We start from the raw sequence: 109,871 nt of genomic DNA, 5'->3' as shown, positions 1-109,871 counted from the left end.
GAATCGTGCTCGATTACGCGAAAAAAAGCGTGTTTCCATTGCCCCTGTCGGCCACGGCGCACCAGATGTTCATGCAGGCGTCGGCGGCAGGCTTGGGCGGCGAGGACGACGCGGCCGTCATCAAGACTTTCCCGGGCATCGACCTGCCGGCGAAAGCGTAACTGAATCAGGAAGGAACAATCATGACCGTATTACTGGGATGCATCGCCGACGATTTCACGGGTGGCACCGACCTGGCCGGCATGCTGGTCAAGGCCGGCATGCGCACGGTGCAGCTGATCGGCGTGCCGCAAGGACCGCCGCCGGCCGACGTCGATGCCGTCGTCATCGCGCTCAAGTCGCGCACCACGGCGCCGCAGGACGCGGTGGCCGAGTCGCTGGCGGCATTGCGCTGGCTGCAGCAGGCCGGCTGCCGCCAGTTCTACTTCAAATACTGCTCCACCTTCGACTCCACGCCGCGCGGCAATATCGGCCCCGTGGCCGAGGCGCTGATGCGGGCGCTGGACACGGACTTCACCATCGCCTGTCCCGCATTTCCCGCCAACGGGCGCACCATCTACAAGGGCAACCTGTTCGTCGGCGACGTGCCGCTGGCCGAATCGGGCATGCGCGAGCATCCCCTGACGCCGATGACGGACTCGAACCTGGTGCGCGTGCTGCAGCAGCAGGTGCAGGCCAAGGTGGGCCTGGCCGATTTCTCCGTGGTGGAGAAGGGCGCCGCCGCCATCGCCCAGCGCTTCACGGACCTGCGCGGCCAGGGCTGCCATTTTGCCGTCGTCGATGCCGTGTCGAACCGCGACCTGGAAGCCATCGGCGCCGCCTGCGCGGACTTGAAACTGATCACGGGCGGCTCCGGCATCGCCCTGGGGTTGCCGCAGAACTTCCGCCAGCGGGGCCAGCTGGCACCGTCACCCGCGGGCCAGGCGGGGCGCCTGCCGCCGCCGACGGGCTTGCGCGCCGTGATCTCGGGCAGCTGCTCCGTGGCCACGCAGCAGCAGGTGGCGCACCTGCGCGAACTGGCGCCTTCGTTCCATGTCGACCCCTTGCAGCTGGCGGCGGGCGGCGAAGTGGTCGATGCGGTCGTCGCGCAGGCACTCGCATGGGCGGCCGGGCGCCTGGCGCAAGGCCCGGTCCTGGTGTATGCGACGGCCACACCGGACGCCGTGCGCGCCGTGCAGGCGCAGCTGGGTGTGGAGCGGGCCGGCGCCCTGGTCGAGGAAACCCTGGCCGCCATCGCGCAAGGCCTGGTGCGCCTCGGCGTGGGCCAGCTGATCGTCGCCGGCGGCGAAACGTCGGGCGCGGTGGTCAAGGCGCTGGGCGTGGCGGGCTTGCGCATCGGCCCCGAGATCGACCCCGGCGTGCCATGGACGCAAGCCTTGCCCGCGCCGGGCGACGACGGCGCGGCGCCGCTGGCGCTGGCGCTCAAGTCCGGCAATTTCGGCGCGGTCGATTTCTTCAGCAAAGCCTGGGACGTGCTGGCATGAGCGCCACCACCCCGGCCATCCAGGCCGCGCCCGAGGAGATGCGCCAGCGCGAGCAGATCGTCGACTTCGGCAAGTCGCTGTACGAGCGCGGCCTGACGGCCGGCAGCAGCGGCAACCTGAGCGTGCGGCTGTCCGACGGCTGGCTGCTGACGCCCACGAACGCCAGCCTGGGACGGCTCGACCCGGCGCAATTGTCCAAGCTCGACTGGGATGGGAACTTGATCAGCGGCGCGCCGCCGTCGAAGGAAGCGTTCCTGCACCGCGCCATGTATGCGGAGCGGGGCGGCGCCGGCGCCATCGTGCATCTGCACTCGACGCATTCGGCAGCCGTGTCCTGCATGTGCGGCTTGAACCATGACGACTGCATTCCGCCGCTGACGCCGTATTTTGTGATGAAGGTGGGGCGCCTGCCGCTGGTGCCGTATCACCGTCCTGGCGACCCGGCGCTGGCGGGCGCCATCGGCGCCATGGCGCGCAAGCATTCGGCCGTGCTGCTGGCCAATCACGGTCCCGTCGTCTCGGGCGCGACTCTGGAAGCGGCCGTGTACGCGGCCGAGGAGCTGGAAGAGACGGCCAAGCTGTTCCTGCTGCTGCGCGACGTGCCCACGCGCCCGCTCGACGCGGCGCAGATCGCCGACCTGAAACACACCTTCAAACTCGATATCTAAGAAATCCAGGAGACACGCATGCCCCGCTTTGCCGCCAATCTGACCATGATGTTCAACGAAGTGCCTTTCCCGCAGCGCTTTGCCGCCGCCGCGCAAGCGGGTTTCCAGGGCGTCGAATTCCTTTTTCCGTATGACCATGCGCCGCAGGAAGTGGCCGGCTGGCTGCGCGAGCATGGCTTGACGAATGTGCTGTTCAACCTGCCGCCGGGCGACTGGCCGGCGGGCGAGCGGGGCATCGCTTCCTTGCCGGGCCGCGAGGAGGAATTCCGGCTTGGGGTGGCGCGCGCCATCGAGTACGCGCTGGCGCTGGGCACCCCGCGCGTGCACATGATGGCGGGGCTGGTGCCGCAAGGCGCCGACCTCGCGCTGCACCGCACCACCTACCTGGCGAACCTGCGGCACGCGGCGCAAGCCGTGGGGGCGCATGGCATCGAACTCTTGATCGAGCCGATCAACGGCCGCGACATGCCTGGCTACTTCCTCGTCACGCAGGCCCAGGGCCATGCGCTGCGCCTGGAGTCGGGCGCGCCCAACGTCAAGGTGCAGATGGATTTTTACCACACGCAGATCGTCGAGGGCGATATCGCCATGACGTTCAGGAATAACTTCGACGGCATCGGCCACGTGCAGATCGCCAGCGTCCCGGCGCGCAATGAACCGGACGATGGCGAAGTCAATTACCCGTATTTATTCAGCCTGCTCGATGAACTGGGCTACGACGGCTGGATCGGCTGCGAATACCGTCCGCGCGGGCGCACCGAGGATGGCCTCGGCTGGCTTGCCGCTTACCACGACAAACAAGGAGCATGAAGATGAAAGTACTCATTACCGGCGGTGCCGGTTTCCTGGGCCAGCGCCTGGCGCGCCAGTTGCTGGCGCAAGGCCAGCTGACGGACAGCCAGGGTCAATTGCAGACGATCACCGAGCTGGTGCTGGTCGATGTGGTGGCCGCGCATGACTTCAACGATGCGCGCGTGAGAGTCGTCACGGGCGACATCGCCGACGGCTTGCTCATGCGCGCCACCATCGATGCGCAGACAAGCTCGATCTTCCACCTGGCCGCCATCGTCAGCGGCCAGGCGGAAGCCGATTTCGAGCTGGGCATGCGCATCAACCTGGACGCCTCGCGTTTGCTGCTCGATATCTGCCGCGAACTGGGACACAAGCCGAAAGTGGTGTTTACCAGCTCCGTGGCCGTGTATGGCGGGCAGCTGCCGGACGTGGTGCAGGACACCACGGCCCTGAACCCGCAATCGTCGTACGGCGCGCAAAAGGCCATCGGCGAACTGCTGCTCAACGATTACAGCCGCCGCGGCTTTGTCGACGGCCGCGTGCTGCGCCTGCCGACCATCAGCGTGCGCCCGGGCAAACCGAACAAGGCGGCGTCGTCCTTCGCCAGCGGCATCATCCGCGAACCCCTGAATGGCGAGGCGGCCGTCTGCCCCGTCTCCACCGACTTGCGTCTGTGGCTGCTGTCGCCGCGCGGCGCCATCGCTTCCCTGATCGCGGGCCACGAACTGGCGGGCGAGGCGTTCGGCGCCAGCCGCACGGTGAACCTTCCCGGCTTGAGCGTGAGCGTGGGCGAGATGATCGCCGCCCTCGAGGCAGTGGCCGGCAGCGAAGCCGCGCAGCGTATCAGCTACGCGCCCGATCCCGCCGTCGAGCGCATCGTCAAGAGCTGGCCCGGCGCCTGGGACACGGCCCGCGCCGAAGCGCTGGGCCTGACGGCGGATGCGGATTTCGCCAGCATCATCCGCGCCTACCTGGACGATGTGAAGGCGTGACGACGTAAAAACGGCCAGCGCAGGCTGGCCGTGTGGCGACGTCAATGGGGCCGGGAGATGATCCCGGCCTTTTTATTTGCCCAGGATCGACGCCACATTGTCGGTGCCGGGCGCGCCGAACAGCTGCTGCTTGAGGATGTGCAGCTGGTCGCGCACCTGCGCCGCCTTTTCGAACTCCAGGTTCTTGGCGTGGTCGACCATCAGTTTTTCCAGGCGCTTGATTTCCTTGCTGACCTGTTTCTCGCTCATCGATTCGAACTTCGCCGCCTCCTGCGCCACTTGCAGGGTTTCGCGCGCTTCCTGCGGGCTGTAGACGCCGTCGATCATTTCGCGGATCGATTTCTTCACGCCGATCGGCACGATGTTGTTGGCCGTATTGAAGGCGATCTGCTTGGCGCGGCGGCGTTCCGTCTCGTCGATGGCGCGGCGCATGGAATCCGTGATGCGGTCGCCGTACAGGATCGCCGTGCCGTTCAGGTTGCGCGCGGCGCGGCCGATGGTCTGGATCAGGCTGCGCTCGGAGCGCAAGAAGCCTTCCTTGTCCGCGTCGAGGATGGCGACCAGCGACACTTCCGGCAAGTCCAGGCCCTCGCGCAGCAGGTTGATCCCCACCAGCACGTCAAAGGTGCCCAGGCGCAGGTCGCGCAGGATTTCCACGCGCTCCACCGTCTCGATATCGCTGTGCAGGTAGCGTACCTTGATGCCATGGTCGCCCAGGTATTCCGTCAACTGCTCCGACATGCGCTTGGTGAGGGTCGTCACCAGCACGCGCTCGTCCTTCTTGATGCGCTCGACGATTTCCGACATCAGGTCGTCCACCTGGCTGCTGGCCGGGCGCACGATGATCTGCGGGTCGACCAGGCCCGTGGGGCGCACCACCTGCTCCACCACCTGGTCCGAATGGGTCTTTTCGTATTCGGCCGGGGTGGCCGAGACGAACACGGTCTGGCGCATCTTCTGCTCGAATTCCTCAAACTTCAACGGCCGGTTGTCCAGCGCCGACGGCAGGCGGAAGCCGTAGTCGACCAGATTCGTCTTGCGCGAGCGGTCGCCGTTGTACATGGCGCTCAGCTGGCCCGTCAGCACGTGCGACTCGTCGAGGAACATCAGGGCGTCGGGCGGCAGGTAGTCGACCAGGGTGGGCGGCGGTTCGCCCGGCAGCGCGCCGGACAGGTGGCGCGAGTAGTTCTCGATGCCCTTGGTGAAACCGATTTCCGCCATCATTTCCAGGTCGAAGCGCGTGCGCTGTTCCAGCCGCTGCTCCTCGATCAGTTTATTTTCCTTGCGGAAGAATTCGAGCCGCTCGCGCAGCTCGTCCTTGATGGTTTCCACGGCGCGCAGCACGGTGGAGCGGGGCGTCACGTAGTGCGACCCCGGGTACACGGTAAAGCGGGGGATCTTTTGCCGCACTCTGCCCGTCAGCGGGTCGAACAGCTGGATCGATTCGATTTCATCGTCGAACATTTCCAGGCGCACGGCCAGCTCCGCATGCTCGGCGGGGAAGATGTCGATGGTATCGCCGCGCACGCGGAAGGTGCCGCGGCCAAAGTCGACCTCGTTGCGCGTGTACTGCATCTGGATCAGGCGCGCGATGACGTCGCGCTGGCTGACCCTGTCCTTGACGCGCAGGGTCAGGATCATCTGGTGGTATTCATTCGGGTTGCCGATGCCGTAGATGGCCGAGACGGTGGCGACGATGATGACGTCGCGCCGCTCCATCAGCGACTTGGTGCACGACAGGCGCATCTGCTCGATGTGCTCGTTGATCGACGAATCCTTTTCGATGAACAGGTCGCGCTGCGGCACGTAGGCTTCCGGCTGGTAGTAATCGTAGTAGCTGACGAAGTATTCGACGGCGTTCTGCGGGAAGAAATCCCGAAATTCGCTGTACAGCTGCGCCGCCAGGGTCTTGTTGGGCGCAAAGACGATGGCGGGCCGGCCCATGCGCGCGATGACGTTGGCCATGGTGTAGGTCTTGCCCGAACCGGTCACGCCCAGCAGGGTCTGGAAGGCCAGGCCATCGGCGATGCCTTCGGACAGTTGCGCGATCGCCGTGGGCTGGTCACCGGCCGGAGGGAAGGGCTGGTGCAGCTTGAAGGGGGAGTCCGGGAAAGAGATAATTGCGCTTTCCGCCTCGCTGGCGGTAGATAATTCGGGCATGTGAATCAGACCTTTGTTAGAATAGTGCTCTGCTGGCGGCCCTGGCGTTGTATTCGGGGCGCTGTCTACAACTCCGCTGTGAACCTGCTTCCAATCGAATCCAATCTTATCATGACGAACCCAACTGTTTCTGCCAGTCTGTTTAGCGCCATCGAGATGGCCCCACGCGACCCGATCCTGGGCATCACCGAAGCATTTAACGCGGACCAGAATCCCGCCAAAATCAATCTGGGCGTTGGCGTCTATTATGACGACAACGGCAAGGTGCCTCTGTTAGCTTGCGTACGCAAGGCGGAAGCCATCCTGATCGAACAGGCAGCACCACGCACCTACCTGCCGATCGAAGGCCTCGCCGCCTACGACAAGGCTGTGCAAGAACTCGTATTTGGCGCCGATAGCGCCGTAATTCAAGAGCGCCGCGCCGTCACCGTGCAAGCCATCGGCGGCACGGGCGCGCTGAAGATCGGCGCCGACTTCCTGCAGCGCTTTGCGCCGGGTGCCCAGGTCTACATCAGCGACCCAAGCTGGGAAAACCACCGCGCGCTGTTCGAGAACGCCGGTTTCGTCGTGAATAACTACACCTACTACGATGCCGCCACCCACGGCGTGAACTTCGACGGCATGCTGGCCAGCCTGAACGCCATGCCGGCCGGCTCCATCGTCGTGCTGCATGCCTGCTGCCACAACCCGACGGGCGCCGACCTGAGCGTGGCCCAGTGGGACCAGATCATCAGCGTGGTGACGTCGCGCGGCCTGGTGCCGTTCCTGGACATGGCGTATCAAGGCTTCGCCAACGGCATCGCCGAAGATGGCGCCGTGGTGCGCCGCTTCGCCGACGCGGGCGGCCCGCTGCTGGTGTCGAATTCGTTCTCGAAGTCGTTCTCGCTGTACGGCGAGCGCGTGGGCGCCCTGAGCGTCGTCGCCGCCAGCGCCGATGAAGCGGCCCGCCTGCTGTCGCAGCTGAAGCGCGTCGTGCGCACCAACTACTCGAACCCGCCGGTACACGGCGGCAAGGTGGTCGCCACCGTGCTGGCCACGCCGGAACTGCGCCAGCTGTGGGAAGAAGAACTGGCCGGCATGCGCGTGCGCATCCGCGAAATGCGCAATGCCTTCGTGGAAAAACTGAAAGCCAAGGCGCCAGGCCACGATTTCGAGTTCGTGCGCCAGCAGATCGGCATGTTCTCGTATTCCGGTCTCACCAAGGAGCAGGTGGCGTCGCTGCGCGAGCAATCGATCTATGCCGTGGACACGGGCCGTATCTGCGTGGCAGCATTGAATTCGCGCAATATCGACATCGTCATTGACGCGATCGCCAAAGTACTTTAATATCTTGCTTCTTCGGCGCTGCATGCAAGTGCGGCGCTGACGGCGGTAGAAAGTCGGCGATGGCCGTGTTGGGCGAGAGGCAGTAGTAGTCTTGCAAATACGGAATAAGCGACATATAATATTGCCTCTTTTCCCTGATAGCTCAGTTGGTAGAGCGACGGACTGTTAATCCGCAGGTCCCTGGTTCGAGTCCAGGTCGGGGAGCCAGAATTCGAAAGGCCACGTTGAAAAACGTGGCCTTTTTTGTTTTTGCGCCGCCTGCGCGCAGCTTGGGGCAAGATAAGATTTTCCCTATGGAAATCTGGACAGCGCCAAGTTTGGCCTATATAATACGGCCTCTTTTCCCTGATAGCTCAGTTGGTAGAGCGACGGACTGTTAATCCGCAGGTCCCTGGTTCGAGTCCAGGTCGGGGAGCCAGAATTCGGAAGGCCATGTTGAAAAACATGGCCTTTTTTGTTTTTTTCCCCTGTCGTTGGCCTTGCCGGTGCGCTTCGCTGTTTTGCGCTATCCTGAACGCATCACTTCAGGAGCACTACCCCATGACTTGCACTTCCGCCTTGCGCCATATCGTCCTGTGCGACTTCGTCGATGCCATCACGTCCGAAAAACACGCCGAGCTTGTCCACGAGTTTTCCGAGCTAAGACACCGCATTCCCGGCGTGCGGCAATTCGAGTGGGGGCCGAACGTCAGTCCGGAAGGCCTTGATGACGGCTTTACGGATTGTTTTACCCTCACCTTCGACGGCGCCAGCGCACGCGACGCGTACCTGACGCACCCCGCGCACCTGGCATTTGTCGAACTGCTCAAGCCATGGCTGGGCCGGGTGCTGGTAGTTGATTATGTGGTGCAGGACAATCCTGCTTGAGCCGCAGCTGACGCCAGGCCCGGCCCGCCGCAATTTTCTCTGGTGAATCTGGACATGTGCACGTTTCCCCTATAAAATGCGGCCTCTTTTCCCTGATAGCTCAGTTGGTAGAGCGACGGACTGTTAATCCGCAGGTCCCTGGTTCGAGTCCAGGTCGGGGAGCCAGAACATGTAGCAGCAAAAAGCCCAGCCGTTGACGGTTGGGCTTTTTGCGTTTCAGGGCCGGCTTGCCGATGCAGGGTGGGGCGCGATGGTGTTTTCTTGATCCGGCGCACGGGGCGGCGGGCGGCAGGCGATATGCTGGCAAAGCCAGGCGCCAGCAAGTCGTGGCTGCGGTGTCCATGTCATGCCCGGCCACGGCATGCTTGCGCTGCGCGCGGGCAGGGCGTCTCCTTCAATGCACATCATTCGCGGGGCTGACATGGCTGACATTACGGGTGCTGAAGCGGTAACGGTCGTGCTGGTGCACGGTGGTTTTGTGGATGGCTCCGGCTGGGAGGGCGTCTACGGCATCCTGCGTCAGGATGGCTGCCACGTTGCCATCGTGCAAAATCCCACGCTGTCCCTGGCGGACGATGTTGCCGCGACCTTGCGCGTGGTGGCTGCCGCTGCGGGTCCCGTCGTCCTGGTCGGCCATTCGTATGGCGGCGCCGTGATCACGCAGGCGGGCAATGATCCCAGGGTCAAGGCGCTGGTCTACATCGCGGCCTTCATGCCGGATCAGGGTGAGTCTGTCGAGACGCTGCTTGCACATGCCCCGCCAGGTGCCCCCGTCCCGCCGATCTTGCCGCCACAGGACGGGTTTTTACTGCTCGATCGGAAGAAGTTCGCGGCTGCCTTTGCGGCCGATGTGCCCCCGCACAAGGCCAGCTTCATGGCGGCATCGCAAGTGCCCTGGGGGATGGCCGCCTTGACCGGCGTCGTCACGGCAGCAGCCTGGAGGAACAAGCCCAGCTGGTACCTGCTGGCCACCGATGATCATATGATCTCGCCGGTGGCGCAACGCGAGATGGCCATGCGGGCGGGGGCGGCGGTGGCCGAGGCGGCGGGCAGCCACGCCATCTACATTTCCCAGCCCCATGCGGTGGCGTCATTGATCCGGAAGGCCGCTGCCGATATTGCTTGAGAGTAAAGTCCAGGAAACCAGGCTGGCCCGGGAATGTCGTGGCCGCGTAGGCCCGGCCTGCACCGGCAGGCCATTTGCCTGCGGCATGCCAGTTGCGTGCCTTCCGCCGGGTGCCTGCCGTGGCGGCGGTGATATTGCGCGCAGATTTGCCTAAAAGTATCTGTCATACTCGCATGGCACGCCCCCGTGTCCTTTGAGTAAGGCAACGTTCTCCCATGAAGCATGTCTGCGCCCTGGTGCTGCTGATGATGGCTGGCACCGCTTACGCGCCAATTGCTGGCGGCGAGGGGCGCCTGTCATCTTCGGATGCAAAAATCCGCCAGTTGATCATCGCCGAGTCGATTGCCGCCTATCCGGGCCGCTGTCCGTGTCCCTACAACGCCGCCAGGAATGGCAGCGCCTGCGGGGCGCGCAGCGCGTGGAGCCGCAAGGGCGGCTATGCGCCCCTGTGCTATGACCGCGACGTCAGCAGCGACATGGTGCGCAAGTGGCGGCAGGAGAACGCCGGCAGCGGTGCCGGCGACGGCGCCGCGGCGCGCTAGCGCGTCACGCCGCGCGCAATGCTTCCAGCGCCAGATAGCCAGGCTGCAGCTGCGCGGCGATGCCCGGCAAGTTAGCCGCAGCAATGGTTTGTGGATCGCCCGTGAACGCCGTGCCATATTTCGCGTGCACGCCGCCCCGTTCACGCATCGCCTGCAGCTGGAGCGCCGTGGGCGCGATGCCGAAACGGGCCAGCAAGTCGCTGAACAGGATGGCGGGCAATTGATTGTAGTTAATCAATTGCAGACGGCCTGCGGCCGCGTGCGCCTGCGCGGCATCAAACAGGCTGGACAGCACGAGGCCCGTATAGCCATCGAGGTCGCCCGGCGCCAGTGCGTGCGCGGGCAGCGGCAACAGGGCCGGGTGCAGCATGCCAGGCACCATCTGCGGTCCCCGCTGGCGCTGGTGCGAGGCGAGCACGGCTTGCGGCTCGCGGTACAGGAAAAGGCAGGGCGTGCCGGGAAACGCCTGGCGCAGCACGTCCAGGCTGTGGATGTGCCAGCAGTCGAACTTGATGAAAAAGTGCGTCTCCTCGCCCGTGCGGCGCTGCCCCAGTGCCAGGATGGCCTGGCGCAGCAGGGCGATGCTGGCGGCCTGGTCCGCACTGTCGTGATGCAGGCGCAGCAGCGAATCGATGACGGTCGGTTCGGACATCACCACGCATTGCGGCAGGGACGCCAGCAACTGGCTCAGCAAGGTCGAGCCGCAGCGCGAGACGTGAAAGATGAAGGCGTCGGGCGCCAGGCCATCGTCCAGACCGACAAACGCGCTGGCGGGCGCGTGGCAGAAGCGGCGTTCCTCCTGCGGCTGGCGCGCCAGGGTGTTGATGAAGAACGAGTCGGTGAAGCGCAGCTGCGCCAGGTCGCGCCAACAGACAGATACCGCGCCAGTGCGCGCATCGTGTTCGACGAACACGGGATACCAGTGCCGCAGCGCCATGCCGTCGTGCCAGCGCACGGCGTCGCCTTTGGCCAGCGTGCGTTCCTGCTGTGCCAGGCCGTAACGGATGCTCATGCGGCCTCCGTGGCGGCCAGCGCGGCAAGCTTGCTTGCCAGCGCCAGCGTAGCCGGCGTGGCGCTGGCGCGCAGGCTGGCGATAATGGCGTGCACGTTGCCATTGTTGATGCTGGGGTCGCCATAGCGGGAGGCCGCTTTCGGCACGAATCCGGCGCGCGCGAATAATGCTTCCAGCCAGGCGTTGGTGATGCAGTCGATGACCAGGTGGATGCGTGGCGTGGCGCCCCCGTTCTGCACCGCGTGCAGGCAGCTTGCGTCCATGTACCAGGCGTGCCCGGCAGTAAAGTGCACGCGCTCGCCGTCGATGCTGAAATGCACTTGCGGAGAGGTGTGGATGGGGATATGGATGCGCGTCAGGCCGTCCATCAGCGCCGTGCCCGGGTCGCGGTGGGCGTGGATCACGGCGCCCGGCTCCAGCGCCATCAGGCGCACGGCGCTGGTATCGCAGGCGAAGCTGGCGATGACTTCGCGCAAGTAGGGACAGCGCGCCAGATGGGGCGTATCGGTGTACGCGGCGCCGTCGATGGGGATGATGTGGCGCGCTTCACCGCCGGCCGAGCGCAAGGGGACGCAACTCCAGCCGTTTTCATACGCGCGCGTGTTGAAATGGCTGATCCAGTCGCTGGCTGCAAACTGGTCGCTTTCGCGCTGCATGCGGCCGATGTCGAAGGCCAGCGGCAATTGCAGCCAGGTGCTGGGCGTCGCGCTCGCCGGACTCATGCTGCGCTCCAGGCCAGCTGCTCTTGCAGCGCATCCTCGGCGTGCAGACGAAATCCCAGCCGCTGATACAGCCGGCGCGCGGCCAGATTGCTCTTGCTTACCCCCAGTTCGAGCCGCCACTGGCGCGCGCCGGCCAGCGCCTGCAGGCCGCGCAGCGCCACGCCGCCAGCGCCCTGGTTTTGCGCTTCGGGCAGGATGGCGATATCGACCAGCCGCAGCACCGTGCCATCGTGGTCGAGCACCAGCCGGCCGATGGGCGTGCCTTCGCGTTCCAGCACCAGATAGCATGCTTGCGGATAGGCCTGGCGGTAGCCGAGGATCTGCGCGCGCTGCTGCATGGCCAGCAGCTGTTCCACGAAGGCGGGGTCGCCCGGCAGCATGCGCAAGTCGTCGCGCGAGGAACGGTACAGCGTGGCTGCGAAGGCGTCATCGCTACCGTCCTGCTGGCGCAAGCGGTACGGGGCCGGCAGCGCGGCGGGGGAAAGAAATGGCGGCAAAATGTGCACTTGGGCTCCAAAGTGTTGGGAACTGACGGAGTTGCTTAACGAGACTGCGGCTATTTGCTATGCTGCCTATTTTTACGCACACTTGCAATCACTACAGGATGCCTGAATGAATACCGCCCCGATGATCACGCTGGAGCAGTTGCTGCCTTGCCTGCAGACCGAGTTTCTTGCCCACTGTTCGGCCGGACTCCTGTCCTTGAGCCTGGATGAAGCGCTGGAGCTGCCGCGCCGCGGCTTGCCGGAATCGTTTCGCACGCCGCTGTCGCTGATCCTGAGTGGCCCGGCCCAGCTGCTGCTGGAAGAGGGCCAGTATGTGCTGGAACATCCCCTGCTGGGGCGAGTGGAATGGTATCTGTGGCCGATCGCGCCCGCGTTTCCCGCCAGGACGCAGGACGAGGGCCGGCAGCGCTATCAGGTGAGTTTTTCGTGAGCGCCGCGCAGGCCGAGCTGGTCCATATTGCGCGTGCGATCGCCGATCCGCAACGTCCCCTCGCCAGCCTGATCGGCGAGATGGAGCGCCTGCGGCGATTGGCCGAGCAGCATTGCGCCTTGCCGATGGAGGCGTCGGACCATATGACGCAAGGAGAGAGTTTTCTCGACAGCGGCTGGGCCATTTCTCCCGTGCAGGCGGCCCTGTGCGCGCGCGAACCCCTGCGCAGCGCCGCCTTCACGCGCGGCCTGCTGCAGGCCGTCACGCAGCGCCTGCGGGCGGACCGGCCGGTACGCGTGCTGTATGCGGGCAGCGGGCCGTTTGCCTTGCTGGCCCTGCCGCTGATGGCGCTGCTGGGTGAGAAACAGGTACAGCTGAGCATTCTGGAAGTGCATGCGCATACGCTCGACTATGCGCGCGCACTGATCAGGGACCTCGGCTACGCCGGCCACGTGTCGGACTACATTTGCGCCGATGCGGCTGCTTACCGCATCCCCGCCGGCGCCTTGCCCGATGTGATCGTCAGCGAAACCATGAATACGGCCCTGGGCAAGGAGCCGCAGGTGGCCATCATGCGCAATCTGCATGTGCAGGCGCCCGCCGCCGCGCTGCTGCCCGCCGCCGTGACGGTGCATCTGGGCTTGCCGCGCCGCTCGCCGGAGGAGGCCTGCAGCGAATGGGGCACCGTGTTTGCCTTGACGGCGCAGACGATCGTCGCGTGGGAAGATGGCGCCTCGCCTGCGGGTGAAGGCAGTACTTTGCCGGGTGCGCGCCTGCGCCTGCCGGCCGCACTGGAGCAGGCGCCGCGCCTGCTCACGCGCATCCGCGTACATGGCGACATTGTGCTCGGTGACTATGATTGCAGCTTGAACTTGCCCTTGCCGCTGCCTGGCAAGCTCGTCGTCACAGGGGGGGAGTTGCTCGATTTTACTTACGTGCTTGGCAGGGAGCCGGGGATGGCCTGCCGCATCGTTTGACAAACGGATGGGCTATCGGCAGGCCCATCCGCAGACATCCAGGCGTATCAGTTACGCATTGGATAATTGCCTTCGACGGCGATGATGTACTGCATCGCCAGGAACGGCGGCGTTGGCGCCGCCGCTGCCGTCACTGCCAGCGGCAGCGGCAGCGGGGTGCCGCTGCCCGTGGTGGAATTGGTGATGGCCGGCGTCACGCTCACTTGCGCCGTGCCGCCCGCCATTTCCACGCTGCCGGCAGGACCGATGGCAGCCGTGTAAATGCTGGACACGCTGGCGCCGTTTGCCTTGGATGTCGCCAGGTAGCCGTTTGCCACGGGCGTGATGCCGGTGCCTGTATCCAGGCTGGCGGTGATCTTCATGTTTACCGTGGCAGGCGTGGACGAGGCGGTCGCAGTGTGGGTGTGTGGCGGCAGGTTGGCAACCTGCAAGGCCACGCTTGCCGTGCCCGTGCTGCTCAGGCGTACGTTGGCGCCCAGTTTGTCGCCCATTTTTGGCGTGCCGTTGCCGCCAGGCGTTGCGACGGCGGCGGTGACGATTCTGTCTGGCGCTGCCACGCCGTTCAGGGCAACGGGGATGCGTCCGGCCAGGTCGGGCAGCGCAAAGGTGTTCACGCCGTCGCCGCCATAGGCCGTGCCGAGCAGCGAATACAGCGCCGTATACTGGCGGATGTTGAGCAGTTGGCCATTGCAAAACATCCAGCCTTGCGGCGCAAAGGGAAAGGCAGACAAGATAACCGTACCTAAAATTGGATCCATTCTTTCATCCTTGATAAGAGTAAATTGCAGTGAATTTTTGAGCGCAAGACGTTCTTCCGATTGACTGGAAAAAGGCCGGGCGGATTATGAAACCCTGTCCATCATAATATGATATCGGGCCAAGTCAACGGTTTTGGTTTTTGGATGATGAGAATTATTTTACTTGAGTGCGCTTTGTGGCCCTGGCGGCTTATCGGGCGAGCCCGCGAAAACATAAAAAAGTGCGGCAAGCGCACTTTTCTATGTTATTGAGTGAAGATAAATATTATTTTATTAATTCCTGCTTGGGAAAATACCTTCCACGCAGATAACATACAGCACGCCCTGGAATGGCGGTACTGTCGCTGTGGTGCCTGCGAGGTTCACGGTCGCGGGCAAGGCCAGCGGAGCGCCAGTGCCCGTATTGTCGACCGTCACCGTGCCGCCGGCGCCACCGCCCGAAACCGTCGCCGTGTCGGACGCCAAGTTGGTGCTGCCCGTGCCGATATCATTGCGATACAGGTACGGGGTCTGTGCTCCCGAGGATTTGCCGACCGCCAGGTAGCTGCTGCTTCCTGGGGTAGCGGTGGTGGCGGAGTCGGTGCTGACCTTGATGGCCACGGTGGTCGAGCCGCCACCGCCTGGCGTGAATGTCGCCGTATGGTTGTGAGCAGGCAAGTTGGCTACAGTCAGCGAACCTGTCACGGTGCCGCTGCCGGTGCCGGTCACGTTACCGGTGGTGGCGCCACCGGCAGTGCCGTTCACAGCCGTGATGCGCCCCGTGACGCCGTTGTTGGCGCCGACGGCAACCCGACCGCGCAAGTCGGGCAGGCCGAAGGTGTTGACGCCATCGCCGCCATATTGCGTGCCCAGCAGCGCGAACAAGGCACTGTTACTATTGATCGATAATAACTGCCCGCTACACGTCATCCACCCCCGCGGAGCGAAATTGAAGCCAACGGCCATAATCGTGCCAATAAACATATCCATGATGAATGCCTTTCAAGTATGGTGTCAATAGTGATTCTCCCGGCGCTGTTTATTGTGGCGTCGGGCGGAGTATTTTCCCAATGCAGCGCGCTTATATTAATTTACTTTTATATAAAATTCACTCAGTAATTGCAAATACAGTGTTATTGCGTTCAATCTGCAACGCCGCTTATAAAGAAGCCCTTCCACATCCCTTCCGCCGTACTTTTCCCTCGATGGCGCGCGGTCGCTGAAATTGCCTGGCTGGCGCGCCAGCGACTCGCTGGGGCTGCGCTCGCAGACGGCGCCAGGCGCCAAAGCATCGCCTTTGATCACGAGCGGTTTCCCCCATCTTGCGCCTCGTGTTCGGTAGTAATACTACATTGGCAAACAATTTATTTCTGTAGGATAATGACGGGATGAATTTCATTTGTTCAAATGTGATTTAGCGCAATCATCCAAGTCAACAAAACAACAAGTCTTGCGGGAGTCTCGTCTCATGAATCATCCAGGCAACGAACCATCTGCAGCATCCGCTCCATCCTCCCCGCTTCCCAGCATCAGCCGCCGCCACGTCCTGATCGGCCTGGCCGCCTTGCTGGCGCAGGCCGGTTTCTGGAGCAATCCCCTGTCGGCCGCCATGCCGGCGAGTGCACCGGCCGCCGTGCCCGTGCCCGGCAGCATGCTGTTCTATACCTTGTCGCAAACCATCACGGGGCACCGCGATCTGTCGGCCGGCACGGCAAGCCGCATCGAGCACGCCATGCGCACCAACATGCCCGGTTTTGCCGAGCAGTTGCCGCGGCTGGGCGCACTGCTCGTCACGGGGCAGGAAGCGAGGACACTGCTGGCGGCCGCCACCGCCGCCGATCCGGGCCTGCGCGAGCTGGCGCTGGCCATCGTCGCCGCCTGGTACACGGGCACGGTAGCCGGCCATGCGGCCAACGGCAGCAAGTCCGTCGTCGTCGCCTATGCGGAAGCGCTGATGTACCGCACGGTGGCCGATGGCCAGGTCGTGCCCACGTATTGCAACTACGGCCCCCTGTGGTGGCTGAAGGCGCCGCCTGCCGTGCGCGTTGCCGCGCCCGTGGCGCCGAAACCCGTGCCCGCCCCGGCCACCACCGGCACTCCCGAACCGAAAGGCAAGCAAGCAAAATGAAATCCCCTCAATTCAAGAGTAATGGCGACGTCGTCGCCGATGTCGTCATCGTCGGTTCCGGCGTGGTCGGCGCCATGATGGCGGACCAGCTGGCAGCGCAAGGCCATTCCGTGATCATGCTGGAAGCGGGCCTGCGCATCGAGCGGGGGCAAGCCGTGGAAAACTGGCGCAACATGCCGTTCGAAAACCGCGTCGGCTCGGACTTCCAGGGCCTGTATCCACAGGCGGACAACGCGCCGGCGCCCCTGTATTTCCCGAAGAATAATTACGTGGAGCTGTCCGGCCCCAGCGGCAGCAGTTTCCAGCAGGGCTATCTGCGCACGGTGGGCGGCACGACCTGGCACTGGGCCGCGTCATGCTGGCGCCATTTGCCATCGGACATGCGCATGAAGAGCGAATACGGGGTGGGGCGCGACTGGGCCATTTCCTACGATGAGCTGGAACCGTACTATTGCCGCGCCGAGCAGGAAATGGGCGTGGCCGGTCCCAACGATCCCGCGCTGCAGTCGCCGAGCGAGCGCAGCGCGCCTTACCCGATGGACATGGTGCCCTGGGGTTATGGCGACAAGCGCTTCGCCGAAGTGGTCAACCCGCACGGCTACCGTTCCGTGCCGATTCCGCAAGGCCGCTCGACGCGTCCATGGCAGGGGCGTCCCACCTGCTGCGGTAATAACAATTGCCAGCCCATCTGCCCCATCGGCGCCATGTACAACGGCATCCACCATGTTGAACGCGCCGAGCTGAAGGGCGCGGGCGTGCTGGCCGAGGCCGTCGTCTACCGCATCGACACGGACCAGAACAACCGCGTGACGGCCGTGCACTGGTATGACGCAAAGAAGCAGTCGCACATGGCCACGGGCAAGGCCTTCGTGATCGCCTGTAACGGCATCGAGACGCCCCGCTTGCTGCTGCTGGCGGCCAACCGGAACAATCCCAACGGCATCGCCAACAGTTCCGACCAGGTGGGCCGCAACATGATGGACCATTCCGGTTTTCACTGTACCTTCCTGGCCAATGAACCGATCTGGACGGGTCGTGGCCCGGCGCAGAGCAGCTGCCTGGTGGGGCCGCGCGACGGCGCCTTCCGTTCGCAGTATTCGGCCAACAAGATGATCCTGAATAACATCACCCGGGTCGGCCCGGCCACGCAGCAGTCGCTGAAACTGGGCCTGGTGGGCAAGGATCTCGACGACGAAATCCGCCGCCGCGCCGCCTTTGGCGTGGACCTGTCGATCAGCCTGGAGCCGTTGCCCGAGGCGCATAACCGCCTGACCTTGAGCAAGACGCGCAAGGACCCGCTGGGCCTGGCCTGCCCGGACATTTATTACGACGTGGGCGACTACGTGCGCAATGGCGCCAAGGCCGCGCATGCGCAGCTGGAACACATCGGCAAGCTGTTCGGCGCCGTGGAATTCAATATCACCAGCAGCCTGAACGCCAACAACCACATCATGGGCGGCGTCATCATGGGTGCCAATCGGGCCGACTCCGTGGTGGACGGCAATTGCCGCGCGCATGATCACGCCAACCTGTGGCTGCCAGGCGGCGGCGCCATGCCGTCGGCCAGCGTCGTCAACACGACCCTCAGCATGGCCGCGCTCGGCTTGCGCGCGGCGGACGATATCGCCCGTACCCTGGCACGGGAGGCAGCATGATGCGCCGCCTGTCCTTCGCCCTCGGCCTGGCCTTGCTGGCCGGCGGCGCCATTGCCGCCGTGCCCGCATCCGTGCCTGCCTCGGCACCGCCCGTCACCCTGACGCCGGACCGCCCGGCCGCGCCCGTGGCCGCCAGCCCCGATGCGCGCCTGGAGCGGGGCCGCTACCTGGCCATCGCCGCCGACTGCATGGCTTGCCATACGGCGGCCGGCGGCAAGCCATACGCGGGCGGCTATGCCATCGATTCGCCGCTGGGCACGATCTACGCGACGAACATCACGCCATCCAGAAAGGGCGGCATCGGCCACTACACGGAAGCCGACTTTGCGCGCGCGCTGCGCGAAGGCGTGCGCGCCGATGGCAGCCATCTGTATCCGGCCATGCCCTACACCAGCTACGCGCAGCTGACGGATGCGGACGTGGGCGACCTGTATTACTACTTCATGCAGGCCGTGCAGCCCGTCGATGAACCGGCGCGCCAGACGGCGCTGCCATTTCCGTTCAATGTGCGCCTGTCGATGCTGGGCTGGAACACCTTGTTCCTGGACAATAAGCGCTTCGTGCCGGACCCGGCGAAAAGCGCGCAGATCAACCGGGGCGCCTACCTGGCAGAAGGCCTGGCGCACTGCAGCGCCTGCCATACGCCGCGCAATGCGCTGATGGCGGAAATCGGCAGCCAGACCCTGGCCGGCGCGTCGCTGGGTTCCTGGCATGCGCCCAATATCACGTCGGACAAGGTCAGCGGCATTGGCGCCTGGACGGATGCGGAACTCACGGCCTACCTGAAAACAGGGCACGTGGAAGGCAAGGGACAGGCGGCGGGCGGCATGGCCGAGGCCATCCAGAACAGCCTGCAATTCTTGCGCGACGACGATGTGGCGGCCATCGTGGCGTACCTGCGCACGGTGCCGGCCGTGCGCGCGCCGGGACAGACCACGGCCGCCTTCAGCCATGGCAGCGCGGCCAGCGAAGAGGCATCGCTGCGCGGCATGGCCAGTTCCACCGAGCACCAATCGCTCAACAGCGGCGCCGTGCTGTTTTCCGGCTATTGCGCCAGCTGCCATTCGGCCAGCGGCGCCGGCAGCACGGGCCAGGCCTATCCGGCCCTGTTCCACAACACGGCGACGGGCGGCACCACGCCGGCCAACCTGGTCTCGGCCATCCTGTTCGGCGTCGAGCGCAAGATCGAAGGGGAAGAGCACGAAGCCTTCATGCCCCGTTTCGACCGGCGCTCATACGTCCAGCCGCTCACGGACGAGCAGATCGCCTCGATCGCCAACTACGTGCTGAAGCAGTACGGCAACCCCGACGTCTCGGTCACGCCCGCCTATGTGGCGCAGGCGCGCAGCGGCGGCGACAAGCCCGTGCTGGCCCGCGCGCAGCCCTTCCTGCTGCCCGCCGGCGTGGCGGGCATCCTGCTGCTGGCGGCGCTGATTATCTGGCTGCGCCAGCGCCGCCAGCGCCGTGCGGCCGCGTCGCAGCGGACGTGAATCTGAACCTTCGGTGCAACTTGCAGTAAAATGCAGGCTGAAAAATGGTTACGAGCAATCGTAGCCATTTTTTATTCTTGCCGGCTCCGTTACCGTTCCATTTGAAAATTGACCATGTCTTCATCGACCACTTCGCATGCCCTGCATCACCAGTTTTTGCGTTTTGCCGCCGTCGGCGCTTCCGGCACGGCCGTGCAATATAGCGTCCTGTGGGGCGGCGTCGAATGGGCGGGCATCAACGCCGCGGCCGCTTCCGGCCTCGGTTATATCCTTGGCTCCGTCGTCAATTACATCCTCAATTACTTTTTTACCTTTAAAAGCGAGAAGGGACATGGCGAGGCGGCGGGCAAGTATTTCACCCTGCTGGGCATCGGCTGGTGCATCAATACGGGCCTGATGTGGCTGCTGGTACACCAGCTGGGCTGGTATTACTGGCTGGCGCAGGTGTTGGCGACAGGCATCGGCCTGATGTGGAATTTTGCCGGCAGCCGCTGGTGGGCGTTCAAGCCGGCCAGCGTCAGCAAGAAATAGGCATCTAGTAATAAAAAGAGGCGCAGTGGCTGTAAGCCGGCGCCCGGTCCGACCAAAACAAGGGGTTAATCATGCAGTTCCTGGAACGCTATTTCAAATTGAAGGACAATGGAACCAATGTGCGCACGGAGCTGCTGGCCGGCCTGACCACATTCCTGACGATGGCCTACATCATCTTCGTCAACCCGTCCATCCTCGGCGACGCCGGCATGCCGAAAGACTCCGTCTTCGTCGCCACCTGCCTGGCCGCTGCCATCGGCACCCTGATCATGGGCCTGTACGCGAATTATCCGATCGCGCTGGCGCCGGGCATGGGGCTGAACGCGTATTTCTCGTACACGGTGGTCAAGGGCATGGGCATGAGCTGGGAAGTGGCGCTGGGCGCCGTCTTCATTTCCGGCTGCCTGTTCATCCTGGTCAGCCTGTTCAAGGTGCGCGAGATGATCATCAACAGCATCCCGCCCGCGCTGCGCACGGCCATCACGGTCGGCATCGGCTTGTTCCTGGCCATCATTTCCCTGAAAAGCGCCGGCGTGGTGGTGTCGAACCCGGCCACCATCATCGCCCTGGGCGACTTGCACCAGGCGGCGCCCATCCTGGCCATTCTCGGCTTTTTCATCATCGTCGCGCTGGATCGCCTGAAAGTGCCGGGCGCCATCCTGATTGGCATCCTTACCATCACCATCGCCAGCTTTTTCTTTGGCGGCAACCAGTTCAACGGCATCGTCTCGGCCCCGCCCGCCATCGAGCCGACCTTGTTCAAGCTCGACATCATGGGCGCGCTGTCGATCGGTATCGTCAACGTGGTGCTGGTGTTTTTCCTGGTCGAACTGTTTGATGCGACGGGCACCCTGATGGGCGTGGCCAACCGCGCCGGTTTATTAAAAGACGGCAAGATGGAACGCATGAACAAGGCCTTGCTGGCCGACAGCACGGCGATCGCCGCCGGCGCCTGCCTGGGCACGTCCAGCACCACGGCCTTCGTGGAAAGCGCGGCCGGCGTGCAAGCCGGTGGCCGCACGGGCTTGACTGCCGTGGCCGTCGCGCTGCTGTTCCTGGGCAGCCTGTTCTTCGCCCCGCTGGCGCACACCGTGCCGCCATACGCGACGGCGCCCGCGCTGCTGTACGTGGCGTGTCTGATGCTGCGCGAATTGACGTATATCGATTGGGATGACAGCACGGAAAGCATTCCCGCCGCCGTCACGGCCCTGATGATGCCGTTTACGTATTCGGTGGCCAGCGGCGTGGCCTTCGGCTTCATCACCTATGCGGTATTGAAACTGTTGACGGGCAAGGGCAAGCAGGTATCGGTGGTGGCCTACATCATCGCCGCCATCTTCCTGTTCAAGTTTATCTACCTGGGCGAATAAGCAGCGCGCATCGGCGGCCAGCCAGTTGCCGCCAGTAAAAAAGGCCTTCCGTGCAGCCGCAGGGAAGGCCTTTTTTGCGCCGCGACGTTTTACATCAGCAGCGCCGCCACCAGGTCTTTCTTGTCGTCACTGGCGCTGCCGTCGAAGCGCAGTGCCGCTTCCACGTGCGCCAGGTGTTCCACCATCAATCGAGCGGCCAGGTCGGCATCGCCGCTGCGCGCCGCGTCGAGAAAGCGGACGTGTTCATCGCACGAGCATGCGGCATCGTGGCCGGACTGGTACAGCATGGTGATCAGCGAGCTGCGTCCCACCAGTTCGCGCACGATATCGCGCAGCACGCCATTGCCGGCGATGTCGGCCAGCAGCACATGGAAGTCGCCCAGCAGTTGCGAGCGCAGCGGCGTCGCGTGGGTCAGCGCCTGGCGCTCCGTTTTCAGGTGCCGCTCCAGCATCCTGTAGTCGGCCGGTCTGGCCCGCGTGACGAATTCGCGCGCCAGGGCCGCCTCGATGATGCGCCGCGCGGCGAAAATGTCGCGCGCCTCGGCTTCCGTGGGCTGGCTGACGAAGGCGCCCTTGTCGGGCACCATGCGTATCAATTTATCCTTGGACAGGATCAGCAGGGCGGCGCGGATCTTGGTGCGGCTGACGCCATACAGCCGGCACAGCGCTTCTTCGCGCAGGCGGGTGCCGGGTGGCAACTGGCGCGCCACGATGGCCGCTGCCATGTGGTCGGCAATCTCGGCCGAGCTGTCGCCGCTGTTGGGCTTGTCCACCGCTGGTGCGCTTGATTCGGTCATGTCAGGTAGAAGCAGAAAGCCAGGGGCAAGGCCAGGCCTTGCAAGTGCATGCCAGAGGCGCCGCGTGGATAACGCTGCGGCCCGTGCTCATGCTGTTTTGCGCCGTCCATGCTGCGGAGGCAAGGCTATTCTACTATCTTGCGGCGCGGCGCGCAGACGGACGCGACGGTGCTGCGCCGGCTTGCTCCGTATGGCGTAAGCCTGCCTTGACATCGCGTGGCACGGTTAGCGAGCACCTGGACCCGCTTGACGATGGCGCACCAGCCTCGTCTTTCACCAGCCCCCTGTTTTTTGCCGCAGCGCCGATTGCAACTGGACATGTGAACTGTTGACGTATATAATTCGGCCTCCTTTCCCTGATAGCTCAGTTGGTAGAGCGACGGACTGTTAATCCGCAGGTCCCTGGTTCGAGTCCAGGTCGGGGAGCCAGAACAAGTAGTAGCAAAGGGCCACGTGGCAACACGTGGCCCTTTTGTTTTGCGCGTACGGTTTTCTGCTTCACGCCTGTCACATCAGGGTGTTCCCGATGTACGCCACGCTGCGCTGAGGGTGTCAGACAGCATCGGCATGCGAGCTGCCCGGATCAGGGATCCACAAACACGTCGAAACGTACCTTGAGCGGGCTGCCCCACGAGATGTCCACCCAGGCCCGGAAGCCGCCATTGTAGGGGGCGATGTTGTACACGGCCATGCGGGCCGCACCGATGAAGCGGTCCTGGGGATTCGCGCCATATTCGCTGATGTTGAGCAGTACGCGCGAATTGGCTTTCACGTTGGCATTGGTGAAGTTGACCGAAGGATGCACGCCGTTGGCGGTCCACGTGTAGTAAGTGGTGAAGGCGGCGGCGCTCAGGTTCAAGTCCTGCGCGGCGGCACCTTTGGCACTTTGGCCGTCCTGCTCCATCGGTCCATCGGTTTCTTCCAGAGCCAGGTTGCTGCCGGTGCGGTGTTCTACTTTCATTTCCATGATGTACTCCTGATCGATAGTTTGGACGCCGCGCCTGTCGTCGTGCGGCAAGACGCCCTATCTGTTGCCGTGACGGCCAGTGTCACGTCCTGGCTGATAAGGTAGCCGTGTCCTCCGGGAGGGGAGATATGAATTCTAGGCGCACGGCGTGGCAAAAAGGGGCGCCAGGGCCGTGAAAAGCGGCCCTCATTTGTGCTGGCGCAAAAGGTTTGCGCAGCGTCGTCCTTGGATTTTCCAACAAGCTATTTTTCCATGTGTGATGCGCAAGCCTGGGCGGAGGATGGCACAATGGGGCCGTTTGTCCTGACGATGTGCTACCCCTTGCGAGCCTAGCCTATGCCGATACTCAACCTGAGCGCCGACACCGATATCTATTACGAACTGATCGACGGCGACCCTGCCAGGCCGTATCTGGTATTCCTGCACGAGGGGCTCGGCTGCTGTGCCATGTGGAAGGATTTTCCCTTGCAACTGTGCCAGGCCACGGGCTGCCGCGGCTTGCTGTACGACCGTCACGGCTATGGGCAGTCCTCGGCGCTGGCGCAGCGCCGCCAGATTCATTACCTGCACGACTATGCGCTGTGCGAGCTGCCGCAGGTGCTCGCCGCGCTGATACCGGGGCAGGATCACTTTCTCATCGGCCACTCCGATGGTGGCAGCATCGCCCTGATTTATGCAGCGCAGCAAGCGCCACGCCTGCGCGGCATCATCACCGAGGCGGCGCATGTATTCGTGGAGAGTATGACGCTCGACGGTATCCGGACGGCGGACGCGGCCTTTGGCGCGGGCAAGCTGCGCGCACTGGCGAAATACCACGGAGACAAAACCGAATCCATCTTCAAGGCCTGGTCCGACACTTGGCTCAGCTATGGATTCCAGTTCTGGAATATCGAATACCTGCTGCCCTCGGTGGAGTGTCCGGCGCTGGTGGTGCAGGGCACGGAAGACCAGTACGGCAGCGCGGCCCAGGTCGATACCATCGTGGCGCAGGCCTTGAACGCCATGCCGGCGATGGTCGAGCAGTGCGGCCACACGCCGCACCAGGAGCAGCCGCCAGCGTTGCTGGCGCTGATGGACGGCTTTTTACGGGGACGCATGGACGTGCCCGCCCACCCGAGGACAACATGATCGACCATCTGGACCACCTGGTATTGACGACGCGCGACAAGACCGCCTGCATCGATTTTTATACGCGCGTGCTGGGCATGCAGCTGGAAACCTTCGGCGCCGGGCGCCATGCTTTTAAATTCGGCATGCAAAAGATCAATCTGCATGAGCACGGTAAGGAATTCCTGCCCAAGGCCAAGTTGCCGACGCCGGGCTCGCTCGACCTGTGCTTCATCGCGGCCGCGCCGCTCGATGCCTTTATTGCCCACCTGGCCGGACTCGGCGTGGCGATCGAAGAGGGGCCCGTGGCCCGCACGGGCGCCAGCTGGCCTATCCGCTCCATCTACCTGCGCGACCCGGACGGCAACCTGATCGAAGTGTCCGAGCGCGCCTAGGCTCCTTCTGCCCCCGTCAATGGCAGGCGGGATCGCTGTCCCAGCGGCCTGAACAAATACGCGAGCGGCACAGCATGCCTTCGATCAAGCCCAGCTGCTTGCAGCGCTGCAGCAGACCCGCCGTTTCCTCGCCTTCCTGGCGCAGCACCACGTCGCGCACGGGCGCTGCCGTGCCTTCTTGCCGGTGCGCATGCGCCACCATGGCCGTCAGCAAGGCCACGTCGCTGTCGCTCACGGCGGCGCTCGCTTGCCTGGCGGCGGGCGCGCGCGTGGCGGCCTGGCGCAGGGGCGGTGGCGCCCGGCGCGGCGCGCTCGCGGCAATGGCCGCTGCTACCGCGACCTGAGGCAGGGGAGGGCCCGCCTCGTTGACGATGGTGGCCGCATGCCCGGCCGTCGCCGGCAGCGCCGTTGCCGTCGTTGCCGCCGGCGCGCCCGCTGCCGCGTCCGGCACTGCCGCCGTGGCGGGCGACACAGAACGCGGCGCGGAGCGGCTGGCCGGGTCGTAGCTGAGCACGGCCGCGCCCAGCACCGCCAGGCCGGCGCCGCCTGCCGCCCAGCGCCACCAGCCGGGCCGCCAATGCGCCGCGCGCAATGGGGCGGGCGCGGCGGCGCCATGTTCGAGCTGCGACAAGATACGGTTGCCGTCGGCGGGGGCGGCGGCCATGTCGGCCTTGCCCAGCAGGTTAGGGCCGCGCGGCGGTTGGTCTCCGGTTTTCAGTACAGACAAAATATCACCTCCGAACTGGATCGAGCTTGATGTAAACCGCGCTCATGTGGGCCGCGCACGCATACGATCTAGCGATGCCGCCGGGCATGTTGTCCGGCCCTTCGCAGATCCCTGTCACGGAGCGCCCCATGTTCGTCGCCCTGGTCCTGATGTATTTCCTGCTTGCCTGTTTCGCCTGCTGGCTGCTGCTGTTTCCCGGCGGCCGCGCCGTCGTGCTGCACGCCATGGTCAACCTGGGCTGGCGCGTGCAGCGGCATGCCCGGCGCGTGAACCAGGGCGGCGGCGCGCAATGGCAGCGCGTGCGTCAGCACACGGGCTCGGGCATGGCGCGCACCTGGCAGTTGCTGCTGCGCCACCGCTGGCTGTCGCTGGCAGGCAGCGTGCTGATCATCGTGCCGCCGTTGCTGGCCTGGCTGTCCAGTGACCGCATCGCCCTGCGTGGCTATGCCGACCGGCAGCACGTCATCAATGACCAGGTCAGCGACTTGCTGAAAGGCGAGCAGCTGGTGCCGCCGCCGACCCTGCCGCCGCTGCTGTTTGCCACGGCGGAGGTGACGCAGCTGCATCCGCTGCTGGGCGGCGCCAGCCGCAACTGGCAATTGCTCGATCACGCCTATGCGCAGCGCCTGCTGCTGGTGTTCAAGATCATGAAGGAGATGCATGGTTACGATATGGTCTTGCTGGAAGGCTATCGCAGCCCCGCGCGCCAGAACCTGCTGGCGGCGGCCGGCCCGAGCGTGACGAACGCCCGGGCCTTTCAAAGCTATCACCAGTACGGCCTGGCCGCCGATTGCGCGTTCATGCATGAGGGAAAGCTCATCATTTCTGAAAAAAATGCGTGGGCCATGCGTGGCTACCGTTTATATGGCGTGACGGCCGAATCGGTGGGTCTGCGCTGGGGCGGGCGCTGGACCATGATGGACTTCGGCCACACGGAATTGCCGCAGCGCCAGGTGCTGGGCAAGCCAGCAGCGAGCAACTAACTGACAGGCCGCGCCAGCCATTCTAGCGCCGCGCGCCCGCAGTTTTTTCAAAGGCGCAAGCATGATTGCGCCGCGTCAATGGTGCCCGTTTCGCCGCACGGCGCCGCCGTTCAACACTTGTTATTTGTCAACAAAGTTGCCACGCATTGCTGTCAGGATCGACCGGGTCCGCTCATGCTCCTGCGGCGGCCATCCCGCTTTGTGACCTCACCCTGGGCCCACCATGCTGCGAAGACTCTGGCATTTCCTTACCGATCGCCGCCATCTGACCATCCTTGGTTTCGTGGCCCTGGCCGTATTCCTCTACCTGGGCGCCGAGGTGCTGGAAGTGGCGCTGGTCTGGGCATTGGCCCTGCTGCTGTTCGCCTTCACCAGCTGGCTGGGCATGTGGCTGTGGCGCCGGCGCCGCGCGCGGCGCGATGCGCAGGCGCTGGGGCAGGCGATACTCAACCAGGCCGAGATCGCCGCCGCGCAGGCCGCCTCCGCTGCCGCGACGACGCATCCCCGGCACGGCGAACTCGATGCCGTGCGCACGGGCATGCTGGAAGCCATCGACACCATCAAGAGTTCCAAGCTGGGGCTCAAGTCGGGCGCCGCCGCCCTGTACGAATTGCCGTGGTACATGATCATCGGCAATCCGGCCGCCGGCAAGAGCAGCGCCATCCTGCATTCGGGCCTGCAGTTTCCTTTCGCCGACGGCAAGATCGTCCAGGGCGTGGGCGGCACCCGCAACTGCGACTGGTTCTTTACCGCCGATGGCATCGTGCTCGACACGGCGGGGCGCTACAGCGTCGTCGACGAGCACCGCGGCGAATGGTTCGGCTTTCTCGACCTGCTGAAAAAGTACCGGCGCAAGGCGCCCATCAACGGCATCCTCATCGCCGTCAGCATCGCCGAATTGAACGGCGACCCCGATGTCGGCATGCAGCTGGCGCGCAGCCTGAGGAAGCGCGTGCAGGATGTCATCGAGCGCCTGGAAGTGTTCGCTCCGCTATACATCGTCTTTACCAAGGCGGACCTGATCGCCGGCTTCACGGAGTTTTTCGCGGACGCGGAACGCAGCGAGCGCGAGCGCGTCTGGGGCGCCACCATGCCCTACCAGCGCAAGCTGCCCACGGCCGACCTGCTGACGTTTTTTGACCAGGCATTCGATGAGCTGCACGATGGCTTGACGGAGCTGAGCCTGGCCAACATGGCGCACCGCCAGCGCAAAGCGATGGCAGCCGGGGTGTTTACTTTTCCGCTCGAATTTGCCGCCATCAAGCCCGCCTTGCGCGCCTTCATCGCCACCCTGTTCGAGGAAAACCCGTTCCAGTTCCAGCCCGTGTTCCGCGGCTTTTATCTGACCAGCGCGCTGCAGGAAGGCGAGCCCGTCAGCGCCTCCTCGCGGCAGGTGGCGCGCCGTTTTGATCTGGCCTTCGCGCCTGCGCCGGCCGAGGCGCCGGCCGGTGCGCGCCAGCATGGTTATTTCTTGCTCGACCTGTTCCGCAAGGTGATTTTTGCCGACAAGCACCTGGTGGCCAACTATGCCAGCCGCAACAAGGTGCGTTTCAAGTACGCCATCTTCTTTGCCGCCACCGTGACCCTGGGCGCCTGCCTGGGCGGCTGGAGCTGGTCGTACCTGGGCAACCGGCAACTGGTGGCCAATGTCGAGGCCGATCTGAACAAGGTGGTGCGCTTGCAGGAACAGCGCCTGGATCTGCAGTCGCGCCTGGAAGCGCTGGAGATCTTGCAGGACCGCATCGAGCAGCTGGAAGCGTACCGCACGCAACGGCCCTGGTCCTTGCGCATGGGCTTGTACCAGGGCGAGCTGCTCGAACGCAAGCTGCGCGAGGAATATTTCGCCGGCGCCCGCCACGTCATGCTCGACCCCGTGGCGGGCGCGCTGGAAGGCTTGCTGGCGGAGATGAATGCCAGCGCCGACCAGCTGCAGCCGGCGGCGCGCACGCCGCAGACGCCGGCCGCGGCACCTGCCGCCTCGCCTGCCACGCGCACCTTGCAGTACCAGCTTGCCTCGCCGACGAATGTGGAAGATGCCTACAACGCGCTGAAAACCTATCTGATGCTGGCCGATAAAACGCATGCGGAAAGCAGCCACCTGAATGACCAGCTCACGCGTTTCTGGCGCGGCTGGCTGGAAGCGAACCGCGGCGTGATGCCGCGCGAGCAGATGATACGCAGCGCCGAGCGGCTGCTGACGTTTTATCTGGCGCAGGTGGCCGATCCGTCGTGGCCGCGCATCGAACAGAAGCTGGCGCTGGTCGACCAGGCGCGGGAAAACCTGCGCCGCGTGGTGCGCGGCATGCCGGCGCGCGAGCGCGTGTATGCCGATATCCGCGCGCGCGCCGCGACGCGGTTTCCCGGCATGACAGTGGCGCGCATCGTCGGCGAGCAGGACCAGGCGCTGCTGGCGGGCAGCTACGCGGTGTCCGGCGCCTACACGCGCCAGGCATGGGAACAATTTGTCGAAGGAGCGTTTCGCGATGCCGCCAACCGCGAACTGCAAAGCGCCGACTGGGTGCTGAAAAGCGCGTCCACCGACGACCTGACGCTGGAAGGCAGTCCGGAACAGATCGAGAAAAACCTGGTAGCCATGTACAAGGCCGACTACGCGCGCGAGTGGCAAAAGTTCGTGCAGGGCGTGGCCGTCGTCGACCTGAAAGGCTTTGACGGCGCCGTGCAGGCCATGAACCGCCTGGGCGATCCGCAGTCGTCGCCGGTCGCCAAGCTGCTGACGACCATTTACCAGGAGACGTCGTGGGACAATCCGGCGCTGCAGAATGCGCAATTGCGCAAGGCCGAACGGGGCATCATCGCCTGGTTCAAGGAGACGGTGCTGCGCCGCGCGCCGTCGCAGCTGACATCGAATCCCGGCCTGAATGCGCAGATCGACCCGGCCCGCCTGGACAAGCCCATGGGACCCGTGGGACGCGAATTTGCCGGCGTGGGCAAGCTGATGGCCGCCAACGAGAAGGATGCCTCGCTGATGCGCGCCTACCTGGAAGCGCTGTCGAAACTGCGCAGCCGCCTGAACCTGCTGAAGAACCAGGGCGACCCCGGCCCCGGCGCGCGCCAGTTCATGCAGCAGACCCTGGAAGGCGGTGGCTCGGAACTGGCCGATACCTTGAAACTGGTCGACGAGCAGATGCTCACGGGGATGAGCGACGCGCAAAAGCAGGCCATCCGTCCCATCCTCGTGCGCCCGCTGATGCAGACCTTTGCCGTCATCGTCGCGCCGGCGGAGCTGGATCTCAACAAGACCTGGGCGGCGCAAGTGTATGAGCCGTTCCAGAAATCGCTGGCCAATAAATACCCGTTCGCGCCCGCCGCGCGCATCGAGGCGAGCAACCTGGAAATCGGCCAGTTCTTCGGTCCGGAAGGGCTGGTGGCGAAGTTCGTCACCACCGCCATGGGGCCGCTGGTGGTGCGGCGCGGCGACGTGCTGGCGCCGCGCACCTGGGCCGACATGGGCATCAGCCTGTCGCCGCAGGTGGTGGCGCGCTTCCCCGGCTGGATCGCGCCGCTGGGCGCGGGCGGCGTGGCGGCCACTTCGGCGGCGGCGCAGACCGTGTTCCAGATCCAGCCTTCGCCCGCGCCGGGCACGCTGGAATACACGGTGGAGATCGATGGGCAGCAGCTACGCTACCGCAATACGCCGGCCCAGTGGACGAACATGGTGCATCCCAGCCCGCAGGGCGCGCCGGGGGCGCGCATCACCGCCGTCACCTTCGACGGACGCACGGTGGAACTGTTCAACGAGCCGGGGCAGTTTGGCTTGAAGCGCATGATCGATGCGGCCAGCAAGAAGCGCAAGGACGGCGGCGTGTTCGAACTGCGCTGGACGCGCGGCGACGTGGCCGTGGCGCTGGACCTGAAAATCACCAGCAGCGCGGAAACCACGGGCGCGGGCGGGACTGCGGCGGTGCAGGAACAGGGCTTTCGCGGCATGCAGCTGCCCGAGACCGTCGTCGGCACGGCCGCCCCCGCGCCGGCCGTGAACGAGGCGAATGCGCTGACCGGAGCGGCGCCATGATGCGCGGGCCGCAGCAGGTGCGCCTGGGCTATTTTGGCAAGATCCCCGCGCGCGGCGATTTCATCAAGGCCTGCGACAACCACGCGCTGGTGCAGCTGCTCGACGGCTGGCTGGCGCAAGTGATGAGCGCCCTGACAGCCGAACCGCGCTGGAAACTCAATTACGACGCCTTGCCGCCGCTGCGCTTCGCCTTCGTCGGCACGCGCAGCCGGCGCGCCATCGCGGGGCGCCTGGAAGCGAGCAGCGACCAGTCGCACCGGCGCTTTCCCTTCATGGCCATGGGCGCGCTGGAAGTCGACGATCCCGACGCCTTTGTCGCCCGCAGCCCGCTGGTGCTGGCGCCGCTGTGGCAAAGGGTGGAGCAGCTGTCGCGCGGCATCGTCGCCAGCGCCGAGCCGGGGGCGGCGCTGCTGGCGCTGGCCGGCAACGTGGTGGACATCGACACGGGCGCCGATGGCCATGCGGCGCAGTTTTCCTCCTTTTTGCAGGCGCAGACGGTGCACAGCCTGCAAGCCATGCTGGCCTCGCCCGCGTTTCCCGTGACGGTGCGCGAACTGCTGCTGGGATTGGGCCTGCTGCTGCGCCCCGTGCGCCAGAGCGGCCGTCCACGCCTGGAAAAAAGCCTGGTGCTGCCGCTGCCGCAGGACGTGCAGGAGCGCGAACGGGTGGCCAGCCTGTGGCTGCATCTGCTCACGCCTTTTTTGCGCCAGGCCGATTTCGAGCTGGCGCTGTTCTTCGCCCATCTCGATGAAGCGCCGGTGCTGGTGATCGGTTTTTGCGGCGCCGATCCGCATGGCCTGCGCGCCCTCATCGAGCCGCAGTCGGCCGGCGAACGGCTGATCGTCTTCGATCAGCTGGACTGGGTCGACGAGCAGCTGGCGTCGGAGCCGGCGCTGCGCCAGTTTTCCGCCTGCCTGCAGCAGGAACAGCTGTCGCTGCGTTCGGCCTGCAGCCTGTTTGCCGATACCTTTGCCTGAGGGATTGCGATGAAATTCTCCGTTTTCTTCCTGCTGCTGGCCGCCGCCATGCCTTGCCGCGCCCAGGTGCAGGCGCAGGCGCCCGTCACGCCCTTGCCGGGACAGATCCTGGTGACGGGCACCCTGGCCGATGAAGCGGCCAAGGCGGCCGTGCTGGCCCGCCTGCGCGAACTGTACGGCGCCGAGCGCGTGGTCGACCAGATCGCCATCGGCAACGTGGCCGTGCCGGCAAACTGGAACGCCTATGTGCAGAAACTCATCGCGCCGAACCTGAAGCTCATTTCACGCGGGCAGATCAGCATCGATGGCAGCAACGTCAGCGTGCGCGGCGAGGTGGCGAACGAGGCGCAGCGCCAGCAGATCGCCAGCGACATCGCCACCAGCCTCAATCCCACCTACGTCGTCAACAATGGCTTGCGGGTCAGGGCGGCCGAGGCCGAGCAAGGCATGCTCGATGCGGCGCTGGACAAGCGCATCATCGAATTCGACAGCGGCAAGGCGAGCATCACGCCGGCCGGCCTGGCCATCCTCGACGAGATGGCGGCCGTGATGCAAAAGCTCAGGGAGCGCAAGGTGGAAGTCATCGGCCACACGGACAATACGGGCCTGCGCGCCAGCAACGTGGCGCTGAGCCAGGCGCGCGCCGATGCCGTGCGCAGCTACCTGGCCACGCAGGGCATCAAGGCCGACACGGTGCTGACCTCGGGCCAGGGCCCGGACCGCCCCGTGGCCAGCAACGCCACGGCCGAGGGGCGGGCGCGCAACCGGCGCATCGAGTTCAGGATCGCGCAGTAGTCAGCCGCGCTTCACGGCAGCGTGATGGTGAGGTTGGCCGGCCGCGGCGCGAGCTTGACCAGGTCCGCATACGCCGCCAGCGTCGTTTGCGTGGCATGCGTCAGATGCGTTTTCAGGCCCAGGTAGGCGCAGATGGCCAGCAGGGCGAAGATGCTGGACAAGGCCCACAGCGGCACGTCGCTGCGGCGCTTGTTGACCACCTGGTCGGGGCGCTCGGCGCGCGGCGCGAAGCCCCGGCTCTTGCCCTTGATATGGGCGATCTCGTCGCCCAGGCGGCCCGTCAGGTAGCTGAGTTTTTCACCGCCGTCGATCGCGTATTTTCCCTGGAAGCCCAGTAACAGGCACATATGGAAAACCTGCAGCGCCTGCACGCGCATGGCGCCCTTGCCGCGCAAGGCGTCGAGGCGGTCGAAAAAGTGTTCGCCGGCCAGCTGGTCGCCGAAGATCAGCAGTTGCAGCGGGCGCCGCTCCCACTGCTTGCGCAAGGCGAAGGGCGAGGCGAGGATGATTTCATCGACGGCCGAGCAAAACGCATATTTGGCCGCCTCGATATCGTCGCCGTCGGCGCGGATCTTTTTCGCGTCGCGCTCGAAGTCGTCGAGGAAGGCCGTGATGCGGTCCATGAAGCTTTGCTCGTCGCCGGGCGACGAACCATGCTTCAGCATGAACAGCATGTAGAAGCCTTCGTGCATCAGGTCCAGCAGGGCGCTGCCGACATGGCGGCCGGCAGCGCCGCCAGGGGCAGGACCGCGGGGGCCCAGCAGGGAGGGCGCGGCGCGCCGTTCGATGAGCTGGCTCATGCCGTCACCGCGATCAGTTCCAGCTGCAGGTCGCGTATGCCGGCCGGCACATACACGGAAATCGATTGCGCCTTGCGCATCTGGTCATACAGCACGCCGCGGTTTTCGATCGCAAAATAGCAGGTATCGGGGCGCACGGGAATGGCGGCGGGCACTTGCGGCGCATGCGACAGCTTCACGCCTGGCATGGCCGACAGCACGCATTTTTCCACATCGTCGGGCGCGCCCACCTTGACGCGCAGCGGCACCATATCCACCAGTTCGATGGCCGGCATGGCGGCGCGGATGGCCAGGTACAAGGTGGTGTGCTGGTCGGTCTTGCCCGAATCGAGCTTGCCCAGGTAATACGACGGCTTGTCTTCCAGCAGGGCGATGGAAAAGTATTTTGACGAAATAACGGTGTCGAGCAGTTCGCGGATGATGCCGTCGATGGCGTCGAAGCAGGCGCCCGGCTGCGCGTGGTCACAGGCGGGCAGGCTGTGCACATAGCGCGTGTTCGGCGGCGTGCTGGCGGCGCCGGCGCCTGTCGCGGGCTGCGCCGTGTAGTTCGCGCCTTCGCGGTTCAGCACCGGCAGGGCCGCGTAGTACGCCACTTCCTGCAACGACGGCGGCAAGGCTTCCAGGTCCACCGGCGGCGGCAGGGCGTCGCCACCCGGCGCGCCGTCGCCCATGGCATCGAACACTTCGCCGTCGCGGAAGATGGCCGACAGCGCCTGCAGGCGCAAGGTCCCCGTCTTCAGCGCCGCCAGGTCCCATTCCATGTGCGCCACGCCCCACAGGTAGGGATGCAGGGCGCTGGCCGTGTGGTGCAGCCGCATTTCATGATACTGATCCTGGCGCTGGAAGTGCCGCGGCCGCAGGAACAGGCCTTCTCCCCACAAGACTTTCGCTGCCATGCCCATGTCGCTTCTCCTCGTGTGTGTCGTGCGTGTTGCTGGCGTGTCGATGTGTGGCTTACTGGCAGCGCACGGACGACAGCGCCGCCATGGCGCCATCCGCGCCGCCTCCCACGCTCAGGGCGCAGGCATGCAGGCCGACGGTGATGCCGCCGCGCTCCGCATCGGCGGCGGCAACGGTGGCGCGCCAGCGCTGTGCCGCGGGAGCGCGGAACAGGGCCACGACGCCGATGAAATACGCTTCCTTGCTGACTTTTTCCTGGATCTCGTAGCGCTGGCCCGGGACCAGCAGCACTTCCCTGACGTCCATCAGGTCGGCGCCCAGCGCGGTCTTTTCTTTTTGCGCGTCGAGGAAGCTGTCATACGAGGCCTGCTCGAAGGCGGCGCTTTGGCGCAGCTTGTAGATGCGCGCCACCAGCGCCAGCGGCCGGCCTTCCGCATCGGTGTTCAGGCGCTGCGCCGCGTGCAGGCGGATGCTGACAAGGCGCGGCGGCTTTTGCGCGTCGGGCAGTTCCGGTGGCGGCTTGGCCACGCCCGCCATCTGCAGCGCCGCGTTGGCCAGGGTGCCGATGGCGCCGCCGGCACAACCGGCCAGTGGCAGCGCCAATAGCAGCAGCGGCAGGCGGAAGGGAAGGGAAGATCGCATGGGCCCGCCTTCGCAGAAAATAACGTGAGGAAAGAAAGTGCTGCAGTCATTTAATCGCATGCGCCAGCGGCGCGCTTGCGGTGGCGCAAAGACCGTCCGCGATCGAGGAAATTACTGCGCCAGATCAGGCTTCCTTGCCTTGCAAGACGCTGCTGAGTGGAACTTCTTCTTTGCTGATTAATCTCAATCTGGCAAAAAAATTGGCGATCAATAATGGCCTCCACCACGGCGCCGCCCATCTTTCCCAGCGGTAGCGTCCTCCTCGTGAAGGAATGCCCAGATGAAGCCAGCCATGACCTTGCCCCGTATTGCCTGTCTCGCCAGCGCCTTGTTGCTGGCCGCCTGCGCCGCGCCGGAACCGGCGGCGCCGAAAAAGCCTGCCGCGCCTACCCTGGCGCAAGTCATGAGCGATGCCGACGCGGCCGCGCGCGCCGGCCAGTACGAACGGGCCCTGGCCTTGCTCAAGGGCGGCGGCACCAGCTATCCGGCCGACAAGGCGCCCTGGCTGCAAATGGCGCAGATGAAGTTCGACCGCGGCCAGTATGGCGACGCCATCGGGCATGCGCTCGAAGCGCTTGAGCGCGACCCGGACGACAAGGTGGCCAACAGCATCGTCGCCGTCAGCGGCTTGCGCCTGTCGGGCAAGGCCCTGGCCGACCTGTCGCGGCAGAACAACCTGAATGGTTCCTTGCGTTCGGAAGCACAGGATCTGGCCAAGCTGCTGCGCGTGAGCATCGGCGAGGAAGTGCTGGTGCCGCCGGCCAAGCGCCCTGTGGCTGCGGCCAAACGCGCCGCCGGCAGCGGCGCACCGGCGGCATCCAAAGGCACGCCAGCAGCGGGCAGCACGGCCGACCCGTTCAGCGGTTTGAAATAGTCCCGCGACTCCCTCACCACTTTGCAAAGGAAGCGACATGCCCAAGTCCGACAGCGTGCAAAAACGCCTGCAAAAGATCCGCGCGCCGCGCGTGCAGATGACCTACGACGTCGAAATCGGCGACGCCATTGAAAACAAGGAGCTGCCCTTCGTGGTCGGCGTGCTGGGCGACTTCGGCGGCAATCCCGACAGCGAGAAAAAGCGCCTGAAGGACCGCAAGTTCGTCGCCCTCGACCGCGACAATTTCGACGAAGTGCTGGCCGGCGTGGAACCGGTGGCGCGTTTCGCCGTGCAGAACCGCCTCAGTGAAGCGGGCGGCACCTTTGCCGTCGACCTGCATTTTCGTTCCATGGACGACTTCCGCCCGGAATCCGTGGTGCGCCAGGTCGCCCCCTTGCGCAAGCTGCTCGACGCGCGCACCAAGCTGGCCGACTTGCGCAACAAGCTGGCCGGCAACGACAAGCTGGAAGACCTGCTGACGGAAGTGCTGAACAACACCGACAGCCTGGCCACCCTGAAACCGCACCTTCCAGTGCAGGAGGATTGAGATGAACGCCCACGCAGAAGCCCATGCCGTGCCGGCGGCGGCCAGCGCGCCGGCCCCGCAGACCGATCTGCTCGACCAGATCGTCGAACAAAGCCGCGTCGCCAAGTCCGGCGCCGAACATGCGCGCGCGCGCGACCTGATCGCGGAACTGGTGGCGCAGGTGCTCGATGGCACGGTGCTGATGTCGCACAGCCTGTCGGCCACGCTGGACGCGCGCGTGGCGGAAATCGACCGCCTGATTTCCGCCCAGCTCAGCGAAATCATGCACGCGGCGCCATTCCAGCAGCTCGAACAGAGCTGGACCGGGCTGCGCTACCTGGTGGGCAATTCCGACACGGGCACGCGGCTGCAGATCCGCATGTTCAACGCCACCAAGCGCGAACTGGTGAAGGATTTCCAGGCGGCGCTGGAGTTCGACCAGAGCAGCATGTTCAAGAAAGTCTACGAAGAGGAATTCGGTACCTTCGGCGGCGCGCCGTTCGCCGCGCTGCTGGGCGACTTCGCCATTTCGCGCCAGCCGGAAGACATGTATTTTGTCGAGCAGATGTCGCATATCGCCGCCGCCGCGCACGCGCCGTTCATCGCCTCGGCCGCGCCGGAATTGTTTGGCCTGGAAAGCTACGGCGACCTGGGCAAGCCGCGCGACCTGGCAAAAGTCTTCGACACCATCGAGTACGCGAAATGGAAAGCCTTCCGCGAATCCGAGGATGCGCGCTATGTGGGCCTGACCTTGCCGCGCTTCCTGGGCAGGCTGCCATTCAATCCCCTCGACGGCACCACCGTCGAAGGCTTCAATTTCGTCGAGGAAGTCGATGGCAGCGACCACCATAAATACCTGTGGTGTAACGCCGCCTATGCCTTCGGCTGCAAGCTCACGCGCGCCTTCGCCGACTACGGCTGGTGCGCCGCCATCCGCGGCGTGGAAGGCGGCGGCCTGGTGGACGACCTGCCGACCCACACCTTCAAGACGGACGAGGGCGACGTGGCCCTGAAATGCCCGGCCGAAGTGGCGATCACCGACCGGCGCGAAAAGGAATTGTCGGACCTGGGCTTCATCTCGCTGGTGCACTGCAAGAACACGGCCTACGCGGCATTCTTCGGCGCGCAGTCGGCGCAGAAAAGCCGCAAGTACAACAGCGACGCGGCCAATGCGAACGCGGTGCTGTCATCCCAGCTGCAGTACATCTTCGCCGTGTCGCGCATCGCCCACTACATGAAGGCCATGATGCGCGACAAGATCGGCAGCTTTGCCGCCGCGTCCAACGTGGAGGATTTCCTGAACCGCTGGCTGATGCAGTACGTGCTGCTCGACGATAACGCCAGCCAGGAGCAAAAGGCGCAGTTCCCCCTGCGCGAAGCGTCGGTGCAGGTGCATGAAGTGCCGGGCCGTCCCGGCGTGTACCGCGCCGTGTCGTTCCTGCGCCCCCACTTCCAGCTTGATGAATTATCCGTTTCGCTCCGACTGGTCGCGGAGTTGCCGAAGTCGACCAATTCCTGATCCACCACGATCATCGTTCAACCAGAAGGAGCACACCATGGCAATCGATGTATATCTGCAGATTGACGGCATCAAGGGCGAGTCCACCGATGACAAGCACAAGGACTGGATCGAGTGCAAATCGGTCAGCTGGAGCGTCGAGCAGCCGAAGTCGGCCACCGCCTCGACGGGCGGCGGCCACACGGCCGAACGCTGCGAGCACAAGGACATTGTCATCTCCAAGCTGGCCGACCTGGCCTCGCCGGTGCTGCTGCAGACCTGCTCGGCCGGCAAGACCATTCCCAAGGCGCGCTTCGAATTCATGCGCGCCGATGGCCAGGGCGAGCGCGTCAAGTACTTTGAAATCGAAATCGAGAATGTGCTGATCGGCGCCGTCACGCCGAACGTGGAAGAGGGCGACATCCTGGGCGAACACGTCGGCTTCAAGTTCTCGAAAGTGAAATGGAAATACACGCAGCAAAAAGTCACGGGCGGCGCCGGCGGCAATACCTCGGGCGGCTGGGACCTGGCCGCGAACCGCGTGGCTTGATCCATCGTGCGCGGCACGCGGCGGATGGTCTCCGGCGCGTGCCGCCCGATTTTCTGGAGAGCGCATGGACAGTTATGTACCGGGTTTGTTCGACCGCCTGATGGGCGATGGCGGCAGCGAACAGGGTGGCGTGGTGGCGCGCCTGTCGATCGAGCAGCTCAAGGATGCGGTGGCGCGCGACCTGGAAGAATTGCTCAACACCCGCGTGGCCTTGCCTGCCGGCGCCCTCGACGCCTATCCCGAATGCGCCGCTTCCATCGTCAACTACGGCCTGATCGATTTTGCCGGCATGTGCCTTTCCAGCAGCGATGACCGCGCACGCATCTGCGCCGCCCTGAAGGCAGCCATCGAACGCCACGAGCCGCGCCTGCGCAATGTGCGCGCCCGCCTGGAGCGCGAGGCGGGCGCCATCAACCGGGTCGGCTTCGTCATCAGCGCCACGCTGGCCGTGACGCGCAGCGGCGAGACGGTCAATTTCGACGCCGTGCTGCAGCCTTCGTCGCTGCGCTATTCGATCAACCGCAAGGGAGCCGCCGCATGAGCAATAACCTGAAGACATTGATTGGCAAGCTGAATGACACGGCGCGCACGGCTGCCACCCGCGCCGCCGGCATCTGCGTGGGGCTGGGCCAGTACGAAGTCGATATCGAACACCTGTTCCTGGCCTTGCTGGAGCAGGAGCGCAGCGATTTCGTCACCATTGCGCGGCGCAGCGAGATCAGCCTGACGGCGCTGGAAGCGGACTTGCGGCGCGAGATCGGCGGCTTCAAGACGGGCAGCGCGCGCACGCCCGTCTTCTCGCCCCATCTGCCGCTGCTGTTCGAACACGCCTGGCTGATCGCGTCGCTGGGCGCATCGGCGGATGGGACGCAGCCGGCCGTCATCCGCAGCCGGCATCTGTTGCTGGCGCTGCTGACGGAGCCGGAGCTGTCGCAGCTGGCCTATCGCAGCTCGAAATTGTTCGCCCGCTTCAGCGTGGAGCAGTTGAAGCACTATCCGGACAAGCTAACGGCCGGCTCCGGGGAGGACAGCGCGGCAGTGCCGCGGCTGGCCGCAACAGCCGAGGACCCGATGACGGCGCTGGCGACGAAGACGCCGGCGCTGGACCAGTTCACCACCGACCTGACGCAGCTGGCGCGCGACGGCAAGCTCGATCCCGTGATCGGCCGCGAGGCGGAGATCCGCCAGGCCGTCGACATCCTGTTGCGCCGGCGCCAGAACAATCCCATTCTGACGGGCGAGGCGGGCGTGGGCAAGACGGCGGTGGTGGAAGGCCTGGCCTTGCGCATCGCCGCCGGCGATGTGCCCGAGGTGCTGCAGGGCGCGCGCATCCACGCGCTCGACATGGGCTTGCTGCAGGCCGGCGCCAGCGTGAAGGGCGAATTCGAGAGCCGCCTGAAAAATGTCATCGACGAGGTGGTGAAAAGCCCGCACCCCGTCATTCTCTTCATCGACGAGGCGCATACCATGATCGGCGCCGGCGGCCAGGCGGGGCAGAACGACGCGGCCAATCTGCTCAAGCCGGCGCTGGCCCGCGGCGCCCTGCGCACGATCGCCGCCACCACCTGGAGCGAGTACAAGAAATACTTTGAAAAGGATGCGGCGCTGGCGCGGCGCTTTCAGGTGGTCAAGGTGGAGGAACCCAGCGAAGACATCGCCTGCGCCATGCTGCGGGCCATGGCGCCGCTGATGGAGCGCCATTTCGGCATCCGCGTGCGCGATGCCGCCATCGTCGACGCCGTGCGCCTGTCGCACCGCTATATCAGCGGGCGCCAGCTGCCGGACAAGGCCATCAGCGTGCTCGATACGGCGTGCGCCAAGGTGGCGCTGGGCCAGAGCGCCACGCCGGCGCAGCTGGAAAACGCGCACCGCCGGCAGGAGCGCAGTGGCGCCGAAATCGCCGCGCTGGAGCGCGAGGCGGCCGATGGCGAAGTGGCCGGCAAGGCGGGGGCGGCGCGGCTGGCGCAGCTGCGGCGCGAGCATGAAGCGGGACAGGCGGCGGTCGCCGCGCTGGCGCAGCGCTGGCAGCGCGAAAAAGCGCTGGTGGCGCAGATCGGCGACTTGCGCACGCAGTTGCGCGACGAGCGCCCGGGCGAAAGCGGCGCCGCCAGGCTGCTGGCGTTGAAGGAAGAACTGGCGACGCTGCAGGGCGAGGCGCCACTGGCGCCGCTGGAAGTGGACGCGCAGGTGGTGGCCGGTATTGTCGCCGCCTGGACGGGTATCCCGCTGGGCAAGATGGTCAAGGACGAGATCCGCACGGTGCGGACCCTCGACGCGGCGCTGCGCGAACGGGTGCTGGGACAGGACCACGTCATCGACGCGGTGGCGCAGCGCGTGCGCACGGCGCGCGCCAACCTGGATGAGCCGAACAAGCCGCAAGCCGTGTTCCTGTTCACGGGGCCCTCGGGCACGGGCAAGACGGAAACGGCGCTGGCGCTGGCCGACCTGCTGTACGGCGGCGAGCGCAAGCTGATCACCCTGAACATGAGCGAATACCAGGAAGCGCACAGCGTGGCTGGGCTGAAAGGCGCGCCGCCCGGTTATGTGGGCTACGGCGAAGGCGGCGTGCTGACGGAAGCCGTGCGGCGCCAGCCCTACAGCGTGGTGCTGCTCGACGAAGCGGAAAAGGCCCACCCCGATGTGCTGGAGCTGTTTTTCCAGGTGTTCGACAAGGGCGTGCTGGATGACGCGGAAGGACGCGAAGTCGATTTTCGCAATACCATCATCATCGCCACCTCGAACCTGGGTTCGGCCGCCATGATGGCGGCCTGCCTGAACCGGACAGCGCAGGACCTGCCCACGCCGGCCGCGCTGGAAGCGCTGGTGCGTCCGCAACTGGTGGCGCACTTCAAACCGGCCCTGCTGGGGCGGCTGAAGGTGCTGCCGTTCTATCCCTTGAACGACGCGGTGCTGGCCGAGATCATCCACCTGAAGCTGGCGCGCATCGGCGCGCGCATTGCGCGCAACCACCAGGCGCAGTTCAGCCATGATGCGGCGCTGGTCGAGGCCGTGCTGGCGCGCTGCACCGAGGTCGATTCGGGCGCGCGCAATGTCGACCAGATCCTCAATGGCAGCGTGCTGCCGGCGATCGCCGAAGCCGTGCTGGCGCGCATGGCCGACGGCGAGCCGATCGCCGCCATCCGCGTCGGCGCCAGCAAGCAGGGGCAGTTCAAGTACACGATCAGATAAATCCACGCCGGAGCATGCCATGTTCAATCTCGACCAGTTGCTGCATCCCGTCAGCGCCGTCAGTCCCTGCGGCGGCGACATCACTTTCAGCCAGGAGCTCGACGCCATCGCGCGGGCGCGCCAGCACGACGATCCCAGCCTGGACCAGGGCGAGTGGGTGACGGCGCTGAAGGAGGCGGACTGGCCGTTCGTGGCGACGCGCTGCGAGCAGCTGATCGCCACCCATAGCAAGGACCTGCGCGTGGCCGTGTGGCTGGCCGAGGCGCACGCCAAGACGCGCCGCTTCCGCGGCCTGGGCGATGGCTATGCGCTGCTGGCCGGCCTGTGCGAACGCTACTGGGATGGCCTCTTCCCGCTGGCCGAAGACGGCGACCACGAACAGCGCATCGGCAACCTGTTCTGGCTCCTGTCGCGCACGCCGCAGCTGGTGCGCGAGATACCGCTGACGGCCGGCGCCGACGGCCAGTTTGCGCTGCAGGATTTCGACGCGGCGCGCCAGCGCGCGGCCAGCGCGGCCGCGTCCGACCAGGGCTGGGGCGAACCGCGCCAGGATGAGGCGGTGACATTGGCGCAGATGGACGCGGCGCGGCAGAAAAACACGCGCGATTTTTCCGATGCCTTGCTGGCCGATGCGCAGTATTGCATGCAGTCGCTGCTGGCGCTCGAGCGCAGCGTGGATGCGCGCTTCGGCGCGGACGGCCCCAGCTTTCGCGCCGCCCGCGAAGCGCTGGAATCCGTCATCCACTTCATCGCGCCGCTGGCGCCCGATACGGACTTCGCCGGCGCGCCGGGCGCGGCGCTGCCGGCGGCAGCCCCGGGCGGCGCCATCGTGCAGCGCCAGCAGGCGCTGGCCCAGCTGCGCCAGGTGGCCGATTTCTTCCGCCGCACGGAACCGCACAGCCCTGTCGCCTACCTGGCCGACAGGGCCGCCAGCTGGGGCGAACTGCCCTTGCATTTGTGGCTGCGCGCCGTCGTCAAGGACCAGGGTACCCTGGCGCAGCTCGACGAAATGCTGGGTATGGGCAGCGCGAACGGATGACGATTTTCACGCCTTCCATGCTACCCTGCGAGCATGTTCAAAACGCTCGCTTTTCGTGCCATGCTGTGCCTGTCCATCGTGGCCGGTGGAAGCGTGCGCGCGGCGCAGCCAGTGCTGATCTATGGCGACGACGACTACCCGCCGTACTCCTATGTCGAGAATGGCCAGCTGAAAGGCATTTATACGGAAATCGTGCGCGAAGCCGCGCAAGCCATGCCGCAGTACGCGGTGCAATTGCGGCCCGTGCCATGGAAGCGGGGCGTGCTGATGTTGCAGACAGGCGAGGCGTTTGCCCTGTATCCGCCGTATTTGTGGCGCGACGAGCGGCCCTATGTGCGTTATTCGGTGCCCTTGCTGATGGAGCAGATGGTGGTGTTCTGCAACCAGGAGGTACTTGCCAGGCGCACGCTGCAGCATTGGCCTGCCGACTATGGCGGTTTGCACATCGGCATCAACGCGGGTTTCCTGCTGGGCGATGCGGGGCTGACACAAGCGTTGCGCTCCGGGAAGGTCGTACTCGATGCGGCGAAAGGCACGCGCACGAATTTGCTCAAGCTGATGCGCGGACGCATCGATTGCTACGTCAGCGACCGCCTGTCGGCGCAGTGGGAATTGCAGCGCATCCGGCGCGATGTCCAGGCCGGCACGCCGATGCAAGCGATCCACGAAACGGCGCAGCTGGCCAGCCAGCAGGGCTATATGGGATTTACCCTGCGCCAGCCGGGCCAGTATCCCTACCGCGAGGATTTTATCGCCCAGTTCAATGCCGCCATCGTGCGCATGCAGAACAATGGCGCGATACGCCGCATCGTCGACCGCGCGCTGCTACCCTGATATTTGACCCTTGGAGAGAACGATGAAAAAACTGCTGTTCCTGTGCGTGGTGCTGCTGGCCGGCTGCGTGGGCCGCCCCGAGAATATTGAACCTGTCACCAATTTCGATACCACCAAGTATCTGGGGAAATGGTACGAAATCGCGCGCCTCGACCATTCCTTCGAGCGGGGCCTGAGCCATGTGACGGCCGATTACAGCTTGCGCCAGGATGGCGGCCTGAAGGTGCTCAACCGTGGTTACAAGGATGCGGACGCGAAATGGAAGGAAGCGGAAGGCAAGGCGTATTTCGTCGACAAGAAAGACGTGGGCTATCTGAAGGTCTCGTTTTTCGGCCCCTTCTATGGTTCCTACATCGTCTTCGACCTGGATCAGCAGGATTACAGCTATTCCCTGATCAGCGGTCCCGACAAATCCTACTTGTGGTTGCTGTCGCGCACGCCGACGATGGATCCGGCATTACAGCAGCGCCTGATCGAGAAGGCCCGGGGGCTGGGTTTCGACACCTCAAAATTGATCTATGTGAAACAAAACTGAGTATTCTGGCGTGCCGCCCGCGCACGGCGGCACCTTGCCTTCTGGTTGTTGCTTTTCTGCATGTTATTTCTTGCAATACCCTCCTGATTCACTCACAATCATCACCAAAGTAGTGCATGGGCGGCGCTTCCGGCGCCGGGCATGGCTGCATGGTGTCGTCCCACTTTCGCGATTGTCTGCCGACAAATGCTTGCTATAGTGAATGGTAGCGGCATCTTCCCGGCGGCAAGCGTGCATAGATTTTTCAGATAGGAATAGCGCAATGAAAAACCTCAAGATTGGCGTGCGTCTCGGTGGTGGTTTCGCCGCGGTATTGTTCCTGCTGACTTCCCTGACCGTGGTGGGCATCGTGCAGATGCAAAGCGCCAGCCAGGAAACGGATGCCCTCGTCAACGTCAAGGTGCGCAACGAGCGCCTGATCGGCGAGTGGACCAAGGTCATCGAGGTGAACGCGGCACGCACGGCGGCCGCCTGGAAAGTCAGCGACCCTGCCCATCAAAAACAATTCGAGACGGAAATGGCGGCCTCGTCCGCGCGCGCCACGGAAATCCAGAACGATATCGGCAAGAGCCAGCTGAACGTGGAAGAGCAGGCGCTGTACCAGGAGGTGCTGAGCACGCGCAAGGCCTATACCGAGGTGCGCAAGAACGTCTTCAAGGCCAAGAATGCGGGCGACCTGGAGCTGGGCAAGCGTTTGTACGAGGGCGACATGGCCGTCAAGCGCGACATTTACCTGGCATCGCTGAAAAAGCTGGAAGTGCTGGAAGCCAGGTTGCTCGATGAAACGGCCGCGCAAATCCGTTCGCGCTACGAAAACGGCCGCTTGCTGCTGATTTCGCTGGGCGCGGCCGCCATCTTGCTGGGCATCGCCTGCGCCTACTGGATCACGCGCTCGATCACGCGCCCCATTACCCGCGCCGTCGAGGTAGCGGAGGCCGTTTCCGCCGGCGACCTGACCAGCCATATCGTGGTGGAAAGCCGTGACGAGACCGGGCAATTGATGCATGCGCTGAAAAACATGAACGACAAACTGGTCAGCATTGTCGGCCAGGTGCGCGCCGGCACGGATTCCATCAGCACGGCGTCGAGCGAAATTGCCGCCGGCAACCTGGACCTGTCATCGCGCACGGAAGAGCAGGCCAGCTCGCTGGAAGAGACGGCGTCTTCCATGGAAGAGCTGACCTCCACCGTGAAACTCAACGCCGACAATGCGCGCAGCGCCAACCAGCTGGCCATCGACGCTTCGCAAATCGCCAGCAAGGGCGGTGCGGTGGTGTCGGAAGTGGTCAGCACCATGGGTTCGATCAATGATTCGTCGCGCAAGATCGTCGATATCATCAGCGTCATCGATGCCATCGCCTTCCAGACGAATATCCTGGCCCTGAACGCGGCGGTCGAAGCGGCCAGGGCTGGCGAGCAGGGCCGGGGCTTCGCCGTGGTGGCTTCCGAAGTACGCAATTTGGCACAGCGGTCCAGCCAGGCGGCCAAGGAAATCAAGGGCTTGATCGACGATTCCGTGCAAAAAGTCGAGGCCGGTTCGCAACTGGTGGACAAGGCGGGCCGCACCATGGATGAAATCGTGCAGAGCATCAGCCACGTGACGCAGATCATGAACCAGATCACGGACGCCAGCGACGAACAGCGCACGGGCATCGAGCAAGTCAACCAGGCCATCGGCCAGATGGACCAGGTGACGCAGCAAAATGCGGCACTCGTAGAGCAGGCTGCCGCGGCAGCCGAATCGATGCAGGAACAGGCGGCCAAGCTGGCCGACGTGGTGGGCTTGTTCAAGCTCGATGCTACGCAGCAATATGCTGCCGCCAGTGCTACCGCCAATATCACTGCCAGCGTCAGCAGTGTCAACAGTGTTAGCGCGGCACGGCCTGCGGTATCCAGGCCTGCCGTGCCTGCCACAAAGCGCACCATCGCCGCCTCCTCCGCACAGGTGGCGCATCCTGCCGCAGGGACGCGCGCGGTGCACGGGCAGACCGCCAGGGGGACGACGCTGGATAGCATGCGCGCCAGCAAGCCGCGCGCCCCCGTGGCGACGGGCGCCGACGAGTGGGAAGAGTTTTAAGCGGTTCCGGTTTGTTCCTTCTGGTTTGTTCCTGCTGATTTGCCGCTGGTTTGCAAGCATGCTATCAAGGCATCGATGTTGTGGATTGATCGTCTGTCGCCGCTTTACAACCCGTCATGCACGGGCTTTGCCAGCATCGTTTCTCGTTGACATGGCGTGGGCGCTACAATCGCGGCTTGAAGAATCCCGCGAACGCGCTCCGCCATGACTACCCGCAACACCATCGCCCCCTCCCGTACTGACGCCGTCCATCCAGCGGTAGCGGCCAAGCGCGCGCGCTGTGCCGTTTGCCTGCGCGCGACAGCCAGCTGCATTTGCCGCTGGATTGCGCCAGTTGCCCATGCCGTCGAGGTGCTGATCCTGCAGCATCCGCTGGAGGTGCACAACGCCAAGGGCAGCGCCCGCTTGCTGCACCTGAGCCTGCCTAACAGCCAGCTGCTGACGGGCGAGCAGTTCGCCCCCGCCACCCTCGCCGAACGCTTGGCAGGCAAGCACAATGTCTTGCTGTACCCCGATACGCCTGGCGACCGTTCGCTGGGCATCGTACCGCCGCCGCCGCTCGACCCGGCCATCCTGCTTGATCCGGCGCAATTGCGGCTGGTGGTGCTCGATGGCACCTGGCGCAAGAGTCGCAAGATGCTGTATCAAAATCCGCTATTGCAACAACTGCCGCGCCTGCCTTTGCGCGACATGCCACCTTCCCACTACCTGATCCGCAAGGCGCACGCGCCAGACCAGTTGTCGACCCTGGAAGCGACTTGCTATGCCCTGATGCAGTTGGAGCAAGAGGATTCCCGTTTCGTTCCCCTGATCACGGCGTTTGACGGATTTGTGGCGCAGCAGTTGAGCTATGTCATGCCGCACGGTGAAAAAGCTTGAATTGGTGGCAGCATAACCCTTGATCTTGCTGCGGGAGCGGCATAGTATACTGTACGTATATACAGTTGATGGGGCCGTTCATGAAAGCAATCATTCCAGAACACGATGACAGCTTTGCCGGGCAAGCCATGCTGCCGCCGCAATCGCTGAAGGCGCAGAAGGGGCGTGGCGCCGTGTCGAACCTGCAAGGGCGCTACGAGCTGCATGCGCGCACCGGTTTCGATGACGGCTGGAGCGTGGGCGGTCTGGAGGACGCGGCGGGAGAAGAGGGCGCGCCAGCCTGGAAGACGCAAGTCACCGACGAGCAGGCGCGCACCATCCTCACGCGCAATGCCTCGCCCGATTTGCCGTTCAACGTCTCGTTGAATCCCTATCGCGGCTGCGAGCATGGCTGCATCTATTGTTTTGCCCGTCCCACGCACAGCTATCTGGGCCTGTCGCCGGGCCTCGACTTTGAAAGCCGCATCTACGCCAAGGTGAATGCGCCCGAATTGTTGCGGCGCGAACTGGCCAAGCCGTCGTACGTCCCGGAGCCAATTGCGCTGGGCGTCAACACGGACGCGTATCAGCCGTGCGAGCGCGAGCGGCAGCTGACGCGGCGCGTGCTGGAAGTGTTGAGCGAGTGCGACCACCCGGTGGCGCTGATCACGAAATCGTCGCTGATCGAGCGCGACATCGACTTGCTGGCGCCCATGGCGGCCAGGCGCCTGGCCGCCGTGGCCGTCACCGTGACGACCCTCGATCCGGCCATCGCGCGCACCCTGGAACCGCGCGCGGCCGCCCCGGCGCGGCGCTTGCGCACCATCCGCACCCTGACGGACGCGGGCATTCCCGTGGGCGTGAGCATCGCGCCCATCATTCCCTTCGTCACGGAGCCGGAAATCGAGCAGCTGCTCGAAGCCGTGCGCGACGCGGGCGCCATCCACGCCCACTACGTGGTGCTGCGCCTGCCGTGGGAAGTGAGCCCGCTGTTCCAGCAGTGGCTGGAAGCGCACTTCCCGGAACGGGCCCAGCGCGTGATGAACCGGGTACGCGAAATGCGCGGTGGCAAGGATTACGACAGCGCGTTTGGCACCCGCATGCAGGGCGAAGGCGTGTGGGCCGACCTCATCCGCCAGCGTGTCGAGAAGGCCGTGCATCGGCTGGGCTTGCATGGCAAGGGCGGCCGCTTCAAGCAGCTTGACTGTACGCAGTTCCGGCGTCCGCTCGTCGTGCCGCCCTTGGGCAACAAGGCGAAAGCGGGGCATGCGGCACAGCTGGATTTGTTCTAGGGCATTGTGTGACGGGACAGAGCAAGTTCCGATGCGCGCACGGCCGGCGACTGGATGAAGTCGACAAACGCGCGCAAGGGCGCCGGCAAGTGCCGCCGCCCCGAATAGTACAGATATGGCCCGGGAAAGCTTAGCCACCAGTCCTGCAATATCGGCTGCAGCTGACCCGACGCCATGTAGGGCGTGAGCCACTCTTCGAACAGGTAAATGACGCCGTGTCCGGCCACGGCGGCGCTGACGGCCAGGTCCGCCACGGTGGGCGTCACGATCAGGGGGCCGTCCGGTTCCACGGTCAGCGTTTGCCCATCGCGCTCGAATTCCCACGGGTACAGGGCGCCGCTGAGGAATTTGCCGCGCAGGCAGGCGTGCTGCAGCAAGTCGCGCGGGTGTTCCGGCATGCCGCGCCGCGCCAGGTAGGCGGGGGCGGCGGCGACGGCAAAGCGCTGCGTGCGCGGGCCGATGGGCAGGGCGATCATGTCCTGCTCCAGCTTTTCGCCGTAGCGGATACCGGCGTCGCAGCCGCTGGCGACGACGTCGACAAAGTTGTTGTCGACGACGATGTCGAGCAGGATGTCCGGGTAGCTTGCCAGGAACTGGTTGACCAGCGGCTGCAGGAAGAAGCGCGCCGCGCTGACGGGCACATTGAGGCGCAAGGTGCCGCGCGGGCTGTCGCGCAAGGTATTGAGCACGTCGAGCGCGCTGGCCACGTCGCTCAGGGCGGGCCGCAAACGGCCCAGCAGCAGTTCGCCCGCTTCCGTTGGCGTGACGCTGCGGGTGGTACGCAGCAGCAGCCGGATGCCGAGGCGGTTTTCCAGGCGCCGCACGGCTTCGCTCAGTGCCGAGGCCGATTGCCCGCTGGCACGCGCCGCCTGGCGGAAACCCCGGTGCTGGGCGACGAGGGCGAAGGTCGACAGGTCGGCCATGGAAGTCAGATCGGTGCTCATCGTCGCAGTTCCTTATTGTGCGAAATTTCGTACAGCCTGTGCGGTATTGCCCCGATTATCACACGGCACCTTCGCCGCTATGATGCCTGCATGCCATCCGCTGCCATTCAGTTCGCATGAATGCGGCGCTTCGTTGGCCCGCCCATCACCGACCCTGGAGTTGCCATGCCTGCCTATTTCCCTGCCCAAGATCAGTTCACGCCCGCCCGCTGCGGCATTGCCTTCCACCGTATGGGCTATGGCGCGATGCAGCTGGCCGGCCCGCACGTGTGGGGGCCGCCGAAGGAGCGCGCCGCTGCCGTGGCCGTTCTGCGCGAGGCCATCGAGCTGGGCGTCAACCATATCGACACCTCGGATTTTTATGGGCCGCACGTCACCAACCAGATCATCCGCGAAGCGCTGCACCCCTACCGCGATGGCTTGACCATCGTCACGAAGATCGGCTTCGTGCGCGGCGCGGACCAGTCCTGGCTGCCGGCCGCGTCGGCGCAGCAATTGCGCGACGCCGTGCACGACAACCTGCGCAATTTGGGGCTGGAGGCGCTCGATGTCGTCAACCTGCGCGCGCCGGGCGTGGCCGGACCGGATGGCTCGTCGCTGGCCGAACCGCTGGCCGCCATGCTGCGCCTGCAGGAGGAAGGCTTGATCCGCCATATCGGCTTGAGCAATGTCGATGCGGCCCAGGTGGCCGAAGCGCAGGCCATGGCGCGGATCGTCTGCGTGCAGAATCACTACAACCTGGCGCACCGCGGCGATGACGCGCTGATCGATAACCTGGCCGCGCAAGGCATCGCCTACGTGCCGTTCTTCCCGCTGGGCGGATTTTCGCCTTTGCAGTCGGACGGGCTGACGCAGGTGGCCGCCGCCTTGCAGGCCACGCCGCTGCAGGTGGCGCTGGCCTGGCTGCTGCAGCGCGCGCCGAATATCCTGGTCATTCCCGGCACCTCGTCGGTGGCGCATCTGCGCGAGAACGTGGCGGCCGGCGCGCTGCGGCTCGATGCGGCGGCGCTGGCCGCCCTTGATGCCATCGGCGGACAGCCGCAGGGTTAAATCAGGACGGGTAGCGCAAGGTGTCGAGCACCAGCTGGACGGCGGGCGACGATTGCCGGCGGCTGGGGTAGTACGGATGGTAGCCGGAGATGGCGGGGCGCCAGTCGTCGGGCACCGTCAGCCGCTGGCCATCGGCCATGCGGCGCTCGATGGCGTCTTGCGGCACATGCGCCAGGCCGTGCCCTTCCAGGGCCGCCGTGAGCATTTGCGGCGTCGTGTTGACGACCAGCTGCCCGCGCATCTGGATCTGCTGCTCCTGGCCCTTCCTGGCAAATTCCCATGCAGACAAGGCCGCCGTGGGTGGGCAGGCGCAGGTTGACGCTATTGTGCGCCAGCGGGCCGACCGGCGCGAGCGGCGGCGGGTGCCGGGCGAAATAGGCGGGGCTGCCCACGACCACCATGCGCAGGCCGGGCGCGATGCGCACGGCGATCATGTCTTTCGCCACGCGCTCGCCGGTGCGCCCGCCCGCGGCATCGCGCTGCGCGACGATATCGATCACGCGGTAGCCGATGCTGGCTTGCTCAGGTCGAGCTTTCCATGTCAAGGCCGCTCATGCGGGCGGCTCCTGATCCAGACCTTGCTGCCGCTCTTTCAGTTGCGCCAGATGCTGCTCGATGGCGAAGACGTGCGCATCGCTCTTGCCCAGTTCGCGCAAGGCGCTGGCCAGGTGCAGCAGGTAGTCGCTGTTCGGGCCACTGGGGCCTTGTGACCGGGCGATCTGGCGCGCGATGTCGAGTTCGGACGCGGCGCCCAGGTAGGCGGCATTTTCTTCGTTGGCGATGTACACCAGGCCTTCGACCTTGCTGCCGTCGTCGAACGTGATGTCGGTGGCCAGGCGCAGATAGCCGTTCTTTTCGCGGTGGTCGAGGTGGGCGAAGACTTCGGGCGTGATCAGGTAGGCCATGCCGTCGCACACGGCGCCCGCCTGCGGCACGAGGGTGACGACCCGGCCCGGCGCCATGGGTGTGCCCCGGTGGTCGTGCGAGCCTTGCCAGAAGCGCCGCGTCCAGCCTGCGATGCTGGCGGGCCGGCGCTCGATATACGGGAAATCCGCCTTGTAGATCAGCGAGCCGTAGCCGAACAGCCAGACCTGTTCGTGGCCGTCGAATTTGTTCATGCGCTGGTTGATGGCGATGGTGGCGGCGTCGATGGAGGACAGGTCAGGCTGGGTCATGGCGTAAGCGGTGTGAGGGCGATGATGGATTATAAAGGGCTACCAGCTGCTCCGCCCGCAGGCAGGGCGTCACGCGCGGCGCCCACATTCCACTCGTGCGTCTCGACGAACTGGAACAGGAAGGCCATGAAGCTTTCGGCGGCCGGCGACAGCGAGCGTCCCGTCTTCGTGTAGACGAAAAAGCGCCGCGTCAGCTCCGGCTCGTGCAGGGTGCGCATCTGCAGTTGATACAGCTTGACCATCGGTTCCGCGTACGGCAGGCAGGCCGTGATGCCCAGGTTGGCGCTGACCATGGCCAGCGCCGTCGTCATGAATGTCACTTCATTGTAGGGATTGAGCGACAGGTCGCGGAAGCTGCCGTGCATGTCGCGCAGCAGGCGCTCCGTGAACTGGCCCTGCAGCGAGATGAACGGATAGCCGGCCACGTCGGCCCAGGTGACGCGCTCTTTCTGCTGCAGCGGGTGCTGCTCGGGGAAGACCAGCACGAAGGGCATCTCGAACAGCACTTGCGCGGCGATTTCCGCCGTCGGGTCGCGTTCGGGGCCGATGCCGAAATCGACTTCGCCGCTGAAGACGCGCGCCGACACGTTTTCCACGGGACAATCGACCAGGCGCAGCTGCACGTCCGGGTGCGCCTGGCGGTAGGCGGCGATTACTTCCGGCAGCAGGGTGCAGGCCATCATCTGCGGCGCGGCGATGCGCACCATGCCCGTCTTCAGGGCCTTGCGCTGGGCGATGCCGGCCATGGCGCCATCGAGGTCCTCGATCATCTTCTCGAACAGCGGATACAGTTCGCGGCCGATTTCCGACAGCTGCGTCTTGCGCGTGCTGCGCTCGACCACGCGCACGCCCAGCACGCTTTCCAGTTCCTTGATCAAGCCGCTCAGCGCGGACTGCGTCACGTGCAGGTATTCGGCGGCCAGGGTGAAACTGCCGGTCTTGGCCAGCGCCACGAAGGCGCGCATTTGTCGCAAACTTGGACTCATAAGATAATCCGATAAATCGATGGATAAAAATTGTTTGTATGATAGCTGCAACTGGATTCTAATGGTGAAAAGCTGAAAACATCGCGCCCAGGGCGCCATCCATCGGAGACAAGCACCATGAAGATCAAGCAAATCCACCACGTCGCCTACCGCTGCATCGACGCGAAGAAAACCGTCGAGTGGTACGTCAAGCATTTGAACATGAATTTCGTCCTCGCCATCGCCGAAGACCTGGTGCCGTCGACCAAGGCGCCGGACCCGTACATGCACGTCTTTCTCGACGCGGGCCACGGCAATGTGCTGGCCTTTTTCGAGCTGCCGACGCAGCCGCCGATGGACCGCGACCGCAATACCCCCGCCTGGGTGCAGCACCTGGCGCTGGAAGTGGGCAGCATGGAAGAACTGCTGGCCGCCAAGGAGCGCCTGGTGGCCGCTGGCGTGGAAGTGCTGGGTCCCGTGAACCATGCCATCTTCCAGTCGATCTATTTCTTCGATCCGAACGGCCACCGCCTGGAACTGGCGGCGAACGTGGGCACGCCCGAGATGATGGCCAAGCTGGACGCCGTCAAATGGGAAATGCTGGAAGAATGGTCGCAGACGCGCCGCGCGCCCAAGCACGCCGCCTGGATGCACGCGCCGGCCGAGGCCTGAACGCAGCAGATTCAGTACGGCAGACCGACTCTCCCTGAAAATACACCGAACAAGGAATACCATGAAACTCGCAACCCTGAAAAACGGCAGCCGCGACGGCGCCCTGATCCTCGTCAGCCGCGACCTGCGCCAGTATCAGCGCGTGGCCGCCATCGCCCCCACCCTGCAGGCGGCGCTTGACGACTGGAACGCCGTCGCGCCAAAACTGGAACAGGCCTACGCGGCCCTGAACGGGGGCCAGGCGCCCGATGCGCAGCCGTTTGATGCAAAGCTGTGCCACTCGCCGCTGCCGCGCGCCTACCAGTGGGCCGACGGTTCGGCCTACATCAACCACGTGGAACTGGTGCGCAAGGCGCGCAACGCGGAAGTGCCGGCCTCGTTCTACACGGACCCGCTGATGTACCAGGGCGGCTCGGACAGTTTCATCGGCCCGCGCGACCCCATCTTCGCGCTGTCGGAAGAGTGGGGCATCGACCTGGAGGCGGAAGTGGCCGTCATCACGGGCGACGTCGCTATGGGCGCCAGCGTGGAAGACGCGGCGGCATCCATCCGCCTGGTCATGCTCGTCAACGACGTCTCCCTGCGCAACCTGATCCCTGGCGAACTGGCGAAAGGCTTCGGCTTCTTCCAGTCAAAAGCGGCCAGCGCGTTTTCGCCCGTCGCCGTCACGCCCGATGAACTGGGTGCCGACTGGGCGGACAGCAAGCTGCACCTGCCGCTGCTGGTCAACCTGAACGACCAGCCGTTCGGCAAGCCGAACGCGGGCGAAGACATGACCTTCAACTTCGCCCAGCTGGTCGCCCATGCGGCAAAGACGCGCGAACTGGGCGCCGGCAGCATCATCGGTTCCGGCACCGTGTCGAACAAGCAGGGCAACCTGTTCGGTTCCAGCATCGGCAACGGCGGCGTGGGCTACTGCTGCCTGGCCGAAGTGCGCATGTATGAAACCATCGAACACGGCGCGCCGAAAACGGCTTACCTGAAGTTCGGCGATACGGTGCGCATCGAGATGCGCGACGCGGCCGGCGCCAGCATCTTCGGCAGCATCGAGCAGACGGTGGCCCCGTACGCTGGCGCCACGCGCGCCTGAGGAGGCAGCCCATGAAGCTGTACACGTATTTCCGCAGTTCGGCCGCCTACCGCGTGCGCATTGCCCTCAATCTGAAGGGCATCGCCTACGACAGCGTTCCCGTGCATCTGCTGCAGGATGGCGGCCAGCAGCTGCTGCCGGCCTATCGCGCCGTCAATCCGTCGGCGCTGGTGCCGGCGCTCGATGACGATGGCGCCATCCTGACGCAGTCGCTGGCCATGCTCGAATATCTGGACGAGACGCGGCCAGCCATGCCGCTGCTGCCGGCCGATGCGCTGGGGCGGGCCAAGGTGCGCGCGCTGGCGCTGGCCATCGCATGCGACGCGCATCCGCTGACGAATCTGCGCGTCCTGAAGTACCTGAAAGGGACGCTGGGCGTATCGGAAGAGGTCAAGCAGGAGTGGTACCGCCACTGGATGGCCGAGGGACTGGCGGCCGTGGAAGCGCTGCTGGCGCAGGGCGACCCGTCAGGCACGGCCCTGTTCTGCCATGGCGATGGCCCCACCATGGCCGACTGCTGCCTGGTGCCGCAGGTGTTCAATGCGCTGCGCTTCGCCATCGACCTGGCGCCGTATCCGCGCGTGGCGCGCATCCATGCGCATTGCGCCAGCCTGCCCGCGTTTGCCGCCGCCCATCCGTCGCGGCAGCCTGACGCCGAATCGGCTTGATCCGCGCCCGGCAGTGAACAGCCCCGGCCAGCATGCAGGCCGGGGCTTTTTTATGGGAAACGGATACGCGGTGGTGTGTTTTCGTCAATGCCAGCTTGCCGGTGCGCTACAATTTGCGTTTGTCCAAATATTTTACTGACGCGCCATGACCGCTACCACCATTCCTGCCAGCATCACCGATGCCCTGTCCCTGGCGCATGCTTCCTGGCGGCCCATTCTGCTGCGCGGCTTGCAGGCCGTGATGGCGGCCGATCCCGCCTATCTGCCGGGGCTGGCCGCCGATGACTACCTGCCCACGCAGGGCCGCCTGTTCGCCGCCTTTGCCCTGCCGCTGGCGCAGGTGCGCCATGTGCTGGTGGGCGAGGGGCCATATCCGCGCGCCGACAGCGCCACGGGCGTGTGCTTCATGGATGGCGCCGTGGGCAGCCTGTGGTCGGCGACCGGGCTGTCGAAGCCCGTCAACCGCGCCACCTCCTTGCGCAACTTCATGAAGATGCTGCTGGTGGCCGATGGCCAGTTGCAGGCTGGCGACACCTCCGGCGCGGCCATGGCGCCCGTGGCGGCAGCCGCGCAGCTGCCGGACAGCGGCGTCATCCAGACCCTGCCCGAGCTGCAGCGCAAGATGACGCAGCAGGGTTTTTTGCTGCTGAACGCGGCGCTCGTGTTCCGCGCCCACGTGCCGCCCGTGCAGGACGCGCGCGGCTGGCTGCCCTTCCTGCAGGTGGTGCTGGAAGCGCTGGCGCAGCCGGGCGGGTCGGCCATGCCGCAATTGGTGCTGTGGGGCAAGATCGCCGAGCTGATCAAGCGCTTGCCGGTGGCCGCATCCTTGCCGCAGGTAACGGCGGAACATCCGTATAATCTGTCCTTTATCGGCAATCGTGACATGCAGGCCTTGTTCGGCCCGATGCAACTATTGCGTGCTTGAGATTGAATTGGCGCCTGTCTGGCGGAAGTGCGGGGAATATGCAAATCAGTAACGTGGAAGAATTGAAGGCATGGATAGCGGCGGGCGGCGTGCCCGACTATCTGTATTTCTGGGGCCACACGCCGGCGCAGCCGCAGGTGGCCGACAAAAGCTGCTTCAGCCAGTGGTTTCCGTCGCCGTTCAGCCTGGCCGGCGTGATGTACGCCACGGCCGAGCACTACATGATGGCGCAGAAGGCGGCATTATTCGGCGATACCTCCGTGCAGGCGCGCATCGTGGCGGCCGAGCGGCCGTCGGAAGTGAAGAAGCTGGGGCGCGAAGTGGCGAACTTCGATGCCAGGGTGTGGGAAGCGGCGCGCGCCGGCATCGTCTTCGATGGCAACTTTGCCAAGTTCTCGCAAAAGGCGGCGCTGCGCAAGTTCCTGCTGGGCACGGGCGAACGCATCATCGTCGAAGCCAGTCCCGTCGACCGCATCTGGGGCGTGGGCCTGGCGTCGGACAATCCGCGCATCGGCGATCCGTCGCGCTGGGACGGCTTGAACCTGCTGGGTTTTGAATTGATGAAAGTGCGTGCTGCCCTGAGGGGCTGAAAATAGGCCTGACAGCGGGGCTGGGCCCGCCCGCGATTTCCCGACTGTTGTTTTCCTGAAGCCGCCGCGCCTGGCGCGGCCGGCCATGCCCCTGTCAGCCCTGTGGTCATCGAGGGGCGCTCTGACAAACCCCGCCGAATTTGTTATACTTGACTAAATCATTCAACTACTCGGGGTTTGAGGAGTTGAAAAGCCGCAATATTTTAAACCAGTTATTGAACAGTTGACCGAGGATGTATGCGTCTGACTACAAAAGGCCGTTTTGCCGTGACAGCGATGATCGATCTTGCCCTGCGCCAGGGCAAGGGACCGGTCACCTTGTCCGGCATCAGCCAGCGCCAGTCGATTTCCCTGTCCTACCTGGAACAGCTGTTCGGCAAGCTGCGCCGGCATGAGATCGTCGAATCGATCCGCGGCCCCGGCGGCGGCTACAGCCTGGCGCGCCGCGCCGACAAGGTGACGGTGGCCGACATCATCATCGCCGTCGACGAGCCGCTGGACGCCACGCAGTGCGGCGGCAAGGAACATTGCCACGGCGCCGACGCGGCCACGGGCGCGCGCTGCATGACGCATGAATTGTGGTCCACACTCAATGAAAAAATGGTCGATTATCTGGATTCTGTGTCCTTGCAGGACCTGGTCGACCAGCAGAGACAAAAGAATGCCGAACAAAGCGTGATGGTGATGCACCGTAACCACGCCGCCCTCGGTTGATAATGACAAAAATACCAGTTGCTGATTGCAGGAGTTATTGATGAACGCCCCAGAAAAAAACGTAGGCCAAGTGCACTTTGAAACCGCACCGCATTTCCCGATCTACATGGATTACTCGGCCACCACGCCGATCGATCCACGCGTCGCCGACAAGATGATTCCTTACCTGCGCGAGCAGTTCGGCAATCCGGCATCGCGCAGCCACATGTATGGCTGGACGGCGGAAAAAGCCGTGGAAGAGGCGCGTGGCCACGTGGCGGCCCTGGTGAACGCGGATCCGCGCGAAATCATCTGGACCTCCGGCGCGACGGAAAGCAACAACCTGGCCATCAAGGGCGCGGCACAGTTCTACAAGACCAAGGGCAAGCACATCATCACCGTCAAGACCGAGCACAAGTCGGTGCTCGACACGGTGCGCGAGCTGGAACGCATCGGCTTTGAAGCGACCTATCTGGAACCGCAGGACAACGGCCTGATCACCGTCGAGCAGCTGGCCGCGGCCGTGCGCCCGGATACCATTCTCGTGTCGGTCATGCTGGTGAATAACGAAATCGGCGTGATCCAGCCGATCGACGAGATCGGCGTGTTCTGCCGCTCGAAAGGCATCATCTTCCATTGCGACGCCGCGCAAGCGACGGGCAAGGTCGTCATCGACCTGCAAAAGACCAAGGTCGACCTGATGACCTTCACGGCACATAAAACCTACGGCCCGAAAGGCGTGGGCGCCCTGTACGTCTGCCGCAAGCCGCGCGTGCGCCTGGAAGCGCAGATGCACGGTGGCGGCCATGAGCGCGGCCTGCGCTCGGGCACCCTGCCGACGCACCAGATCGTCGGCATGGGCGAAGCGTTCCGCATCGCCAAGGAAGAAATGGACAGCGAAATCGGCCGCATCAAGGCCTTGCGCGACCGCCTGGCCAAGGGCTTGCAAGAGATCGAGGAAGTCTACATCAACGGCGACATGGACCACCGCGTGCCGCATAATCTGAATGTCAGCTTCAACTACGTCGAAGGCGAGTCGCTGATCATGGCGATCAAGGATATCGCCGTGTCGTCCGGTTCGGCCTGCACTTCGGCCAGCCTGGAACCATCGTACGTGCTGCGCGCCCTGGGCCGCAGCGACGAACTGGCGCACAGCTCGATCCGCTTCACCATCGGCCGCTTCTCGACCGAGGAAGACATCGACTTCGCCGTCAACCTGCTGAAATCGAAAGTGCACAAGCTGCGCGACCTGTCGCCGCTGTGGGACATGTTTAAAGATGGCATCGATATCAATTCCATTCAATGGGCAGCCCACTAAAAGTACCTGTTAAACCTGCTGCGCGTCGCGATTTGCGGCCTGCGATGCTCACTGTGCTACAGCACAGTTCCGCTTCTCGGCCACAAATCACTGCCGCTCGCGACGGTTTTCCAGGCACTTTACGCTAATCAGGCCCCATGACGGGGCCGGCAAGAATATTTAAGGAGCATCAAAATGGCTTACTCGGACAAAGTACTCGATCACTACGAAAACCCGCGCAACGTGGGCGCTTTCGACAAGGGTGATGAAACCATCGGCACCGGCATGGTCGGCGCGCCTGCCTGCGGCGACGTGATGAAACTGCAGATCAAGGTCGGCGCCGACGGCCTGATCGAAGATGCGAAATTCAAGACCTACGGCTGCGGCTCGGCCATCGCGTCGAGCTCGCTGGTGACCGAATGGGTCAAGGGCAAGACCCTGGACCAGGCACTGGCCATCAAGAATACGCAGATCGCCGAAGAACTGGCCCTGCCGCCGGTGAAGATCCACTGCTCGATCCTGGCGGAAGACGCCATCAAGGCGGCAGTGCTGGATTACCAGACCCGTCACCCAGCGGCAGCTTAAACGTTGGTAGCCCGCCCCAGCCGCAAGGCCGGGGCAGTTACGGAGAAATACATGATCACACTGACCGAAAAAGCGGCAAAGCACATCAACCGTTATATCGAACGGCGCGGCAAGGGCATGGGACTGCGCTTTGGCGTGCGTACCACGGGCTGCTCGGGCCTGGCTTACAAGCTGGAATATGTCGATGAAGCGGCAGCCGAGGACAGCGTCTTCGAATCGCACGGCGTGAAGGTCTTCGTCGATCCGAAAAGCCTGCCGTACATCGATGGCACGGAACTCGATTTCGCGCGCGAAGGCTTGAATGAAGGCTTCAAGTTCCACAATCCGAACGAAAAGGACGCCTGCGGCTGCGGCGAATCCTTCAGGATCTAAATAGCTGGCAAGACCCCGGTCGGTGCGCTGTACCCATCGATTGCGGTACGGCGACCACCGACAATTATGCAAAACCACTTCGAATTATTCCAGTTGCCGGCGCAGTTCGCGCTCGACATGAGCGCGCTCGACGCGGCCTACCGCGACGTGCAGGGCAAGGTCCATCCTGACCGTTTCATCAATGCCAGCAGCGCTGAAAAGCGCGTCGCCATGCAATGGGCCACGCGCGCCAATGAAGCCTACCAGACCCTGAAAAGCCCGCAAAAGCGCGCGCAATACCTGTGCGAACTCAATGGCGTCGACCTGCAGACGGAATCGAACACGGCCATGCCGGTCAGCTTCCTGATGCAGCAGATGGAATGGCGCGACGAGCTGGGCGACGCCCGCGCGGACAAGGATGCCGACGCGCTCGACGCCCTGGACCGTCAGCTGCGCGCCGAACGCAAGGCCTTGCTGGCCCAGGTGGGCGCGCAGCTCGACGCCGCCGACTATGTCAATGCCGCGCAAAGCGTGCGCGCCCTGATGTTCCTCGACAAATTCGGCGAGGAAGTCCGTTTTGCCTATGAATCGATCGAGGCTTGACGCCCTGATCGCTTGACCGGCGTGCCAAGCGCCAGTCTGGCCCGCGTTTTATAATGCGCACCAGGCATCAGCTGCATCACGCAAAAAATTAATCGAGGCACGAATACAATGGCACTTCTGCAAATTTCCGAACCAGGCATGTCGACTGCGCCGCACCAGCACCGCCTGGCCGTCGGCATCGATCTTGGCACCACCAATTCCCTGGTCGCGACGGTCCGCAACAGCATCCCAGAGGTGCTCAACGACGAAGACGGGCGCTCCCTGCTGCCTTCCGTCGTGCGCTACCTGCCGAACGGCCACGCCAACATCGGCTACAAGGCCCTGGCCGCGCAAACCACCGACCCGAAAAACACCATCGTTTCCGTGAAACGCTTCATGGGCCGCGGCCTGGCCGATATCGCCTACGCGGAAAACCTGCCCTACGATTTCCAGGACACGCCTGGCATGGTGCAGCTCAAAACCGTGGCCGGCGTGAAAAGCCCCGTCGAAGTGTCGGCGCAAATTCTCGCCACCCTGCGCCAGCGCGCGGAAGACTCCCTGGGCGACGACCTGGTCGGCGCCGTGATCACCGTGCCTGCCTACTTCGACGACGCCCAGCGCCAGGCGACGAAAGATGCGGCGCAGCTGGCCGGCATCAACGTGCTGCGCCTCTTGAGCGAGCCGACGGCCGCCGCCATCGCCTACGGCCTCGATAACGCGTCCGAAGGCGTGTACGCCGTGTACGACCTCGGTGGCGGCACCTTTGACATCTCCATCCTGAAACTGAGCAAGGGCGTCTTCGAGGTGCTGTCCACGGGCGGCGACTCGGCCCTGGGCGGTGACGATTTCGACCGCCGCCTGTTCTGCTGGATCAGCGAACACGCCAAGCTGGCGCCCCTGTCCGACGAAGACACGGCGATCCTGCTGGTGAAGGCGCGCGAGATCAAGGAGCTGCTGTCGACCAAGTCCGAAACGACGATCGACGCCGTGCTGAACTCGGGCGAAGAGATCCACCTGCGCATCACGGCCGAGGAATTCGTCAAGATGACGGCGCACCTGGTCGCCAAGACCATGAACGCCATCAAGAAAGCCCTGCGCGACGCGAACGTGGATGCGGACGACGTCGACGGCGTGGTGATGGTGGGCGGCGCCACGCGCATGCCGCACGTGCAGCGCGCCGTCAGCGAGTTCTTCCACACGACGCCGCACGCGAACATCGACCCCGACAAAGTGGTGGCGCTGGGCGCGGCCATCCAGGCGAACTTGCTGGCGGGCAACCGCGCCGCCGGCGACGACTGGCTGCTGCTGGACGTGATCCCCCTCTCCCTGGGCATCGAGACCATGGGCGGCTTGGTGGAAAAGATCATTCCCCGCAATTCGACCATTCCCTGCGCGCGCGCGCAGGAATTCACGACCTTCAAGGATGGCCAGACGGCGCTGGCCGTGCACGTGCTGCAGGGCGAGCGCGAACTGGTGAGCGATTGCCGTTCCCTGGCGCGCTTCGAGTTGCGCGGCATTCCGCCGATGGTGGCGGGCGCCGCGCGCATCCGCATCACGTATCAGGTGGATGCGGACGGCTTGCTGTCCGTCTCGGCGCGCGAGCTGCGCTCGGGCGTGGAAGCGTCGATCAGCGTCAAGCCGGCGTACGGCCTGGCGGACGACGACATCGCCCGCATGCTGCAGGATTCCTACACCTCGGCCGACGTCGACATGGTGGCGCGCGCCCTGCGCGAAGAGCAGGTGGAAGCGGAGCGCATCCTGCTGGCCACGCAGTCGGCGCTGGACGAAGACGGCGCCTTGCTCGACGCGGACGAACGCGTGGCGGTCGACGGCTTGATGCAGAAGGTGCGCGACGCCATCGCGCAGTCGCAGAGCGGCGCCATCGACCACCAGGCCCTGAAGCTGGCGATCGAGGCGCTCGCCGACGGCACCGAGGATTTCGCCTCGCGCCGCATGGACCGCAGCGTGCGCACGGCCTTGACGGGCAAGTCCCTGGATCAGGTCGTGTGAGGACACCTGACCAAACCTGCTGCGCGTCGCGCTTTGCGGCCGGCGATGCTCACCGTACCAGAGTACGGTTGCGCTTCTCGGCCACAAATCACTGCCGCTCGCTACGGTTTTGTCAGGTGTTGTAATAGTGTTGACATGCGCGCCGTGTGCCATTGCTGCGGCAGCGCCCCAAATCATTGAAATTGTAGAGGTAATATGCCACAAATCGTCATTCTGCCGCACGCCAAGCTTTGCCCGGACGGCGCCGTCATCGAAGCACCGGCCGGCAAGTCCATCTGCGACATCCTGCTGGAAAACGACATCGACATCGAGCACGCCTGCGAAAAATCGTGTGCCTGCACCACCTGCCACGTGCTGGTGCGCGAAGGCATCGAATCGCTGAACGAAGCGACGGAACTGGAAGAAGACATGCTGGACAAGGCCTGGGGCCTGGAAGCCGTGTCGCGCCTGTCGTGCCAGTCCATCGTGGCCGAGGCCGACCTCGTCGTCGAAATCCCGAAATACACGATCAACCAGGTCAGCGAAGGCAGCCACTAACATGAAATGGTCCGATATACACGCGATCGCCGAGGCTTTGTTCGACGCGCATCCGGACATCGATCCCCTGACCGTGCGTTTCACCGACCTGCACAACTGGGTGGTGGAGCTGGACGGCTTCGACGATGACCACACGCGCGGCGGCGAAAAAGTGCTCGAAGCGATACAGATGGCGTGGATCGATGAAGCGCGCTAAGGGCGCGGCAGCCGCCGCCACCGCAGTCGCCGCGCCGAAAGACGTCATCACGGCCGCCAGCAACATGCCCGAGATCAAGGATGGCCAGTCGGTCGCCTTGCTGCAGGAATTGCACATCCTGACGCGCGACGGCAAGATGAACCAGGACAGCCGCCGCAAGCTCAAGCAGGTGTATCACCTGACGCAGTTCATCGAACCGCTGCTGCGCGAAGTGCAGCTGGACCACCCCGACGTGTCGCTGGTCGATCACGGCGCCGGCAAGTCCTACCTGGGTTTCATCCTGTACGACCTGTTCTTCAAGAACGGCAACGACGGTTCGCACATCTACGGCATCGAGACGCGCGAGGAGCTGGTGCAGCGCTCCCAGGAGCTGGCGCAGAAATTCAATTTCCCCGGCATGTCCTTCCTGCCGCTGTCGGTGGCCGAATCGACGGAGTCCAGCTTGCTGCCCAAGCAGATCGACATCGTCACGGCCCTGCACGCGTGCAACACGGCCACCGATGACGCCATCCACTTCGCCCTGCAGAAAAAGGCGAAATTCATGGTGCTGGTACCGTGCTGCCAGGCTGAAGTCGCTTCCGTGCTGAAGAAGAACAAGGGCAAGAGCCTGGGCAAGAACGTGCTGACGGAACTGTGGCGCCACCCGCTGCACACGCGCGAGTTCGGCAGCCAGATCACCAACGTGTTGCGCTGTTTGCAGCTGGAAGCGCACGGCTACCAGGTCAGCGTGACGGAACTGGTGGGCTGGGAGCATTCGATGAAGAATGAACTGATCATCGCCAGCTACAAGAACCTGCCGCGCCAGCGTCCGACGGAACGCCTGCAGGAAGTGCTGCAAACCCTGGGCCTGGAAGAGATGGGCCACCGCTTCTTCGCCGAGGAACTGGCGAAGGCGCAAGCCTGATTGTTGGCTTACGCGGCAAGCCGCTAAGCCAACCTACCGGATGCACCGCGTAGGTCGGATTAGCGCTCTGCGCGTAATCCGACAACACCAGTGCAATGACCAAGAGCTACGCAGGTCGGATTAGCGCAGCGTAATCCGACAATCACCGGGCAATCAGCCACAACGGCAACAAGAGGGGAGGAGCGGGTCGGTTACAATACCGGCTTTCTCCTCCTCTTGCTTTTTGCGCATCCCCCATGACCACACCACACGAAATGCCCACCGTCCGCCTGGCCAAGCGCCTGTCTGAAGACGTGCCCTGCTCGCGCCGCGAGGCCGAGCTGTATATCGAGGGCGGCTGGGTGACGGTCGATGGCGTGCTGGTGGAAGAGGCCGGTGCGCGCGTGGCGGACAAGCAGGAAGTGGTGCTGCTGCCGAACGCCACCCTGGACGAAATGCCGCCCGTGACGATTTTGCTGCACAAGCCGGCCGGCATCAACGGCGGCGTGGGCGCGGAAGGCAAGCCGGCCCTGAGCTGCCTGCGTCCCGAAGAGATCTTCACGCCGGAGAACGTGGCGCCCAGCTCCGTCACGCGCTTCCTGAAGCGCCACCTGATCGGCCTGACCATCACCAATCCGCTGGAAACCATGGCATCCGGCCTGCTGGTATTCACGCAGGACTTCCGCGTGGCCCGCAAGCTGGTCGATGAAGCCAAGACGGTGGAGCAGGAATTCATCGTCGAAGTGGCGGGCGACATCATGGAAAACGGCCTGGCGCTGCTCAATCACGGCTTGCCGTTCAATGGCAAGCCTTTGCCGCCGATCAAGGTCAGCTGGCAGAATGAAACGCGCTTGCGCTTTGCCCTGAAAAACGTGCAGCCCGGCCAGATCGCCCACATGTGCAAGATGGTGGGCCTGGACGTGGTGAGCATGAAGCGCCTGCGCATCGGCCGCATTTCCATGGGCGCCATGCCGCCAGGGCAGTGGCGCTATCTGCAAGGCTACGAGCGGTTCTAGGAACGCCTGGACAAACCTGCTGCGCGCGCTTTTTCGGCCGGCGATGCCCGCGGCCTTGGCGCCCCCTTGCTGAGTACCGTCGCGTTTCTTGGCCGCAACTAGCTTCCGCCCGCTACGGTTTTCTCAGGCGTCGTGAGACTGTCCGTTTGCTGTGGGCTGCATTTGTTCGCATGGCTTTCCGCAAAGCTTTTCCATAGCCGTTCGGCGATGTTCAGGGCGATGGTGTCGGCCTTCTCTTGCAGGGCCGCATTGCCCATGCTTTCCGTGGTGGCGAAGAACAGGGTCAGCCAGCGGCGAAACATGCAGGGCGTCAAATTTTCCATCTGCGCGTGCTGCGCCAGCGGCTTGCCGTGATAGCGCATGGTGCCGCGCAGCAAGCCGGACCAGAAATCGACCAGGGTTGCCAGGTGTTCATCCCAGTTCTTGACCTCGGCGGCAAAGACGGGACCCAGCATGGCGTCCTCGCGCGCGGCAGCATAGAAGGTGTGCACGAGGTGTCTGACCTCGTCTTCGCTGCAGACGTCCGTGCGGGACTTGATGATATGGATGTGGGGTGGGGGAGCGGTATTGTTCATGGCGTGCCATGATCGCAGAGCCCCTTCGGCGCTTCAATGACGCAGGTCAAGCCGCCGGAAAACTCAGGCGGCGACTTTCTTCGGCTTCTTCGCCGGCGCCGGCAATTGCACGATCTGCGTGCCCAGCAGCTTGTCGTGCAGGAACTGGCAGTTGCCCGTGAACAGGGCCGTGCCCGACCACGCCAGGATGCCGATGCCGATGGCGCCCAGCGCCGCCCAGTGCTGCAAGTCAAATGCATATGCCACCAGCAGCGCCGGCAGCAGCCACATCCAGGCCAGGACATAGCGGCAGGCGGCCACGCGCAAGGGCACGTGGGCATGGCCTGGCAGCACCACTTTCAGGCGCCACGTCTTCATGGCCAGGGTTTGCCCTTCGCGGCTCCATTGGTGGATGAAATACGCGCCCATGACGAGGAAGGCCAGGCATTGGCGCAGGTGTTCCGTCATCGGCGTATGCGCGCCTTGCACGATCAATTCAAATACCAGGAAAGGCAGGAACAGCACGGCCAGGGCCAGCAGCGACTCGTACACCATGGAAATCAGGCGGCGCTTGATCGTGGGCAGGGAGGTGGTGCTGGCGGCGGGCGTGCTATTTGGCATTGGTCGGCAGTGGGGCGGGCGTGGCGGGTGGCGTGACGGGCACGGTGACGGCAGGAATGGCGGCATCGGCAGCGGACGGCATCGCTGCCGGGGCAGGGGCTGGCGCCGCAGGGGCCGCCACGGCAGGCGCAGCGGCGACGGGCGCGGCTGGCGGCAGGATCGCGGCGGGCTTGCTGGTGTTCGAATTGATCGCCGGCACTTTCTCCAGCGGTTTTTTTGGCACCAGTTCCGTTGCCAGTTTTTTCTTCTGATCTTCCGGCAATTGCTGGTATTGCTCCCATTGCGCGGTTTTCTGACCCGGATCAATCTTCTTCGTGCGCGTATAGTTTTCGCGCACCAGGCGGCGCTGTTCCGGCGTCAGCTTGATCCATTCGCGCATGCGTTCATGCACGCGTGTCTGCTCGTCCGGCGTCATGGAGGCAAAGCGGTTGGCGATATCGAGCCATTTCTGCTTGCGCAGGGGCTCGAGCTTGTTCCATTCGCCCGCCAGCGGCTGCAGGGCAGCCTGCTGCGCGCGCGACAGTTTGTTCCAGGACGGATTGTCGCTGGCCTTCGGTGGCGTGCCCCCCTTGCCCGCCGTGCGGGGCGAGCCGGGCTTGGCGGGCGGGGAGGGCGCGACGGCGGCGGCCGGCGTTGCGGCGGCCATGGGCGCGGCGGCGGGCGGCGCCTGGTGCTGGCCCATCCAGGCGGCGCCAGCCAGGGCGCAGGCGCCCAGGCCGATGCCGGCGGCGAGCCAGCCAGTGCGTTTGCTGATACGTGCCATGCTTATTGCTCGCGTTTCGTCAGGTAGGCGTTGAAGCCATGGTCCATATACGCCGACAGCGGCAATTCGTCCGACAGCACGGCAGCGTCGATTTCTGCCAGTTCGGCAATATGTTGTTCCTGCTCAAACTGATAGATGCCCACCATGCCGCCGACCAGCAGCAGCAGGGGGATGATCACGCTCATGCGACCCAGCCACGATAGCGGCTGCGAAACAAAGTGGCTGGCGATGCCGGCGAAGACATTTTCACGCGCGGCTACCTGCATGGGGGCGTCCGCCTTCTTGCGCGCCAGGGCCAGTTTGCGTGCCGCTGCCAGGCGATCGGTGGTCGATGCGGGCAGGTCGTCGAGTTTTTCGTTCAGTGCATGGCGCACTTTGTAAGCGAAATTGAGATCGTCGGTGTTCATAATTTAATTCCCTTGGCTTTCAGCGATTCGGCGAGCGTGTGGGTAGCTCTGGAGCAATGTGTTTTCACGCTACCTTCGGAGCAACCCATCGCCTCCGCTGTTTCAGCCACATCCATGTCCTGCCAATAACGCATGAGGAATGCTTCGCGTTGACGTGCGGGCAGTTTTTGTACCTCTTCATCAATCAAATCAAGGATTTGCGCGCGTTCGACCTGATCGGCCGAAGATTCTGCGGCGCTGGAGCCCTGTTCCGCTTCATACGTGTCGAGTAATTCATAATCGTCATGCTCGTCGCCCGAGGATTTCATGCCGGAAAACAGGCTGACCCAGGTATTGCGTACTTTTTCGCGACGGAAATAATCGAGTATGGTGTTCTGCAAGATGCGCTGGAACAGCATCGGCAGTTCGGCGGCCGGCTTGTCGCCGTATTTCTCGGCCAGCTTGATCATCGCATCCTGCACGATATCGAGCGCCGATTCATCCTTGCGGACCGCGTAGGCGGCTTGCTTGAAGGCACGCCGCTCGACATTTTCTAGAAAGTCGGATAATTCTTTGTCTGTTGCCATGCGGTATGGGGTGAGCTTGCGGCTGCGTGTGCTGTGGGCGAAATGGAGGCGGGTATGCTTTTTGCAACCCTGAGCATGCTAGCAAAAAATGTGCGTTTCCGCATGGTTTTTGCACCGCGTGTGAGCAAAAAGGGCATTCGGCTGACATTTTCCTTGACCATAATGGTGCGACGCGATACCGTATAGGACGCTTTGAACACCCCAAAGCTCTATGGTCAGGTCGCGACCGGCACACAACGCCATCCCGCGGCAAGACGCGCTTTCATTTGTAGGCAGTTTGTTCTAACCCGCGCCACAAGCGCGAGCGGTTCGTTCAGGCGCCACAGAAACTCCGGCCAAACGAGTTGCGTTAAGCGTTGTTTTGTAAGGTATCTATGGGTGCCCAAAGAAATGTCGTGACCGCATGAAAAGGGAAGCAGGAGCACTGTCGCGCACAGCGAACTTCGTCAGGAAAGAACATCCGATCAATCTCCAATGGACCTTGAAAGGAATGTTTCATGAATACCGAAGCAGCAGGACCTATTACCGGCGCAGAAATTGTCGTGCGCTGTCTGGCTGAAGAGGGCGTCGAGCACGTCTTCGGATATCCGGGCGGAGCCGTACTCTACATCTACGACGCCATCTTCCAGCAAAACAAATTCCAGCATATCCTGGTACGCCACGAGCAGGCCGCGATCCACGCCGCCGATGCCTATTCGCGCAGCTCGAACAAAGTCGGTGTCGCCATCGTCACGTCCGGTCCGGGCGTCACGAATGCCGTCACGGGCCTGTCGACCGCCTACATGGACTCGATCCCGATGGTGGTCATCTCCGGCCAGGTGCCGAGCCACGCCATCGGCCAGGATGCGTTCCAGGAATGCGACACGGTCGGCATCACGCGCCCCGTCGTCAAGCACAACTTCCTCGTCAAGGACGTCAAGGACCTGGCAGCGACGATCAAGAAAGCCTTCTTCATCGCCCGTACCGGCCGTCCCGGACCCGTGCTGGTGGATATCCCGAAGGATATCAGCATGCACAAATGCCATTTCGACTATCCGAAGGAAGTCGAGATGCGTTCCTACCGTCCCGTCGACAAGGGCCATTCGGGCCAGATCCGCAAGGCCGTGCAGCTGCTGCTGCAGGCGGAACGTCCGATGATCTACACGGGCGGCGGCGTGATCCTGGCGCATGCGGCTCCCGAGCTGAACAAGCTGGTCGACCGTTTGGGTTTCCCTTGCACCAACACCTTGATGGGACTGGGCGGCTACCGCGCCTCGAGCGAGCAGTATGTCGGCATGCCCGGCATGCACGGCACCTACGAAGCGAACATGGCGATGCAGAACTGCGACGTGCTGATCGCCATCGGCGCCCGTTTCGATGACCGCGTGATCGGCAACCCGAAACATTTCGCCTCGCATCCGCGCAAGATCATCCACGTGGACATCGATCCATCGTCGATTTCCAAGCGCGTGAAAGTCGATATTCCCATCGTCGGCAACGTCAAGGACGTGCTGATCGAGTTCCTCGCGCAGCTCGACGCGGCCGAAGCCAAGCCGAACGTCAACGCACTCTCGAACTGGTGGAAGCAGATCGCCGAATGGCGTGGCCGCGAATGCCTGAAATACCCGACCTCCGACCTGGTCATCAAGCCGCAATCGGTGGTGGAAAAAGTCTTCCAGATCACCAAGGGCGACGCCTTCATCACGTCCGACGTGGGCCAGCACCAGATGTGGGCCGCGCAATACTATGGCTTCGACAAGCCGCGCCGCTGGATCAATTCCGGCGGCCTGGGCACCATGGGTGTCGGCTTGCCTTACGCCATGGGCGTGCAGATGGCCAATCCGGACGCCACCGTGGCCTGCATCACGGGCGAAGGCTCGATCCAGATGTGCATCCAGGAGCTCGCCACGTGCAAGCAGTATCACCTGACGCCGAAGATCATCATGCTCAACAACCGTTTCCTCGGCATGGTGCGCCAATGGCAGGAAATCGACTACGGTTCGCGCTATTCCGAGTCGTACATGGATTCGCTGCCGGACTTTGAAAAACTGGCAGAAGCATATGGCCACGTGGGCATGAAAATTGAAAAACCGGGTGACGTCGACGGCGCCCTGAAAGAGGCGTTTGGCATGAAAGACAGGCTGGTATTCATGAACTTCATTACCGACCAGTCGGAAAACGTGTGGCCAATGGTGAAAGCCGGCAAGGGCCTGTCTGAAATGATGCTCGGCTCGGAGGACCTCTGATCATGCGCCATATTATTTCTGTCTTGCTGGAAAACGAAGCGGGCGCCCTGTCGCGCGTGGTGGGCCTTTTCTCGGCGCGCGGCTACAACATCGAAACATTGACCGTGGCGCCGACGGAAGACTCGACCCTGTCGCGCATGACCATCGTCACCAGCGGTTCGGACGACATCATCGAGCAGATCACCAAGCACTTGAACCGCCTCATCGAGGTGGTGAAGGTGGTGGACCTGACCGAAGGCCAGCATATCGAGCGCGAGTTGATGCTGATCAAGGTCCGTGCCGTGGGCAAGGAACGCGAGGAAATGAAGCGCACCGCCGATATCTTCCGTGGCCGCATCATCGATGTGACCGAAAAGACCTACACGATCGAGCTGACCGGCAACAAGGTCAAGCTGGACGCGTTCATCGATTCGATCGACCGCGCCGCCATCCTGGAAACCGTCCGCACGGGCGGTTCCGGCATCGGCCGCGGCGAGCGCATCCTCAAGGTATAAAAAGACAAGCAGCACTACGCGGCCTTCGGGACCGCATTTAAAACAACAACGCATCATCAAATCATAGGAAATACCATGAAAGTTTTTTACGACAAAGACGCTGACCTCTCCTTGATCAAGGGCAAAAACGTGGCCATCATCGGCTACGGTTCGCAAGGCCATGCCCATGCACAAAACCTGAACGATTCGGGCGTCAACGTCACCGTCGGCCTGCGCAAGGGCGGCGCTTCCTGGACCAAGGTCGAGCAGGCGGGCCTGAAAGTAGCGGAAGTCAACGACGCCGTGAAAGCAGCCGACGTCATCATGATCCTGCTGCCGGATGAAAACATCGCCCAGGTCTACAACGACAACATCGCGCCATTCGCCAAGCAGGGCGCCGTGCTGGCCTTCGCCCACGGCTTCAACGTGCATTACGGCCAAGTCGTGCCACGCGCCGACCTGGACGTGATCATGGTCGCGCCGAAAGCGCCTGGCCACACCGTGCGCGCCACCTACACCCAGGGTGGCGGCGTGCCGCACCTGATCGCCGTGTACCAGGACAAGTCGGGCATCGCCCGCGATATCGCCCTGTCGTACGCGTCGGCCAACGGCGGCGGCCGTGCCGGCATCATCGAAACGAACTTCCGCGAAGAAACCGAAACCGACCTGTTCGGCGAACAGGCCGTGCTGTGCGGCGGCGCCGTGGAACTGATCAAGGCCGGTTTCGAAACCCTGACGGAAGCGGGCTACGCGCCGGAAATGGCGTACTTCGAGTGCTTGCACGAACTGAAACTGATCGTCGACCTGATCTATGAAGGCGGCATCGCCAACATGAACTACTCGATCTCGAACAACGCCGAGTACGGCGAGTACGTGACGGGTCCGAAGGTCGTCACCTCGGCCACCAAGGATGCAATGCGTCAATGCCTGAAAGACATCCAGACGGGCGAATACGCGAAGAGCTTCATCCTGGAAAACAAGGCGGGCGCACCGACCCTGATCTCGCGTCGCCGCCTGACGTCCGAGCACCAGATCGAAGAAGTGGGCGCGAAACTGCGCGCCATGATGCCTTGGATTGCCAAGAACAAGATGGTTGACCAGTCGAAGAACTAAACAGTTCCTGCGGAATCAAGAAAAACCGGCACATGTTGCCGGTTTTTACGTTTGGGCCCATCACCTCGGGAATAGGCGTATATTAAAATTTTCCTTTTTGTTATTATTGCATTCCAGAATTTTTTAGGATCCATATCGTGAATGCCGTCCATGCGCTGCGCCGCCGTCCCATGTCCTTGGGCATCATTACCTTCCTCATGCTGTGGGGTTCCGTGGTGGCCGCGCTTGAGTTGCTGGCGCAGGGAGCGCTGCCGACATCGCTGCGGTACCTGATGTTTTTCGGCGGCATCGTCAACCTGGTGGCCGCGTTCGCCATGCTCAAGAGGCGTAACTGGGGGCGGCTGCTGTATGTGGGCTGGAATGTGGCTGCAGGTGTCATCGGCCTGGCCACGGTGCCGGACAAAGCGGCGCTGCTGCCTGGTTTGGCGGCGTTCGCCATTTTCTCCTTCTTTCTTTTTCGTCCCGACGTCAATGCCTATTTCCGCAGCCTGGATGCGGCGAACGACGCCTGAGCCCGTGGGCTTGTCATCGCTGCCGACACGATGACAAGCCGGGCAGAGCCGGCATGGAAACGGGCTCTTGCCCGTCGGGCCGTCTTGCGCGCCCCCCTCCTGTCTTTCTATATTCCTATATAATCCCGCCCTTCCTTTGCAGTTTCACATGAACTGCATCTGTTTCGGTATCTGCCGACCGCAACGCGCATCACCGCTTTCGTAGCACGCCAGGCGCTGTTTTTTACTTTGCCGCTTGCGCAACCAGAAGGACTCCTATGACTGACCGTTTTACCGCCACAGTGCCGCCCTCGGCTGCTGTCGCTACTCCCATTCCCCAACGTCTTCCCGTCCTGGCCTTGCTGGCCCTGGCGATGACGAGCTTTATTGCCATCCTGACGGAAACCTTGCCGGCCGGCCTGCTGCCGCAAATCGCCCAGGGACTGGGCATTTCCGAAGTCATGACAGGCCAGCTGGTGACCGTGTATGCCATCGGTTCCATATTGACGGCGATCCCCCTGACGGCGCTGACGAGCGGCTGGCGCCGGCGCAATGTGCTGCTGCTGGCCATCGTCGGCTTCCTGATTTTCAATACGGTGACGGCCCTGTCGCCGCACTACCTCATTACCCTGGCGTCACGCTTTCTGGCCGGCATGGCCGCTGGCCTGGCCTGGGGCTTGATGGCTGGCTATGCGCGCCGCATGGTGAGCGTCGAGCAGCAGGGCAGGGCGATGGCCATTGCCATGATCGGCACGCCCCTGGCCCTGTCGCTGGGCGTGCCGTTGGGCACCCTGATGGGTGGCGTGCTGGGCTGGCGCAGCATCTTCGGCATCATGTCCGGCCTGGCCGTGGTGCTGATCGCCTGGGTATTGCTGGCCGTGCCCGATTACCCTGGACAGAAGAATGGCGAGCGCCTGTCCATCCGCCAAGTGTTCATGACGCCCGGCGTGCGGCCTATCCTGGCGGTGATCGTCGCCTGGATGCTGGCGCATAATATTTTGTACACCTATATCGCACCGTTCCTGGCGCCATCGGGCTTGCGTCCGCGCGTCGACCTCGTGCTGCTGGTATACGGCGTCGGGTCGCTGGCCGGCATCTGGCTGATCAGCCAGCTGATCGACCGCTGGCTGCGTACTTTGGTACTGGGCTGCATCGCCGCGTTTGCCGTGGTGGTGGTCGCGCTGGGCCTGGCGATGGACGCGCCGGCCGTCATCTATATCAGCATGGCCATCTGGGGCATCACCTTTGGCGGCGCCGGTACCTTGCTGCAAACGGCGTCGGCGGACGCGGCCGGCGACGGCATGGATGTGGCCCAGGCCATGGTGGCGACCATCTGGAACGTGGCCATCGCGGGCGGCGGCCTGGCCGGCGGCATGCTGCTCGACGGGTATGGCGCAGCGTCATTCCCGTGGGCCATGCTGGCCCTGCTGCTGGTAGCCTTGACCATTGCCTGGCGCGCGCGCCGCTACAGCTTCAAGCCGGGCCGCCGTAGCGGCGTGGTGGTGGCGGGACATTAATATCGATGTAATTTAAAATAACGTTGTTATTAAAATGTGAGTAAATGTGACCGCCAGACGCATTTTGTGACGATTTGTTAATTTGCGCCACGGGAAGGTTTGAGGCGTTAGAATCTACACAGTTTGACAAGTTTCTCAAGCGAAATGGGGCGGCATGTACCGTCCCGTTCCTTACTGTCAGCCATTCTTAACCACCTAGGAGTCCCCCATGACCGTGATGAAATCCGTCCTTGTTGCTGCCGCAGCTACCGTTGCCCTGAGCGCACAGGCCCAATCCCTGCCGACCAGCGGCACCCTGGTGGTCGTCCCCGCATTTGGCGAAGTCAAGCATGTGAATGACCAGGTTGTTGCCACCCTGGCTGTCGAAGAGCAGGACAAGGACAAGGCGGCCGCAGCGTCGCGTGTCAACCAGAAGATGAACAAGGGTATCGCCATCGTCAAGCAGGCCGACCCGTCGGCGGCACTCAAATCGTACGGCTACTACACCTATCCCGTGTATCCGGAAGAGCGTCCATTGCCAGCCGGCGCCGTGGCCAAGCCGCGCTTGCCAACGGCCTGGCGCGTGGGCCAGTACCTGGAAGTAACGACGGCCAACCTGACGGCACTGCCAAAAACCGTGTCCGCAGCGCAAGGCGTGCTGACCCTGAATGGCTTGAATTTCGGCCTGAAGCCGGAAACCATCCGTGTGCTGGACGACCAGCGCATCGCCGCCACGTATAAAAACCTGAACGAGCGCGTGGCCGCCATTGCCAAGGCCATGGGCCGCAATGTGTCCGATGCCGTGCTCGATACGGTGGACTTCGAAGGTTCCGGCAATTACGCTGGTGAAAGCCGTCCAGCCGCCGCGCCGATGATGATGCGCAGCGCCAAGATGGCCGATGACAGCGCAGTCGCCGAACCAAGCTTCGAACCAGGCGAAACCACGCTCGACATGCGTGTCGTCGGCAAGGTCAAGTTCAAGTAAGCGCGTATCGCGCAAGCGCCTGATGTGGAATATGCGACGCAATAAATATTTCCACATTAGAATGTTTTAAAGATCATGGGGCTTTACGGCCCCATGCTTGTTTTTGCCCCATTATTTTTCAGGAGAACTGCATGACCGTCATGAAATCGATGCTGGCCGCTGTTGCCGCTACCGTAGCCCTGTCCGCCCAGGCGCAAGGCCTGCCCACCTCCGGCACCCTTGTTGTCGTGCCCGCGAATGGCGAAGTGGTGCATGCGAATGACCAGGTCACCGTCACCCTGGCCATCGAAGAGCAGGACAGGGACAAGGCTGTGGCCGCCTCGCGCGTGAACCAGAAGATGAACCAGGGCGTGGCCATCGTCAAGAAGGCCGACCCGCAAGCCGTGCTGAAGACCCAGGGCTATTACACCTATGCCGTGTATCCGGAAACGGCACCCTTGCCAGCCGGCGCCACGGCCAAGCCAAGGGTGGCCACGGGATGGCGCGTGGGCCAGTACCTGCAGGTGACGACGACCAATCTGGCTGCCTTGCCGAAAACGGTGTCCGCCGCACAAGCCGTGCTGACCCTGAACCGTTTGAATTTCAGCCTGGCGCCCGCTACCGTGCGCAAGCTCGATGAGCAGCGCATCGCCGCCGCGTACCAGAACCTGAACGAGCGCGTGGCCGCCATCGCCGGCGCCATGGGCCGCAAGGTCAGCGATGCCGTGATCGATACCATCGACTTCGAGGGTTCGGGCAACTATGCGCAGCGCGTCAACGTGACGGGCGCGCGCAACATGAGCGCCGATGCGGCAGCATACGGCGGCAGCCAGGTGGCCGAGCCGAGCTTCGAGCCGGGCGAAACGACGCTGAACATGGGCCTGGTGGCGAAGATCAAGTTCAAATAAGGCTGGTATCGGCGTCAATATTGCCAGCTTGACGCCGCCGCGCTTTTCTTTGGCGGTGGCTCCTCTATAATGGCAACATCGGCAGGTGCATGGTTTGACCAAGTCGCCTGCCATCTGGCACCGAATCCCCGGCAGTACACAAGAAATGGAACAACATGGCAAACTTCCCCCGTCGTAGAGGCAAGAACGGCACCCCCGCAGCATCCAAAGCTTCCCGCTTCAGCAAATTCGTGCGCCAGCCGGTCGCCGATGGCGCGGGCAAGAAAACCTTGCGCCGCCGCGGCATCTATCTGTTGCCGAATGCCTTCACGACGGCTGCCCTGTTCTGCGGTTTCTACGCCATCGTCATGGCCATGAACCAGAAATTCGAACACGCGGCCTGGGCCATCTTCATCGCCATGATCCTCGACGGCCTCGATGGCCGCATCGCGCGCCTGACGAATACGCAGAGCGAATTCGGCGCCCAGTACGACAGCCTGTCCGACATGGTGTCCTTCGGCGCCGCGCCGGCGCTGGTGATTTACGAATGGTCGCTGCGCGGCATGGGCAAACTGGGCTGGCTGGCCGCCTTCGTCTACTGTGCCGGCGCCGCCTTGCGCCTGGCCCGTTTCAATACGAATATCCAGGTGGTCGACAAGCGCTTCTTCCAGGGCTTGCCCAGCCCGGCGGCGGCGGCCATGGTGGCCGGCTTCATCCTGCTCATGAACGACCTCGAATTCGCCGGCAACCAGCTGGCCTGGGTCTCATGGACGATCGCCTTGTTCGCCGGCCTGACCATGGTCACCAACGTGCCGTTCTACAGCTTCAAGGATGTGAATTTCCGCAAGTCCGTGCCTTTCATCGTGGTGTTCCTGCTGGCATTGTTCTTCGCGTTGATTTCCATCGACCCGCCGAAAGTGCTGTTCCCGATTTTCGTTGCCTATGGCTTGTCCGGCTATGCCGTGTTCTTCTGGCGCATGGCGAAAGGCAAGCCGGTCAGCATCATCCAGACGGACCCGGAGCACTGACGACACCCTGGGCCGGTAGCCACTTCTTTCCATCAGCGAGGAGCAGCCATGAATACCAGTAACCGGCTCATCATTTTTGACACCACCCTGCGCGACGGCGAGCAATCGCCGGGCGCCTCCATGACGCGCGAGGAAAAGCTGCGCATCGCCAGGCAGCTCGAGCGCATGAAGGTCGACGTGATCGAGGCGGGCTTCGCCGCCGCCTCGCAGGGCGACTTCGAATCGATCCGCGCCATTGCCGGCGCCGTGCGCGAGTCGACCATCTGCTCGCTGTCGCGCGCCAACGACCGCGATATCGCCCGCGCCGCAGAGGCGCTGGCGCCCGCCGAGCGCAAGCGCATCCACACTTTCATCGCCACCTCGCCCCTGCACATGCAGATGAAGCTGCGCATGACGCCCGAGCAGGTGCTATTGCAGGCGCAAAACGCCGTGCGCTACGCGCGCCAGTTCACGGACGACATCGAATTCAGTCCCGAAGACGGCAGCCGTTCCGACGAGGATTTCCTCTGCCAGGTGCTGGAAGCGGTGATCGCCGAAGGCGCCACCACCATCAATTTCCCCGACACGGTGGGCTATGCCGTGCCGGAAATCTTTGGCAACACCATCAAGCGCTTGCGCGAGCGCATCCCGAACTCCGATAAAGCCATCTGGTCCGTGCATTGCCACAACGACCTGGGCCTGGCCGTTGCCAATTCGCTGGCCGGCGCCATGATCGGCGGCGCGCGCCAGATCGAGTGCACCATCAATGGCTTGGGCGAGCGGGCCGGCAACACGGCGCTGGAAGAAGTGGTGATGGCGCTGCGCACGCGCGCCGCCTATTACAACTTGACGGTGGGCATCGACACGACGCAAATCGTCGCCGCCTCGAAAATGGTGTCGCAGATCACGGGCTTTGCCGTGCAGCCGAACAAGGCCGTCGTCGGCGCGAACGCCTTCGCGCACGCGTCCGGCATCCACCAGGATGGCATCTTGAAGGCGCGCGAGACGTATGAAATCATGCGCGCCGAAGACGTGGGCTGGACGGCCAACAAGATCGTGCTGGGCAAACTGTCGGGCCGCAATGCCTTCAAGCAGCGCCTGCACGAGCTGGGCATCGCCCTGGAGTCGGAAACGGACGTCAACGCCGCGTTTGCCCGCTTCAAGGAACTGGCCGACCGCAAATCCGAGATTTTCGACGAAGACATCATGGCCCTCGTCAGCGAGGAACAGCAGGCGCAGGAGAGTGAGCACTACCGTTTCATTTCACTGACGCAGCAATCGACGACGGGCGCCGTGCCCCGCGCCCGCGTGGAATTCGTCGCCGGCGGCGAGCAGCTGAGCTGCGAAGGCGAGGGTGACGGCCCCGTCGACGCCACCGTCAACGCCATCGAAAGCGTGGCCGCCAGCGGCGCGGAACTGGTGCTGTTTTCCGTCAACGCCATCAGCACGGGCACGCAGTCGCAGGGCGAAGTGACGATGCGCCTGTCGCGCGACGGGCGCATCGTCAATGGCGTGGGCGCCGACCCGGACATCATCGTCGCGTCGGCCAAGGCGTATTTGTCGGCCCTAAACAAATTACATGCGAAGGACGAGCGCATCGATCCGCAGCCGTAGGCATCCCCCGCGCTGGATTTCAGTTGGCCAATGGCAGGTCGCTGCCATAGCGGATGGCAATTTGTGCCCGCTCGCCCGAGCAATCGTCGTCGATATCGATCGCCACGCGCGTCACCTTGCCCGTGGCGTCCACCGCGTAATCGAGTACCGTGAAGCGGCCAGTCTCGCGCCTGCAGTCGCGCGTACTGCCCCAGTCGAGCATGCCTCCATTGACGCCGTCGCTATTGCCGGGGCCGTATGTCAGCGTGGTACCCGTTTGCCAGAACTGGCCGGCCGGCAGGCTGACGAGGAATCTGGCGTGGTTTTTTGTGGACATGATGTCGAGTACATTCGTGTCCGCGCTGTAGCGCACATAAGGCGCAGCCGAGGTGGATGCATTGCTATCGAGGAACTTCTCGCCGTTGCTGAAGCGATAGCTGAAGACCAGTGCCTGCGACGTGTCGGTCAATACGTCGATGCTGATCTGGCGCTTGTCCGATTCGCCGACGGCGTTGCTTGCTTCCAGCTCGATGATGGCCACGCCTTTGGCGGGCTGGCTGCTCGACAAGGTCATGCGCGGGGCGTCGGGATTGTCCATGGCCAGCGCGGGGCCGGATAATTGCCGCCAGCGCGTGCGAGAGGCCGGTTCGCCATTGGCCGACGAATCGCCGGAATCGAGCGTCAGCGTGGCGCCGGCGCCCAGCATCAGGGCTGGCGCTCCATGGGTGCCGATGGCGGCGCTGATGCTCTGCGTGACCTTCACGATGCCGGCCGGTGAGCCGAGGGCATTACCGGCCATGTCGCGTATGGGCTCGAATTGCAGATTATTGAATGTCAGGTTGTAAGTGGCCCCCGCGCGCAGCTGGGCAGCTGGCGTCACGGTCAATATGGCGCCATTGGTGCTGACCGTTGCCGGGATATCCACGGCATCGTTGCCTTGTTGCCTGAACAGCGCGCCGTTCAGGCGAGGCGTATCGAGCGTGCGAGTGTAGACCCAGGACAGGCTGCCAGCAGGGGCAAGCCCGGTGGTCTCGGGGGCGATCAGCAGCTGAAAACCATCGGGCTGGTCATGCTTGATGTTGTAGCGGTTCAGGCTGGCATTTTGTGGCCGCCAGGCGCCACTGCCCCACAGCAATCCCGTGCCGTCCGCTGGCGTGGTGGCCAGTACCGTGCCGCCGAACACAATGTCGAATTGTGCGCTGGGCGAGGCAGGGTTGGCGCGCAAGCTGGCCTTGCTGTTGCCGGCGCCCGCCAGCGCGACTTCCCCGGCATCGGGGTAGGTGTCGAACCATGACCGCCACGGCGTCACCGTACTGACTTCCAGGCTGCCGCCGAGTAATTCACTGGCCAGCCGGTAGCGCATGCTGGTGGTGGCGCGCGCCGTATCGATGCGCAGTTCATGCTGCAGCTCCATTGCCGTGATGGTTTCTTTCTTGGTCTTGCCGGTATCGGAATACACCATCATGAACGGCTGCGTATCAGAATGGACGCGCAGCAACCGGGAAAATGGCCCCACGCTATGCGCAAAACGCAGGCTGCCCGCCAGTTCCTCGCCTGGCACGCTGCTATGATCGCCAAAGCCGGGGACAAAGCTGATCGTCCCCGCCAGTCGCTGATCGTTGACTGGCGCCGCAAACGTGACGTTCATGGTGCCGTCGACAGTGCCCTCCAGTTCCTTCGTATAGCAATTGACATAGGTCACGCTCAGCTTGTCGCCCGCGCTGACCTTGCCATTGCCATCGACATCGCTGAACGTGGCGCTCTGCGTGCCGCTACCTGCACAGCGCGTCGACTGCGTGGTGCTGCCCTTAAATTGGCCTGCCCAGTCGACGGCCATTTGTGCAACGCCGAGTGCCACGGCGCCATTGCCGAAAGCCAGTACGGGGGCCATGGTGGAATTGCTTGCAGTTAATGCCAGCGGGGTCTCGGCGCTGCTGGTCGGTGGCGTCACTGGAGGGAGCGGCGACGTGGCTGGCGAAGATGCGCCGCCCCCGCCGCCGCAGGCGGACAGCAGGATGGCAAGTGTGAGGGGCAGGGGACGGGTGAAGTGATGGAGGGGGCGGCGAAATTCCTGCTGATGCGGCATCTGCTTCCTTGTGGTTGATTAATGATAGGTATGGCCAGCAGGGGTGCTGTCATTTTGTCCGCCAGACTTTACACAATGTCTACATGTGAAAAGTCACACATTGTCACAATGCACAGGAATGCCCTTGTTTACCTTCCACTACCAGAAGAAGCGCCGCTCTTCCTTGTCCGGATCCGGCCCGTTCATCATCATGCGCACGATGCCGTCCTGGTCGAAATGTACGTGCATCATGGAATCCCACACGCCCGACTCCTTGTAGCGGTAGGACCAGACGTGCAGTTTCGGCAGCGACAGATATGATGTTTCCGTCGGGCGGCCCAGGGCATGCAGCACGTCCTGCTGGGTCGACACGCCCACTTTGATCCTGGCAAAGCCGGCCGTGTCGAGTACTTGTTCGTAGGAAATCAGCCTGTCGTCGGGGCCGAAGCGGGCCATGTAGGTGGACTGGCCATACGGCCCCGTGGCATATTCCAGTTCGGGGCCCGTGGGCAACTGGTAGACATTCGTCGGGCGGCCCAGGCGCGCTTCCACGGCGGCGCGCGGCTCGCCCGGCAGCGGCGGCGGGACGTTCCAGCTGGCGCAGCCGGCCAGCGCGGCAAGCAGCCAGGGTGTTGCTAATTTGAGCAGTTTTTTCATGGTCGTGCTCCGAAAATGCAGGAAAACCCTATCATGCACCGAGAAAAGCGCGCACGGCAGGATACAGGCGGGCATTTTTCCGATATACTTGCGCGTCTGGTTGGAAGCATCGGCCAGTATTTTAATAATCGTAGTTCACGGTGGATAGGGTTCAGACTCTGTGCACCGCATGTGAAAGGTTTATCATGACAGTAGAAAACATCAACAAAGCCGCTATCATCGCGGACAACGCACGTGGTCAAAACGACACCGGCTCCCCTGAAGTGCAAGTTGCACTGCTGACGGCTCGCATCAACGAACTGAACGGCCACTTCAAAGCCCACTCGAAAGATCACCACTCCCGCCGCGGCCTGATCATGATGGTCAACCGTCGTAAGAGCCTGTTGTCCTACCTGAAGGCTAAAGACGCTACCCGTTATCGCGACCTGATCGCTAAACTTGGTCTGCGCAAGTAATTTTTGCCGTACAAGGTTTATACAGAAATGCCTGCGCCAGTTCGCTGACGCGGGCATTTTGTCATTTGAATTCCGGATTTATGTCGGCAAGTGCAGTATGCTCTGGCCGATATCATGTTTTAGCAGCAATGTAGCAAAGGTGGTAACAAGTAAAGGCAGCATTTTTACGCCGCCTGTGGTGAGGTGAACGACAGCCCCTGAAAATCTGTCGGCAATTAGAAAAGGGATACCCCATGTTTAACAAAGTTACGAAAACCTTCCAGTACGGTCAACATCAAGTGACCCTGGAAACCGGCGAAATCGCACGTCAGGCATCCGGCGCAGTGCTGGTGTCGATCGAAGATACCGTCGTTCTGGCAACGGTGGTGGCACGCAAAGATGCCAAGCCAGGCCAGGATTTCTTCCCTTTGACGGTTGATTATGTTGAAAAAACCTATGCTGCCGGTAAAATCCCGGGCGGTTTTTTCAAGCGCGAAGGCCGTCCTTCCGAAAAAGAAACACTGACATCCCGCCTGATCGACCGTCCTATCCGTCCGCTGTTCCCGGAAGGCTACCTGAATGAAGTGCAAGTCATCATTCACGTGCTGTCGGTCAACCCGGAAATCGATCCGGACATCGCCGCCATGATCGGCGCCTCGGCTGCCCTGTGCGTATCGGGCGTGCCTTTCAACGGCCCGATCGGCGCCGCGCGCGTCGGTTACGCCAACGGCCAGTACATCCTGAACCCGACCGTCCAGCAACTGAAAACCTCGCAAATGGACCTGGTGGTCGCCGGCACCGAAACGGCCGTGCTGATGGTCGAATCGGAAGCGCAGCAACTGTCCGAAGAAATCATGCTGGGCGCCGTGGTGTTTGGTCACGACCAGATGAAAGTCGTCATCGACGCGATTCACGACCTGGTGCGTGACGGCGGCAAGCCGGAAGTGGAATGGGCGCCTGCGCCGAAAAACGAAGCACTGATCGCCCGCGTCGCGCATTTCGCCAACGCCAAGATCAATGACGCGTATCAAACCAAGGATAAGCAAGAGCGCACGGCCAAGCTGAAGGCGGCGACGTCGGAAGTGCTGGCCGACCTGTCGGCCGAAGCGGCTGCCGCCGGCGGCGCAGCGATCGACAGCGCCGAAGTGAACAACATCCTGTTCGACATCGAAGCGAAAATCGTGCGTACGCAAATCCTGGACGGCGAGCCACGCATCGACGGCCGCGATACGCGCACCGTGCGTCCGATCTCGATCCGCACCAGCGTGCTGCCACGCACCCACGGTTCGGCCCTGTTTACGCGCGGCGAAACGCAGGCGCTGGTCGTGGCAACGTTGGGCACCGCCCGCGACAGCCAGAAGATCGATGCGCTGATGGGCGAATTCACCGACTCGTTCATGCTGCATTACAACATGCCTCCGTTCGCCACCGGCGAAACGGGCCGTGTCGGTACGCCAAAACGCCGCGAAATCGGCCACGGCCGCCTGGCCAAGCGCGCGTTGATCGCCGCCCTGCCGGCAGCTGAAGAGTTCAGCTACTCGGTGCGCCTGGTATCGGAAATCACGGAATCGAACGGTTCCTCGTCGATGGCCTCCGTGTGCGGCGGCTGCCTGGCACTGATGGACGCCGGCGTGCCGATGAAGGAACACGTGGCCGGTATCGCCATGGGCCTGATCAAGGAAGGCGGCAAGTTTGCCGTGCTGTCCGACATCCTGGGCGACGAAGATCACCTGGGCGACATGGACTTCAAGGTAGCCGGTACCCGCAACGGTATCACGGCGCTGCAGATGGACATCAAGATCATGGGCATCACCAAGGAAATCATGCAAGTGGCGCTGGCGCAAGCCAAGGAAGGCCGTGAGCACATCCTGGGCGAAATGCAAAAAGCCATGCCGCATGTCAAAACCGAACTGTCCGATTTCGCACCGCGTCTGATCACTATCAAGATCAACCCGGAAAAAATCCGTGACGTGATCGGCAAGGGCGGCGCCGTGATCCGCGCGCTGACCGAAGAGACGGGCACCCAGATCGACATCAGCGACGAAGGCGTGGTCACCATCGCTTCCGTCGACGCGCAAGCCGGCCAGGAAGCCAAGCGCCGCATCGAAGAACTGACCGCCTCCGTCGAAGTGGGCAAGACCTACGAAGGCACCGTGCTGAAACTGCTGGACTTCGGCGCCATCGTGCAAGTCATGCCAGGCAAGGACGGCTTGCTGCACATCTCGCAGATCGCCAACGAGCGCGTCAACGCCGTGGCCGACTACCTGAAAGAAGGCCAGCTGGTACGCGTCAAAGTGCTGGAAACGGATGACCGCGGCCGCCTGAAACTGTCGATGAAAGCTGCCGAAGGCAACGAAGCGCCAGCCGCTTAATTTCCTTCCGATACGCCCGAGTGCGGCTTCGGCCGCATGCTCAAAAACCGCCAGCGCGCAAGCCCTGGCGGTTTTTTTATGCGCCGCGTTTGCGCAGCATCGAAGCGCGGGCCGGGCGGTGCACCGGCCTTGATGCAGCTCGTCCCGGCGACTGCTGCTCCTTGTAGATTCAGGTGGAGATCTTTCCCTGAACCTGTCCTCCAAGGAGATGCAGCATGCGCATACTATGCCGGCTGGCCGCCGCCTTTTTGCTTGCCGTTTCGCCCGCTGCCTGGGCGCAGAGTGACAACGCACCGACGCCGGTGCCGCTGCCGATACCGCTGGCCGCCGCCACCACGGCCATGCCGGCGCAAGACATCGACGCCCTGCGCGCCGTGCATGCGCGCGAAATCAATGACCTCAGCACGTTCAAGACGGCTGGCCTGCAGCGCGACGCCATCGATCCCTACCTGGACAGCGCGCCTGGCCAGCAATTCCTGCGCGAACTGCGCGCCGCCGACCCGGCCGCTTCCGCCGACGTCCTGTATGCGCGGGCCGTCGAACAGCTCGCTTCCGGCAGTACCTTGCCGGAGCAGCAGCCGATGTCGGCCGCGCTGGTGAAAATCGTGCCGCACGGCCAGAGCGTCTCGCCGTATTCGCCATATTTCACCACCAGCGCGCAATTGCAGCTGGCCTCGGGGCGCTGTGCCAGCCTGGCCGACTGCTTCGGCCTGCCCTTGAAGAGCGAGGCGCCACTGTATGATGTGTATCAAATCATGCCCAAGGGAACCGTCAACGTGTTCGTCAGCCAGGTGGCGCCGACGCAGGAGCTGGGCGGCCTGGTGCGGCGCCGGGGCGGCGCGCAGCAGTATTTGTTGCCGAACCGCAGCCTCTGGTCGGCTCCCGTGCTGATCGGCACCATCAAGAATTGAGGAGGGAATATGGATCAGCAGCGTTTGCAAGCCTGTGCCGCGCAATTGCAGCAACTGCTGGCGCGCCTGGCGCCCGCCGACGTGGAAGTGGCCGATTTGCGCGGCGCGCTGGAGCCGCTGCTGGCGCTGGCAGGCAGCGGCGCCCTGGCCGCGCCATTGCCTTGGGGTGATATCCCGGGCGGACGCTATTTCACGGAAGGCGGCTTGCGCCAGTATGCCGAGCTGGAGCAGGCATTTGCGCGCTTTCGCATCGAAGCGACGGGCGGCGCATCGCCAGCCTTGCGCAAGCTGCGCGACGATGAGGCCTAGCGCTCGTTGATGGATACATGGTATCAATTGTTGTTTATGGGTAATTGATAGTCAGTATTGCTTGACGACAAAATCTTATTCATCGACCATGGCGCATCCCTCCCGATTTCCCTTTTTTATTGGATGCTCCATGTTGTCCTCCCTTAAGGCACGGCTGATCGCCATCGCCGTTTCCATCGTCGTGCTGGCCATGCTGGCCGTCGCCATTGCCAACTTCTTTACCACGCGCTCGAGTACCTTGGCCGCGCTCGACACGCAGATGCTGCAACTGTCGCACAGCCACGCGCAGGCAATTGCCGAGTGGCTGCGCTCCAAGCAGGCCGTGGTAGGTTCGCTCAAGCAGGGCGCCACGGCTGCCGACCCCTTGCCGGCCCTGAAGGCGGCCGAGCAGGCGGGCACCTTTGACATGGCATATGTCGGCTTTGCCGACAAGCACGCCGTGTTTTCGCAGGAGCGCCAGCGCGCCGCCGACTACGATCCCACGGCGCGTCCGTGGTATCAGCAGGCGGCCGCTGCGGGCGGTCCCGTCATCACGCCGCCGTACATCGGCGCCAGCACGGGCAAGCTGGTGGTGACGTTTGCCGAGCCGCTGGGCGGCAAGGGCAGCGTGACGGGCGTGCTGGCCGCCGACGTGATGATGGATGCGGTCGTGCAAAACGTCGCCTCGATCAAGCCGACGCCGGCCAGCTATGGCTTCCTCGTCGATGGCGGCGGCAAGATCATCGCCCACCCGGATGGCAAGCTGACCTTGAAGCCGCTGGCGGAACTCGACCCGGGCCTGAGCGCGCAGGCGCTGGCCGATATCGAAAAGAGCGGCGAAGGGGCGAGCATCCGCCTTGGCGGCCGCGACGGCATCTTGCACGTGAGTAAGGTGCCGGGCAGCGACTGGCTGCTGGCGACTGTGCTCGACCGCGCGGAAGCGACGCAGGCGCTCACCTCCATGCTGCGCGCCTCGGCCCTGACGGCCTTGCTGGTGCTGGTGCTGGCCGCCGCCGTCTTGAGCGCCCTCGTGGCGCGCGCCTTGCGCCGCCTGGGCCTGGTGCGCGATGCCATGGAGGCCATCGCCACGGGCGATGGCGACCTGACCAGCCGCCTCGACGCGGATGGCACGGACGAGCTGGCGCAGATCGCCAAGGCCTTCAATTTGTTCGTGGAAAAGATCGCCACCGTGCTGGTGCAGATCCGCAGCATCAGCGCCCTGGTGCGCAGCGAGTCGGCCGACATTGCTGCCGGTAACGCCGACCTGTCGTCGCGCACGGAAGCGCAGGCGGGAGCGCTGGAAGAGACGGCCAGTTCCATGGATGAACTGACCTCGACCGTGAAGCAGAATGCGGAAAATGCGCATGCGGCCAACGAACTGGCCGTGTCCGCCTCGGCCGTGGCGGCCAAGGGCGGCCAGGTGGTGCAGCAGGTGGTGGGCACGATGGCGGGCATCCAGGAAAGTTCGCGCAAGATCGTCGACATCATCGGCGTGATCGATGGCATCGCCTTCCAGACGAATATCCTGGCCCTGAACGCAGCCGTCGAGGCAGCGCGCGCGGGCGAGCAGGGCAGGGGCTTTGCCGTGGTGGCGTCCGAAGTGCGCAACCTGGCGCAACGCTCCAGCCAGGCGGCGAAGGAAATCAAGGAACTGATCGGCGATTCGGTGGACAAGGTAGATGCCGGTGGCCGTCTCGTTGACGAGGCGGGCCAGACCATGGGGCAGGTGGTGGCGTCGGTGCAGCAATTGACTGCCATCATGAGCGAGATCACGGTGGCCAGCCGCGAACAGAGCGCCGGCATCGGCGAAATCAATACGGCCGTCACGCACATGGATACCATGACGCAACAAAACGCGGCCCTCGTCGAGCAGGCGGCGGCCGCCGCGGAAAGCCTGCAGGAGCAGGCCGTGGACCTGGCGCAAGCCGTCGGCATGTTCCGCCTGGGCGATGCGGCCGCTGCGGCGCCGGCTCCCGTGACGCGCTTGAAAGCCAGGCCCGCCGCGCCAGCCAGGGTGCTGCCGCCGGTCAAGGCCGTCAAGACGGCAGGTGGCGTCAAGGCGGCCAGGTCCGGCGCCGACGAATGGGAAGAGTTTTAAGCGATCTCTGCTGGAAATGCACGTCTATCCGCGTTTTTGTCAGGCCAGCCTGCCAAAAGCGCAGTTCGTCGCAATCGGCATGCCGGCCGGGGGCGGGATGGTTATAGTCACACCATACCGCAAGCCCACTGCCAGACACCCGAGGAGAACAACATGAACGTCGCTAAAAACATGGAAGTCATTGCCGTAGCCGCCGCCATTCTGGTCAGCGCCAGCTGCTACGCCATCGCCCCTGCCGGCCCGGCCCTGCAAGTGGCCGGCGCCACGGCCACCCTGGTCGTGCCCGCGAACAAGTCTGCCATGCACGTGGTGCAGGTGAAAGCCAAGCGCCTGAGCGCCGCCGAAAAAGCCCGTTTCGCGTAATGGATTGTCAGCGGTTTTCAGCGCTGCTACAGTGCTAGCCAGCGGCAATGCGCGGGCATCCCGCGCGACTGCCGCGACACATAAAAACAAGATACCGAGGATGCAATACATGAAAAAGACACTGCAACTGGCGCTGCTGTTCCTGGCGACACTGGGCCTGGTGCGCGCTGCGGCCGCCGAGACCCGCTTGCTGGAAATGCGCACCGTCGACGCCCGCGTGGTGCGCGTGAAGCTCGATGGCGTGATGGAGGTGCGCATCCGCCAGGGCAACGTGCCCTCGCTGAGCATCACGGCCGACAAGCGCTACATCGCCGATGTCAGCACGGCGCAAAGCGGCGACACCTTGCATATCGAAACGGAAGTGCGCGGTTTCAAGATCAATCCATCGTCGATCCGCGCCGACCTGGTCTTGCCGAACTTGCGCGAAGTGAGTTCGGAAGGCTTCGGCAGCACGGATGTCACGGGTTTCACGGGCGAAGAGCTGACCCTGTCGCTGGAAGGCGCGGGCAGTATCAAGGTGGTCGGCGACTACCGCAAGCTCAATGCCAGCCTGGGCGGCGTAGGCAGCATGCATATCTGGGTCGGCAATAACGAAAAAGCGGAGCTCGACCTGCAGGGCGCCGGCTCCGTCGTGCTGGGCGGGCGCGGGCGGGTGCTGAAGGCCAGCTTGGGCGGCCTGGGCAGCCTGAATGCGCAGCAATTTGAAACGGATGCCGTCAACCTCGAGTTGAGCGGCCTGGGCAATGCCACGGTGAGCGCCCGCACGAATGCCAAGCTGAACCTGAGTGGACTCGGTTCGGTGGTGGTGTACGGCAAGCCAGCCAACCGCGATGTCAGCGTCGAGGGCCTGGGTAAGGTGAGCTGGAAGTAAGGATATACGAGGCTCCTGCCGTGGGCAGGATAAGAAAAGAAAAAGCAGTCAGACCACATCCGAATCCGATGAAAAAACTGATCATTACATTACTCATGCTGCTGGCGATACAGCTACCCGCGCGGGCTGGCTTCGTCGAAGGTGCCAGCGCCTACAACAACAAGAATTATGCCCTGGCCTACAAGGAAATCCTGCCCCTGGCCAAGGCTGGCAATGCCGATGCCCAGCACTTGCTGGGCTTGATGTATTACATGGGGCGGGGTTTGCCGCAGGACTACAAGCAAGCCATGTTCTGGCACCGCAAGGCGGCCGACCAGGGCAAGGCGGACGCCCAGTATGTGGTGGGGGCCATGTATTACACGGGCAACGCCGTGTTGCAGGATCATAAGCAGGCCGTGGCGTGGTTCCGCAAGGCGGCCGAGCAAAACCATGCCGAGGCGCAGCAGGTGCTGGGCCTGATGTACCGCTACCACATGGGCGGCGTACAGCAGGATGACGTCATTGCCTACATGTTGTGGAACCTGTCGGCCGCGAATGGCAATGCCAACGCGGCTGACCAGCGCGCCGCCGTGGTGCGCAAGATGACGCATGAGCAAGTCGAGGAGGGCCAGGCCCTGTCGGCCAAGTGGAAGCCGGGCACGCCCTTGCCGCGCCAGTCGAAAACGGGCGGCGGCTGACAGGGTGGTGATCTGCAAGGGCAGGCGGCTTGGCGTACAATCGCCGTTTTCCCTTGAGAGAGTTCACCCATGCGCGCAGTTGCCATCAGCCAGCCAGGTCCCGCCGACGTTTTGCAGATCGCCGAACGCCCCGTTCCCGCCTTCAAGGCGGGTGAACTGCTGATCAAGGTGCACGCGGCCGGCATCAACCGTCCCGACGTGCTGCAGCGCCTGGGCAAGTATGCGCCGCCGGCCGGGGCGTCCGACTTGCCGGGCCTGGAAGTGGCGGGCGAAATCGTCGACGGCGATTTCGCCGGGACCGAATTCAGGAAGGGCGACCTGGTCTGCGCGCTGGTGCAGGGCGGCGGCTATGCCGAGTACTGCGCGGCGCCTGCCGGCCAGTGCCTGCCCTTGCCAAAAGGCTTGACGGCGCTGGAAGGCGCGTCGCTGCCGGAAAACTTCTTTACCGTCTGGAGCAATGTCTTCGACCGCTGCGCGCTGGCCGATGGCGAAACCTTGCTGGTGCAGGGCGGCACGTCCGGCATCGGCGTGACGGCGATCCAGCTGGCGGCCGCACTGGGCCATCGCGTGTTCGCCACGGCGGGCAGCGACGAAAAGGCGCGCGCCTGCGAAGCGCTGGGCGCCGAACGTGGCATCAATTACCGCACGGAAGATTTCGTTGCCGTCGTCAAGCAATTGACCGATGGCAAGGGCGTCGACGTCATCCTCGACATGGTGGGGGGCGATTACCTGCCGCGCGAGATCAACTGCCTGGCCGACGATGGCCGCATCGGCCTGATCGCCGTGCAGGGCGGCACCAAGGCGGAACTCGACCTGGGCACCTTGCTGCGCCGCCGCCTGACGGTGACGGGTTCCACCTTGCGTCCCCGTTCCGTGGCCTTCAAGGCTGCCATCGCGCGCCACCTGCGCGCCACCGTCTGGCCCCTGATCGAGGCGGGCAAGATCAAGCCCGTGATCTACAAAACCTTCCCTTTGGAAAAAGCCAACGAGGCGCATGCGCTGATGGAGGCGAGCACGCACGTGGGCAAGATCATGTTGCAAGTTGCCTGAAACAGGGCACTGCCTGTTTGACCGGCATCGGTGCTGGAGTTAGAATGACGGGTTATTAGAATTTAGGCTACTATGCGTCGCAAACTCGTCGTCGGAAATTGGAAAATGAACGGCAGTCGCACCTCGAACGCGGTGTTATTGTCTGAAATAGTTGCTGGCCTGGCCGCCTCTGGCGCCGCCAGCGCCGTCTGTGTGCCCACGCCGTATCTGGCGCAGTGCCAGGCGCAATTGGCAGGCACGCCCCTGGCTTGGGGCGCGCAGGATGTTTCCGCCCACGCCGGTGGCGCGTACACGGGAGAAATCTCGACCGCCATGCTGCAGGATTTCGGCTGCAGCTATGTGGTGGTCGGACATTCCGAGCGCCGCGCCTACCATGGCGAGAGCGATGCGCACGTGGCGGCCAAGACGGTCGCGGCGCTGGCGGCCGGCATCACGCCGATCGTCTGCATCGGCGAGACGCTGGCGCAGCGCGAAGCGGGCCAGACCGACGCAGTGGTGGCGCAGCAGCTGGGCGCCGTGCTGGCGGCGATTTCCGTCGACGACGTGGCCAGGCTGGTGCTGGCCTATGAGCCAGTCTGGGCCATCGGCACGGGCAAGACGGCCACGCCGCAGATGGCACAGGACGTGCATCAGGTGCTGCGCGGCCAGCTGGCAGCAAAGAATGCGGTAGCGGCGGCCGGCGTGCAGATCCTGTACGGCGGCAGCATGAAGCCAGAGAACGCAAAAGAATTGATGGCGATGCCGGATATCGATGGCGGTCTGATCGGTGGAGCAGCATTGAAGGCGGCGGATTTCCTGGCAATTATTCACGCCGCCGATTGAATTAATTTAAACTAAGAATGGAATTGCAATGAACATGATGTTCAATCTGGTAGTGGTAGTACAGGTTATCTCGGCTTTGTCGATTATCGCGCTGGTGTTGCTGCAGCACGGCAAGGGCGCCGACATGGGTGCCGCCTTCGGTTCGGGCGCTTCGGGCAGCCTGTTTGGTGCGACGGGTTCGTCGAACTTCATGTCCAAGTCGACCGGCGTTGCCGCCGCGATCTTCTTCGGCGCCACCCTGGCCCTGTCGCTGATGGCCAACCAGCGCGCCACCACGGTGGGCGGCGGCGTGATGGACAAAGTCGTCAAGCCAGTGCCGGTGACCGGCGCCGGCGCGATCCCGACGACGGTGCCAGCGGCGCCAGCGACCAGCGCTCCGGCAGCTGCCGCACCCGTTGCCAGCACCCCGGCCGGCGCGATTCCGAAGTAATCGGATGGCCACCAAGTAATAACTGCGTGGCCGCAGTGTAGTAACTCGATGCCTCATCGAGAGTAATTCTCATTACGGGCAGATTATTGCTCAATGTTTTAGCAGCGCGGCAGGAAAAAATCATGGCGCGCTGGAAGATGTAAAAATTTATCGTTTTTATCTGTGTTTTGATGCATTTGTGCATTAACTTTAGCGCCAAAGCAGAGTAGAATACGGGCCTTACCGCCGACGTGGTGAAATTGGTAGACACGCTATCTTGAGGGGGTAGTGGCGAAAGCTGTACGAGTTCGAGTCTCGTCGTCGGCACCAGAAATCAGAAGCCAGCAACGGCGCACGAGCCATGGCTCGTACAAAGTTGCTGGCTTTTTTTACGAGGATGTGTCGTTCGATCCTGGTCTTAGCTTTGATTGGGGTCGTGCGTTAGATACGCTGCAGATGATCGCAGTGTCCTCATTTAACCGATCGTTCAATATAAGCTTATCAATCGTGAACCTCGAAAATTACTTCCCCGTCCTGCTGTTCATTCTTATCGGCCTCGGTGTCGGTATCGCTCCCCAGCTCCTGGGGCGCCTGTTAGGTCCTAACAAGCCTGACGCAGCAAAACTCTCCCCGTACGAATGTGGCTTTGAAGCATTCGAAGACGCGCGCATGAAATTCGATGTGCGCTACTATCTGGTCGCAATCCTGTTTATTTTGTTCGATCTGGAAACGGCATTCTTTTTCCCGTGGGGCGTAGCAATGCGCGACCTGGGTTGGGCCGGTTTCGTCACGATGATGGTGTTCATCGCTGAATTCGTGGTCGGATTTTGGTACATTTGGAAGAAAGGTGCCCTTGACTGGGAATAAGCCATGGCTATTGAAGGCGTATTAAGCGAAGGTTTCATCACCACCTCGGCCGACAAGCTGATCAACTGGGCGCGCACCGGGTCTATGTTCCCGATGACGTTCGGTCTGGCCTGCTGTGCGGTCGAAATGATGCACGTGGGCGCAGCCCGCTACGATATGGACCGTTTCGGCGTCGTGTTCCGTCCGTCGCCGCGTCAGTCCGACGTCATGATCGTTGCCGGTACCCTGTGCAACAAGATGGCGCCGGCCCTGCGCAAGGTCTACGACCAGATGGCAGAGCCACGCTGGGTCATCTCGATGGGTTCCTGCGCCAATGGCGGCGGGTACTACCATTACTCCTACTCCGTGGTGCGCGGCTGCGACCGCATCGTGCCCGTCGACGTGTATGTGCCTGGCTGTCCTCCGACCGCTGAAGCCCTGCTGTACGGCATCATGCAGTTGCAGAACAAGATCAAGCGTACCAGCACGATCGCACGCTAACCGGGCCGCTTCAGATTATGACAACACATTTAGAAGTACTGCAAAACGCCCTCGGCACTGCCCTGGGCGAACGCGTCAGCACGACGGTTACCCTGGGCGAAGTCACCTTGCTGGTCAAGGCGGAAGACTACCTGGGCGTGATGCAGACCCTGCGCGACGATCCGTCCCTGCACTTCGAGCAATTGATCGATCTGTGCGGCGTCGACTACTCGACCTATGGCGATGGCAGCTGGGACGGCCTGCGTTACGCGGCCGTTTCGCACTTGCTGTCCGTCAAGCACAACTGGCGCGTGCGCGTGCGCGTGTTCGCGCCGGACGACGACATGCCGCTGCTGCCTTCCGTGGTGGGCATCTGGCGCGCCGTCAACTGGTACGAACGCGAAGCATTCGACCTGCTGGGCATCCTCTTCGAAGGCCACAACGACTTGCGCCGCCTGCTGACCGACTACGGTTTCATCGGCCATCCGTTCCGCAAGGATTTCCCCGTCTCCGGCTATGTCGAGATGCGCTACGATCCGGAACAAAAGCGCGTGATTTACCAGCCCGTGACGATCGAGCCGCGGGAAAACGTGCCGCGCGTGATCCGCGAAGAACATTACGGGATGAAATAATGGCTGAGATTAAGAACTACACCCTGAACTTTGGGCCACAGCATCCGGCCGCGCACGGTGTGCTGCGCCTGGTGCTGGAGATGGATGGCGAAGTCATCCAGCGCGCCGACCCGCATATCGGCCTGCTGCACCGCGCCACCGAAAAGCTGGCCGAGCAGAAGACCTACCTGCAATCCGTGCCGTACATGGACCGTCTCGACTATGTGTCGATGATGTGCAATGAACACGCGTACGTGATGGCCATCGAAAAGATGCTGGGCCTGGAAGTGCCGCTGCGCGCGCAATACATCCGCGTCATGTTCGACGAGATGACGCGCATCCTGAATCACCTGATGTGGCTGGGTACCCACGCGCTGGACGTCGGCGCCATGGGCCCGTTCCTGTACTGCTTCCGCGACCGCGAAGACTTGTTCGACGCCTACGAGGCAGTGTCGGGCGCGCGCATGCACGCGGCCTACTACCGTCCGGGCGGCGTGTACCGCGACCTGCCGGACGCGATGCCGCAGCACAAGGCGTCGATCATCCGCAATGCCAAGGCCATCGGCAAGCTGAATGAAAACCGCCAGGGTTCCCTGCTGGACTTCATCGAAGACTTCGCGCGCCGCTTCCCGAACTCGGTGGACGAGTACGAAACCCTGCTGACCGACAACCGTATCTGGAAACAGCGTACCGTCGGCATCGGCGTGGTCTCGCCGGAAGATGCGCTGGCCATGGGCTTCACGGGCGCCATGCTGCGCGGCTCGGGCGTGCAGTGGGACTTGCGCAAGAAACAGCCGTACGAAGTGTACGACCTGATGGACTTCGACATTCCTATCGGCACCAACGGCGACTGCTACGACCGCTACCTGGTCCGCGTGGAAGAGCTGCGCCAGTCGAACCGCATCATCAAGCAATGCGTGGAGTGGCTGCGCAACAATGAAGGTCCTGTCATGACCAGCAACCGCAAGGTGGCGCCTCCGGGCCGCGTCGACATGAAGACCAACATGGAATCCTTGATTCACCACTTCAAGCTGTTTACGGAAGGTTTCCACGTGCCGCCAGGCGAGGCCTACAGCGCCGTGGAACATCCGAAGGGCGAGTTCGGCGTATACCTGGTGTCCGATGGCGCCAACAAGCCGTACCGCATGAAACTGCGCGCGCCAGACTACGCCCACTTGCAGTCGCTCGATGAGATGGCGCGTGGGCACATGCTTGCCGACGCCGTGACCATCATCGGTACGCAAGATATCGTGTTCGGCAGTATTGACCGCTAAGAGGCAAAAAGTATGTTGTTATCAGAGCAATGCTATAAGAAAATTGACCGTGAGTTGGCCAAGTACCCGGCCGACCAGCGTCAATCCGCCGTCATGGCCGCGCTGGCGCATGCCCAGGATGAACTGGGCTGGCTGGCACCGGAAACCATGAAGGAACTGGCCGATTACATCGGCATGCCGGCCATTGCCGTGCAGGAAGTGGCCACGTTCTACAATATGTACAACGTGAAACCCGTGGGCAAGCACAAGATCACCGTGTGCACCAACCTGCCATGCGCCCTGTCGGGCGGCGTGCGCGCTGCAGACTACCTGAAGCAGAAGCTGGGCATCGATTTCCGCGAAACCACCCCTGACGGCCAGTTCACCCTGGTTGAAGGCGAGTGCATGGGTGCGTGCGGCGATGCGCCTGTCTTGCTGGTCAGCAATAAAACCATGTGCAGCTGGATGTCGAACGAGAAAATCGACGCCATGCTGGAGGAACTCAAGAAATGACGTCACTCCACAACCGCCATATCGATCCATTGATCCTGAAGGATCTGGATGGCAAGAACTGGCATTTGCAAGATTATGTGAACCGCGGCGGCTATTCGGCCCTGCGGCGTATCCTGGAAGAGAAAATCACGCCGGAACAGATTATCGCCGACCTCAAGGCTTCGTCCTTGCGCGGCCGTGGCGGCGCGGGTTTCCCTACCGGCCTGAAGTGGAGCTTCATGCCGCGCCAGTTCCCGGGTCAAAAATACCTCGTCTGCAATACAGATGAAGGCGAACCGGGCACTTTCAAGGACCGTGACATCATTCGTTACAATCCGCATGCGCTGATCGAAGGCATGGCCATTGGCGCTTACGCCATGGGCATCACCGTGGGTTATAACTACATCCACGGCGAGATCTTCCAGGAATACCTGCGTTTCGAAGAAGCGCTGGAAGAGGCGCGCGCCGCCGGGTTCCTGGGCGACAAGATCATGGGCAGCGAATTCTCGTTCCAGTTGCATGCGCACCATGGGTATGGCGCCTACATCTGCGGCGAAGAAACGGCCCTGCTGGAATCGCTGGAAGGCAAGAAAGGCCAGCCGCGCTTCAAGCCGCCTTTCCCTGCCTCGTTCGGCCTGTACGGCAAGCCGACGACGATCAACAACACGGAAACCTTTGCGGCCGTGCCATTCGTGCTGAACATCGGCCCAGAGAAATACCTGGCGATGGGCAAGCCGAACAACGGCGGTTCGAAGATCTTCTCGATCTCGGGCGACGTGGAAAAACCGGGCAACTACGAAGTGCCGCTCGGCACCCCGTTTGCGACCCTGCTGGAACTGGCAGGCGGCATGCGCGGTGGCAAAAAGATCAAGGCCGTGATCCCTGGCGGTTCGTCCGCTCCGGTGATCCGCGGCGACATCATGATGCAGACCGACCTGGACTACGACTCGATCGCGAAAGCCGGTTCGATGCTGGGTTCGGGCGCCGTCATCGTGATGGACGAAACACGCTGCATGGTGAAGGCGCTGGAACGCCTGTCTTACTTCTACTTTGAAGAATCGTGCGGCCAGTGTACGCCTTGCCGTGAAGGCACAGGCTGGATGTACCGCATGGTGCACCGCATCGAGCAGGGGCAGGGTCGTCCAGACGACCTGGATATGCTCAACTCGATCGCCGACAACATCCAGGGCCGCACCATTTGCGCGCTGGGCGATGCGGCTGCCATGCCGGTACGGGCCTTCATTAAGAATTTCCGTGAAGAATTTGAATATCATATCGAGCACAAGCATTGCTTAGTGCCCGCATATATCTAAGCTGCGTCAGGTAACGATCACCATGGTTGAAATCGAAATAGACGGCAAAAAAGTCGAAGTCCCTGCTGGTAGCATGGTGATGGACGCCGCCAACAAATTGGGAACCTACATTCCGCACTTCTGCTATCACAAGAAATTGTCGATCGCAGCGAACTGCCGCATGTGCCTGGTCGAAGTGGAAAAGGCGCCCAAGCCTTTGCCCGCTTGCGCGACCCCGGTCAGTGCCGGCATGATCGTGCGCTCTTCCAGCGATAAGGCTGTGCAGGCGCAAAAGTCGGTCATGGAATTCTTGCTGATTAACCACCCGCTCGACTGCCCGATCTGCGATCAGGGCGGCGAGTGCCAGTTGCAAGACTTGGCTGTGGGCTACGGCAAGAGCGAATCGCGCTACAAGGAAGACAAGCGCGTCGTCACGCCGAAGGAAGCCGGTCCGCTGGTGTCCATGCAAGAAATGTCGCGCTGCATCCAGTGCACCCGCTGCGTGCGCTTTGGCCAGGAAGTGGCCGGCGTGATGGAGCTGGGCATGATCGGCCGCGGCGAACACTCGGAAATCGTGTCCTTCGTCGGCCAGTCCGTCGACTCCGAACTGTCGGGCAACATGATCGACCTGTGCCCCGTAGGCGCGCTGACGTCGAAGCCATTCCGCTACAGCGCCCGTACGTGGGAACTGTCGCGCCGCAAATCGGTCAGCCCGCATGACGGCCTCGGTTCTAACCTGATCGTGCAAGTGAAAGCTGGCAAGGTCAAGCGCGTACTGCCGCTGGAAAACGAAGCCGTCAACGAATGCTGGATCTCGGACAAGGACCGTTTCTCGTACGAAGCGCTGGACAGTGCCGAACGCCTGACCTCGCCGATGCTGAAACAAGGCAACGAGTGGAAAGAAGTGGATTGGCAAACGGCGCTGGAATACGTGGCGCACGGCCTGAAAAACATCAAGCACGAGCATGGCGCCGACGCCATCGCCGCGCTGGCGACGCCGCACTCGACCGTTGAAGAACTGGTCCTGCTGCAAAAGGTAGCGCACGGTCTCGGCAGCGAGAACGTCGACTTCCGCCTGCGCCAGACGGACTTCGCGCTCGATGCGAACGTCAAGCCATGGCTGGGCATGCCGATCAACGAATTTGGCCAGATCAAGCGCGCCTTCGTCATCGGCTCGTTCCTGCGCAAGGACCACCCGCTGCTGGCCACGCGTTTGCGCGCGTCCGTCAAGGGCGGCGCCAAGCTGTCGATCCTGCATGCCTCCGACGATGATCAACTGATCACCATCGCCAACAAGATGATCGTCGCGCCGAGTGACTGGCTGGCGGCCTTGTCGGAAGTGGTCGTCGCTGTTGCTAAAGCGAAAGAAATTGCGGCGCCAGCCGGTTTCGAAGCCGTCAACGCTTCGGACGTGGCGGTGGCCATCGCTGCCAGCCTGATGGCTGGCGACCATGGCGCCGTGCTGCTGGGTAACGCGGCAACGCAACACCCGCAAGCGTCGCAACTGCATGCTGCCGCGCAATGGATCGCCGAACAGACGGGCGCCACCCTGGGCTACCTGACGGAAGCGGCCAACACGGTTGGCGCGCACCTGGTCGCCAAGCCGCGCGCCAACGTGCAAGCGGCGTTTGCCGCGCCGAAAAAAGCCTACGTGCTGCTGCACGCGGAGCCGGAACTCGATGCCGCCAATCCACAAGCGGCCCGCGCCGCCCTGGACCAGGCCGAGATGGTCGTGGCGATGTCGGCCTTCAAGCACGGCATGGACTACGCCGATGTCTTGCTGCCGATCGCCCCGTTCGCTGAAACCTCGGGCACCTTCGTGAACTGCGAAGGCCGCGCGCAAAGCTTCAACGGCACCGTGAAACCGCTGGCGGAAACCCGTCCGGCCTGGAAAGTGCTGCGCGTCCTGGGCAACATCCTGGGCCTGGCCGGTTTCGACTACGACACTTCCGAAGCGATCCGCGACGAAGCGTTCGGCCTGGGCGTGACCGACCTGTCGGCACAGCTGAACAACGTTGCCAGGAACGCGCCGGAAGCGGCGACGTACGCACCGGCATCGCCGGCGCTGCAACGCATCGCCGACGTGCCGATCTACTTCGCCGACGCGCTGGTACGCCGCTCCGAACCGCTGCTGCGCACGGTCGATGGCGCCGCGCCGCAAGCCCATCTGTCCGCCGAACTGGCAGGCAAGCTGGGCATCAAGGCGGGCGACAAGGTCAAAGTGGCGCAAGGCTCCGGCAGCGCCATCCTGGTGGCGGCAATCCATGCCGGCCTGCCAGCCAATGTGGTCAAGGTGTCGGCGGCGCATGCCTCGACGGCTAGCCTGGGCGGCATGTTCGGTGACATCACAGTTGAAACAGCAGAGGGGAAAATCTGATGGCTCTGCCTGAATTTGTAAACGTCATCAACAGCGGCGGCCAAGAACTGCTGGGCGGTAGCTGGCCTTTCTTCTGGACCCTGATCAAGATCCTGTGCGTGCTGTTGCCGCTGATGGGCCTGGTTGCCTACGCCACCCTGTGGGAGCGCAAGCTGATCGGCTGGATCCAGATCCGCGTGGGCCCGAACCGCGTGGGCCCGCTGGGCCTGCTGCAACCGATCGCCGATGCACTGAAACTCTTGTTCAAAGAGATCATCATCCCGTCCAAGGCCGCCAAGGGCTTGTTCGTGATCGGCCCGATCATGACCATCATGCCGGCCCTGGCCGCCTGGTCGGTCGTGCCGTTCGGTCCGGAAGCCGTGCTGGCCAACGTCAACGCGGGCTTGTTGCTGCTGCTGGCGATTACCTCGATGGAAGTCTACGGCATCATCATCGCCGGCTGGGCCTCGAACTCGAAGTACTCGTTCATGGGCGCCATGCGCGCTTCGGCACAGATGATTTCGTATGAAATCCCGATGGGCTTCGTGATGGTCATCGTACTGATGGTCTCGGGCAGCCTGAACTTCATCGACATCGTTGGCGGCCAGCAAATCGGCTACTTCGCCGACAAGGGCGTGAACTTCATGTCGTGGAACTGGCTGCCGCTGCTGCCGATGTTCGTCATCTATCTGGTGTCGGGCCTGGCTGAAGCCAACCGCCACCCGTTCGACGTCGTCGAAGGCGAGTCGGAAATCGTTGCCGGCCACATGGTCGAATACTCGGGCATGGCCTATGCCATGTTCATGCTGGCCGAATACGCCAACATGATCCTGATCGGCGCCCTGGCTTCGATCATGTTCCTCGGTGGCTGGTCCGCACCATTTGCTTTCCTTGAGTTCTGGGGTGGGTTCGGCGGCTTCTTCTGGCTGTTCGCGAAAACCTTCTTCATCGTGTCGGTGTTCATCTGGGTACGCGGTACTTTCCCACGCTACCGTTATGACCAGATCATGCGCCTCGGCTGGAAAGTGTTTATCCCGTTGACGCTGGTCTACCTGGTCTTCGTCGCTGCCTGGATGCAGACATCCTGGAATATTTGGAAGTAAGAGAGTGCATACGAATGGATAAGGTAAAAGATTTCTTCAGCAGCCTCTTGTTGGGCGAGCTGATCAAGGGCATGGCGCTGACAGGCAAGTACATGTTTTCGCGCAAGATCACGGTGCAATTCCCGGAAGAGAAGACACCGATCTCGCCGCGTTTCCGTGGCTTGCACGCGCTGCGCCGCTACCCGAACGGCGAGGAACGTTGCATCGCCTGCAAACTGTGCGAAGCGGTTTGCCCGGCGATGGCCATCACGATCGAATCGGAACAGCGTGACGACGGTTCGCGCCGCACCACGCGTTACGATATCGACTTGACCAAGTGCATCTTCTGCGGTTTCTGCGAAGAGTCCTGCCCGGTCGATTCGATCGTCGAGACGCAAATCCTGGAATACCACGGCGAGAAACGCGGGGATTTGTATTACACGAAAGAGATGTTGCTGGCCGTGGGTGATCGTTATGAAAATGACATCGCCGCTGCGCGCGCCGCCGACGCACCTTATCGCTGATGGATGCGCTGCAGCTGACAAGCTGCGGCGCGCCCCTCGTTCATCTGTACGTCTATTGGGTTTTTTATGGACTTTAAAACAATTTTGTTTTACGCCTTCGCGCTGATCTTGATCCTGGCAGCGACGCGCGTCATCACGGCCCGTAATCCGGTCCACGCAGTACTGTTCCTGGTGCTGTCCTTCTTCTCCGCGGCCGGCATCTGGATGCTGCTGCAAGCTGAATTCCTGGCCATCGTGCTGGTATTGGTGTATGTCGGCGCCGTGATGGTGCTGTTCCTCTTCGTGGTCATGATGCTCGATATCAATATCGACCGCATGCGCGAGGGCTTCTGGGGCTACCTGCCGCTGTCCGTGACGGTGGGCGTGATCATCGTGCTGGAAATGGCTGCCGTCCTGTGGCACGGTTTCCGTAACTTTGCGCCGAGCATCGCGCCGGTGAACGTCAACCTGGGCGGCACCAAGGAACTGGGCATGCTGATCTACACCAAGTATGTGTTCGCCTTCGAGATCGCTGCCGTCGTGCTGCTGGTGGCCATCGTTGCCGCTGTCGCACTGACCCTGCGCAAACGCAAGGACACCAAGCATTTTGCTCCGGGCGATGCGGTACGCGTGAAGCGCAACGACCGCCTGAAGATCATCAAGATGGACGCGGTGGTCGAGCGTCCTGCGGCTGAGCCGGAAGTTAAGGAGGCACCATGACATTATCGCTCACACATTTTCTGGTCCTGGGCGCGATCCTGTTCGCAATCTCGATCGTCGGTATTTTCCTGAACCGCAAGAACATCATCGTATTGCTGATGGCAATCGAATTGATGCTGCTGGCGGTGAATATGAATTTCATCGCGTTCTCCCATTTCATGGGCGACGCGGCCGGTCAGATCTTCGTTTTCTTCATCCTGACGGTTGCCGCCGCTGAGTCGGCTATCGGTCTGGCTATTCTGGTGGTGATGTTCCGTAATCTGGATACCATCAACGTCGAAGACCTGGACAGCCTCAAAGGCTGATGTTTTTCAGACTCGATCTCTCGAATAATAACGATTAAGGTTCATCATGGCGGGGCAACTCCTCAACCCTAACCTCCTTCTTGCCGTACCGCTGGCGCCGCTGGCCGGTGCCGCGATTGCAGGTTTGCTTGGCACCCAGTTCCTGGGTAATTTGGTCGGACGCAAGACGTCGCATACCGCGACGATCCTGGGCGTTCTGATTGCACTCATCCTGTCCGTCCACACGCTGCTGGCCGTGCTCGATGGCGCGACGTTCAATGGCACCATCTATAACTGGATGACGATCGGCACCCTGAAGATGGAAGTGGGCTTCCAGATCGATTCGCTGTCGGCGATGATGATGTGCGTGGTCACTTTCGTCTCCCTGATGGTGCACATCTACACGATCGGCTACATGAAGGACGACGAAGGCTACAACCGCTTCTTCGCCTACATCTCGCTGTTCACGTTCTCGATGCTGATGCTGGTCATGGCCAACAACTTCCTGCAGCTGTTCTTCGGCTGGGAAGCCGTGGGCCTGGTCTCCTACCTGCTGATCGGCTTCTGGTACCAGCGTCCGACGGCCATCGTGGCCAACATGAAGGCTTTCCTGGTCAACCGCGTGGGCGACTTCGGCTTCATCCTGGGCATCGGCCTGCTGCTGGCCTTCGCCGGCACCATGAACTACCAGGAAGTATTCGCCAAGAAAGACGAACTGGCGCTGCTGACGATGCCGGGCACCGACTGGGCCCTGCTGACCGTGGCCTGCATCTGCCTGTTCATCGGCGCGATGGGCAAGTCGGCGCAGTTCCCCCTGCACGTGTGGCTGCCTGACTCGATGGAAGGTCCTACCCCGATCTCGGCACTGATCCACGCCGCGACGATGGTGACGGCCGGTATCTTCATGGTCTCGCGCATGTCGCCGCTGTTCGAACTGTCCGACACGGCCCTGTCCTTCATCCTGGTGATCGGTTCCATCACGGCGCTGTTCATGGGCTTCCTGGGCATCATCCAGAACGACATCAAGCGCGTCGTTGCTTACTCGACCCTGTCGCAGCTGGGCTACATGACCGTGGCGCTGGGTTCATCCGCGTATTCCGTGGCCGTGTTCCACCTGATGACGCACGCATTCTTCAAGGCACTGCTGTTCCTGGGCGCCGGTTCCGTCATCATCGGCATGCACCACGACCAGGACATCCGCAACATGGGCGGCCTGCGCAAATACATGCCGATCACCTGGATCACTTCCCTGATCGGTTCGCTGGCCCTGATCGGCACGCCGCTGTTCTCCGGCTTCTACTCGAAAGACAGCATCATCGAAGCCGTCGAAGCGACGCACATCTGGGGTGCTGGCTTTGCCCAGTTCGCCGTGCTGGCAGGCGTGTTCGTCACCGCCTTCTACTCGTTCCGCATGTATTTCCTCGTCTTCCACGGCAAGGAACGTTTCGGCCAGGCGCATGCGCACGGCCATGACGACCATCACGCACCGAAAGCGGCCCATGGCGCGCACGGCGATGCCCATGACGACCACCACGAGGAAGAGGAAGACGACCACGCGCACCACGGTCTGGAGCCTGGCCAGAAGCCGCATGAATCGCCATTCGTCGTATGGTTCCCGCTGGTGATGCTGGCGATCCCGTCGCTGATCATCGGCTACCTGACGATCGGCCCGATGCTGCATGGCGATTTCTTCAAGGGCGTGATCTTTGTCGGCGAAAACCATCCAGCAATGGAAGAGTTGTCGCATGAATTCCACGGCGCAATGGCGATGGCGATCCACGGCCTGTCGACGGCACCGTTCTGGCTGGCCTTGTCCGGCGTGGTGGCAGCCTACTACTGCTACATGGTCAACCCGCGCGTACCGGCCTGGTTCTTTGCCAAGTTCCACGCGATCCACACCCTGCTGGACAACAAGTACTACATGGACAAGTTCAATGAAGTCGTGTTCGCCGGCGGTGCCCGCTTGCTGGGTAATGGCCTGTGGAACTTCGGTGACAAGAAGCTGATCGATGGCCTGCTGGTCAACGGTAGCGCCAAGGTCGTCGCCTGGCTGTCCTCGCTGTCGCGGGTGCTGCAGACCGGCTACATCTATCACTATGCATTCGTGATGATCCTGGGCGTGCTGGGCTTCCTGATCTATTTCCTGCCATTCTGGCCCGCTAAGTAAGCTGACCTGATAAAAGAATACTGAGAACCATGATGCAGTCTACGATTTCTACACTACCTCCTTACCTGAGTCTGTCGATCTGGGTGCCGATCATTTGCGGCGTCCTGGTCCTGGCTCTCGGCCGTGACAGCAAAGCGGGCTTCACCCGCTGGCTGTCGCTGGCTGGCGCGGTGCTCAGCATGCTGTGCACCTTGCCGCTGATCCAGCATTTCGACAACGCCGCGCACGGCATGCAATTCGTCGAAAAAGCACCGTGGATTGAAACCTTCAATATCTGGTACTCGCTGGGTATCGACGGCCTGTCCCTGTGGTTCGTGCCGCTGACGGCCTTCATCACCGTCATCGTCGTCATTTCGGCTTGGCAAGTGATCGAGAAGCGCATCGCCCAGTACATGGGTGCCTTCCTGATCCTGTCGGGCCTGATGATCGGCGTGTTCTGCGCGCTGGACGGCCTGCTGTTCTACTTCTTCTTTGAAGCAACCCTGATCCCGATGTTCATCATCATCGGTATCTGGGGCGGTTACAACCGCGTGTACGCGTCGTTCAAGTTCTTCCTGTACACCTTCTTCGGTTCGCTGCTGACCCTGGTTGCCATCATCTACCTGCGCAATGCGTCGGGCACCTTCGACATCCTGGCGTGGCATGCGTTCAAGCTGACGATGAACGAGCAGATCTTCATCTTCCTGGCCTTCCTGATGGCGTTTGCCGTGAAAGTGCCGATGTTCCCCGTCCACACGTGGCTGCCGGACGTCCACGTGGAAGCGCCAACGGGCGGTTCCGCCGTGCTGGCCGCCATCATGCTGAAACTGGGCGCCTACGGTTTCCTGCGGTTCTCCCTGCCCATCACGCCGGACGCCAGCCATTACCTGTCGGGCTTCATGATCGCCTTGTCGCTGATCGCCGTGATCTACATCGGTCTGGTTGCCCTGGTGCAAACCGACATGAAAAAACTGGTCGCCTATTCGTCGATCGCGCACATGGGCTTCGTGACCCTGGGCTTCTTCATGTTCAACGACATCTCGGTGCAGGGCGGTATCGTGCAGATGGTGTCGCACGGCTTCATCTCCGGCGCCATGTTCCTGTGCATCGGCGTGCTGTATGACCGCATGCATACCCGCAACATCGCCGACTACGGCGGCGTCGTGAACCGCATGCCGAAATTTGCCGCCTTCTTCGTGCTGTTCTCGATGGCCAACTGCGGCTTGCCAGCGACGTCCGGCTTCGTCGGCGAGTTCATGGTGATCCTGGGCGCGGTGAAATACAACTTCTGGATCGGCTTGCTGGCTGCAACGGCACTGATCTGGGGCGCGGCGTACTCGCTGTGGATGGCCAAGCGCGTGGTGTTCGGCAAGATCAAGAACAAGCATGTGGCTGAACTGACCGATATCAACAAACGTGAATTCTTCATGCTTGCTGTACTGGCCATCGCCGTGCTCGTAATGGGTCTGTACCCAGCCCCGTTCACCGACACGATGCAAACTTCGGTTGCCGACCTGCTGCAGCATGTCGCCACCAGCAAGTTGCCTTAAATAGAAGACCGATAACATGACTAATGCACCTAATCTGGTACCGCTGTACGCGGAAATCTTTCTGCTGATCGCCACGTCGGCGCTCTTGCTGATCGATATGTTCTTGCCTGCGGCGAAGCGTTCGATCACCTATGCGCTGTCCTTGCTGGCCCTGGCCGGCTGCGCCTTGCTGACCGTGGGCGACTTCAACGCGGGCACCACCGTCTACACGTTCCACAACATGTTCGTGTCGGACCCGATGTCGCAGCTGCTGAAACTGTTCTCGTACGGCGCCGTGGCCCTGACCCTGATCTACTCGCGTGCCTATGCCACCGACCGCAACATGCTGTCCGGTAACCTGGGCGGCGAGTTCTACGTGCTGGCCCTGTTTGCACTGCTGGGCCAGATGATCATGATCTCGGCCAACAACTTCCTGATCATCTACCTGGGTCTGGAACTGATGTCGCTGTCGCTGTACGCGCTGATCGCCTTGCGCCGTGACAATGCCAAGGCCACGGAAGCGGCCATGAAATACTTCATCCTGGGCGCGCTGGCTTCCGGTTTCATGTTGTACGGTATCTCGATGCTGTACGGCGCGTCCGGCACCCTGGACTTGAACGAAGTGCGCGTGGCGCTGGAAAATGGCAAGACCAACGGCACCATCATGGTCTTCGGCCTGGTCTTCCTCGTTGCCGGCCTGGCCTTCAAACTGGGCGTCGTGCCATTCCACATGTGGGTGCCTGACGTGTATCAAGGTTCGCCAACGGCCGTGACCCTGCTGCTGGGCGGCGCGCCGAAACTGGCCGCGTTTGCCATCACCCTGCGCCTGCTGGGCGAGGGCTTGCTGCCGATGGCGCATGACTGGCAGCAAATGCTGCTGGTGCTGGCCGTGATGTCGCTGGCCATCGGTAACTTCACCGCCATCGCACAAACCAACCTGAAGCGCATGCTGGCGTACTCGACCATCGCGCAAATGGGCTTCGTGCTGCTGGGTCTGCTGTCCGGTACCGTTGACGCGCAGGGCAACACCCTGAACGCGGCTGGCGCAGCCACGGCCTACGGCGCTTCGATGTACTACGTCATCACTTACGTGTTCACCACCCTGGGTACCTTCGGCGTGATCATGTTGTTGGCACGTAATGGTTTCGAAGCAGAAGAACTGGCCGACTTCAAGGGCCTGGGCAAACGCAGCCCGATCTTCGCGCTGGTGATGACCTTGTTCATGTTCTCGCTGGCCGGCGTGCCGCCGCTGATGGGCTTCATGGCCAAGTACTCGGTGCTGGCATCGGTATTGGCCACGGGCCAGCTGTGGCTGACCATCGCCGCCGTGCTGTTCTCGCTGATCGGCGCCTTCTACTACCTGCGCGTCGTGAAAATGATGTGGTTCGACGAGCCGGCCGACAGCCATGCGCTGGTCGTGCATGGCGACATGCGCGTGGTGCTGGCCCTGAACGGCGTGTTTGTCCTGGCGCTGGGCGTGATGCCGAACAGCATCCTGGCGGCCTGCGCTTCGGCCATCAGCAAGACTTTGGCGTCCTGATCGATGGATGTCACCGTCTCCAGCTGGCTGGTGATCGCCCTGGGCATCTTGGGCGCCAACCTGCCATTCTTGAACGAGAAACTGTTTGCCGCCGTGCCTTTGAAAAAAGCCGCGCCAGCGGGGCAGGGCTGGCGCAAGCCGCTGGCACTGCGCCTGCTGGAGATGGTGGTGCTGTACTTCATCGTCGGCGCCGTGGCGTTCGCGCTGGAAGCGCGCATCGGCAACGCTTTCCCGCAGACGTGGGAGTTCTACGCCATCACCGGGTGCCTGTTCCTGGTGCTGGCCTTCCCGGGATTTGTCACACGCTACCTGCGCAAACGCCGCTAGAACGCCTGACCCAAGCTGCTGCGCGGCGCGCTTTGCGGCCTGCGATGCTCACCGTGCTACGGCACGGTTGCGCTTCCCGGCCACAAATCACTGCCGCGCGCGACGCTGCTGTCAGTGTTCTCCCCCTCCGAAAGCGGCGCCTCTGGCGCCGTTTTTTATTTGTCAGCACATGAGCTAAGGAATTGCATGGATACGAACCTGATTGAAACCAAGGTGGACGGCGAGGTCGTCTACGAGGGCGGCTTCCTGCGCGTGCAGCGCGACCGGGTGACGCTGCCTGACGGCAAGATCACGGCGCGCGAATTCATCTTGCATCCGGGCGCCGTCGTCATCCTGCCGCTGCTCGACGACGGCACCGTGCTGATGGAGCGCCAGTACCGCTATCCGCTGGAGCGGGTCTTCATTGAATTTCCAGCCGGTAAGATCGACGCGGGCGAGTCGCACCTGGCCTGCGCCCGGCGCGAACTGCTGGAAGAGACGGGCTACACGGCGACCGACTGGCAATTCGTCTCCACCATCCACAACGCCATCGCCTATTCGGACGAGCACCTGGAGCTGTTCCTGGCGCGCGGACTCGTGGCCGGCGAGCGCCAGCTGGATGACGGCGAGTTCCTCGACACGTTCACGGCCACCGTGCCGCAGCTGCTGGAGTGGGTCAAGGATGGCACCATCACGGACGTGAAGACCGTGATCGGCATCTTCTGGCTCGACAAGATCACCAGCGGCGCCTGGCAGCCGGCCTGATCCGACGCATGCGCGCGGCCATCTCGCTGCTGCTCATGGGTGCCGCTTTCGGCGCCCAGGCACAGACGCGCACGCCGTTCCAGGTGCGCTGCGAAGACACCATCAGCAAGACGGTGTCCGTGCTGACGGCGCAGCAGCATGGCTACAGCATCGACACGCACCTGCCCTACAAGGCGCTGACGGTGATGAAGGGAATGGCGCGCGCGAATACATGGGTGCTGGGCTTGACGAAGACGGATTCGCAGGTGCAGATCGGCCTGGCAGGCCCCATGCTGCAGGACGCCGCCAGCGGCTACGAATGCGTGGCGCCACAGATCAGCGTGAAGATTACCTATGCGCCCGTGGTGATCTATATCGGGCGCGAGTTCGCCCCCGGCAGCTGCGCGTATGATGAGATACTCAAGCATGAGCTGCGTCACATGCAGACGTATATGGAGCATCTCCCCAAGGTGGAAAAGACCGTGCGCGCCGCGCTGGCCAAACGCTTCGAGGCGCGCCCCCTGTATGCGCCGCGCGGCACGGCCAAGGCGGCGCTGGCGCGCGAGATCGATACGGGCTGGCTGCCGTATATCAAGGCGGAAATGCGCAAGGTAGAAGTCTTGCAGGCGGCGATCGATTCTCCGCAAGAATATGCGCGCCTGGGCAAGGCGTGCAATGGCGACATCCAGAATATATTGGCGGGCAAGGCAAGGCCCGCCCAGCAGTGACACGACAAGGAAACGCATGACAGTAGCAGCACCGCATCCCCCCCGTTACTTTGCGCTGATCCCCGCCGCCGGCGTGGGCGCGCGCATGGAGGCGGGCAGTCCCAAGCAGTATCTGCCCATCGCCGGCAAGCCCATGCTGCGCCACGCGCTCGATGCCTTCATCGCCAGCCCCCTGATCGCGCATACCTATGTCGTCGTCAGCGCCGGGGATGGCCAGATCGATGGCCTTGTGCCCGCGCGCGGCGTTACCGTGCTGCGCTGCGGCGGCGCCACGCGCATGGATACGATATTGAATGCCCTGCAAGCCCTGCACGGCAGCATCGACGCGCACGACCAGGTGCTGGTGCACGACGCGGCGCGTCCCGGCCTGACGCCGGCGCTGATCGAAAAACTCATCAACGAGGTGGGCGACCATCCGGCCGGCGGCTTGCTGGCCTTGCCCGTGGTCGACACCGTCAAGCGGGCGGGCGCTGGTGCCGGCAGCGTGTCGGCGCAGACGGTGCCGCGCGACGGCCTGTGGCTGGCGCAGACGCCGCAGATGTTCAGCTATGCCCTGCTGCACAAGGCCCTGTCCGAAGCGCCCGACCCGCACGCCATCACGGACGACGCCAGCGCCGTCGAAGCGCTGGGCCTGGCGCCCAGGCTCGTTGAGGGCCATCCGCGCAACCTGAAAGTGACCCTGCCGCGCGACATCCAGACGGCCGAGCTGTATTTGTCCCACCCTTGAATCCTGAACAGAAAGACCGCATGACGACGACCACCCCTCCCGCACTCCCTTTCCGCATCGGCCAGGGCTATGACTGCCACGCCCTGGTGGAGCACCGCGACCTGATCATCGGCGGCGTGAAGATTCCCCACCACCTGGGCTTGCTGGGCCATTCCGACGCCGACGTGCTGCTGCACGCGATCACGGATGCCATCTTCGGCGCGGCCGCGCTGGGCGACATCGGCCGCCATTTCCCCGACACGGACGCGCAATTCAAGGGGGCCGACTCGCGCACCCTGCTGCGCGAAGCTGCGCGCCGCGTGCAGGCGACGGGCTATGTGATCGGCAACATCGATGCCACCATCATCGCCCAGCGCCCGAAGATGGCGCCGCACATCGCCGCCATGTGCGCCAACGTGGCCGCAGACCTGGGCGTTGCCTTGAGCCAGGTCAACATCAAGGCGAAGACGAATGAAAAGTTGGGCTACCTGGGACGGGAAGAGGGCATCGCGGCGGAGGCCGTGGCCTTGCTGCTGCGCGCCTGACCTTTTAGCGCATCACGCCCAGGCACAGCACGGCCCGCAGTCCGGGGCCATTGTCTTCCAGGCGCAGCACGCCGCCGTGCAGCTGCGCCACGGCCGACACCAGCGCCAGGCCCAGGCCCACGCCGGGCGTGCCGCGGCTGGTATCGCTGCGGTAGAAGCGCTCCACCACCTTGCTGCGTTCCGCCAGCGGCACGCCGGGGCCATTGTCGGCCACCGTCAGTTCGATGGCCTGCTCGCTGGTACGGCGCAGGCCGATGGCGATGCGGCCATGCGCCGGCGCATATTTCAAGGCATTTTCCACCAGGTTGCCCAGGGCTTGCGCCAGCAGCAGCGGGTCGCCCACCAGTTGCAGCATGCCTTGCGGGACGAAGGTGAGATCGATTTCGTTCAATTCCGCCACGGGCAAATAAAACTCCGTCACTTCCGCCGCCAGCTTTGCCAGGTCGACGGGCACGAAGCCGCCACGGCGCGTGCCGCTGTCGATTTCGGCCAGGCGCAGCAGGGCGTTGAAGATGGCCATCACGCGGTCGACATCGTTGATGGCCGCGTCGATTTCCGCATGGGTCTCGGCCGCGGGCGGGCGCGTGACGGACAATTCCTCCAGCCGCGCGCGCAGTTCCGACAGCGGCGTGCGCAAGTCGTGGGCGATGGCGTTCGACACGTCCTGCACGCTGTGCACCAGGTGTTCGATCTGGTCCAGCATGCCGTTGACCGTGTGCGTGAGCATTTCCAGCTCATCGCCGCGGTGCGGCGCGGGCAGGCGCTGCGACAGCTTGCCGGCGATGATGGCGGCCGTCGTCTGGCTGATGCTGTCGACCTTGCTCAGCAGTACGCGGCGGATCAGCAGCGCGCCCAGCACGGCCACCAGCAGCACCGTGGCGGCGCAGCCCAGCAAGCCGTAGATGAACAGGGTTTCCAGCTTTTCAAAGCGTTTCAGGTTGCTGGCGATCAGCAGGCGGTAGCCGCCCGGCAAGGTCGTGTGCGTGAGTTCCACGCGGCGTTCCTGGCCGTTGACGAGGATGCGCGCGGCGCACGGCCGGTCGTGCCCGGGCACGCCTTCCGGCCAGGCATCGAGGTTGCCGGCCAGCTTGACGCCGTTGGGCGCGACAAACAGCATCAGCTTGCCCACGCCCTGGTAGACGGCGCCCGTCTGCGCGTCGATGGCGGCGGACAGCGCGCCGGGGCCGTTGCGTTCGAAGAGCTTGCTCAAGCGTTCCGTGTCGGCCTGCAGCAGTTCCGTGCGCACTTGTTCCACGTTGGTGGACCAGCTGAACCACAGTGGTCCGGCGAACATGGCCAGCACCAGCAGGCTGACGGCGACATAGCCGATGGCGATGGTGCGGGCGGAAAAGCCGGGCAGGCGCACGCCGGGCAGGCGCAGCCAGCTAGGCA

114 protein-coding genes and 5 tRNA genes (3 of these 119 running past the window's edge) are annotated in these 109,871 nt (G+C 63.3%); 94 read left to right on the top strand and 25 right to left on the bottom strand.

The genetic code is table 11. From position 1 onward, the window contains the following. The 5 genes in view from ltnD to denD are tightly spaced (at most 21 nt apart) and all read left to right on the top strand, a layout consistent with a single transcriptional unit that may run on beyond the window. Positions 1-161, top strand: the 3' portion of a protein-coding gene (ltnD, locus tag ACZ92H_RS00805; protein ID WP_465048336.1) for an L-threonate dehydrogenase. The gene continues 748 nt to the left of window position 1, outside the view; 161 of the gene's 909 nt are visible here — the last part of the coding sequence; its start codon lies off the left edge, out of view; the stop codon is at positions 159-161. Positions 162-182: 21 nt separating this feature from the next. Continuing rightward, entirely contained in the window at positions 183-1,484 is a 1,302-nt protein-coding gene (otnK, locus tag ACZ92H_RS00800) for a 3-oxo-tetronate kinase (protein ID WP_465048337.1), read from the top strand. Continuing rightward, the gene (gene otnC, locus ACZ92H_RS00795; RefSeq protein WP_465048338.1) at positions 1,481-2,152 is read left to right on the top strand and encodes a 3-oxo-tetronate 4-phosphate decarboxylase; all 672 of its coding nucleotides are present in this window, start codon (positions 1,481-1,483) and stop codon (positions 2,150-2,152) included. Before otnK ends, otnC begins: the two co-directional genes overlap by 4 nt. An 18-nt stretch (positions 2,153-2,170) precedes the next feature. After that, positions 2,171-2,962: a 2-oxo-tetronate isomerase gene (gene otnI, locus ACZ92H_RS00790; RefSeq protein WP_465048339.1), complete on the top strand. Its 792-nt coding sequence runs from the start codon at positions 2,171-2,173 to the stop codon at positions 2,960-2,962. A 2-nt stretch (positions 2,963-2,964) separates the two neighbouring features. Then, positions 2,965-3,936, top strand: a complete 972-nt coding sequence (gene denD, locus ACZ92H_RS00785) for a D-erythronate dehydrogenase (RefSeq protein ID WP_465048340.1) — start codon at positions 2,965-2,967, stop codon at positions 3,934-3,936. A 72-nt stretch (positions 3,937-4,008) separates the two neighbouring features. Here the strand turns inward: denD and uvrB are convergent, their stop codons facing one another. Next, positions 4,009-6,096: an excinuclease ABC subunit UvrB gene (gene uvrB / locus ACZ92H_RS00780; RefSeq protein WP_465048341.1), complete on the bottom strand. Its 2,088-nt coding sequence runs from the start codon at positions 6,094-6,096 to the stop codon at positions 4,009-4,011. A 111-nt stretch (positions 6,097-6,207) separates the two neighbouring features. On the opposite strand from uvrB, the gene ACZ92H_RS00775 reads away from it, so the two are divergent. The 7 genes from ACZ92H_RS00775 to ACZ92H_RS00745 all read left to right on the top strand — a co-directional run bounded on the left by ACZ92H_RS00775 (position 6,208) and on the right by ACZ92H_RS00745 (position 9,957). Continuing rightward, on the top strand, positions 6,208-7,422 hold the full coding sequence (locus ACZ92H_RS00775; RefSeq protein ID WP_180278725.1) for an amino acid aminotransferase: 1,215 nt from the start codon (positions 6,208-6,210) through the stop codon (positions 7,420-7,422). Between the two features lie 131 nt (positions 7,423-7,553). Then, positions 7,554-7,629 (top strand) — tRNA-Asn (locus ACZ92H_RS00770). Between the two features lie 135 nt (positions 7,630-7,764). Continuing rightward, positions 7,765-7,840: transfer RNA gene (locus ACZ92H_RS00765), tRNA-Asn, on the top strand. A 122-nt stretch (positions 7,841-7,962) separates the two neighbouring features. Further along, positions 7,963-8,289: a Dabb family protein gene (locus ACZ92H_RS00760; protein WP_465048342.1), complete on the top strand. Its 327-nt coding sequence runs from the start codon at positions 7,963-7,965 to the stop codon at positions 8,287-8,289. Positions 8,290-8,378: 89 nt separating this feature from the next. Further along, positions 8,379-8,454: transfer RNA gene (locus ACZ92H_RS00755), tRNA-Asn, on the top strand. A 256-nt stretch (positions 8,455-8,710) separates the two neighbouring features. Beyond that, complete coding sequence (locus ACZ92H_RS00750) at positions 8,711-9,415, top strand: alpha/beta hydrolase (protein WP_131372605.1); 705 nt, start codon at positions 8,711-8,713, stop codon at positions 9,413-9,415. Positions 9,416-9,630: 215 nt separating this feature from the next. Further along, on the top strand, positions 9,631-9,957 hold the full coding sequence (locus tag ACZ92H_RS00745) for a hypothetical protein (RefSeq protein WP_465048343.1): 327 nt from the start codon (positions 9,631-9,633) through the stop codon (positions 9,955-9,957). A gap of 4 nt (positions 9,958-9,961) precedes the next feature. Here ACZ92H_RS00745 and ACZ92H_RS00740 read toward each other — a convergent pair whose 3' ends face one another. From ACZ92H_RS00740 to ACZ92H_RS00730, 3 genes are read right to left on the bottom strand one after another with little or no spacing between them, the layout of a single operon-like run. Further along, positions 9,962-10,969: a sulfotransferase gene (locus ACZ92H_RS00740; RefSeq protein WP_465048344.1), complete on the bottom strand. Its 1,008-nt coding sequence runs from the start codon at positions 10,967-10,969 to the stop codon at positions 9,962-9,964. After that, positions 10,966-11,691, bottom strand: coding sequence for an aspartyl/asparaginyl beta-hydroxylase domain-containing protein (locus ACZ92H_RS00735; RefSeq protein WP_131372610.1), 726 nt, complete (start codon positions 11,689-11,691; stop codon positions 10,966-10,968). Before ACZ92H_RS00735 ends, ACZ92H_RS00740 begins: the two co-directional genes overlap by 4 nt. Continuing rightward, positions 11,688-12,197, bottom strand: coding sequence for a GNAT family N-acetyltransferase (locus tag ACZ92H_RS00730; RefSeq protein WP_131372612.1), 510 nt, complete (start codon positions 12,195-12,197; stop codon positions 11,688-11,690). Before ACZ92H_RS00730 ends, ACZ92H_RS00735 begins: the two co-directional genes overlap by 4 nt. Positions 12,198-12,303: 106 nt before the next feature. Here ACZ92H_RS00730 and ACZ92H_RS00725 point away from each other — a divergent pair, with 106 nt between their 5' ends. Beyond that, positions 12,304-12,627, top strand: coding sequence for a DUF6916 family protein (locus ACZ92H_RS00725; RefSeq protein ID WP_131372614.1), 324 nt, complete (start codon positions 12,304-12,306; stop codon positions 12,625-12,627). Next, entirely contained in the window at positions 12,624-13,604 is a 981-nt protein-coding gene (locus ACZ92H_RS00720) for an SAM-dependent methyltransferase (protein ID WP_465048345.1), read from the top strand. Before ACZ92H_RS00725 ends, ACZ92H_RS00720 begins: the two co-directional genes overlap by 4 nt. Before the next feature lie 47 nt (positions 13,605-13,651). Here the strand turns inward: ACZ92H_RS00720 and ACZ92H_RS00715 are convergent, their stop codons facing one another. Together ACZ92H_RS00715 and ACZ92H_RS00710 are read right to left on the bottom strand one after the other, a co-directional pair. Next, positions 13,652-14,362, bottom strand: coding sequence for a phage tail protein (locus ACZ92H_RS00715; RefSeq protein WP_465048346.1), 711 nt, complete (start codon positions 14,360-14,362; stop codon positions 13,652-13,654). A 273-nt stretch (positions 14,363-14,635) separates the two neighbouring features. Then, a complete protein-coding gene (locus tag ACZ92H_RS00710; protein ID WP_465052347.1) occupies positions 14,636-15,271 on the bottom strand; it encodes a phage tail protein in 636 nt (211 codons plus the stop codon). Positions 15,272-15,809: 538 nt separating this feature from the next. Here ACZ92H_RS00710 and ACZ92H_RS00705 point away from each other — a divergent pair. The 5 genes from ACZ92H_RS00705 (at position 15,810) to ACZ92H_RS00685 (ending at position 21,515) form a co-directional block, all read left to right on the top strand. Then, entirely contained in the window at positions 15,810-16,469 is a 660-nt protein-coding gene (locus ACZ92H_RS00705) for a sugar dehydrogenase complex small subunit (protein ID WP_465048348.1), read from the top strand. Continuing rightward, on the top strand, positions 16,466-18,124 hold the full coding sequence (locus tag ACZ92H_RS00700) for a GMC family oxidoreductase (protein WP_465048349.1): 1,659 nt from the start codon (positions 16,466-16,468) through the stop codon (positions 18,122-18,124). The genes ACZ92H_RS00705 and ACZ92H_RS00700 overlap by 4 nt, the downstream gene beginning before the upstream one ends. Continuing rightward, positions 18,121-19,614, top strand: a complete 1,494-nt coding sequence (locus ACZ92H_RS00695; RefSeq protein ID WP_465048350.1) for a c-type cytochrome — start codon at positions 18,121-18,123, stop codon at positions 19,612-19,614. Before ACZ92H_RS00700 ends, ACZ92H_RS00695 begins: the two co-directional genes overlap by 4 nt. A 114-nt stretch (positions 19,615-19,728) precedes the next feature. Beyond that, positions 19,729-20,145 carry a GtrA family protein gene (locus tag ACZ92H_RS00690; RefSeq protein WP_131372625.1) on the top strand — a complete coding sequence of 139 codons (417 nt, stop codon included), beginning with the start codon at positions 19,729-19,731 and terminating at the stop codon, positions 20,143-20,145. Between the two features lie 71 nt (positions 20,146-20,216). Next, a complete protein-coding gene (locus ACZ92H_RS00685; RefSeq protein ID WP_465048351.1) occupies positions 20,217-21,515 on the top strand; it encodes an NCS2 family permease in 1,299 nt (432 codons plus the stop codon). Positions 21,516-21,604: 89 nt separating this feature from the next. Here ACZ92H_RS00685 and ACZ92H_RS00680 read toward each other — a convergent pair whose 3' ends face one another. Beyond that, positions 21,605-22,312 carry a GntR family transcriptional regulator gene (locus tag ACZ92H_RS00680; protein WP_465048352.1) on the bottom strand — a complete coding sequence of 236 codons (708 nt, stop codon included), beginning with the start codon at positions 22,310-22,312 and terminating at the stop codon, positions 21,605-21,607. A gap of 353 nt (positions 22,313-22,665) precedes the next feature. On the opposite strand from ACZ92H_RS00680, the gene ACZ92H_RS00675 reads away from it, so the two are divergent. Beyond that, positions 22,666-22,741 (top strand) — tRNA-Asn (locus ACZ92H_RS00675). 154 nt (positions 22,742-22,895) lie between these two features. Here ACZ92H_RS00675 and ACZ92H_RS00670 read toward each other — a convergent pair. After that, positions 22,896-23,279: a hypothetical protein gene (locus tag ACZ92H_RS00670; protein WP_465048353.1), complete on the bottom strand. Its 384-nt coding sequence runs from the start codon at positions 23,277-23,279 to the stop codon at positions 22,896-22,898. A gap of 336 nt (positions 23,280-23,615) precedes the next feature. On the opposite strand from ACZ92H_RS00670, the gene ACZ92H_RS00665 reads away from it, so the two are divergent. Both ACZ92H_RS00665 and ACZ92H_RS00660 read left to right on the top strand, forming a co-directional pair. Next, on the top strand, positions 23,616-24,407 hold the full coding sequence (locus ACZ92H_RS00665; RefSeq protein WP_131372633.1) for an alpha/beta fold hydrolase: 792 nt from the start codon (positions 23,616-23,618) through the stop codon (positions 24,405-24,407). After that, on the top strand, positions 24,404-24,781 hold the full coding sequence (locus ACZ92H_RS00660) for a VOC family protein (protein ID WP_131372635.1): 378 nt from the start codon (positions 24,404-24,406) through the stop codon (positions 24,779-24,781). Before ACZ92H_RS00665 ends, ACZ92H_RS00660 begins: the two co-directional genes overlap by 4 nt. A 16-nt stretch (positions 24,782-24,797) precedes the next feature. Here ACZ92H_RS00660 and ACZ92H_RS00655 read toward each other — a convergent pair whose 3' ends face one another. Next, entirely contained in the window at positions 24,798-25,508 is a 711-nt protein-coding gene (locus ACZ92H_RS00655; protein WP_465048354.1) for a hypothetical protein, read from the bottom strand. 128 nt (positions 25,509-25,636) lie between these two features. Between ACZ92H_RS00655 and ACZ92H_RS00650 the strand changes: the two genes are divergently transcribed. From ACZ92H_RS00650 to ACZ92H_RS00635, 4 genes are all read left to right on the top strand, one after another. Next, entirely contained in the window at positions 25,637-26,491 is an 855-nt protein-coding gene (locus ACZ92H_RS00650; RefSeq protein ID WP_465048355.1) for a M15 family metallopeptidase, read from the top strand. Positions 26,492-26,714: 223 nt separating this feature from the next. Further along, entirely contained in the window at positions 26,715-30,524 is a 3,810-nt protein-coding gene (tssM, locus tag ACZ92H_RS00645) for a type VI secretion system membrane subunit TssM (RefSeq protein ID WP_465048356.1), read from the top strand. After that, a complete protein-coding gene (tagF, locus tag ACZ92H_RS00640) occupies positions 30,521-31,501 on the top strand; it encodes a type VI secretion system-associated protein TagF (RefSeq protein ID WP_131372641.1) in 981 nt (326 codons plus the stop codon). The genes tssM and tagF overlap by 4 nt, the downstream gene beginning before the upstream one ends. A 9-nt stretch (positions 31,502-31,510) precedes the next feature. Continuing rightward, on the top strand, positions 31,511-32,296 hold the full coding sequence (locus ACZ92H_RS00635; protein WP_465048357.1) for an OmpA family protein: 786 nt from the start codon (positions 31,511-31,513) through the stop codon (positions 32,294-32,296). Between the two features lie 11 nt (positions 32,297-32,307). Here ACZ92H_RS00635 and icmH read toward each other — a convergent pair whose 3' ends face one another. From icmH to tssJ, 3 genes are read right to left on the bottom strand one after another with little or no spacing between them, the layout of a single operon-like run. Next, on the bottom strand, positions 32,308-33,096 hold the full coding sequence (gene icmH / locus ACZ92H_RS00630) for a type IVB secretion system protein IcmH/DotU (RefSeq protein ID WP_465048359.1): 789 nt from the start codon (positions 33,094-33,096) through the stop codon (positions 32,308-32,310). Then, positions 33,093-33,998, bottom strand: a complete 906-nt coding sequence (gene tssK, locus ACZ92H_RS00625) for a type VI secretion system baseplate subunit TssK (protein WP_465048360.1) — start codon at positions 33,996-33,998, stop codon at positions 33,093-33,095. The genes icmH and tssK overlap by 4 nt, the downstream gene beginning before the upstream one ends. 52 nt (positions 33,999-34,050) lie before the next feature. Continuing rightward, positions 34,051-34,638: a type VI secretion system lipoprotein TssJ gene (gene tssJ, locus ACZ92H_RS00620; RefSeq protein ID WP_465048361.1), complete on the bottom strand. Its 588-nt coding sequence runs from the start codon at positions 34,636-34,638 to the stop codon at positions 34,051-34,053. 280 nt (positions 34,639-34,918) lie between these two features. Here tssJ and ACZ92H_RS00615 point away from each other — a divergent pair, with 280 nt between their 5' ends. From ACZ92H_RS00615 to ACZ92H_RS00560, 12 genes are all read left to right on the top strand, one after another. After that, positions 34,919-35,512: a tetratricopeptide repeat protein gene (locus ACZ92H_RS00615; protein WP_465048362.1), complete on the top strand. Its 594-nt coding sequence runs from the start codon at positions 34,919-34,921 to the stop codon at positions 35,510-35,512. 37 nt (positions 35,513-35,549) lie between these two features. Then, positions 35,550-36,059 (top strand): type VI secretion system contractile sheath small subunit, encoded by a 510-nt coding sequence (gene tssB / locus ACZ92H_RS00610; protein WP_131372651.1) that lies wholly within the window; start codon positions 35,550-35,552, stop codon positions 36,057-36,059. Position 36,060: 1 nt separating this feature from the next. Next, positions 36,061-37,557: a type VI secretion system contractile sheath large subunit gene (tssC, locus tag ACZ92H_RS00605; protein ID WP_465048363.1), complete on the top strand. Its 1,497-nt coding sequence runs from the start codon at positions 36,061-36,063 to the stop codon at positions 37,555-37,557. 37 nt (positions 37,558-37,594) lie between these two features. Then, positions 37,595-38,086, top strand: coding sequence for an Hcp family type VI secretion system effector (locus ACZ92H_RS00600; RefSeq protein ID WP_034750126.1), 492 nt, complete (start codon positions 37,595-37,597; stop codon positions 38,084-38,086). A 64-nt stretch (positions 38,087-38,150) separates the two neighbouring features. After that, the gene (gene tssE / locus ACZ92H_RS00595; protein WP_465048364.1) at positions 38,151-38,627 is read left to right on the top strand and encodes a type VI secretion system baseplate subunit TssE; all 477 of its coding nucleotides are present in this window, start codon (positions 38,151-38,153) and stop codon (positions 38,625-38,627) included. After that, positions 38,624-41,275, top strand: coding sequence for a type VI secretion system ATPase TssH (gene tssH, locus ACZ92H_RS00590; RefSeq protein ID WP_465048365.1), 2,652 nt, complete (start codon positions 38,624-38,626; stop codon positions 41,273-41,275). The genes tssE and tssH overlap by 4 nt, the downstream gene beginning before the upstream one ends. Positions 41,276-41,294: 19 nt before the next feature. Then, positions 41,295-42,314: a type VI secretion system protein TssA gene (tssA, locus tag ACZ92H_RS00585; RefSeq protein ID WP_465048366.1), complete on the top strand. Its 1,020-nt coding sequence runs from the start codon at positions 41,295-41,297 to the stop codon at positions 42,312-42,314. 33 nt (positions 42,315-42,347) lie between these two features. Continuing rightward, entirely contained in the window at positions 42,348-43,148 is an 801-nt protein-coding gene (locus ACZ92H_RS00580) for a substrate-binding periplasmic protein (RefSeq protein ID WP_465048367.1), read from the top strand. A gap of 22 nt (positions 43,149-43,170) precedes the next feature. Beyond that, a complete protein-coding gene (locus ACZ92H_RS00575; RefSeq protein WP_131372663.1) occupies positions 43,171-43,683 on the top strand; it encodes a lipocalin family protein in 513 nt (170 codons plus the stop codon). Positions 43,684-43,945: 262 nt separating this feature from the next. Beyond that, positions 43,946-45,760, top strand: coding sequence for a methyl-accepting chemotaxis protein (locus ACZ92H_RS00570; RefSeq protein WP_465048368.1), 1,815 nt, complete (start codon positions 43,946-43,948; stop codon positions 45,758-45,760). A gap of 204 nt (positions 45,761-45,964) precedes the next feature. After that, positions 45,965-46,639 carry a tRNA-uridine aminocarboxypropyltransferase gene (locus ACZ92H_RS00565; protein WP_465048369.1) on the top strand — a complete coding sequence of 225 codons (675 nt, stop codon included), beginning with the start codon at positions 45,965-45,967 and terminating at the stop codon, positions 46,637-46,639. An 80-nt stretch (positions 46,640-46,719) separates the two neighbouring features. Then, positions 46,720-47,910, top strand: a complete 1,191-nt coding sequence (locus ACZ92H_RS00560) for a PA0069 family radical SAM protein (RefSeq protein WP_465048370.1) — start codon at positions 46,720-46,722, stop codon at positions 47,908-47,910. Here the strand turns inward: ACZ92H_RS00560 and ACZ92H_RS00555 are convergent. Beyond that, the gene (locus tag ACZ92H_RS00555; protein WP_465048371.1) at positions 47,907-48,854 is read right to left on the bottom strand and encodes a LysR substrate-binding domain-containing protein; all 948 of its coding nucleotides are present in this window, start codon (positions 48,852-48,854) and stop codon (positions 47,907-47,909) included. The two genes, ACZ92H_RS00560 and ACZ92H_RS00555, sit on opposite strands and share 4 nt — an antisense overlap. 165 nt (positions 48,855-49,019) lie before the next feature. On the opposite strand from ACZ92H_RS00555, the gene ACZ92H_RS00550 reads away from it, so the two are divergent. Continuing rightward, positions 49,020-49,904: an oxidoreductase gene (locus ACZ92H_RS00550; RefSeq protein WP_465048373.1), complete on the top strand. Its 885-nt coding sequence runs from the start codon at positions 49,020-49,022 to the stop codon at positions 49,902-49,904. Position 49,905: 1 nt separating this feature from the next. Here ACZ92H_RS00550 and ACZ92H_RS00545 read toward each other — a convergent pair whose 3' ends face one another. The 3 genes from ACZ92H_RS00545 to ACZ92H_RS00535 all read right to left on the bottom strand — a co-directional run bounded on the left by ACZ92H_RS00545 (position 49,906) and on the right by ACZ92H_RS00535 (position 52,065). Beyond that, the gene (locus ACZ92H_RS00545) at positions 49,906-50,229 is read right to left on the bottom strand and encodes a LysR substrate-binding domain-containing protein (protein ID WP_465052346.1); all 324 of its coding nucleotides are present in this window, start codon (positions 50,227-50,229) and stop codon (positions 49,906-49,908) included. A 226-nt stretch (positions 50,230-50,455) separates the two neighbouring features. After that, the gene (locus ACZ92H_RS00540) at positions 50,456-51,055 is read right to left on the bottom strand and encodes a gamma-glutamylcyclotransferase (protein ID WP_465048467.1); all 600 of its coding nucleotides are present in this window, start codon (positions 51,053-51,055) and stop codon (positions 50,456-50,458) included. A gap of 53 nt (positions 51,056-51,108) precedes the next feature. Continuing rightward, complete coding sequence (locus ACZ92H_RS00535) at positions 51,109-52,065, bottom strand: LysR family transcriptional regulator (RefSeq protein WP_131372675.1); 957 nt, start codon at positions 52,063-52,065, stop codon at positions 51,109-51,111. Between the two features lie 117 nt (positions 52,066-52,182). Here ACZ92H_RS00535 and ACZ92H_RS00530 point away from each other — a divergent pair, with 117 nt between their 5' ends. The 15 genes from ACZ92H_RS00530 (at position 52,183) to ACZ92H_RS00460 (ending at position 64,139) form a co-directional block, all read left to right on the top strand. After that, on the top strand, positions 52,183-52,716 hold the full coding sequence (locus ACZ92H_RS00530) for a VOC family protein (protein ID WP_465048374.1): 534 nt from the start codon (positions 52,183-52,185) through the stop codon (positions 52,714-52,716). 61 nt (positions 52,717-52,777) lie between these two features. Beyond that, a complete protein-coding gene (locus ACZ92H_RS00525; protein ID WP_131372679.1) occupies positions 52,778-53,806 on the top strand; it encodes a fumarylacetoacetate hydrolase family protein in 1,029 nt (342 codons plus the stop codon). Between the two features lie 11 nt (positions 53,807-53,817). After that, positions 53,818-54,474 carry a maleylacetoacetate isomerase gene (maiA, locus tag ACZ92H_RS00520; RefSeq protein WP_465048376.1) on the top strand — a complete coding sequence of 219 codons (657 nt, stop codon included), beginning with the start codon at positions 53,818-53,820 and terminating at the stop codon, positions 54,472-54,474. A gap of 145 nt (positions 54,475-54,619) precedes the next feature. Continuing rightward, positions 54,620-55,399 carry a uracil-DNA glycosylase family protein gene (locus tag ACZ92H_RS00515; protein ID WP_465048377.1) on the top strand — a complete coding sequence of 260 codons (780 nt, stop codon included), beginning with the start codon at positions 54,620-54,622 and terminating at the stop codon, positions 55,397-55,399. 38 nt (positions 55,400-55,437) lie between these two features. Next, positions 55,438-55,989 carry a riboflavin biosynthesis intermediates N-glycosidase gene (locus ACZ92H_RS00510; RefSeq protein ID WP_465048378.1) on the top strand — a complete coding sequence of 184 codons (552 nt, stop codon included), beginning with the start codon at positions 55,438-55,440 and terminating at the stop codon, positions 55,987-55,989. Positions 55,990-56,226: 237 nt separating this feature from the next. Next, on the top strand, positions 56,227-56,703 hold the full coding sequence (iscR, locus tag ACZ92H_RS00505) for a Fe-S cluster assembly transcriptional regulator IscR (RefSeq protein WP_065310626.1): 477 nt from the start codon (positions 56,227-56,229) through the stop codon (positions 56,701-56,703). Between the two features lie 40 nt (positions 56,704-56,743). Then, positions 56,744-58,000, top strand: a complete 1,257-nt coding sequence (locus ACZ92H_RS00500) for an IscS subfamily cysteine desulfurase (RefSeq protein ID WP_465048379.1) — start codon at positions 56,744-56,746, stop codon at positions 57,998-58,000. A gap of 174 nt (positions 58,001-58,174) precedes the next feature. Further along, a complete protein-coding gene (gene iscU, locus ACZ92H_RS00495; RefSeq protein ID WP_034779562.1) occupies positions 58,175-58,564 on the top strand; it encodes a Fe-S cluster assembly scaffold IscU in 390 nt (129 codons plus the stop codon). A gap of 51 nt (positions 58,565-58,615) precedes the next feature. Beyond that, positions 58,616-58,936, top strand: coding sequence for an iron-sulfur cluster assembly protein IscA (gene iscA / locus ACZ92H_RS00490; protein ID WP_034750079.1), 321 nt, complete (start codon positions 58,616-58,618; stop codon positions 58,934-58,936). 66 nt (positions 58,937-59,002) lie between these two features. Then, the gene (gene hscB / locus ACZ92H_RS00485) at positions 59,003-59,518 is read left to right on the top strand and encodes a Fe-S protein assembly co-chaperone HscB (RefSeq protein WP_131372689.1); all 516 of its coding nucleotides are present in this window, start codon (positions 59,003-59,005) and stop codon (positions 59,516-59,518) included. Between the two features lie 108 nt (positions 59,519-59,626). Then, a complete protein-coding gene (gene hscA, locus ACZ92H_RS00480) occupies positions 59,627-61,507 on the top strand; it encodes a Fe-S protein assembly chaperone HscA (RefSeq protein WP_131372691.1) in 1,881 nt (626 codons plus the stop codon). A 195-nt stretch (positions 61,508-61,702) separates the two neighbouring features. After that, entirely contained in the window at positions 61,703-62,044 is a 342-nt protein-coding gene (gene fdx, locus ACZ92H_RS00475) for an ISC system 2Fe-2S type ferredoxin (RefSeq protein WP_034750070.1), read from the top strand. A gap of 1 nt (position 62,045) precedes the next feature. Further along, positions 62,046-62,240 carry a Fe-S cluster assembly protein IscX gene (gene iscX / locus ACZ92H_RS00470; protein WP_070288776.1) on the top strand — a complete coding sequence of 65 codons (195 nt, stop codon included), beginning with the start codon at positions 62,046-62,048 and terminating at the stop codon, positions 62,238-62,240. Further along, the gene (locus tag ACZ92H_RS00465) at positions 62,227-63,144 is read left to right on the top strand and encodes a class I SAM-dependent methyltransferase (protein ID WP_465048380.1); all 918 of its coding nucleotides are present in this window, start codon (positions 62,227-62,229) and stop codon (positions 63,142-63,144) included. The genes iscX and ACZ92H_RS00465 overlap by 14 nt, the downstream gene beginning before the upstream one ends. A gap of 236 nt (positions 63,145-63,380) precedes the next feature. Then, positions 63,381-64,139 carry an rRNA pseudouridine synthase gene (locus ACZ92H_RS00460; protein ID WP_465048381.1) on the top strand — a complete coding sequence of 253 codons (759 nt, stop codon included), beginning with the start codon at positions 63,381-63,383 and terminating at the stop codon, positions 64,137-64,139. Between the two features lie 98 nt (positions 64,140-64,237). Here ACZ92H_RS00460 and ACZ92H_RS00455 read toward each other — a convergent pair whose 3' ends face one another. The 5 genes from ACZ92H_RS00455 to ACZ92H_RS00435 all read right to left on the bottom strand — a co-directional run bounded on the left by ACZ92H_RS00455 (position 64,238) and on the right by ACZ92H_RS00435 (position 67,050). After that, complete coding sequence (locus ACZ92H_RS00455; RefSeq protein ID WP_131372699.1) at positions 64,238-64,714, bottom strand: group III truncated hemoglobin; 477 nt, start codon at positions 64,712-64,714, stop codon at positions 64,238-64,240. Between the two features lie 63 nt (positions 64,715-64,777). Next, positions 64,778-65,314, bottom strand: coding sequence for an RDD family protein (locus ACZ92H_RS00450; RefSeq protein WP_465048382.1), 537 nt, complete (start codon positions 65,312-65,314; stop codon positions 64,778-64,780). Then, positions 65,304-66,077, bottom strand: a complete 774-nt coding sequence (locus ACZ92H_RS00445) for a DUF3106 domain-containing protein (protein WP_465048384.1) — start codon at positions 66,075-66,077, stop codon at positions 65,304-65,306. Before ACZ92H_RS00445 ends, ACZ92H_RS00450 begins: the two co-directional genes overlap by 11 nt. 2 nt (positions 66,078-66,079) lie before the next feature. Continuing rightward, on the bottom strand, positions 66,080-66,484 hold the full coding sequence (locus ACZ92H_RS00440; protein WP_131372704.1) for a DUF3619 family protein: 405 nt from the start codon (positions 66,482-66,484) through the stop codon (positions 66,080-66,082). Beyond that, positions 66,481-67,050: an RNA polymerase sigma factor gene (locus ACZ92H_RS00435; protein ID WP_131372705.1), complete on the bottom strand. Its 570-nt coding sequence runs from the start codon at positions 67,048-67,050 to the stop codon at positions 66,481-66,483. Before ACZ92H_RS00435 ends, ACZ92H_RS00440 begins: the two co-directional genes overlap by 4 nt. A 497-nt stretch (positions 67,051-67,547) precedes the next feature. Here ACZ92H_RS00435 and ACZ92H_RS00430 point away from each other — a divergent pair, with 497 nt between their 5' ends. From ACZ92H_RS00430 to ACZ92H_RS00390, 9 genes are all read left to right on the top strand, one after another. Beyond that, entirely contained in the window at positions 67,548-69,275 is a 1,728-nt protein-coding gene (locus ACZ92H_RS00430) for an acetolactate synthase 3 catalytic subunit (RefSeq protein WP_131372706.1), read from the top strand. Positions 69,276-69,277: 2 nt separating this feature from the next. Then, the gene (gene ilvN, locus ACZ92H_RS00425) at positions 69,278-69,769 is read left to right on the top strand and encodes an acetolactate synthase small subunit (RefSeq protein ID WP_010399754.1); all 492 of its coding nucleotides are present in this window, start codon (positions 69,278-69,280) and stop codon (positions 69,767-69,769) included. 75 nt (positions 69,770-69,844) lie between these two features. Beyond that, on the top strand, positions 69,845-70,861 hold the full coding sequence (gene ilvC / locus ACZ92H_RS00420) for a ketol-acid reductoisomerase (RefSeq protein WP_131372707.1): 1,017 nt from the start codon (positions 69,845-69,847) through the stop codon (positions 70,859-70,861). A 137-nt stretch (positions 70,862-70,998) separates the two neighbouring features. Then, positions 70,999-71,373, top strand: coding sequence for a hypothetical protein (locus ACZ92H_RS00415; RefSeq protein WP_465048386.1), 375 nt, complete (start codon positions 70,999-71,001; stop codon positions 71,371-71,373). 257 nt (positions 71,374-71,630) lie between these two features. Further along, the gene (locus ACZ92H_RS00410; RefSeq protein WP_465048387.1) at positions 71,631-72,869 is read left to right on the top strand and encodes an MFS transporter; all 1,239 of its coding nucleotides are present in this window, start codon (positions 71,631-71,633) and stop codon (positions 72,867-72,869) included. Between the two features lie 208 nt (positions 72,870-73,077). After that, positions 73,078-73,833: an SIMPL domain-containing protein gene (locus ACZ92H_RS00405; protein WP_131372710.1), complete on the top strand. Its 756-nt coding sequence runs from the start codon at positions 73,078-73,080 to the stop codon at positions 73,831-73,833. A gap of 131 nt (positions 73,834-73,964) precedes the next feature. After that, entirely contained in the window at positions 73,965-74,720 is a 756-nt protein-coding gene (locus ACZ92H_RS00400; RefSeq protein WP_465048388.1) for an SIMPL domain-containing protein, read from the top strand. Positions 74,721-74,875: 155 nt separating this feature from the next. Next, positions 74,876-75,727 carry a CDP-diacylglycerol--serine O-phosphatidyltransferase gene (gene pssA / locus ACZ92H_RS00395; RefSeq protein WP_102295117.1) on the top strand — a complete coding sequence of 284 codons (852 nt, stop codon included), beginning with the start codon at positions 74,876-74,878 and terminating at the stop codon, positions 75,725-75,727. Between the two features lie 48 nt (positions 75,728-75,775). Next, positions 75,776-77,320 (top strand): 2-isopropylmalate synthase, encoded by a 1,545-nt coding sequence (locus ACZ92H_RS00390; protein ID WP_131372712.1) that lies wholly within the window; start codon positions 75,776-75,778, stop codon positions 77,318-77,320. A gap of 19 nt (positions 77,321-77,339) precedes the next feature. Here ACZ92H_RS00390 and ACZ92H_RS00385 read toward each other — a convergent pair whose 3' ends face one another. Then, a complete protein-coding gene (locus ACZ92H_RS00385) occupies positions 77,340-79,385 on the bottom strand; it encodes an Ig-like domain-containing domain (RefSeq protein WP_465048389.1) in 2,046 nt (681 codons plus the stop codon). A 138-nt stretch (positions 79,386-79,523) separates the two neighbouring features. Next, positions 79,524-80,021, bottom strand: coding sequence for an outer membrane protein assembly factor BamE domain-containing protein (bamE, locus tag ACZ92H_RS00380; protein ID WP_465048390.1), 498 nt, complete (start codon positions 80,019-80,021; stop codon positions 79,524-79,526). Positions 80,022-80,206: 185 nt separating this feature from the next. Between bamE and rpsO the strand changes: the two genes are divergently transcribed. The 31 genes from rpsO (at position 80,207) to ispF (ending at position 108,479) form a co-directional block, all read left to right on the top strand. Next, positions 80,207-80,476 carry a 30S ribosomal protein S15 gene (gene rpsO / locus ACZ92H_RS00375; RefSeq protein ID WP_010399743.1) on the top strand — a complete coding sequence of 90 codons (270 nt, stop codon included), beginning with the start codon at positions 80,207-80,209 and terminating at the stop codon, positions 80,474-80,476. 233 nt (positions 80,477-80,709) lie between these two features. After that, positions 80,710-82,827: a polyribonucleotide nucleotidyltransferase gene (pnp, locus tag ACZ92H_RS00370; protein WP_131372714.1), complete on the top strand. Its 2,118-nt coding sequence runs from the start codon at positions 80,710-80,712 to the stop codon at positions 82,825-82,827. Positions 82,828-83,042: 215 nt separating this feature from the next. Then, positions 83,043-83,738 (top strand): hypothetical protein, encoded by a 696-nt coding sequence (locus ACZ92H_RS00365; RefSeq protein ID WP_465048391.1) that lies wholly within the window; start codon positions 83,043-83,045, stop codon positions 83,736-83,738. Positions 83,739-83,747: 9 nt separating this feature from the next. Further along, positions 83,748-84,047, top strand: a complete 300-nt coding sequence (locus tag ACZ92H_RS00360) for a hypothetical protein (RefSeq protein WP_465048392.1) — start codon at positions 83,748-83,750, stop codon at positions 84,045-84,047. A gap of 130 nt (positions 84,048-84,177) precedes the next feature. Then, positions 84,178-86,124, top strand: coding sequence for a methyl-accepting chemotaxis protein (locus ACZ92H_RS00355; RefSeq protein ID WP_465048393.1), 1,947 nt, complete (start codon positions 84,178-84,180; stop codon positions 86,122-86,124). Positions 86,125-86,277: 153 nt separating this feature from the next. Further along, positions 86,278-86,487, top strand: coding sequence for a hypothetical protein (locus ACZ92H_RS00350; RefSeq protein ID WP_465048394.1), 210 nt, complete (start codon positions 86,278-86,280; stop codon positions 86,485-86,487). 109 nt (positions 86,488-86,596) lie between these two features. Next, complete coding sequence (locus ACZ92H_RS00345) at positions 86,597-87,358, top strand: GIN domain-containing protein (RefSeq protein ID WP_131372720.1); 762 nt, start codon at positions 86,597-86,599, stop codon at positions 87,356-87,358. Between the two features lie 68 nt (positions 87,359-87,426). Continuing rightward, entirely contained in the window at positions 87,427-88,035 is a 609-nt protein-coding gene (locus tag ACZ92H_RS00340) for a tetratricopeptide repeat protein (protein ID WP_131372722.1), read from the top strand. 69 nt (positions 88,036-88,104) lie between these two features. Further along, positions 88,105-89,085, top strand: coding sequence for an NAD(P)H-quinone oxidoreductase (locus tag ACZ92H_RS00335; protein WP_465048395.1), 981 nt, complete (start codon positions 88,105-88,107; stop codon positions 89,083-89,085). A gap of 72 nt (positions 89,086-89,157) precedes the next feature. Beyond that, positions 89,158-89,907, top strand: coding sequence for a triose-phosphate isomerase (gene tpiA / locus ACZ92H_RS00330; protein WP_465048396.1), 750 nt, complete (start codon positions 89,158-89,160; stop codon positions 89,905-89,907). A 28-nt stretch (positions 89,908-89,935) separates the two neighbouring features. Beyond that, positions 89,936-90,337: a preprotein translocase subunit SecG gene (gene secG, locus ACZ92H_RS00325; RefSeq protein ID WP_465048397.1), complete on the top strand. Its 402-nt coding sequence runs from the start codon at positions 89,936-89,938 to the stop codon at positions 90,335-90,337. Positions 90,338-90,561: 224 nt separating this feature from the next. Beyond that, a tRNA-Leu gene (locus tag ACZ92H_RS00320) sits at positions 90,562-90,646 on the top strand. Between the two features lie 177 nt (positions 90,647-90,823). Beyond that, positions 90,824-91,183: an NADH-quinone oxidoreductase subunit A gene (locus ACZ92H_RS00315; protein ID WP_092796969.1), complete on the top strand. Its 360-nt coding sequence runs from the start codon at positions 90,824-90,826 to the stop codon at positions 91,181-91,183. 3 nt (positions 91,184-91,186) lie between these two features. Continuing rightward, the gene (locus tag ACZ92H_RS00310; protein ID WP_010399733.1) at positions 91,187-91,663 is read left to right on the top strand and encodes a NuoB/complex I 20 kDa subunit family protein; all 477 of its coding nucleotides are present in this window, start codon (positions 91,187-91,189) and stop codon (positions 91,661-91,663) included. A gap of 17 nt (positions 91,664-91,680) precedes the next feature. Then, positions 91,681-92,274 (top strand): NADH-quinone oxidoreductase subunit C, encoded by a 594-nt coding sequence (locus ACZ92H_RS00305; RefSeq protein ID WP_131372730.1) that lies wholly within the window; start codon positions 91,681-91,683, stop codon positions 92,272-92,274. Continuing rightward, on the top strand, positions 92,274-93,527 hold the full coding sequence (locus tag ACZ92H_RS00300) for an NADH-quinone oxidoreductase subunit D (protein WP_034749992.1): 1,254 nt from the start codon (positions 92,274-92,276) through the stop codon (positions 93,525-93,527). The genes ACZ92H_RS00305 and ACZ92H_RS00300 overlap by 1 nt, the downstream gene beginning before the upstream one ends. A gap of 12 nt (positions 93,528-93,539) precedes the next feature. Further along, positions 93,540-94,019: an NADH-quinone oxidoreductase subunit NuoE gene (nuoE, locus tag ACZ92H_RS00295; protein WP_034779513.1), complete on the top strand. Its 480-nt coding sequence runs from the start codon at positions 93,540-93,542 to the stop codon at positions 94,017-94,019. Beyond that, a complete protein-coding gene (gene nuoF / locus ACZ92H_RS00290) occupies positions 94,016-95,311 on the top strand; it encodes an NADH-quinone oxidoreductase subunit NuoF (protein WP_010399729.1) in 1,296 nt (431 codons plus the stop codon). Before nuoE ends, nuoF begins: the two co-directional genes overlap by 4 nt. A 22-nt stretch (positions 95,312-95,333) precedes the next feature. Next, the gene (nuoG, locus tag ACZ92H_RS00285; protein ID WP_131372731.1) at positions 95,334-97,667 is read left to right on the top strand and encodes an NADH-quinone oxidoreductase subunit NuoG; all 2,334 of its coding nucleotides are present in this window, start codon (positions 95,334-95,336) and stop codon (positions 97,665-97,667) included. Further along, a complete protein-coding gene (gene nuoH / locus ACZ92H_RS00280) occupies positions 97,667-98,749 on the top strand; it encodes an NADH-quinone oxidoreductase subunit NuoH (RefSeq protein ID WP_131372733.1) in 1,083 nt (360 codons plus the stop codon). Before nuoG ends, nuoH begins: the two co-directional genes overlap by 1 nt. 14 nt (positions 98,750-98,763) lie before the next feature. Next, entirely contained in the window at positions 98,764-99,252 is a 489-nt protein-coding gene (gene nuoI / locus ACZ92H_RS00275) for an NADH-quinone oxidoreductase subunit NuoI (protein ID WP_010399726.1), read from the top strand. Between the two features lie 66 nt (positions 99,253-99,318). After that, positions 99,319-99,951 (top strand): NADH-quinone oxidoreductase subunit J, encoded by a 633-nt coding sequence (locus ACZ92H_RS00270; protein WP_102295138.1) that lies wholly within the window; start codon positions 99,319-99,321, stop codon positions 99,949-99,951. Further along, a complete protein-coding gene (nuoK, locus tag ACZ92H_RS00265; protein WP_010399724.1) occupies positions 99,948-100,256 on the top strand; it encodes an NADH-quinone oxidoreductase subunit NuoK in 309 nt (102 codons plus the stop codon). Before ACZ92H_RS00270 ends, nuoK begins: the two co-directional genes overlap by 4 nt. A gap of 46 nt (positions 100,257-100,302) precedes the next feature. Next, on the top strand, positions 100,303-102,402 hold the full coding sequence (gene nuoL / locus ACZ92H_RS00260; protein ID WP_131372735.1) for an NADH-quinone oxidoreductase subunit L: 2,100 nt from the start codon (positions 100,303-100,305) through the stop codon (positions 102,400-102,402). Positions 102,403-102,431: 29 nt separating this feature from the next. After that, positions 102,432-103,931 carry an NADH-quinone oxidoreductase subunit M gene (locus ACZ92H_RS00255; RefSeq protein WP_131372737.1) on the top strand — a complete coding sequence of 500 codons (1,500 nt, stop codon included), beginning with the start codon at positions 102,432-102,434 and terminating at the stop codon, positions 103,929-103,931. 16 nt (positions 103,932-103,947) lie between these two features. Next, positions 103,948-105,450, top strand: coding sequence for an NADH-quinone oxidoreductase subunit NuoN (nuoN, locus tag ACZ92H_RS00250; protein ID WP_465048400.1), 1,503 nt, complete (start codon positions 103,948-103,950; stop codon positions 105,448-105,450). A gap of 3 nt (positions 105,451-105,453) precedes the next feature. Next, a complete protein-coding gene (locus ACZ92H_RS00245) occupies positions 105,454-105,777 on the top strand; it encodes a DUF2818 family protein (RefSeq protein ID WP_465048401.1) in 324 nt (107 codons plus the stop codon). Between the two features lie 186 nt (positions 105,778-105,963). Continuing rightward, positions 105,964-106,521: an NUDIX domain-containing protein gene (locus ACZ92H_RS00240; RefSeq protein ID WP_131372743.1), complete on the top strand. Its 558-nt coding sequence runs from the start codon at positions 105,964-105,966 to the stop codon at positions 106,519-106,521. 8 nt (positions 106,522-106,529) lie between these two features. After that, a complete protein-coding gene (locus ACZ92H_RS00235; RefSeq protein ID WP_465048402.1) occupies positions 106,530-107,228 on the top strand; it encodes a hypothetical protein in 699 nt (232 codons plus the stop codon). Between the two features lie 16 nt (positions 107,229-107,244). Then, positions 107,245-107,955, top strand: a complete 711-nt coding sequence (ispD, locus tag ACZ92H_RS00230) for a 2-C-methyl-D-erythritol 4-phosphate cytidylyltransferase (protein WP_465048403.1) — start codon at positions 107,245-107,247, stop codon at positions 107,953-107,955. A gap of 20 nt (positions 107,956-107,975) precedes the next feature. Next, positions 107,976-108,479 (top strand): 2-C-methyl-D-erythritol 2,4-cyclodiphosphate synthase, encoded by a 504-nt coding sequence (ispF, locus tag ACZ92H_RS00225; RefSeq protein ID WP_131372747.1) that lies wholly within the window; start codon positions 107,976-107,978, stop codon positions 108,477-108,479. Positions 108,480-108,483: 4 nt separating this feature from the next. On the opposite strand, the gene ACZ92H_RS00220 is transcribed toward ispF, so the two are convergent. Then, positions 108,484-109,871, bottom strand: the 3' portion of a protein-coding gene (locus ACZ92H_RS00220; protein ID WP_131372749.1) for a sensor histidine kinase. It continues 1 nt past the right edge of the window; the window shows 1,388 of its 1,389 coding nt (coding positions 2-1,389); only part of the start codon is in view: it crosses the right edge, with 2 bases visible at positions 109,870-109,871; its stop codon occupies positions 108,484-108,486. Then, positions 109,865-109,871 carry the 3' portion of a winged helix-turn-helix domain-containing protein gene (locus tag ACZ92H_RS00215; protein WP_131372751.1) on the bottom strand. It continues 674 nt past the right edge of the window, so only the last 7 of its 681 coding nucleotides appear in the window; its start codon lies off the right edge, out of view; it ends in the stop codon at positions 109,865-109,867. Before ACZ92H_RS00215 ends, ACZ92H_RS00220 begins: the two co-directional genes overlap by 8 nt.

It is taken from the genome of Janthinobacterium foliorum (genome assembly GCF_978021625.1).
The sequence above is the reverse complement of the archived record's forward strand: the minus strand, read 5'-3'. Positions and strand labels throughout refer to the sequence as shown.

Excerpts from the sequence above, each read along its gene's own strand:
- otnK (WP_465048337.1), top strand. The coding sequence starts at position 183 with ATGACCGTATTACTGGGATGCATCGCCGACGATTTCACGGGTGGCACC.
- otnC (WP_465048338.1), top strand. The coding sequence starts at position 1,481 with ATGAGCGCCACCACCCCGGCCATCCAGGCCGCGCCCGAGGAGATGCGC.
- otnI (WP_465048339.1), top strand. The coding sequence starts at position 2,171 with ATGCCCCGCTTTGCCGCCAATCTGACCATGATGTTCAACGAAGTGCCT.
- denD (WP_465048340.1), top strand. The coding sequence starts at position 2,965 with ATGAAAGTACTCATTACCGGCGGTGCCGGTTTCCTGGGCCAGCGCCTG.
- uvrB (WP_465048341.1), bottom strand. The coding sequence starts at position 6,096 with ATGCCCGAATTATCTACCGCCAGCGAGGCGGAAAGCGCAATTATCTCT.
- ACZ92H_RS00775 (WP_180278725.1), top strand. The coding sequence starts at position 6,208 with ATGACGAACCCAACTGTTTCTGCCAGTCTGTTTAGCGCCATCGAGATG.
- ACZ92H_RS00760 (WP_465048342.1), top strand. The coding sequence starts at position 7,963 with ATGACTTGCACTTCCGCCTTGCGCCATATCGTCCTGTGCGACTTCGTC.
- ACZ92H_RS00750 (WP_131372605.1), top strand. The coding sequence starts at position 8,711 with ATGGCTGACATTACGGGTGCTGAAGCGGTAACGGTCGTGCTGGTGCAC.
- ACZ92H_RS00745 (WP_465048343.1), top strand. The coding sequence starts at position 9,631 with ATGAAGCATGTCTGCGCCCTGGTGCTGCTGATGATGGCTGGCACCGCT.
- ACZ92H_RS00740 (WP_465048344.1), bottom strand. The coding sequence starts at position 10,969 with ATGAGCATCCGTTACGGCCTGGCACAGCAGGAACGCACGCTGGCCAAA.
- ACZ92H_RS00735 (WP_131372610.1), bottom strand. The coding sequence starts at position 11,691 with ATGAGTCCGGCGAGCGCGACGCCCAGCACCTGGCTGCAATTGCCGCTG.
- ACZ92H_RS00725 (WP_131372614.1), top strand. The coding sequence starts at position 12,304 with ATGAATACCGCCCCGATGATCACGCTGGAGCAGTTGCTGCCTTGCCTG.
- ACZ92H_RS00715 (WP_465048346.1), bottom strand. The coding sequence starts at position 14,362 with ATGGATCCAATTTTAGGTACGGTTATCTTGTCTGCCTTTCCCTTTGCG.
- ACZ92H_RS00710 (WP_465052347.1), bottom strand. The coding sequence starts at position 15,271 with ATGACGTGTAGCGGGCAGTTATTATCGATCAATAGTAACAGTGCCTTG.
- ACZ92H_RS00705 (WP_465048348.1), top strand. The coding sequence starts at position 15,810 with ATGAATCATCCAGGCAACGAACCATCTGCAGCATCCGCTCCATCCTCC.
- ACZ92H_RS00700 (WP_465048349.1), top strand. The coding sequence starts at position 16,466 with ATGAAATCCCCTCAATTCAAGAGTAATGGCGACGTCGTCGCCGATGTC.
- ACZ92H_RS00695 (WP_465048350.1), top strand. The coding sequence starts at position 18,121 with ATGATGCGCCGCCTGTCCTTCGCCCTCGGCCTGGCCTTGCTGGCCGGC.
- ACZ92H_RS00690 (WP_131372625.1), top strand. The coding sequence starts at position 19,729 with ATGTCTTCATCGACCACTTCGCATGCCCTGCATCACCAGTTTTTGCGT.
- ACZ92H_RS00685 (WP_465048351.1), top strand. The coding sequence starts at position 20,217 with ATGCAGTTCCTGGAACGCTATTTCAAATTGAAGGACAATGGAACCAAT.
- ACZ92H_RS00680 (WP_465048352.1), bottom strand. The coding sequence starts at position 22,312 with ATGACCGAATCAAGCGCACCAGCGGTGGACAAGCCCAACAGCGGCGAC.
- ACZ92H_RS00670 (WP_465048353.1), bottom strand. The coding sequence starts at position 23,279 with ATGGAAATGAAAGTAGAACACCGCACCGGCAGCAACCTGGCTCTGGAA.
- ACZ92H_RS00665 (WP_131372633.1), top strand. The coding sequence starts at position 23,616 with ATGCCGATACTCAACCTGAGCGCCGACACCGATATCTATTACGAACTG.
- ACZ92H_RS00660 (WP_131372635.1), top strand. The coding sequence starts at position 24,404 with ATGATCGACCATCTGGACCACCTGGTATTGACGACGCGCGACAAGACC.
- ACZ92H_RS00650 (WP_465048355.1), top strand. The coding sequence starts at position 25,637 with ATGTTCGTCGCCCTGGTCCTGATGTATTTCCTGCTTGCCTGTTTCGCC.
- tssM (WP_465048356.1), top strand. The coding sequence starts at position 26,715 with ATGCTGCGAAGACTCTGGCATTTCCTTACCGATCGCCGCCATCTGACC.
- tagF (WP_131372641.1), top strand. The coding sequence starts at position 30,521 with ATGATGCGCGGGCCGCAGCAGGTGCGCCTGGGCTATTTTGGCAAGATC.
- ACZ92H_RS00635 (WP_465048357.1), top strand. The coding sequence starts at position 31,511 with ATGAAATTCTCCGTTTTCTTCCTGCTGCTGGCCGCCGCCATGCCTTGC.
- icmH (WP_465048359.1), bottom strand. The coding sequence starts at position 33,096 with ATGAGCCAGCTCATCGAACGGCGCGCCGCGCCCTCCCTGCTGGGCCCC.
- tssK (WP_465048360.1), bottom strand. The coding sequence starts at position 33,998 with ATGGGCATGGCAGCGAAAGTCTTGTGGGGAGAAGGCCTGTTCCTGCGG.
- tssJ (WP_465048361.1), bottom strand. The coding sequence starts at position 34,638 with ATGCGATCTTCCCTTCCCTTCCGCCTGCCGCTGCTGCTATTGGCGCTG.
- ACZ92H_RS00615 (WP_465048362.1), top strand. The coding sequence starts at position 34,919 with ATGAAGCCAGCCATGACCTTGCCCCGTATTGCCTGTCTCGCCAGCGCC.
- tssB (WP_131372651.1), top strand. The coding sequence starts at position 35,550 with ATGCCCAAGTCCGACAGCGTGCAAAAACGCCTGCAAAAGATCCGCGCG.
- tssC (WP_465048363.1), top strand. The coding sequence starts at position 36,061 with ATGAACGCCCACGCAGAAGCCCATGCCGTGCCGGCGGCGGCCAGCGCG.
- ACZ92H_RS00600 (WP_034750126.1), top strand. The coding sequence starts at position 37,595 with ATGGCAATCGATGTATATCTGCAGATTGACGGCATCAAGGGCGAGTCC.
- tssE (WP_465048364.1), top strand. The coding sequence starts at position 38,151 with ATGGACAGTTATGTACCGGGTTTGTTCGACCGCCTGATGGGCGATGGC.
- tssH (WP_465048365.1), top strand. The coding sequence starts at position 38,624 with ATGAGCAATAACCTGAAGACATTGATTGGCAAGCTGAATGACACGGCG.
- tssA (WP_465048366.1), top strand. The coding sequence starts at position 41,295 with ATGTTCAATCTCGACCAGTTGCTGCATCCCGTCAGCGCCGTCAGTCCC.
- ACZ92H_RS00580 (WP_465048367.1), top strand. The coding sequence starts at position 42,348 with ATGTTCAAAACGCTCGCTTTTCGTGCCATGCTGTGCCTGTCCATCGTG.
- ACZ92H_RS00575 (WP_131372663.1), top strand. The coding sequence starts at position 43,171 with ATGAAAAAACTGCTGTTCCTGTGCGTGGTGCTGCTGGCCGGCTGCGTG.
- ACZ92H_RS00570 (WP_465048368.1), top strand. The coding sequence starts at position 43,946 with ATGAAAAACCTCAAGATTGGCGTGCGTCTCGGTGGTGGTTTCGCCGCG.
- ACZ92H_RS00565 (WP_465048369.1), top strand. The coding sequence starts at position 45,965 with ATGACTACCCGCAACACCATCGCCCCCTCCCGTACTGACGCCGTCCAT.
- ACZ92H_RS00560 (WP_465048370.1), top strand. The coding sequence starts at position 46,720 with ATGAAAGCAATCATTCCAGAACACGATGACAGCTTTGCCGGGCAAGCC.
- ACZ92H_RS00555 (WP_465048371.1), bottom strand. The coding sequence starts at position 48,854 with ATGAGCACCGATCTGACTTCCATGGCCGACCTGTCGACCTTCGCCCTC.
- ACZ92H_RS00550 (WP_465048373.1), top strand. The coding sequence starts at position 49,020 with ATGCCTGCCTATTTCCCTGCCCAAGATCAGTTCACGCCCGCCCGCTGC.
- ACZ92H_RS00535 (WP_131372675.1), bottom strand. The coding sequence starts at position 52,065 with ATGAGTCCAAGTTTGCGACAAATGCGCGCCTTCGTGGCGCTGGCCAAG.
- ACZ92H_RS00530 (WP_465048374.1), top strand. The coding sequence starts at position 52,183 with ATGAAGATCAAGCAAATCCACCACGTCGCCTACCGCTGCATCGACGCG.
- ACZ92H_RS00525 (WP_131372679.1), top strand. The coding sequence starts at position 52,778 with ATGAAACTCGCAACCCTGAAAAACGGCAGCCGCGACGGCGCCCTGATC.
- maiA (WP_465048376.1), top strand. The coding sequence starts at position 53,818 with ATGAAGCTGTACACGTATTTCCGCAGTTCGGCCGCCTACCGCGTGCGC.
- ACZ92H_RS00515 (WP_465048377.1), top strand. The coding sequence starts at position 54,620 with ATGACCGCTACCACCATTCCTGCCAGCATCACCGATGCCCTGTCCCTG.
- ACZ92H_RS00510 (WP_465048378.1), top strand. The coding sequence starts at position 55,438 with ATGCAAATCAGTAACGTGGAAGAATTGAAGGCATGGATAGCGGCGGGC.
- iscR (WP_065310626.1), top strand. The coding sequence starts at position 56,227 with ATGCGTCTGACTACAAAAGGCCGTTTTGCCGTGACAGCGATGATCGAT.
- ACZ92H_RS00500 (WP_465048379.1), top strand. The coding sequence starts at position 56,744 with ATGAACGCCCCAGAAAAAAACGTAGGCCAAGTGCACTTTGAAACCGCA.
- iscU (WP_034779562.1), top strand. The coding sequence starts at position 58,175 with ATGGCTTACTCGGACAAAGTACTCGATCACTACGAAAACCCGCGCAAC.
- iscA (WP_034750079.1), top strand. The coding sequence starts at position 58,616 with ATGATCACACTGACCGAAAAAGCGGCAAAGCACATCAACCGTTATATC.
- hscB (WP_131372689.1), top strand. The coding sequence starts at position 59,003 with ATGCAAAACCACTTCGAATTATTCCAGTTGCCGGCGCAGTTCGCGCTC.
- hscA (WP_131372691.1), top strand. The coding sequence starts at position 59,627 with ATGGCACTTCTGCAAATTTCCGAACCAGGCATGTCGACTGCGCCGCAC.
- fdx (WP_034750070.1), top strand. The coding sequence starts at position 61,703 with ATGCCACAAATCGTCATTCTGCCGCACGCCAAGCTTTGCCCGGACGGC.
- iscX (WP_070288776.1), top strand. The coding sequence starts at position 62,046 with ATGAAATGGTCCGATATACACGCGATCGCCGAGGCTTTGTTCGACGCG.
- ACZ92H_RS00465 (WP_465048380.1), top strand. The coding sequence starts at position 62,227 with ATGAAGCGCGCTAAGGGCGCGGCAGCCGCCGCCACCGCAGTCGCCGCG.
- ACZ92H_RS00460 (WP_465048381.1), top strand. The coding sequence starts at position 63,381 with ATGACCACACCACACGAAATGCCCACCGTCCGCCTGGCCAAGCGCCTG.
- ACZ92H_RS00455 (WP_131372699.1), bottom strand. The coding sequence starts at position 64,714 with ATGAACAATACCGCTCCCCCACCCCACATCCATATCATCAAGTCCCGC.
- ACZ92H_RS00450 (WP_465048382.1), bottom strand. The coding sequence starts at position 65,314 with ATGCCAAATAGCACGCCCGCCGCCAGCACCACCTCCCTGCCCACGATC.
- ACZ92H_RS00445 (WP_465048384.1), bottom strand. The coding sequence starts at position 66,077 with ATGGCACGTATCAGCAAACGCACTGGCTGGCTCGCCGCCGGCATCGGC.
- ACZ92H_RS00440 (WP_131372704.1), bottom strand. The coding sequence starts at position 66,484 with ATGAACACCGACGATCTCAATTTCGCTTACAAAGTGCGCCATGCACTG.
- ACZ92H_RS00435 (WP_131372705.1), bottom strand. The coding sequence starts at position 67,050 with ATGGCAACAGACAAAGAATTATCCGACTTTCTAGAAAATGTCGAGCGG.
- ACZ92H_RS00430 (WP_131372706.1), top strand. The coding sequence starts at position 67,548 with ATGAATACCGAAGCAGCAGGACCTATTACCGGCGCAGAAATTGTCGTG.
- ilvN (WP_010399754.1), top strand. The coding sequence starts at position 69,278 with ATGCGCCATATTATTTCTGTCTTGCTGGAAAACGAAGCGGGCGCCCTG.
- ilvC (WP_131372707.1), top strand. The coding sequence starts at position 69,845 with ATGAAAGTTTTTTACGACAAAGACGCTGACCTCTCCTTGATCAAGGGC.
- ACZ92H_RS00410 (WP_465048387.1), top strand. The coding sequence starts at position 71,631 with ATGACTGACCGTTTTACCGCCACAGTGCCGCCCTCGGCTGCTGTCGCT.
- ACZ92H_RS00405 (WP_131372710.1), top strand. The coding sequence starts at position 73,078 with ATGACCGTGATGAAATCCGTCCTTGTTGCTGCCGCAGCTACCGTTGCC.
- ACZ92H_RS00400 (WP_465048388.1), top strand. The coding sequence starts at position 73,965 with ATGACCGTCATGAAATCGATGCTGGCCGCTGTTGCCGCTACCGTAGCC.
- pssA (WP_102295117.1), top strand. The coding sequence starts at position 74,876 with ATGGCAAACTTCCCCCGTCGTAGAGGCAAGAACGGCACCCCCGCAGCA.
- ACZ92H_RS00390 (WP_131372712.1), top strand. The coding sequence starts at position 75,776 with ATGAATACCAGTAACCGGCTCATCATTTTTGACACCACCCTGCGCGAC.
- ACZ92H_RS00385 (WP_465048389.1), bottom strand. The coding sequence starts at position 79,385 with ATGCCGCATCAGCAGGAATTTCGCCGCCCCCTCCATCACTTCACCCGT.
- bamE (WP_465048390.1), bottom strand. The coding sequence starts at position 80,021 with ATGAAAAAACTGCTCAAATTAGCAACACCCTGGCTGCTTGCCGCGCTG.
- rpsO (WP_010399743.1), top strand. The coding sequence starts at position 80,207 with ATGACAGTAGAAAACATCAACAAAGCCGCTATCATCGCGGACAACGCA.
- pnp (WP_131372714.1), top strand. The coding sequence starts at position 80,710 with ATGTTTAACAAAGTTACGAAAACCTTCCAGTACGGTCAACATCAAGTG.
- ACZ92H_RS00365 (WP_465048391.1), top strand. The coding sequence starts at position 83,043 with ATGCGCATACTATGCCGGCTGGCCGCCGCCTTTTTGCTTGCCGTTTCG.
- ACZ92H_RS00360 (WP_465048392.1), top strand. The coding sequence starts at position 83,748 with ATGGATCAGCAGCGTTTGCAAGCCTGTGCCGCGCAATTGCAGCAACTG.
- ACZ92H_RS00355 (WP_465048393.1), top strand. The coding sequence starts at position 84,178 with ATGTTGTCCTCCCTTAAGGCACGGCTGATCGCCATCGCCGTTTCCATC.
- ACZ92H_RS00350 (WP_465048394.1), top strand. The coding sequence starts at position 86,278 with ATGAACGTCGCTAAAAACATGGAAGTCATTGCCGTAGCCGCCGCCATT.
- ACZ92H_RS00345 (WP_131372720.1), top strand. The coding sequence starts at position 86,597 with ATGAAAAAGACACTGCAACTGGCGCTGCTGTTCCTGGCGACACTGGGC.
- ACZ92H_RS00340 (WP_131372722.1), top strand. The coding sequence starts at position 87,427 with ATGAAAAAACTGATCATTACATTACTCATGCTGCTGGCGATACAGCTA.
- ACZ92H_RS00335 (WP_465048395.1), top strand. The coding sequence starts at position 88,105 with ATGCGCGCAGTTGCCATCAGCCAGCCAGGTCCCGCCGACGTTTTGCAG.
- tpiA (WP_465048396.1), top strand. The coding sequence starts at position 89,158 with ATGCGTCGCAAACTCGTCGTCGGAAATTGGAAAATGAACGGCAGTCGC.
- secG (WP_465048397.1), top strand. The coding sequence starts at position 89,936 with ATGAACATGATGTTCAATCTGGTAGTGGTAGTACAGGTTATCTCGGCT.
- ACZ92H_RS00310 (WP_010399733.1), top strand. The coding sequence starts at position 91,187 with ATGGCTATTGAAGGCGTATTAAGCGAAGGTTTCATCACCACCTCGGCC.
- ACZ92H_RS00305 (WP_131372730.1), top strand. The coding sequence starts at position 91,681 with ATGACAACACATTTAGAAGTACTGCAAAACGCCCTCGGCACTGCCCTG.
- ACZ92H_RS00300 (WP_034749992.1), top strand. The coding sequence starts at position 92,274 with ATGGCTGAGATTAAGAACTACACCCTGAACTTTGGGCCACAGCATCCG.
- nuoE (WP_034779513.1), top strand. The coding sequence starts at position 93,540 with ATGTTGTTATCAGAGCAATGCTATAAGAAAATTGACCGTGAGTTGGCC.
- nuoF (WP_010399729.1), top strand. The coding sequence starts at position 94,016 with ATGACGTCACTCCACAACCGCCATATCGATCCATTGATCCTGAAGGAT.
- nuoG (WP_131372731.1), top strand. The coding sequence starts at position 95,334 with ATGGTTGAAATCGAAATAGACGGCAAAAAAGTCGAAGTCCCTGCTGGT.
- nuoH (WP_131372733.1), top strand. The coding sequence starts at position 97,667 with ATGGCTCTGCCTGAATTTGTAAACGTCATCAACAGCGGCGGCCAAGAA.
- nuoI (WP_010399726.1), top strand. The coding sequence starts at position 98,764 with ATGGATAAGGTAAAAGATTTCTTCAGCAGCCTCTTGTTGGGCGAGCTG.
- ACZ92H_RS00270 (WP_102295138.1), top strand. The coding sequence starts at position 99,319 with ATGGACTTTAAAACAATTTTGTTTTACGCCTTCGCGCTGATCTTGATC.
- nuoK (WP_010399724.1), top strand. The coding sequence starts at position 99,948 with ATGACATTATCGCTCACACATTTTCTGGTCCTGGGCGCGATCCTGTTC.
- nuoL (WP_131372735.1), top strand. The coding sequence starts at position 100,303 with ATGGCGGGGCAACTCCTCAACCCTAACCTCCTTCTTGCCGTACCGCTG.
- ACZ92H_RS00255 (WP_131372737.1), top strand. The coding sequence starts at position 102,432 with ATGATGCAGTCTACGATTTCTACACTACCTCCTTACCTGAGTCTGTCG.
- nuoN (WP_465048400.1), top strand. The coding sequence starts at position 103,948 with ATGACTAATGCACCTAATCTGGTACCGCTGTACGCGGAAATCTTTCTG.
- ACZ92H_RS00245 (WP_465048401.1), top strand. The coding sequence starts at position 105,454 with ATGGATGTCACCGTCTCCAGCTGGCTGGTGATCGCCCTGGGCATCTTG.
- ACZ92H_RS00240 (WP_131372743.1), top strand. The coding sequence starts at position 105,964 with ATGGATACGAACCTGATTGAAACCAAGGTGGACGGCGAGGTCGTCTAC.
- ACZ92H_RS00235 (WP_465048402.1), top strand. The coding sequence starts at position 106,530 with ATGCGCGCGGCCATCTCGCTGCTGCTCATGGGTGCCGCTTTCGGCGCC.
- ispD (WP_465048403.1), top strand. The coding sequence starts at position 107,245 with ATGACAGTAGCAGCACCGCATCCCCCCCGTTACTTTGCGCTGATCCCC.
- ispF (WP_131372747.1), top strand. The coding sequence starts at position 107,976 with ATGACGACGACCACCCCTCCCGCACTCCCTTTCCGCATCGGCCAGGGC.